This window comes from Eudoraea algarum, assembly GCF_050589645.1.
In the GTDB taxonomy this organism is placed as follows: domain Bacteria; phylum Bacteroidota; class Bacteroidia; order Flavobacteriales; family Flavobacteriaceae; genus JBNGOQ01.
The window spans coordinates 57672-173014 of sequence record NZ_JBNGOQ010000004.1; the positions used below are offsets into that span (position 1 = coordinate 57672).

114 protein-coding genes and 1 tRNA gene (2 of these 115 cut by a window edge) are annotated in these 115343 nt (G+C 46.1%); 57 read left to right on the top strand and 58 right to left on the bottom strand.

The annotated features are described in order from the left end of the window. A protein-coding gene (locus ACRD67_RS15285) for a hypothetical protein (RefSeq protein ID WP_430968093.1) crosses the window boundary here: on the top strand, positions 1-852 show its end. It extends 942 nt beyond the left edge of the window; only the last 852 of its 1794 coding nucleotides appear in the window; its start codon lies off the left edge, out of view; its stop codon occupies positions 850-852. 112 nt (positions 853-964) lie between these two features. Here ACRD67_RS15285 and ACRD67_RS15290 read toward each other — a convergent pair whose 3' ends face one another. Continuing rightward, positions 965-1414 (bottom strand): RrF2 family transcriptional regulator, encoded by a 450-nt coding sequence (locus tag ACRD67_RS15290; protein WP_430968094.1) that lies wholly within the window; start codon positions 1412-1414, stop codon positions 965-967. Positions 1415-1537: 123 nt separating this feature from the next. On the opposite strand from ACRD67_RS15290, the gene nadA reads away from it, so the two are divergent. Genes nadA through ACRD67_RS15305 form a run of 3 tightly spaced genes read left to right on the top strand, consistent with a single transcriptional unit; the run spans position 1538 to position 4687 of the window. Beyond that, a complete protein-coding gene (gene nadA, locus ACRD67_RS15295) occupies positions 1538-2464 on the top strand; it encodes a quinolinate synthase NadA (RefSeq protein ID WP_430968095.1) in 927 nt (308 codons plus the stop codon). Between the two features lie 6 nt (positions 2465-2470). Next, the gene (gene nadB, locus ACRD67_RS15300; RefSeq protein WP_430968096.1) at positions 2471-4054 is read left to right on the top strand and encodes an L-aspartate oxidase; all 1584 of its coding nucleotides are present in this window, start codon (positions 2471-2473) and stop codon (positions 4052-4054) included. A gap of 3 nt (positions 4055-4057) precedes the next feature. Further along, positions 4058-4687: a thioredoxin family protein gene (locus ACRD67_RS15305; RefSeq protein WP_430968097.1), complete on the top strand. Its 630-nt coding sequence runs from the start codon at positions 4058-4060 to the stop codon at positions 4685-4687. A gap of 13 nt (positions 4688-4700) precedes the next feature. Here ACRD67_RS15305 and ACRD67_RS15310 read toward each other — a convergent pair whose 3' ends face one another. The 3 genes from ACRD67_RS15310 to ACRD67_RS15320 form a co-directional block, all read right to left on the bottom strand. After that, entirely contained in the window at positions 4701-5192 is a 492-nt protein-coding gene (locus tag ACRD67_RS15310; RefSeq protein ID WP_430968098.1) for a DinB family protein, read from the bottom strand. Between the two features lie 234 nt (positions 5193-5426). After that, the gene (locus tag ACRD67_RS15315; RefSeq protein WP_430968099.1) at positions 5427-5990 is read right to left on the bottom strand and encodes a YceI family protein; all 564 of its coding nucleotides are present in this window, start codon (positions 5988-5990) and stop codon (positions 5427-5429) included. A gap of 34 nt (positions 5991-6024) precedes the next feature. Beyond that, the gene (locus ACRD67_RS15320; protein ID WP_430968100.1) at positions 6025-6507 is read right to left on the bottom strand and encodes an OB-fold protein; all 483 of its coding nucleotides are present in this window, start codon (positions 6505-6507) and stop codon (positions 6025-6027) included. Positions 6508-6743: 236 nt separating this feature from the next. On the opposite strand from ACRD67_RS15320, the gene ACRD67_RS15325 reads away from it, so the two are divergent. Together ACRD67_RS15325 and ACRD67_RS15330 are read left to right on the top strand one after the other, a co-directional pair. Continuing rightward, positions 6744-7307, top strand: a complete 564-nt coding sequence (locus tag ACRD67_RS15325) for a sigma-70 family RNA polymerase sigma factor (protein ID WP_430968101.1) — start codon at positions 6744-6746, stop codon at positions 7305-7307. 20 nt (positions 7308-7327) lie between these two features. After that, a complete protein-coding gene (locus tag ACRD67_RS15330; RefSeq protein ID WP_430968102.1) occupies positions 7328-7606 on the top strand; it encodes a hypothetical protein in 279 nt (92 codons plus the stop codon). An 8-nt stretch (positions 7607-7614) separates the two neighbouring features. Here the strand turns inward: ACRD67_RS15330 and ACRD67_RS15335 are convergent, their stop codons facing one another. After that, a complete protein-coding gene (locus ACRD67_RS15335; protein ID WP_430968103.1) occupies positions 7615-8406 on the bottom strand; it encodes an NIPSNAP family protein in 792 nt (263 codons plus the stop codon). Between the two features lie 213 nt (positions 8407-8619). Here ACRD67_RS15335 and ACRD67_RS15340 point away from each other — a divergent pair, with 213 nt between their 5' ends. The 10 genes from ACRD67_RS15340 (at position 8620) to ACRD67_RS15385 (ending at position 22525) form a co-directional block, all read left to right on the top strand. Next, a complete protein-coding gene (locus tag ACRD67_RS15340; RefSeq protein WP_430968104.1) occupies positions 8620-9381 on the top strand; it encodes an SDR family NAD(P)-dependent oxidoreductase in 762 nt (253 codons plus the stop codon). A gap of 118 nt (positions 9382-9499) precedes the next feature. After that, complete coding sequence (locus ACRD67_RS15345) at positions 9500-10561, top strand: Gfo/Idh/MocA family protein (protein ID WP_430968105.1); 1062 nt, start codon at positions 9500-9502, stop codon at positions 10559-10561. Between the two features lie 72 nt (positions 10562-10633). Then, positions 10634-12937 (top strand): LamG-like jellyroll fold domain-containing protein, encoded by a 2304-nt coding sequence (locus ACRD67_RS15350; protein WP_430968106.1) that lies wholly within the window; start codon positions 10634-10636, stop codon positions 12935-12937. 1480 nt (positions 12938-14417) lie between these two features. Continuing rightward, the gene (locus tag ACRD67_RS15355) at positions 14418-15017 is read left to right on the top strand and encodes a 3-keto-disaccharide hydrolase (protein WP_430968107.1); all 600 of its coding nucleotides are present in this window, start codon (positions 14418-14420) and stop codon (positions 15015-15017) included. 9 nt (positions 15018-15026) lie between these two features. Then, positions 15027-17321 carry a DUF5916 domain-containing protein gene (locus tag ACRD67_RS15360; protein WP_430968108.1) on the top strand — a complete coding sequence of 765 codons (2295 nt, stop codon included), beginning with the start codon at positions 15027-15029 and terminating at the stop codon, positions 17319-17321. Positions 17322-17492: 171 nt separating this feature from the next. Continuing rightward, entirely contained in the window at positions 17493-18809 is a 1317-nt protein-coding gene (locus tag ACRD67_RS15365) for a gluconate:H+ symporter (RefSeq protein WP_430968109.1), read from the top strand. Between the two features lie 13 nt (positions 18810-18822). Beyond that, positions 18823-19290, top strand: a complete 468-nt coding sequence (locus tag ACRD67_RS15370; protein ID WP_430968110.1) for a RidA family protein — start codon at positions 18823-18825, stop codon at positions 19288-19290. 3 nt (positions 19291-19293) lie between these two features. Beyond that, a complete protein-coding gene (locus tag ACRD67_RS15375; protein ID WP_430968111.1) occupies positions 19294-20406 on the top strand; it encodes a D-TA family PLP-dependent enzyme in 1113 nt (370 codons plus the stop codon). A gap of 19 nt (positions 20407-20425) precedes the next feature. Further along, a complete protein-coding gene (locus ACRD67_RS15380) occupies positions 20426-21490 on the top strand; it encodes a dipeptidase (protein WP_430968112.1) in 1065 nt (354 codons plus the stop codon). 216 nt (positions 21491-21706) lie between these two features. Next, positions 21707-22525 carry a DUF6577 family protein gene (locus ACRD67_RS15385; RefSeq protein ID WP_430968113.1) on the top strand — a complete coding sequence of 273 codons (819 nt, stop codon included), beginning with the start codon at positions 21707-21709 and terminating at the stop codon, positions 22523-22525. 87 nt (positions 22526-22612) lie between these two features. On the opposite strand, the gene ACRD67_RS15390 is transcribed toward ACRD67_RS15385, so the two are convergent. The 5 genes from ACRD67_RS15390 to ACRD67_RS15410 form a co-directional block, all read right to left on the bottom strand. Beyond that, the gene (locus ACRD67_RS15390) at positions 22613-23008 is read right to left on the bottom strand and encodes a TonB-dependent receptor (protein ID WP_430968114.1); all 396 of its coding nucleotides are present in this window, start codon (positions 23006-23008) and stop codon (positions 22613-22615) included. A gap of 83 nt (positions 23009-23091) precedes the next feature. Next, positions 23092-25647: a zinc-dependent metalloprotease gene (locus tag ACRD67_RS15395; protein ID WP_430968115.1), complete on the bottom strand. Its 2556-nt coding sequence runs from the start codon at positions 25645-25647 to the stop codon at positions 23092-23094. Positions 25648-25868: 221 nt separating this feature from the next. Further along, positions 25869-26474 (bottom strand): precorrin-2 dehydrogenase/sirohydrochlorin ferrochelatase family protein, encoded by a 606-nt coding sequence (locus tag ACRD67_RS15400; RefSeq protein ID WP_430968116.1) that lies wholly within the window; start codon positions 26472-26474, stop codon positions 25869-25871. Between the two features lie 46 nt (positions 26475-26520). Then, positions 26521-27111 (bottom strand): DUF4202 domain-containing protein, encoded by a 591-nt coding sequence (locus ACRD67_RS15405; RefSeq protein WP_430968117.1) that lies wholly within the window; start codon positions 27109-27111, stop codon positions 26521-26523. A gap of 62 nt (positions 27112-27173) precedes the next feature. Next, a complete protein-coding gene (locus ACRD67_RS15410) occupies positions 27174-27929 on the bottom strand; it encodes a sulfite exporter TauE/SafE family protein (protein ID WP_430968118.1) in 756 nt (251 codons plus the stop codon). A gap of 73 nt (positions 27930-28002) precedes the next feature. Here ACRD67_RS15410 and ACRD67_RS15415 point away from each other — a divergent pair, with 73 nt between their 5' ends. Together ACRD67_RS15415 and ACRD67_RS15420 are read left to right on the top strand one after the other, a co-directional pair. Next, a complete protein-coding gene (locus ACRD67_RS15415; RefSeq protein WP_430968119.1) occupies positions 28003-29814 on the top strand; it encodes a sodium:solute symporter family protein in 1812 nt (603 codons plus the stop codon). 8 nt (positions 29815-29822) lie between these two features. Then, positions 29823-30911 (top strand): acyltransferase family protein, encoded by a 1089-nt coding sequence (locus ACRD67_RS15420; protein WP_430968120.1) that lies wholly within the window; start codon positions 29823-29825, stop codon positions 30909-30911. A gap of 8 nt (positions 30912-30919) precedes the next feature. Here the strand turns inward: ACRD67_RS15420 and ACRD67_RS15425 are convergent, their stop codons facing one another. Continuing rightward, on the bottom strand, positions 30920-31510 hold the full coding sequence (locus ACRD67_RS15425; RefSeq protein ID WP_430968121.1) for a riboflavin synthase: 591 nt from the start codon (positions 31508-31510) through the stop codon (positions 30920-30922). Positions 31511-31571: 61 nt separating this feature from the next. Here ACRD67_RS15425 and pdxA point away from each other — a divergent pair, with 61 nt between their 5' ends. The 8 genes from pdxA (at position 31572) to ACRD67_RS15465 (ending at position 38299) form a co-directional block, all read left to right on the top strand. Then, on the top strand, positions 31572-32618 hold the full coding sequence (pdxA, locus tag ACRD67_RS15430; RefSeq protein ID WP_430968122.1) for a 4-hydroxythreonine-4-phosphate dehydrogenase PdxA: 1047 nt from the start codon (positions 31572-31574) through the stop codon (positions 32616-32618). 146 nt (positions 32619-32764) lie between these two features. Then, positions 32765-33298, top strand: coding sequence for a YceD family protein (locus tag ACRD67_RS15435; RefSeq protein WP_430968123.1), 534 nt, complete (start codon positions 32765-32767; stop codon positions 33296-33298). Between the two features lie 8 nt (positions 33299-33306). Next, positions 33307-33504, top strand: coding sequence for a 50S ribosomal protein L32 (gene rpmF, locus ACRD67_RS15440; RefSeq protein ID WP_430968124.1), 198 nt, complete (start codon positions 33307-33309; stop codon positions 33502-33504). Positions 33505-33679: 175 nt separating this feature from the next. Further along, entirely contained in the window at positions 33680-34675 is a 996-nt protein-coding gene (locus ACRD67_RS15445; RefSeq protein WP_430968125.1) for a beta-ketoacyl-ACP synthase III, read from the top strand. A 28-nt stretch (positions 34676-34703) separates the two neighbouring features. Further along, positions 34704-35192, top strand: a complete 489-nt coding sequence (accB, locus tag ACRD67_RS15450) for an acetyl-CoA carboxylase biotin carboxyl carrier protein (protein WP_430968126.1) — start codon at positions 34704-34706, stop codon at positions 35190-35192. A 92-nt stretch (positions 35193-35284) separates the two neighbouring features. Next, the gene (gene accC / locus ACRD67_RS15455; protein WP_430968127.1) at positions 35285-36637 is read left to right on the top strand and encodes an acetyl-CoA carboxylase biotin carboxylase subunit; all 1353 of its coding nucleotides are present in this window, start codon (positions 35285-35287) and stop codon (positions 36635-36637) included. Between the two features lie 42 nt (positions 36638-36679). Then, positions 36680-37792, top strand: coding sequence for an NAD(P)/FAD-dependent oxidoreductase (locus tag ACRD67_RS15460; RefSeq protein WP_430968671.1), 1113 nt, complete (start codon positions 36680-36682; stop codon positions 37790-37792). A gap of 9 nt (positions 37793-37801) precedes the next feature. Then, positions 37802-38299 carry a 3-oxoacyl-ACP synthase gene (locus tag ACRD67_RS15465; protein WP_430968128.1) on the top strand — a complete coding sequence of 166 codons (498 nt, stop codon included), beginning with the start codon at positions 37802-37804 and terminating at the stop codon, positions 38297-38299. A 3-nt stretch (positions 38300-38302) separates the two neighbouring features. Here ACRD67_RS15465 and arfB read toward each other — a convergent pair whose 3' ends face one another. The 8 genes from arfB to ACRD67_RS15505 form a co-directional block, all read right to left on the bottom strand. After that, positions 38303-38707, bottom strand: coding sequence for an alternative ribosome rescue aminoacyl-tRNA hydrolase ArfB (gene arfB, locus ACRD67_RS15470; protein ID WP_430968129.1), 405 nt, complete (start codon positions 38705-38707; stop codon positions 38303-38305). Positions 38708-38772: 65 nt separating this feature from the next. After that, positions 38773-39747: an ABC transporter ATP-binding protein gene (locus ACRD67_RS15475; protein WP_430968130.1), complete on the bottom strand. Its 975-nt coding sequence runs from the start codon at positions 39745-39747 to the stop codon at positions 38773-38775. An 87-nt stretch (positions 39748-39834) separates the two neighbouring features. After that, positions 39835-41991: a prolyl oligopeptidase family serine peptidase gene (locus ACRD67_RS15480; protein WP_430968131.1), complete on the bottom strand. Its 2157-nt coding sequence runs from the start codon at positions 41989-41991 to the stop codon at positions 39835-39837. Positions 41992-42082: 91 nt separating this feature from the next. After that, positions 42083-42262, bottom strand: a complete 180-nt coding sequence (locus tag ACRD67_RS15485; protein WP_430968132.1) for a hypothetical protein — start codon at positions 42260-42262, stop codon at positions 42083-42085. Between the two features lie 131 nt (positions 42263-42393). Then, positions 42394-43383 (bottom strand): aspartate-semialdehyde dehydrogenase, encoded by a 990-nt coding sequence (locus tag ACRD67_RS15490; protein ID WP_430968133.1) that lies wholly within the window; start codon positions 43381-43383, stop codon positions 42394-42396. A 209-nt stretch (positions 43384-43592) separates the two neighbouring features. Next, entirely contained in the window at positions 43593-43997 is a 405-nt protein-coding gene (gene mscL, locus ACRD67_RS15495; protein ID WP_430968134.1) for a large conductance mechanosensitive channel protein MscL, read from the bottom strand. Positions 43998-44082: 85 nt separating this feature from the next. Then, positions 44083-45204 carry an alanine racemase gene (gene alr, locus ACRD67_RS15500; RefSeq protein ID WP_430968135.1) on the bottom strand — a complete coding sequence of 374 codons (1122 nt, stop codon included), beginning with the start codon at positions 45202-45204 and terminating at the stop codon, positions 44083-44085. After that, positions 45197-45841 carry a thymidine kinase gene (locus tag ACRD67_RS15505; RefSeq protein ID WP_430968136.1) on the bottom strand — a complete coding sequence of 215 codons (645 nt, stop codon included), beginning with the start codon at positions 45839-45841 and terminating at the stop codon, positions 45197-45199. Before ACRD67_RS15505 ends, alr begins: the two co-directional genes overlap by 8 nt. 106 nt (positions 45842-45947) lie before the next feature. Between ACRD67_RS15505 and ACRD67_RS15510 the strand changes: the two genes are divergently transcribed. The 4 genes from ACRD67_RS15510 to ACRD67_RS15525 are packed head-to-tail and all read left to right on the top strand — an operon-like array spanning position 45948 to position 48308. Further along, complete coding sequence (locus ACRD67_RS15510; RefSeq protein ID WP_430968137.1) at positions 45948-46634, top strand: DUF8457 domain-containing protein; 687 nt, start codon at positions 45948-45950, stop codon at positions 46632-46634. A 58-nt stretch (positions 46635-46692) separates the two neighbouring features. Continuing rightward, a complete protein-coding gene (locus tag ACRD67_RS15515; RefSeq protein ID WP_430968138.1) occupies positions 46693-47049 on the top strand; it encodes a DoxX family protein in 357 nt (118 codons plus the stop codon). Positions 47050-47058: 9 nt separating this feature from the next. Next, a complete protein-coding gene (gene rsmI / locus ACRD67_RS15520) occupies positions 47059-47730 on the top strand; it encodes a 16S rRNA (cytidine(1402)-2'-O)-methyltransferase (RefSeq protein ID WP_430968139.1) in 672 nt (223 codons plus the stop codon). After that, positions 47730-48308, top strand: coding sequence for a uracil-DNA glycosylase family protein (locus ACRD67_RS15525; RefSeq protein ID WP_430968140.1), 579 nt, complete (start codon positions 47730-47732; stop codon positions 48306-48308). The genes rsmI and ACRD67_RS15525 overlap by 1 nt, the downstream gene beginning before the upstream one ends. 7 nt (positions 48309-48315) lie before the next feature. On the opposite strand, the gene ade is transcribed toward ACRD67_RS15525, so the two are convergent. Further along, the gene (ade, locus tag ACRD67_RS15530) at positions 48316-49938 is read right to left on the bottom strand and encodes an adenine deaminase (RefSeq protein ID WP_430968141.1); all 1623 of its coding nucleotides are present in this window, start codon (positions 49936-49938) and stop codon (positions 48316-48318) included. Beyond that, on the bottom strand, positions 49939-50529 hold the full coding sequence (locus ACRD67_RS15535; RefSeq protein ID WP_430968142.1) for a carboxymuconolactone decarboxylase family protein: 591 nt from the start codon (positions 50527-50529) through the stop codon (positions 49939-49941). 58 nt (positions 50530-50587) lie between these two features. On the opposite strand from ACRD67_RS15535, the gene ACRD67_RS15540 reads away from it, so the two are divergent. The 3 genes from ACRD67_RS15540 to recJ all read left to right on the top strand — a co-directional run bounded on the left by ACRD67_RS15540 (position 50588) and on the right by recJ (position 53438). Continuing rightward, positions 50588-51016 carry an OsmC family protein gene (locus tag ACRD67_RS15540; RefSeq protein ID WP_430968143.1) on the top strand — a complete coding sequence of 143 codons (429 nt, stop codon included), beginning with the start codon at positions 50588-50590 and terminating at the stop codon, positions 51014-51016. Between the two features lie 369 nt (positions 51017-51385). After that, on the top strand, positions 51386-51730 hold the full coding sequence (locus ACRD67_RS15545; RefSeq protein ID WP_430968144.1) for a GIY-YIG nuclease family protein: 345 nt from the start codon (positions 51386-51388) through the stop codon (positions 51728-51730). A gap of 16 nt (positions 51731-51746) precedes the next feature. Continuing rightward, on the top strand, positions 51747-53438 hold the full coding sequence (recJ, locus tag ACRD67_RS15550) for a single-stranded-DNA-specific exonuclease RecJ (protein ID WP_430968145.1): 1692 nt from the start codon (positions 51747-51749) through the stop codon (positions 53436-53438). Positions 53439-53495: 57 nt separating this feature from the next. On the opposite strand, the gene ACRD67_RS15555 is transcribed toward recJ, so the two are convergent. From ACRD67_RS15555 to ACRD67_RS15565, 3 genes are read right to left on the bottom strand one after another with little or no spacing between them, the layout of a single operon-like run. Next, the gene (locus ACRD67_RS15555) at positions 53496-53948 is read right to left on the bottom strand and encodes a DoxX family membrane protein (protein ID WP_430968146.1); all 453 of its coding nucleotides are present in this window, start codon (positions 53946-53948) and stop codon (positions 53496-53498) included. After that, a complete protein-coding gene (locus tag ACRD67_RS15560) occupies positions 53948-54577 on the bottom strand; it encodes an HmuY family protein (protein WP_430968147.1) in 630 nt (209 codons plus the stop codon). Before ACRD67_RS15560 ends, ACRD67_RS15555 begins: the two co-directional genes overlap by 1 nt. 11 nt (positions 54578-54588) lie before the next feature. After that, positions 54589-56682 (bottom strand): TonB-dependent receptor plug domain-containing protein, encoded by a 2094-nt coding sequence (locus ACRD67_RS15565; RefSeq protein WP_430968148.1) that lies wholly within the window; start codon positions 56680-56682, stop codon positions 54589-54591. A 103-nt stretch (positions 56683-56785) separates the two neighbouring features. Between ACRD67_RS15565 and ACRD67_RS15570 the strand changes: the two genes are divergently transcribed. Genes ACRD67_RS15570 through ACRD67_RS15580 form a run of 3 tightly spaced genes read left to right on the top strand, consistent with a single transcriptional unit; the run spans position 56786 to position 58618 of the window. Then, positions 56786-57715 (top strand): DUF6607 family protein, encoded by a 930-nt coding sequence (locus tag ACRD67_RS15570; RefSeq protein WP_430968149.1) that lies wholly within the window; start codon positions 56786-56788, stop codon positions 57713-57715. Then, positions 57699-58256 (top strand): FMN-binding protein, encoded by a 558-nt coding sequence (locus ACRD67_RS15575; RefSeq protein ID WP_430968150.1) that lies wholly within the window; start codon positions 57699-57701, stop codon positions 58254-58256. Before ACRD67_RS15570 ends, ACRD67_RS15575 begins: the two co-directional genes overlap by 17 nt. 5 nt (positions 58257-58261) lie before the next feature. Further along, complete coding sequence (locus ACRD67_RS15580) at positions 58262-58618, top strand: hypothetical protein (protein ID WP_430968151.1); 357 nt, start codon at positions 58262-58264, stop codon at positions 58616-58618. Here the strand turns inward: ACRD67_RS15580 and ACRD67_RS15585 are convergent. From ACRD67_RS15585 to ACRD67_RS15610, 6 genes are all read right to left on the bottom strand, one after another. Then, positions 58615-59373, bottom strand: a complete 759-nt coding sequence (locus ACRD67_RS15585) for a UDP-2,3-diacylglucosamine diphosphatase (protein ID WP_430968672.1) — start codon at positions 59371-59373, stop codon at positions 58615-58617. The two genes, ACRD67_RS15580 and ACRD67_RS15585, sit on opposite strands and share 4 nt — an antisense overlap. 47 nt (positions 59374-59420) lie before the next feature. Then, positions 59421-59870, bottom strand: a complete 450-nt coding sequence (locus ACRD67_RS15590) for a 6-pyruvoyl trahydropterin synthase family protein (RefSeq protein ID WP_430968152.1) — start codon at positions 59868-59870, stop codon at positions 59421-59423. A gap of 66 nt (positions 59871-59936) precedes the next feature. After that, positions 59937-60353: a hypothetical protein gene (locus tag ACRD67_RS15595; protein WP_430968153.1), complete on the bottom strand. Its 417-nt coding sequence runs from the start codon at positions 60351-60353 to the stop codon at positions 59937-59939. Between the two features lie 244 nt (positions 60354-60597). Further along, positions 60598-61365: an enoyl-CoA hydratase/isomerase family protein gene (locus tag ACRD67_RS15600; RefSeq protein ID WP_430968154.1), complete on the bottom strand. Its 768-nt coding sequence runs from the start codon at positions 61363-61365 to the stop codon at positions 60598-60600. Positions 61366-61386: 21 nt separating this feature from the next. Then, entirely contained in the window at positions 61387-62721 is a 1335-nt protein-coding gene (locus ACRD67_RS15605; RefSeq protein WP_430968155.1) for an MATE family efflux transporter, read from the bottom strand. Between the two features lie 12 nt (positions 62722-62733). After that, complete coding sequence (locus ACRD67_RS15610) at positions 62734-63234, bottom strand: GNAT family N-acetyltransferase (RefSeq protein ID WP_430968156.1); 501 nt, start codon at positions 63232-63234, stop codon at positions 62734-62736. A 53-nt stretch (positions 63235-63287) separates the two neighbouring features. Between ACRD67_RS15610 and ACRD67_RS15615 the strand changes: the two genes are divergently transcribed. From ACRD67_RS15615 to ACRD67_RS15625, 3 genes are all read left to right on the top strand, one after another. After that, positions 63288-64088 carry a universal stress protein gene (locus tag ACRD67_RS15615; protein ID WP_430968157.1) on the top strand — a complete coding sequence of 267 codons (801 nt, stop codon included), beginning with the start codon at positions 63288-63290 and terminating at the stop codon, positions 64086-64088. A gap of 370 nt (positions 64089-64458) precedes the next feature. Then, a complete protein-coding gene (gene pta, locus ACRD67_RS15620; RefSeq protein ID WP_430968158.1) occupies positions 64459-66552 on the top strand; it encodes a phosphate acetyltransferase in 2094 nt (697 codons plus the stop codon). Positions 66553-66555: 3 nt separating this feature from the next. Beyond that, positions 66556-67743, top strand: coding sequence for an acetate/propionate family kinase (locus ACRD67_RS15625; protein WP_430968159.1), 1188 nt, complete (start codon positions 66556-66558; stop codon positions 67741-67743). 231 nt (positions 67744-67974) lie between these two features. Here the strand turns inward: ACRD67_RS15625 and ACRD67_RS15630 are convergent. Continuing rightward, positions 67975-68048, bottom strand: a tRNA-Ala gene (locus ACRD67_RS15630). A gap of 138 nt (positions 68049-68186) precedes the next feature. Between ACRD67_RS15630 and ACRD67_RS15635 the strand changes: the two genes are divergently transcribed. Continuing rightward, positions 68187-68897, top strand: coding sequence for an SDR family oxidoreductase (locus tag ACRD67_RS15635; RefSeq protein ID WP_430968160.1), 711 nt, complete (start codon positions 68187-68189; stop codon positions 68895-68897). Between the two features lie 2 nt (positions 68898-68899). Here ACRD67_RS15635 and ACRD67_RS15640 read toward each other — a convergent pair whose 3' ends face one another. The 4 genes from ACRD67_RS15640 to ACRD67_RS15655 all read right to left on the bottom strand — a co-directional run bounded on the left by ACRD67_RS15640 (position 68900) and on the right by ACRD67_RS15655 (position 77521). Further along, positions 68900-71647 (bottom strand): PD-(D/E)XK nuclease family protein, encoded by a 2748-nt coding sequence (locus ACRD67_RS15640; RefSeq protein ID WP_430968161.1) that lies wholly within the window; start codon positions 71645-71647, stop codon positions 68900-68902. A gap of 67 nt (positions 71648-71714) precedes the next feature. Then, positions 71715-73088, bottom strand: coding sequence for an OmpA family protein (locus ACRD67_RS15645; protein ID WP_430968162.1), 1374 nt, complete (start codon positions 73086-73088; stop codon positions 71715-71717). A gap of 113 nt (positions 73089-73201) precedes the next feature. Further along, the gene (gene kbl, locus ACRD67_RS15650; RefSeq protein ID WP_430968163.1) at positions 73202-74395 is read right to left on the bottom strand and encodes a glycine C-acetyltransferase; all 1194 of its coding nucleotides are present in this window, start codon (positions 74393-74395) and stop codon (positions 73202-73204) included. Between the two features lie 15 nt (positions 74396-74410). Beyond that, positions 74411-77521, bottom strand: a complete 3111-nt coding sequence (locus tag ACRD67_RS15655) for a UvrD-helicase domain-containing protein (protein WP_430968164.1) — start codon at positions 77519-77521, stop codon at positions 74411-74413. Positions 77522-77640: 119 nt separating this feature from the next. Here ACRD67_RS15655 and ACRD67_RS15660 point away from each other — a divergent pair, with 119 nt between their 5' ends. Then, a complete protein-coding gene (locus tag ACRD67_RS15660; protein ID WP_430968165.1) occupies positions 77641-78249 on the top strand; it encodes a superoxide dismutase in 609 nt (202 codons plus the stop codon). 670 nt (positions 78250-78919) lie between these two features. Here ACRD67_RS15660 and ACRD67_RS15665 read toward each other — a convergent pair. The 4 genes from ACRD67_RS15665 to purN all read right to left on the bottom strand — a co-directional run bounded on the left by ACRD67_RS15665 (position 78920) and on the right by purN (position 83072). Then, the gene (locus ACRD67_RS15665; protein ID WP_430968166.1) at positions 78920-80818 is read right to left on the bottom strand and encodes an amidophosphoribosyltransferase; all 1899 of its coding nucleotides are present in this window, start codon (positions 80816-80818) and stop codon (positions 78920-78922) included. 43 nt (positions 80819-80861) lie between these two features. Then, complete coding sequence (locus ACRD67_RS15670) at positions 80862-81788, bottom strand: PfkB family carbohydrate kinase (RefSeq protein WP_430968167.1); 927 nt, start codon at positions 81786-81788, stop codon at positions 80862-80864. A gap of 78 nt (positions 81789-81866) precedes the next feature. After that, positions 81867-82502: a ribonuclease H1 domain-containing protein gene (locus ACRD67_RS15675; protein ID WP_430968168.1), complete on the bottom strand. Its 636-nt coding sequence runs from the start codon at positions 82500-82502 to the stop codon at positions 81867-81869. A 6-nt stretch (positions 82503-82508) separates the two neighbouring features. Next, entirely contained in the window at positions 82509-83072 is a 564-nt protein-coding gene (purN, locus tag ACRD67_RS15680; RefSeq protein WP_430968169.1) for a phosphoribosylglycinamide formyltransferase, read from the bottom strand. A gap of 159 nt (positions 83073-83231) precedes the next feature. On the opposite strand from purN, the gene ACRD67_RS15685 reads away from it, so the two are divergent. The 5 genes from ACRD67_RS15685 (at position 83232) to pyk (ending at position 87592) form a co-directional block, all read left to right on the top strand. Further along, positions 83232-83465, top strand: a complete 234-nt coding sequence (locus tag ACRD67_RS15685) for an acyl carrier protein (protein WP_009778413.1) — start codon at positions 83232-83234, stop codon at positions 83463-83465. Positions 83466-83571: 106 nt separating this feature from the next. Next, complete coding sequence (gene fabF, locus ACRD67_RS15690; RefSeq protein WP_430968170.1) at positions 83572-84822, top strand: beta-ketoacyl-ACP synthase II; 1251 nt, start codon at positions 83572-83574, stop codon at positions 84820-84822. 8 nt (positions 84823-84830) lie between these two features. After that, positions 84831-85568 (top strand): ribonuclease III, encoded by a 738-nt coding sequence (gene rnc, locus ACRD67_RS15695; protein ID WP_430968171.1) that lies wholly within the window; start codon positions 84831-84833, stop codon positions 85566-85568. 112 nt (positions 85569-85680) lie between these two features. Continuing rightward, positions 85681-86145 carry an IPExxxVDY family protein gene (locus ACRD67_RS15700; protein ID WP_430968172.1) on the top strand — a complete coding sequence of 155 codons (465 nt, stop codon included), beginning with the start codon at positions 85681-85683 and terminating at the stop codon, positions 86143-86145. Between the two features lie 4 nt (positions 86146-86149). Continuing rightward, complete coding sequence (gene pyk / locus ACRD67_RS15705) at positions 86150-87592, top strand: pyruvate kinase (protein ID WP_430968173.1); 1443 nt, start codon at positions 86150-86152, stop codon at positions 87590-87592. Positions 87593-87668: 76 nt separating this feature from the next. Here the strand turns inward: pyk and ACRD67_RS15710 are convergent, their stop codons facing one another. Continuing rightward, a complete protein-coding gene (locus tag ACRD67_RS15710; protein ID WP_430968174.1) occupies positions 87669-88190 on the bottom strand; it encodes a PAS domain-containing protein in 522 nt (173 codons plus the stop codon). Between the two features lie 313 nt (positions 88191-88503). On the opposite strand from ACRD67_RS15710, the gene ACRD67_RS15715 reads away from it, so the two are divergent. The 4 genes from ACRD67_RS15715 (at position 88504) to ACRD67_RS15730 (ending at position 90628) form a co-directional block, all read left to right on the top strand. Further along, positions 88504-89352 (top strand): helix-turn-helix domain-containing protein, encoded by an 849-nt coding sequence (locus ACRD67_RS15715; protein WP_430968175.1) that lies wholly within the window; start codon positions 88504-88506, stop codon positions 89350-89352. Between the two features lie 92 nt (positions 89353-89444). Continuing rightward, positions 89445-89594, top strand: a complete 150-nt coding sequence (locus tag ACRD67_RS15720; protein ID WP_430968176.1) for a hypothetical protein — start codon at positions 89445-89447, stop codon at positions 89592-89594. 61 nt (positions 89595-89655) lie between these two features. Continuing rightward, positions 89656-90204 carry a carboxymuconolactone decarboxylase family protein gene (locus ACRD67_RS15725; protein ID WP_430968177.1) on the top strand — a complete coding sequence of 183 codons (549 nt, stop codon included), beginning with the start codon at positions 89656-89658 and terminating at the stop codon, positions 90202-90204. A 34-nt stretch (positions 90205-90238) separates the two neighbouring features. Further along, entirely contained in the window at positions 90239-90628 is a 390-nt protein-coding gene (locus ACRD67_RS15730; RefSeq protein WP_430968178.1) for a cupredoxin domain-containing protein, read from the top strand. A gap of 73 nt (positions 90629-90701) precedes the next feature. On the opposite strand, the gene ACRD67_RS15735 is transcribed toward ACRD67_RS15730, so the two are convergent. From ACRD67_RS15735 to dinB, 3 genes are all read right to left on the bottom strand, one after another. Beyond that, complete coding sequence (locus ACRD67_RS15735) at positions 90702-91448, bottom strand: SDR family NAD(P)-dependent oxidoreductase (protein WP_430968179.1); 747 nt, start codon at positions 91446-91448, stop codon at positions 90702-90704. Between the two features lie 59 nt (positions 91449-91507). Beyond that, positions 91508-92071, bottom strand: a complete 564-nt coding sequence (locus ACRD67_RS15740) for a TetR/AcrR family transcriptional regulator (protein ID WP_430968180.1) — start codon at positions 92069-92071, stop codon at positions 91508-91510. An 83-nt stretch (positions 92072-92154) separates the two neighbouring features. Beyond that, on the bottom strand, positions 92155-93252 hold the full coding sequence (gene dinB, locus ACRD67_RS15745; protein WP_430968181.1) for a DNA polymerase IV: 1098 nt from the start codon (positions 93250-93252) through the stop codon (positions 92155-92157). Positions 93253-93281: 29 nt separating this feature from the next. Here dinB and ACRD67_RS15750 point away from each other — a divergent pair, with 29 nt between their 5' ends. From ACRD67_RS15750 to ACRD67_RS15760, 3 genes are read left to right on the top strand one after another with little or no spacing between them, the layout of a single operon-like run. After that, positions 93282-93953, top strand: a complete 672-nt coding sequence (locus ACRD67_RS15750) for a Rossmann-fold NAD(P)-binding domain-containing protein (protein ID WP_430968182.1) — start codon at positions 93282-93284, stop codon at positions 93951-93953. Positions 93954-93955: 2 nt separating this feature from the next. After that, complete coding sequence (locus tag ACRD67_RS15755) at positions 93956-94429, top strand: CYTH domain-containing protein (protein WP_430968183.1); 474 nt, start codon at positions 93956-93958, stop codon at positions 94427-94429. Then, a complete protein-coding gene (locus tag ACRD67_RS15760; protein WP_430968184.1) occupies positions 94426-94914 on the top strand; it encodes a YciI family protein in 489 nt (162 codons plus the stop codon). Before ACRD67_RS15755 ends, ACRD67_RS15760 begins: the two co-directional genes overlap by 4 nt. An 81-nt stretch (positions 94915-94995) precedes the next feature. Here ACRD67_RS15760 and ACRD67_RS15765 read toward each other — a convergent pair whose 3' ends face one another. From ACRD67_RS15765 to ACRD67_RS15830, 14 genes are all read right to left on the bottom strand, one after another. Continuing rightward, positions 94996-95391, bottom strand: coding sequence for a hypothetical protein (locus ACRD67_RS15765; RefSeq protein ID WP_430968185.1), 396 nt, complete (start codon positions 95389-95391; stop codon positions 94996-94998). A 5-nt stretch (positions 95392-95396) separates the two neighbouring features. Beyond that, the gene (pheS, locus tag ACRD67_RS15770) at positions 95397-96416 is read right to left on the bottom strand and encodes a phenylalanine--tRNA ligase subunit alpha (protein WP_430968186.1); all 1020 of its coding nucleotides are present in this window, start codon (positions 96414-96416) and stop codon (positions 95397-95399) included. Between the two features lie 55 nt (positions 96417-96471). Next, positions 96472-98352 carry a SulP family inorganic anion transporter gene (locus ACRD67_RS15775; protein WP_430968187.1) on the bottom strand — a complete coding sequence of 627 codons (1881 nt, stop codon included), beginning with the start codon at positions 98350-98352 and terminating at the stop codon, positions 96472-96474. Between the two features lie 104 nt (positions 98353-98456). After that, on the bottom strand, positions 98457-99086 hold the full coding sequence (locus ACRD67_RS15780; RefSeq protein WP_430968188.1) for a carbonic anhydrase family protein: 630 nt from the start codon (positions 99084-99086) through the stop codon (positions 98457-98459). A 10-nt stretch (positions 99087-99096) separates the two neighbouring features. After that, complete coding sequence (locus tag ACRD67_RS15785; RefSeq protein ID WP_430968189.1) at positions 99097-100677, bottom strand: SulP family inorganic anion transporter; 1581 nt, start codon at positions 100675-100677, stop codon at positions 99097-99099. Between the two features lie 70 nt (positions 100678-100747). Next, positions 100748-101053, bottom strand: coding sequence for a hypothetical protein (locus ACRD67_RS15790; protein WP_430968190.1), 306 nt, complete (start codon positions 101051-101053; stop codon positions 100748-100750). A 60-nt stretch (positions 101054-101113) separates the two neighbouring features. After that, entirely contained in the window at positions 101114-101872 is a 759-nt protein-coding gene (locus ACRD67_RS15795; RefSeq protein ID WP_430968191.1) for an SH3 domain-containing protein, read from the bottom strand. Between the two features lie 6 nt (positions 101873-101878). Further along, complete coding sequence (locus tag ACRD67_RS15800; RefSeq protein WP_430968192.1) at positions 101879-103660, bottom strand: BatD family protein; 1782 nt, start codon at positions 103658-103660, stop codon at positions 101879-101881. Continuing rightward, positions 103660-104523 carry a tetratricopeptide repeat protein gene (locus ACRD67_RS15805; RefSeq protein ID WP_430968193.1) on the bottom strand — a complete coding sequence of 288 codons (864 nt, stop codon included), beginning with the start codon at positions 104521-104523 and terminating at the stop codon, positions 103660-103662. Before ACRD67_RS15805 ends, ACRD67_RS15800 begins: the two co-directional genes overlap by 1 nt. Before the next feature lies 1 nt (position 104524). Continuing rightward, positions 104525-105571, bottom strand: a complete 1047-nt coding sequence (locus tag ACRD67_RS15810; protein ID WP_430968194.1) for a VWA domain-containing protein — start codon at positions 105569-105571, stop codon at positions 104525-104527. 5 nt (positions 105572-105576) lie between these two features. Then, on the bottom strand, positions 105577-106575 hold the full coding sequence (locus ACRD67_RS15815; RefSeq protein WP_430968195.1) for a vWA domain-containing protein: 999 nt from the start codon (positions 106573-106575) through the stop codon (positions 105577-105579). After that, positions 106576-108210 (bottom strand): BatD family protein, encoded by a 1635-nt coding sequence (locus ACRD67_RS15820; RefSeq protein WP_430968196.1) that lies wholly within the window; start codon positions 108208-108210, stop codon positions 106576-106578. It lies immediately after the preceding gene. A 32-nt stretch (positions 108211-108242) separates the two neighbouring features. Beyond that, on the bottom strand, positions 108243-109109 hold the full coding sequence (locus ACRD67_RS15825; protein ID WP_430968673.1) for a DUF58 domain-containing protein: 867 nt from the start codon (positions 109107-109109) through the stop codon (positions 108243-108245). A 76-nt stretch (positions 109110-109185) separates the two neighbouring features. After that, the gene (locus ACRD67_RS15830) at positions 109186-110187 is read right to left on the bottom strand and encodes an AAA family ATPase (protein ID WP_430968197.1); all 1002 of its coding nucleotides are present in this window, start codon (positions 110185-110187) and stop codon (positions 109186-109188) included. A 160-nt stretch (positions 110188-110347) separates the two neighbouring features. Between ACRD67_RS15830 and ACRD67_RS15835 the strand changes: the two genes are divergently transcribed. After that, positions 110348-111223 carry an aldo/keto reductase gene (locus ACRD67_RS15835; protein ID WP_430968198.1) on the top strand — a complete coding sequence of 292 codons (876 nt, stop codon included), beginning with the start codon at positions 110348-110350 and terminating at the stop codon, positions 111221-111223. 101 nt (positions 111224-111324) lie between these two features. Continuing rightward, positions 111325-112461 (top strand): ATP-binding protein, encoded by a 1137-nt coding sequence (locus ACRD67_RS15840; RefSeq protein ID WP_430968199.1) that lies wholly within the window; start codon positions 111325-111327, stop codon positions 112459-112461. Here ACRD67_RS15840 and ACRD67_RS15845 read toward each other — a convergent pair. Next, positions 112458-113405 carry a carbohydrate kinase family protein gene (locus tag ACRD67_RS15845; RefSeq protein ID WP_430968200.1) on the bottom strand — a complete coding sequence of 316 codons (948 nt, stop codon included), beginning with the start codon at positions 113403-113405 and terminating at the stop codon, positions 112458-112460. The genes ACRD67_RS15840 and ACRD67_RS15845 overlap by 4 nt on opposite strands. 180 nt (positions 113406-113585) lie before the next feature. On the opposite strand from ACRD67_RS15845, the gene ACRD67_RS15850 reads away from it, so the two are divergent. Both ACRD67_RS15850 and ACRD67_RS15855 read left to right on the top strand, forming a co-directional pair. Further along, on the top strand, positions 113586-114719 hold the full coding sequence (locus ACRD67_RS15850) for an SPFH domain-containing protein (RefSeq protein ID WP_430968201.1): 1134 nt from the start codon (positions 113586-113588) through the stop codon (positions 114717-114719). 51 nt (positions 114720-114770) lie between these two features. Beyond that, a protein-coding gene (locus ACRD67_RS15855) for a TFIIB-type zinc ribbon-containing protein (RefSeq protein ID WP_430968202.1) crosses the window boundary here: on the top strand, positions 114771-115343 show its 5' portion. 510 nt of this gene lie beyond the right edge of the window; only the first 573 of its 1083 coding nucleotides appear in the window; its start codon is at positions 114771-114773; its stop codon lies beyond the right edge, outside the window.

Consider the following 115343-nt stretch of genomic DNA (forward strand, 5'->3'; position numbering starts at 1 on the left):
GAGGAACATCGGTTTTTAATAGAGCACTACAAGGTGGATTCCATTGGGTGGGGGACCCCTTTTCTTTTGGTGCCCGAGGCAACAACAGTAGACGATGACACTTTGGACAAACTGGCCAAGGCCAAAGAAGAGGATTTACATTTAAGTGATATCTCTCCCCTGGGAGTGCCTTTCAATAGCCTTAAGGGAAATACCAAAGACCTGGAAAAGTTCGCCTTAATAGAAAAAAATAGACCTGGCAGTCCGTGCCCCAAAAAATATGTGGCCCTGAACAAGGAATTTACGGAAAAGGGAATTTGTACCGCATCAAGACAATATCAATACTTGAAGATCAAGGAATTGGACCAGAAAGCGCTTTCAAAGGAAGCGTATCAAGCGGAATACGATAAAATTGTACAAAAATCGTGCGCCTGTGTTGGATTGGGAACCACGGCTTTGTTAAAATACGACCTGGATACCAGAACGGAAGGTGAGGGGGTATCCGTTTGCCCAGGTCCCAATATGGCCTATTTCTCAAAAACTTCAAGCTTAAAGGAAATTACCGGTCATATTTATGGAGAATCCAATGTGATTTCAAGGACCGATCGTCCAAACATGTTTATAAAGGAGCTTACCATTTATATCGACTTTTTAAAACGATCGCTCCAGGAAACCAAGGATTCCATCAGCGACAAACAAAGGAAATACCTGTCAACATTTGCAAAAAACCTCACGGAGGGCATTGCGTATTATGAAACTGTTTTTGGGAGTGTAAAAAACGCCTTTGAAAGTTCAAAATCTCAGATTTTGGACGATTTGGACAGGGGAATGACCACCCTAAACCGGCTACGTTTGGAAATAGACAAGCTGTAAATTACTGTAGCGGCAGAAGATTATAGGCCCTAGCTATCACGTTAAAAAGGAAAATGTGGCTTGCGGCTTGTTAGTACGGCCATGGGATAGGGCGTATACCCGGTTTGCTTGGCTATTTTAAACTAAAATCCTTCAAAGAAATTATAGTGCCCTTCTTTTCCATTTCTTTCGCAAGTTTGGAAATGGTTTTGTCCCTAAAATCGTTTAATATTTTCTTTTTGAACGGAGCTACTAGATAATGTGCTGGGCAGGGGTTGATATCGTTGCACTGGGAGAGGCCCAAAAAACAAGCATCAAATTTATGGGTGCCGTCTATACAGGATATGACGTCCCAAACCGATTTTTCCCTATTTCTCGCATCCAAATAGAATCCTCCCCCGGGACCCTTGGTGGAGGAGACCAACTTGTTCGCGGTAAGTTGTCTTAACAATTGTGCTAAAAAGGCCTGCGGGGTCTCTAACTCCTCTGCAATTTTCTTCACCCTTATTTTATGGGCATCATCACTGTGTATCGCCAAATACAATATGGCCCTTATGGCATACTTACAGGCATTGGATAGCATAGAACGGTTTTTTTAAGGGTTAAAGATAATAAAAAGACACTTTTATATTTAATTATGATTTTTGTCATAGTGAACCAGGGTAGGCACCCCTATTTTTCCACGGTAATGAATGTTCCCTAAAAAGTGAGCTTAAAGGTTAAAATACAGAAGCTGAAAAAGGAAAAGAACGCCGTGATTCTGGCACATTATTATCAGCGTCCCGAAATACAGGAAGCTGCGGATTATGTGGGGGATAGCTTGGGATTGGCCCAAATGGCCTCAAGGGCAAATGCAGATATCATTGTGTTTGCGGGGGTGCACTTTATGGCGGAGACGGCAAAGATCCTTAACCCTGCAAAGAAGGTGGTCTTACCAGATTTGAACGCAGGTTGTTCCCTGGCCGATTCCTGTCTGCCAAAAGCCTTTGCCGCCTTCAAAGTGGCCCATCCAGACCATGTGGTCATCACTTACATCAACTGTTCGGCAGAGATCAAGGCCATGAGCGATTTGGTATGTACCTCTTCCAATGCCCTGAAAATGGTAAAATCCATACCGGCGGATAGGCCCATTATTTTTGCTCCAGATCGAAACCTGGGGAAATACCTCATACAACAGACGGGCAGGGAGATGTTGCTATGGGACGGCAGTTGTATGGTACATGAAGCGTTCTGTGTGGATAAATTATTGGACCTCTGCCAAAAAAATCCGGATGCAGTGATCATTGCCCATCCGGAATCCGAAGAACACCTTTTAAAAACAGCGACATATATTGGCTCTACAGCAGGGATGATACAGTATGTAAAAGCACATCCCGAAGAGAAATTTATTGTCGCTACCGAAGCTGGAATTTTACATGAAATGCAAAAGCAAGTACCGGGAACGGTATTGATTCCCGCACCCGCCATAGAAGATAACAGCTGCGCTTGTAGTGAGTGTGCCTATATGAAAGTGAATACGCTTCAGAAATTATACGATTGCTTGCTTCACGAATGTCCACAAGTGGACGTTCCCAAAGATGTTAGGGAAAAAGCACTGTTTCCCATAGAACGAATGCTCCAACTTTCAAAATAACAGCCAATGATAACTGTAGATTATTTGGTCATCGGTTCCGGCATAGCAGGATTGACCTTTGCCGTAAAAATTGCGGAGAAATTTGAGGATAAAAAAGTATGCGTTGTAACCAAGGCCAGCGAAGATGAATCCAACACCAAGTATGCCCAGGGAGGTGTTGCGGTGGTACAGAATGCCCAGGAAGATTCCTTTCAGAAACACGTGCTGGATACTTTGATCGCCGGGGACCGCCTGTGCGATACACAGGTAGTGGAAATGGTGATAAAGGAGGGACCAAAAAGGCTGGACGACCTGATGCGTTGGGGCACCAGTTTTGATTTGGACCATGCCGGTAAATTGGATTTGGGAAGGGAAGGCGGCCATTCGGAATATCGCATAGTCCATCACAAGGACATTACGGGCCATGAGATAGAAACCACCCTGCTAAGACAGGTACATCAACTCTCCAATGTTACCGTATTAAACTATCATTTTGCCATAGACCTCATCACGGAACATCAATTGCAAATACCCGATCCGGAAAATATTTCGTGCTATGGGGCCTATCTTCTAAATCAAAAAACCGGAAATATTGAAACCATAAAAGCGGGTGCAACGGTTTTGGCTACCGGGGGCATTGGCAAGACCTACGGTCATACCACCAACCCTATGGTTGCAACCGGGGATGGCATTGCCATGGCATATCGGGCAAAGGCCCGGATCTGTGACATGGAGTTTATCCAGTTTCACCCTACCGCATTATATGATGCGCAAGAAGGGCGAGCGTTCCTGATTTCTGAAGCTGTAAGGGGTTTTGGCGCCTATTTACGCAATACGGACGGGGATAGATTTATGCTCCATTACGATGAAAGGGCAGAGCTGGCCTCCAGGGACATTGTCTCTCGGGGTATAGATAGCCAACTCAAAAAAACGGGAGATCAATACGTGTATTTGGATTGCACCCATTTGGACATATCCAAATTCAAGGACCAATTCCCTACCATTTATGAAAAATGCCTATCAAAACATATCCATATGGAAAAGGACTGGATACCTGTGGTACCGGCATCCCATTATCTGTGTGGGGGCATCCTGGTGGATAAGGACGGGAAAACATCGATCCGGAACCTCTTCGCCTGTGGCGAGTGTTCCAGGACCGGACTGCATGGCGCAAATAGGTTGGCGTCCAATTCCTTGTTGGAGGCATTGGTATATGCCCACAATATTTACGAATACCTCAGCTTAAATTCTGCTCAGCAAATACCGATAGCCATTCCTGATTGGAACGACAAGGGCACCGGTGTTACCGAGGAGCATATCATCATAACACATAACACCAGGGAATTGCAGGCCTTGATGAGGGATTATGTAGGTATAGTACGTAGCAATCATCGCTTGGAAAAGGCAAAGGAACGTTTGGATCTGATGTATAGGGAGGTAGAGGAGTTTTACAAAGTGTCCAAAGTGAATTCCGCCTTATGCGAATTGCGAAATATGATCAATGTGGCACACTTGATCATCGGTCAGTCCTTGGAAAGAAAGGAGAACCGCGGAGGATTTTTTAATAGCGATAATGTAGTCTTAAAAACAAAAGTGAACGAAATACTATGACATATGATCAATGAAGTAATTAAAGGCGCCATGCCTAAAAGCTGGACGTACCAGGAATATATAAAATGGGTTAACCAGCTTGTTGCGGAAGAAAGGACAGGCGGCCCGGAACAGACCAAACAGCGCATAGATTTTACCAAATTGAACGCCAGTAGGATGCGAAGGTTGGATAAGACCCTGACAATACCGGAGCGAGCACTACAAACGTTTAAGGGTCTAGCGGAAAAACAGACCTGGTTGGTGTTTTTGGAAAGTTGGTGTGCGGACGGAGCGCAGACCATCCCAATCTTGAATAAAATTGCACAAGAAGTACCTGGCATCGACCTTAAAATTTTGTTACGGGACGAACATGCGGAGTTGATGGACCATTTTTTGACCAATGGAACCCGATCCATTCCAAAGCTTGTAATCCTGGATGGGGAATACAATGTGGTGAACACCTGGGGCCCACGCTCAAAAAAGGCAACAAAACTGGTGATGGCCCACAAGGCCCAACATGGAAAAATCAACGATACGTTCAAGGAGGAATTACAGCGTTGGTACAACAAAGACTTGGGAGCAGCAATTATTGAAGATCTGGCGGAAATGGCAGAATTTGGACATTCCCTGTATTTTGGGAAGGCTGCAAAATAAGAAGCTCAGGACTTTACTGGACGTTTTGATCTTGTGTTCTGTATTGCAAGGTGGAGGGCGCAACGCCAAAGGAGTCTGGCAATACGATATCGGTGAGTTGTTCAATACCTATTTTTATCAATGCCAGATGGTGTATGGTATGCTCCAGATTGTACATTAGCTCGCGATGGTAGTTGGACTTCAATTTGGTTAGACGCCCGTTCAATTCATAATAGATCAATAGCCTTCTTTGAGGGCGCTCAAGGGCGTTTTGAATCCGCAGCAATCGGTCTATCGCAAAATGTACGTCTAGCTCAATGCGTTGATCTCTTTTTCGCCTGTCGTAAAAAACAGCAGCCGTTTCATAACCGGCCAAAAGGCATTGATAAAATTCTATAATATGCCTAGTGTGCTGTCCTATGCTGGCATGGGACAGGAGGTTGCAGGGTCGGTCATAGCAATCTTTGGGAAGTTGCAACAGCACCTGCTTAAGTTGCTCCAAAATCTGTATGGAAGACGCAAACATAGTTTAGGCTTTTTTTCTACAAATACAACAGCCGGAACAGCCGATATTCTGGCGGACGTTTCAACTCATGACATATAAAATATAGTGAGCACAGTTAAAAAGATATCGTATATCCCATACCGCGAAACATCCATAACAACTCTAAAACACAAAACCATCAATAATCAAAAATATGAACATCGAATTGTGCTGCCCAGCTGCTGTTTTTTGTACTATTTTAAACGTTACTATGTATTATTCCTTTGTATAGACCGCTTTTACGGTCACTTCCACTTCCTTGGCTACGTTGGTAGATGGTTTGCCCTTGGTAAAGGTGATGCCATAATCGGCCAGGACCACCATCATTTTTGATTCCAGGGACACGGTCCCACCAGCAACCGTAAGCGTTGCCTTTTCGTTCATGGGTTTGGTTTCGCCCTTAATATTCAACGCTCCTGCCACCGCAGCCTCGTAAGTACCGTCCTGGCTAAAATCAACACTTTCCAGATTGGTAATCTTTCCGGTAAACTTTGCCTTGGGAAATTTCTTGGTGTTCAAAAAGCCTTTGCTATTAAAATGTTTTTGCATGAGGGCCTTCTCAAATTCAAAGCTTTGCATGGGCACGGAATACACCAGATCGCCCGTTTCCGTATCAAGCGTGCTCACCACCTTGTAGTTGTTCGCCGTAATGTCCTCCAAGGCCGTATGCGAAAAGAAGCTGATGTGTGCATCCTTGCTCACCAATTTGCCCATTAGGGGCTTAAAGGCCATGAATACCAAAGCTATTGATACCATAGCCATTACCGATAGTTTGTTCATTTTTACTTGCTTTTAAAAGGTTACTATTTGATATTTATTTTTCGATTACATCACATTTTTCCATGATCACGTCCTCATAAAGATCCAGATCCTCGTCAAAACCTGCACCGGAGCGTATAACACCTTTTACGGTAATGGTATGGCCTATATCCAAATTTTCCACCTTCTTGCCCGTGGCTTCGGTAAAGGTGCAGCTTACCCCAGCATGTTCGGTAGCTTCCTTGAGCAGGACCACTTTCTGTTGGTTCAGGTCCTCGCGGATGGAGAATATTTTTCCGGTGACAGCCAATATTTTTGAATCCCCTTCCTCCTGAAGGTATTTGTCGTTTGCCGAAGGGGCATCGGCCAAATATTGGTTTACAATTTCTGTTGACGATAAACGGAAATCTATCTGCGCAGCTTGCACATCCCGGTGGGGCAGGTTAAACATATAATAGGCAATACCAAGCGCCACTAGTACGCCGATACCGAGCGTGCCGGAGATTATTTTAGTGGTCCTTTTTATCATTGTGCCCATAGATTTTGCGAACGAATAGACGTAGATCCTTACAATCCTGACAGGGGACGCGGTATTTTTTCGGACTATGAGAACCACATGGAACAATCCCAGATTGTAGCGCAATCCATCTCCTTGAGTGCACAAAAAGGGTTTTTAAAGCACCAGGAAGTGGGAACAGGGCGCTAATTTCTGAAAGTTAAGGCGTTATTTACCGACCTTAATTACAGAGATGTTGTCTTAATCGATTAAACGCCATGCCACACGATGTCGAAAGTTGGTTCCATAAGTATTCGGATGAACTGTTCCGATGGAGCTTTTATAAAACATCGTCCAGGGAAATAGCGGAAGATTTGGTGCAGGAAACCTTCTTGGCCGCCGTAAAAAATCACAAAAACTTCGAGGAAAAAGCGTCGGCAAAGACCTGGTTGTTCTCCATACTGAACCATAAGATAATTGACTACTACAGAAAAAAGGTCAAAAGCATCACGGTTGACGGAACCCGGGCCGAACAGAACTTTGTACAACAGACCGATTCCCATTTTGATGCCCACCAACGATGGACCTTGTCCAAGGGAGCGGTATTATGGGAAGAGGAATCACATCTGTTGGACAATATGGAATTCAGGAAGGTAATGGGCAGTTGTATGGCAGAACTCCCGGAAAACTGGCGTTTGGTCATCACCTCCAAGTATCTGTTGAACAAGAAGGGTCAAGAGATCTGTCAGGAACTAAAGGTAACGCCGTCCAATTATTGGCAAATGGTACATCGGGCGAAATTAATGCTCAAAAAATGCATTGATCGCCTTTGGAAACGCTAAATCTTCAAACTCGTTTCGGTATGGTCAAAACGCTTATGAACATCATGTTCCTCTCCTGCAAGCAGGTTACGGAGCTGGTCGAAAAAAAACAGCTCGTGGGCTTGTCGACAATCGAAAGCATGCGGTTCAGATTGCATGTGGTCATGTGCGCTGCCTGCAAATCCTACGAAAGACAATCCCTCTTGATCGAACAAGCCCTAAAGCGAATGATACAAGTCTCCCGATCGGATAAGGATGCGGCCCAACTGCACCCTGACACTAAACTGAAAATCCTGGAAAAAATAAAAACATCGAAATAACGGCTTTCCTATTTTAAAGGCGAAAACGATGTGGGATTCAGCAGCACATGGACCAAGGAATCGACCAAAGGACCGTCCTTTCTGGAATTGGCGTAGGCCGACTTCCAATTGGGATCTTCCCCAAAGCGCTTCCAGGCCTCTTTTCTTTCAAGGGTGTCCGGAAAACTTATGAGATAAACCAGAGTATTGTTGAACCCTTCCTGGCCTTCGTCCAAATCAAAGTACGCAATATTTGTCATCCCATTGTTGGTAAATATATCGAGCGTATGGTCCTTAAAACGGGCGTTGAGATTATCGAGTTTGCCTGTATGCGTATAATAGGTTCTAAGGGAAAAAACACGCGGGCCCTTATCCTCCTTTTTAAGTGGTGGGGAATAATCGGTATAATTTAAAAACAGCTGATCTACGGAGTCTACCAATTTTCCTTCAACAATGGAATTGGCATAGGCCTGCTTCCATTCGGGATCGTCCCTGAACGATGCCCAAGCTGAGTCCCTCTGCCCCTTACTTTCATAGCCAAGCAGATAAACGAGCTTGTTTTCGGTGTTCTCTATCGGTGTCCAATAACCCATGTTCAGCATGCCGTTTTTTTCAAAAATCTTTAGGGTGTAGTCCTCGAACCTTTTCAAAAGAGCGTTCAACTTATTAGGGGCGGCGTAATAGGTCCTAAGCTCAAAGAAGACTGGATCTGTCATTTCATCGGCAGGCATTGCCTCCGTCGCCGTGCGCTGCATTTTTGATTTGTTCGATGGCTTGCACGCCACCAGGCAAAGGAGCAATAGAAAGGATAAATATTTCAAAACGTTAGCGATTAGGGTTGTTGCCAAAAAGATACAGATAAATACGTTAAAAAAGGTACCTAAACCCCTTTACTCGCGCCTTCCTTTAGAAAATGAGAAGGAAAGGACATTTTTTGCTATAGAAGTTAGCGCAAAAACAGATAATTTTAGGGATTGACAAAGAAGCGCCTCCACAGGCCGCTCAATTACGACCCAAAAAAGAGTAAAAGTACTATGGGAGCATTAAAGGACCGGGTAATAATCGTCACTGGGGCCACCAGTGGTATGGGCAGGGCCATGGCGAAAACCTTTGCCGAGGAAGGGGCAAGTCTTGTCATTGCCGGACGTAACCGGGAACGTGGGGAGTCCTTATTGGCGGAACTGCAGCAGATTCATCCCAATAGCGCCTTGGTCTGTGGCGATATTGGCACTCCGGATACCAACAAAGAGTTGGTGGAGACCGCGGTGGACCGCTTTGGAAAATTGGACACCATCGTCGCCAATGCAGGGGTACTTGGCCTGGGGGAGGTCACTTCCCTTTCCATCGAATCTTGGCACGAAACGCTGAACACCAATCTTAGCTCACTCTTTTATCTTGCCAAATACGCTTTGCCCCATATGCTCAAAAATAAATTCGGGATAGTATTGGCCAATGCCTCCATAGCGGCCTTTAAGGCCTTCCCCAAACACCCGGCATACTGTGCTTCCAAGGCGGCCCAGGTGGCTTTGATAAAGCAGATGGCCAAGGACTATGGCCCTTTGGTACGGGCCAACGCGATATGTCCGGGTCCTGTAGACACCCCGTTGATATGGGACTCTGCCAAAGCTTTTGAATTTCCGCAGGAGGCTGTGGCCCAGGCCGCAGAGGCTACGCTGGTACAGCGGCTTGGAACTCCCGATGATATTGCCAAGCTGGCCCTGTTCCTTTTGTCCGAGAACGCTTCCTTTATTACGGGATCCACAATAAACATTGATGGAGGGATAATGGTGGGGTAAAGCATGTTGGGGTGAGGCCAGGTTCTGGATGAATAGTGGATTCCTGCCTTCGCAGGAATCCAGAAAATAGGCCTAAGCGACTATTCGATCCAACAGGGACCAAAATAAAAAGAAACAAATGAAAACGTATAGTGTATTGGTGGCGGGCTGCGGTAACATGGGAACTTCCCATGCAAGGGCGTACCACAAACTTGACAAATTTACCATAGTAGGCCTGGTAAGCCGCAATCCCGAAAGCCGCGATAAACTGTCCCGGGAATTGGGCGGATTGCCGACCTTTTCCGATTTTGACGAGGCCTTAAAAGCCACCGCCCCCGAGGTCGTTTCCATAAACACCTACCCGGAAACCCATGCAGATTACGTTCGGAAAAGCCTTAGGGCCGGAGCACATGTCTTTGTGGAAAAGCCCTTGGCCACCACGGTTGCGGAGGCAAAAGAACTGGCAGCACTGGCCCAGACCGTGGACCGCAAGATGGTGATTGGTTACATTTTACGGGTGCATCCGGCCTGGAGCAAATTCGTTGCCCTGGCCCGCTCCCTGGGAAAGCCCCTGGTGATGCGGATGAACCTGAACCAACAAAGTTCAGGAAACCAATGGATTACCCATAAAAATTTGATGAACTCCATGTCGCCTATCGTAGATTGCGGAGTGCACTATGTTGATATCATGTGCCAAATGACAATGGCAAAACCGGTAAAGGTAAGTGCTATTGGTGCCAGATTAAGCGATGAAATTGACGTGGAAATGTATAATTATGGGCAATTGCAGGTGACCTTCGAAGATGGCTCGGTAGGCTGGTACGAGGCCGGCTGGGGACCCATGATCAGCGAAACCGCTTTTTTTGTCAAGGACGTAATGGGGCCAAAGGGAAGTGTGAGCATTGTGGAAAAAACGGATGCGGAATCCGATAATATCGAAGGACATACCCAAACGGGCTGTCTGCAGATACACCATGGACAATTGGATGAAAAAGGGGTTTTTACCAAACCCGACGAATTCCTGTACACGGACGATGAACCGGACCACGACGCGCTCTGCCAAATGGAGCAGGAGTTCCTGTTAAATGCCATAGAACAGTCCCTGGACCTATCGGACCATATTGGGGATGCGATCAGCAGTTTGCAGGTGGTGCTAGCTGCAGATGAATCTGTCAGGACAGGAAAGACCATATTGTTGTAGCAAGGAAGCTCTAAAGGGGCAATTGAAATAGTACAAGTTTAGGGTAAATGAAGAAGAACAGAAACAACACTTTTGAAAAATAAAAGGCTGCACATATTTTGGTTGATCGTATTCCTTTGCGGGCTAAGGACGGGCTTTGGACAAGAGTACAATACGCTTGGACCAGAAGCACAAACACGGCTAAAACTACGGTCGCACGTATTGGTCGATCTCAACGAGCTCAACCTCGCCGACCTACAGACGGTAATGGAAGGTAAGACCCCGCTCGCCGTTTTTCTTTCCGAAAACGACGCGGTCAACACTGCTTTTTTTGATACCTATGGCACCTATTCCGATTCCTTGGTCGTGTTGGAGGACAAGGTCGTGGAATTGCCGGTTTCCAAAGAAATTACCGTGCTTCAGATTCCTGAGCGCTATGTGGAAATTTATCATTTAAACGGATTCAGCGGGGATTCCGAGGACGACTTTGGTAGCACGGGAGCGCTGCATTTGGTGCAGTTTGATGAAGCAGAACTTGCCCTGGAACACAAATGCATGGCCATATGGAACCGTTTTGGCACCCTTCCCAATTTTATTAAGACCACCGGCAACACCTTGGGCCAAGTGGATAGTCTGGTCCGCCAGATCAACACCATGGAAAAAGTGTTCGGCCAGGTCCGGACCCAAGAAGGACCCTTGCACGGGGTGGCGTTTAAGGATTTTAGAAAAAGCAGGGTCAATGGGTTTTTTTCCTTTCCCATTTTGGAGGAGGAGCCAACCTTGCCCGTTTTGGTTCCCCACAAGGCAGGGTATCGATTTTCCCCTGACATTATTTTTACGGCCGTGGAGAACCAGCACAACCCCAAGGACTTTGTCGCTTTTCGTCTCGACACCGATTTTGGCTTAACGGATGAATTCGTGTTTAGGGAATCCGTGGTCAATACGGTTCGGAAAAACGATAAGGAGATCATTTCCAATGGCGTGGAGATTAACGAAGACCCTTTGTTCGGCACGGTGGGTTTTTTTGGGGATCGCGCTTATGTGGATGCCGGGTTGGGCAGCAGGGTAGCCTTGCAGTCGGAATTTACCATATCAGCCTGGGTGAAACCCACCACCCTGGACCTTAACAACAGTATTTTGGGGAAGGGCGACAATTTTGTGCTAAAGCTGCACGAAGGCTTCCTGACCTTCACCATGGCGGGCATAAAGGATTATATTTCGGAGGCCTCACCGATTCCCCTGAACCAATGGACGCATGTTGCCTTGGTCCATGCCAAACTGGACAACGAACTACTTTTTTACGTAAACGGGGAACGCACGGATAGGGTGAAGTTGATTTCGGAATACGTACCGTCTACCTATCATATTTTAGTGGGGAGCAATCTTTGGGAAGAGTTTTTTGCCGGTTACTTGGGCCAAATCAAAATTTGGGAAAGAGAACTCAATGCCGAGGAGATACGGTATCAATATGAGCACCCGCACAAGGAAAGCAAAGGATTTCCCTATACCTTTTCCCTCATTGCAATAGTGTTGGTTTCACTACTTGCCCTTACCATTTTTATATGGAGAAAAAAGAGCAAAAAGAAGGAGACAGCTTCTTTGTATAAACCGATACCTACGCCCAAAATTCAAAACAAAACTGTTGAATACCAAGGGCGGGCTGAGCAGTTGAGGTGTTTCGGTACCTTAAGGGTCTACGATGCATCGGGAAGGGATCTTGCCAAAAAGCTTTCCCCAAAACTAAAGGAGATATTTACCCTTATTCTTTTGTACAGTCAGGAGCAAGGGAAAGGGATTTCTACCAACCATCTAACAGAACTACTGTGGCCGGGCCTTACCAGCCAAGGCGCCAAAAACACCAGGGGGACCAGCATACAGAACCTAAGGACCGTATTGGCCTCTTCCTCGGAAATAGAACTCGCCTTTGTCAACAAGCACTGGTATATGCAAATCGGTGACGGATGTTATTTTGACTATGGGGAATGCCAAAACTACCTGGATCTGTTCCTTAGGGAAAACTATGAGGTGTCCCTGTTGGAAAAAGAATTGCCAAAAGTACTTTCCATTTTACAGGAGGGCCGACTGTTGGCCAGCAGTAGTCGTTCCTGGCTAGATCCCTTTATCGAAAAATTCAGCAATAGGATCATTGAGCAGTGTTTGCGATGCTCCGTGGAGCTCAACATGGAAAAGCACGCCGATTTGCTCTTTCGGATCGCAGAGGTCATATACCTCTATGATGAACTGAACGAGAAGGCACTTCGCCTAAAGCTACAGGTCCTGGTAAAACAGGGAAAATTAAGTTTGGCGCATACCGTGCACGACAATTTTGCCAAGCTATATCGCAAATTATACGATGAGGACTATGGAGTATCCTTTCAGCAAATAGTTTCGGGATAGGGATTATTAGTTGGCAGTGAGCAGTTGGCGGTTGACGGTAGGCCATAAGTGTGGGTTATGAATTATGGATTAAAGAGTTAAGGATTGATGAATTATGAGTGATGGGTTAGGGCTGACGGGGAACAATTGTCAATCAACAGTAAACGAGAAACCAGAAACAGTAAACAGTTGGCAGTTATCGGTTGACAGTAAGCAGTTAACAGTTGACGGTAGATGGCTGTACGTATTAAATGTTAAGTGATAGGCGTAAATACCACATTCAACTTTCGTAATTCGAAATTCATCATTCGTGGTTCCAAACAGCTCCTTCCTTTTGTTAAGGGAAGGTGGCCCCGACCGAAGCAAAGCGAGCGTTGGGACGGAAGGGTAGTAAAAAACATGCCCAAGGCGGACCTTCTCTCCCCTGGGAGAGGACCAAGGTGAGAGCCTTTGTGATTACATACACCCAATTCCAAATTCACAATTCTCACCTCTAAATCCGCCAAAGAGGTATTTAAAATCTCGCGGAGATAAGCTTTAAGCCTTCCCAAGTTAAGCCTTAAGTCCGCAAGAGTTAGGCTTTAAGTTTCCAGAACATAAGCTTTAAGTCTTCCAAAGTTAAACCTTAAGTCTACAAGAGATAAACTTTATGTCTGCCAGAGATGTGTATTGTATCTAGCCAGGTCTTTGTTCCATATTCTTGGCATAACGGATATTGGAGACTGAGAATTATCAACCTTAAACAGTCGGCTGCGGGCAGTGTTCAATTATGAGTGATGGGTTGAAGCGTTAAGAATTGATGAATTACCAGCTATGGACTCGTTTCGCTTTTGCCTATTCCCTCTTCGCTTGTTGGATAATAGAACCAGGGATTCCTCGCAGGCTCGGAATGACAAAACAACGTACATTGTCAGTCAGAGTGCAGCAAAGCGAGCGTTGGGGACAGAAGGGTAGTTTGCCATTGGTTTATCTCTTGAAGGTTGCTGAATTGCGTATAGCAACGGCACAATATTGAAATCGCTGTTAGATTTGTCATTCCGCATTTAGTGCGGAATCCAATTCAATTAAATGTGGGCGGTTGGGAGTCCTAGTCGGCAGTAAACAGTGGGCACACCTACGCCATCCGCATGTCGCCATCCGCATGTCGCCGTAGCTTTAGCGGAGGCACAAGCTTTAGCGGAGGCACAAGCTTTAGCGGAGGCACAGGCTGCGGTTTATGATCACAGTGGGCAGTTGACAATAAACAATGAACAATTAGCAATAATCAATAAAAAATGGTCCGTTGCTAAACCAGAAACCAGAAACCAGAAACCAGAAACCGGAAACTTTGAACCATCAATCTAAACTTTGAACCAACATTTTTTTCTCATTACCCCGTTTGGTACCCCACATTTTACACAGGCCGTCATTTCTTTGTGGTCATGAACACGCTTAAGATCGTTCCGCATAACACGGTCTGAAAATTGAATTGTACAACGCAGAATTAACTTAAAAGATAAAAATGAAACTAGGAGTAAAGAGTATCGTTATGGGCATATTGCTTGTGGGCCTTAGCGCCACGGCCCAGGAAAAATCATTGTTTAACGGGGAAGATCTGACCGGGTGGACCATTTATGGCACCGAAAAATGGTATGTGGAAGATGGCCTACTGGTCTCGGAAAGCGGCCCTGACAAGCAGTATGGTTATCTGGCCACAGAGGAGTCCTATAAGAATTTTGTACTACAATTGGAATTTAAGCAAGAAGCCAATGGGAATAGCGGTGTTTTTATTAGGTCTAGCGTTGAGGGCACCAAGGTAAGTGGATGGCAGGTAGAGGTAGCTCCGGCCGGAAAACATACGGGTGGGGTCTATGAATCCTATGGTAGGGGATGGCTCATTAAACCCGAGCCCGAAAAGGAAGGATACCTCAAACAAGGCGAATGGAATACCTTAAAGATCAAGGTTGTTGGGGACAAACTGACCTCATGGCTAAATGGTAAGGAGATGGTACATATAGAGGACCAGAAAATAGGGGAAGGCAATGGCGCTATCGCACTTCAGATTCACGATGGCGGTGGCATCAAGGTCAAATGGCGCAACATAAAAGTAAAGCAGCTCTAATAGAACCGGATGACGGTCCTTGTAGCGTGGGCCGTCCAAAGGTTCATTTTTAATGGAGAAAAGAGCGCACACTTTTGGCTTGTGGGGATGGGACTGAGATCGATTTTTTTGGTGTTGGTCCTTCTCCCCCTTTGTCAAATATCTGCACAGGAAGCTATTGTCTTTAAGCCAGACCCGGTTAAAAAAAAGCTAGAGGCCGTAGCCATAAGCTCGCCTTTAAAGATTGATGGTGTACTGGACGAGCCCAGCTGGAAGAGAGCCAAGCCCTCACCGCGCTTTACCCAGATAGAACCCAATCAAGGAGCGCCTCCCACACAGGATACGGAAATCAAGGTGCTATTTGATAAAAACAACCTGTATTTCGGGATTGTTTGTCATGACTCCCTTGGCAAGGACGCCCTTAGGGCCACGGATTTCAAAAGGGATTTTGACTTTAGGACCCACGACCTGGTCACGCTCTGCTTTGACGGCTTCAATGATGAACGCAATGCCATGTCGATTGTGGTCAACCCCTACGGAGTGCAACGCGATTACCTGTCCTTTGATGCGATTTATTATGATATTGAATGGGACGGACTTTGGAAAACCCGAACCACAAGGACCGATACGGGCTGGGTCGCGGAGATAGCGATCCCATGGAAAACCTTGCGGTATCCCAACACCGGGGAGCAGGCCCAGAGCTGGGGATTTCAGCTATATAGGAACAGACGGCTGACCAATGAAATAACGGCCTTTTCGGCCTTCCCCAGGTCCTTTAATTCTGCCCGGATGGATTATGCGGGGGAACTCACCAATCTTAGGCCCCCACCCCCACAGTCCAATATTATCGTACAACCTTATTTTTTAACTTCTTATAAGCAAACCAAGGGATCCAATTCGGACGTGGAAAGCGAGACCACCGATGTAAAAGTCGGCGGGGAATTAAAGTGGGCGGTGAATCCCAATGCGGTTTTGGATGTTACGGTAAACACCGATTTTGCCCAGGCCGAGGTAGATCGGCAAGTGAACAATACCAGCCGGTTTTCGGTCTTCTTTCCGGAGCGAAGACAGTTTTTCCTGGAGAACGCATCGCTATTTGGCATTAATGTTCGCCCCGGGAGCGGTTCACAAGGGGGGTCCATGCGGGTACAGCCCTTTTTTAGCAGAAGAATTGGTCTGGACGACCAGGCCAGTCCCATACCCATAGATGCCGGAGGGCGCTTTGTAAATCGTTCCACCCAACGGAACTACGGCGCCATCCTGATGCGTCAACGGGGAGACTCCCTTACGCCTGCGACCAATTTTTTTGTAGGACGCTACTCGGAAAACTTTGGCAAGCAAAACCGTATAGGCACATTGATCACCACAAAGAACAGACCGGACAATACAAATATCACCGGAACCATTGATGCCTTCGTGCGCTTTGGGGAATCGCACTCCCTTAACACCTTGCTAAGTTATTCGGGGAATACCGAGGTGGGCGGAAATGGATTTTCCGGCATTGCCCAGTACTTCTACTCCACCAATACCTGGAAAGGGTGGTGGACACAATCGGTCGTTACTGAGAATTTTGACCCGGCCTTAGGATTCATTTCGCGAAACGATGTTATTGGGACCACCCCGGGATTGATCCACTATTTTAGAGGAGAACGCCTGCCGTTTAAGAAATGGCTCCGTGCTTTTGAACCCAGTGTTTTTGCCCAGTTCTACCACCGGGCATCCACAGGTCGGTTGATCGAACGTCAGCTTGGAGCGTTTCCCTTTTATCTCAATTTGCAGAACGGCGGCTATTTTGGGTATGGAGTGAACCTGTTTTTTCAACGCCTGACCGAAGCTTTTTCGCCCTTGGAGGTTCCCATTGGTGTTGGAACCTATGACTATGTGCAACATACCCTATTAGCCAGTACCGATCCCTCAAAGAAATTCAATATCAATGGCACGGTCAATTTTGGAAGTTACTTCAATGGCCGATTGGATTCCTATGACATCCAGGCAAAATATGCTCCGCTACCGCATATTTCCCTTGGTGCAGGACTTAATCGCGTTAAGTTCGGTGGCGTTGGCATCAACAGCACGGACAAAACCGTGGACCTGTACAATCTGGAAGGGCGTTTCGCATGGAATCCTAGGATACAGCTGTCCGCCTTTTATCAGAGCAATTCGGAAAACAACAGGCGAAATTTAAACATTCGCTTTTCATGGGAGTACAGACCCCTGTCGTTCATTTATTTGGTGTTCAACGATCAAGATTTTAACGATACACTCTTGGGGCAACGAACAGAACGGCAGGCCATTGCCAAAATCAGTTATCTAAAGCAGTTTTGACCCTAAACCTTAAATAAAATGAATTCCAAACCCCGCACCTATATGGGTCCGATCGTGCCCCATACCGTTTTGGTCTCGGGAACAGGGAGGTACATTTTAAAGAGAGTTGCCCCTATACCATGGTATTTCCGATCGAATCAGTATTTTTATGACCTCACTTAATTCAACCATATGCCACTGATCATTGTTATTATTGGAATTGTACTCTTATTTGTACTCATTGCAAAATTTAAATTAAACGCCTTCCTCACCTTTATTATCATCTCACTTTTCGTCGGTATCGCCGAGGGTATGGATTTGGAAAAAGTCGTGGATTCCATCCAGGCGGGGATTGGAAACACCCTAGGCTTCCTGGTCTTGATCTTAGGGCTCGGGGCCATGTTGGGCAAACTGGTCGCAGATAGCGGAGCTGCACAAAGGATAACGACCAAATTAGTGTCTACCTTTGGGATAAAATATGTGCAATGGGCCGTTGTGTTAACGGGTTTTATCGTTGGTATTCCCATGTTCTACTCGGTGGGCTTTGTAATCTTGGTCCCCCTGGTGTTTACCGTGGCCGCGGCAACGAGGCTTCCCTTGCTCTATGTAGGACTTCCCATGCTGGCATCCCTTTCGGTAACCCATGGGTATCTTCCACCCCATCCCGCACCAACGGCAATTACCATAATGTTCAATGCGGATCTAGGAAAAACCCTGATCTATGGGCTCATCGTGGCCATACCAGCGATCATCATTGCGGGACCCTTATTTTCCAGAACCATAAAAAACGTAAATGCCACCCCTTTGAAGGAATTTGTAAACCCCAGAGTATTGGAGGACCACGAAATGCCAAGTATGGGCGTCAGTATTTTTACCGCCCTGCTCCCTATTGTATTGATTGCCGCGGCAACTTTGGCCGATTTGTTTTTACCCGAGGACTTTCCCCTAAAAAGCACCATCAATTTTTTGGGCAATCCTGCCGTAGCCATGCTTATTTCGGTACTGGTGGCCATTTATACCTTAGGGCTTGCCAGAGGAAAGAAAATGACGGAAGTGATGGATTCCCTGGTGAGCTCCATATCTGGCATTACCATGGTACTTTTGATTATTGCTGGCGCGGGCGCGCTCAAACAAGTATTGGTAGATAGCGGGGTAAGCGAATATATCGCCAATATGTTAAAGGGTTCAACCATTTCCCCACTGTTCTTGGCATGGCTTATCGCTACGGTGATCAGGGTATGTGTGGGTTCGGCCACCGTGGCCGGATTGACTGCTGCGGGCATCGTATTGCCACTGGTTTCCAGTACTGGAGTAAGTGCGGAACTCATGGTGCTTGCCATTGGCTCGGGCAGTCTTATGCTCTCCCATGTAAACGATAGCGGTTTCTGGCTGTTCAAGGAATATTTTAATCTAACGGTAAAAGAAACACTTAGGACCTGGACCATTATGGAAACTACGGTTGGGGTCATGGGACTGATAGGGGTCTTAATTTTAAATGCATTGCTATAAACAACTTACAATTATGAACAAAACATCACCTTCTGAAAAAGTCAAGGAATTAGGTCTGGAGTTCCCACCAGCGCCGCAACCTGTTGGGGTATACCGCCCCATACTCGTTGTGGGGAAGTTCTTGTACGTATCGGGACAGGGGCCTATTAATATGGACGGAACCCTAATGGTAGGCCGTGCCGGGGATGATCAGGACATGGAACAGGCCAAAAAGGCCGCTAGGCAGGTGGGCCTTACCATGCTCTCCACGATCAGGACACATTTTGGGGGCCTCGACCAAATCAAAAGAGTGGTAAAGGTCTTGGGGATGGTGAACTCCACGCCCGATTTTGGAAAACAACCGTACGTGGTAAATGGCTTCAGTGAACTGATGGCCGATGTTTTCGGAAAAGAGAATGGCATAGGGGTGCGCAGCGCCGTAGGCATGATGTTGCCCGACAATATTGTTGTTGAAGTGGAAGCAATGTTCGAATTACACTAAGCCATGGAGCAAAAAAATTGGTACGCATTGGACAAGCCGGAGGAGGTTATCTCCCCCTCACTTCTCGTGTATCCAGAAAGGATTGAAAAGAATATCCAAAGAATGATTGGAATTTCGGGCGGGGTCCAGTTTTTACGGCCGCACGTAAAGACCCATAAAATGGCCGAAATCATTAAGATGCAGTTGAAGCACGGCATATATAAATTTAAATGTGCAACGATAGCGGAGGCGGAACTTTTGGCGCAATCGGGCGCTACCGACATACTGTTGGCGGTACAACCAACCGGAGCGAACATCCCAAGGCTCTTTGCACTAATGGAAACCTACAGGCAGGCAAAATTTTCCGCCATAGTAGACAGTGGGCAAATTATCGACCAAATAGCGACTATGGCAAAACTAAAGGAACAAGTGGTTTCGCTATGGCTCGATATCAACAATGGAATGAACAGGACGGGTATTGTCCCGGGCGATAAAGCCTTTGAATTGTACAGGGCATTGGTAGATTCCCCTCAGCTGGTAGCGGCCGGACTGCACGTTTATGATGGGCATATCAGGGACCCCGACTTTAGCTTGCGGAAAGAAAAGTGTGATACGGCCTTCCAAGAGGTGATACAGCTAAAGGAAAGATTACAAAAAGCAGGAATGCCCGTAGAGCATATGGTGGCCGGAGGATCGCCCTCCTTTGAAATCCACGCAGCAAGAAAGAACGTGGAAACGAGCCCGGGAACAACCCTATTATGGGATCGTGGCTATGGTGGACTTTTTCCAGAAATGCAATTCCTGCCGGCGGCGGTCTTGATGACCAGGGTAATCAGCAAGCCAAGGGCCGATTACCTATGTTTTGACCTGGGGCATAAATCGGTCGCTTCCGAAATGCCGCTTCCAAGGGTGGAATTTTTGAACGCGGGACAGTATACCCAAATGGGTCAGAGCGAGGAGCATCTGGTTGTGGAAAGCCCCGAAGCGGACACCTATGCCCCGGGAGATATTGCTTATGTGGTGCCCAAGCATATTTGTCCCACCGTGGCCAAATACGATAGTGTACTGACGGTTAAAGAGGGCAAAGTCACCGGGCGTTGGAAAGTTGCGGCCCGCGATCATAAGATGCTTACCTAATCCTAAATTTGTAAATCACATGTTTATACTCGATGCGCATCTAGACCTCGCCATGAACGCCATGGAATGGAACCGGGATCTCACCTGGACGGTGGATGAGATCCGTGAAAGTGAGCGGGGAATGACCGATAGACCGGATCGGGGAAAGAATACCGTTTCCTTACAGGCCATGAGAGAGGGCAATATAGGACTTTGTGTAGCCACACAGATTGCACGTTATGTGAAACCCGAAAGCCAACTTCCGGGGTGGAATTCGCCTCAACAGGCTTGGGCCCAGACCCAAGGACAGCTGGCATGGTACAGGACCATGGAGGATTTGGGGGAGATGGTCCAGATAACCGGCCTTCAGGGATTGAAGAAGCATATAAAACTATGGGAGGGCACATCCGCTGATAAGCCCATAGGCTATATTTTGAGCTTGGAGGGAGCCGATTCCATTGTGAGCATGGCGCATTTGGAAAAATCCTTTGAATCTGGGCTTAGGGCCATTGGCCCCGCCCATTACGGTCCAGGCACCTATGCCCATGGTACGGACTCGGTCGGGGGTATTGGCAGCAAAGGAAAGGAACTCCTCAAAAAAATAGAGGAATTGAACTTAATTTTGGACGCTACCCATCTGTGCGACATGAGTTTTTGGGAAACCATGAAGATCTACAACGGCCCGGTATGGGCCAGTCATAACAACTGCAGAAAATTGGTTGATCATAATCGGCAATTTTCCGATGAGCAGATCAAGGAGCTAATTTCCAGAAAAGCGGTAATAGGTGTTGCCCTGGATGCTTGGATGATGGTACCCAATTGGACTAGAGGGGAATCTACCCCTGAGGGTATGGGGGTGAACTTGGGTCAAATGATCGATAATATTGACCATATTTGCCAACTAAGCGGAGATTCCAAGCATGTGGGCATAGGCACGGATTTGGACGGGGCGTTCGGGAAGGAACAAAGCCCGGCCGATCTGGATACCATAGCGGATTTGCAAAAAGTACCTGATATGCTCAAACTACGGGGCTATTCTCAAGGAGATATTGAGAATATTATGCACCAAAACTTTATCGACTTCTTGGAACGGACCTGGTCATGACCTGTGCTTCCAACAAATGAAATAATCCATCCTAGCGCTGATGTAAGGGTAAACTAGCCCAAGAACATAAATCACTGTAAAACATATAGTTAAAGAGAATCTAGTTATAAATATCTTTAAATTAAAATCCAATTTTTGCCAGAAAATAATATTAACACCGATTATTGGTATTCCAATATTTACCGGAATTAGTTATCTTTGAGAATATTTTGAACTATGGTTTCAAGAATTATAGAAAATACGCTGGTTGAAGAGTTTAAAAACAAGCAACTTTTTACGCGAGAGGAACTCGTTCGTTTTTTTAGACAGTTTGAGCCAGGAATGACGGCGGGAACCTTGGGCTGGCGGATCCACAGCCTCAGGCGAAAAAATATCATAAAAACGGTAAAAAGAGGGGTATATACAATCGCCAAAACCCCTGCATTTGACCCTGTCTTTTCGGAAGAGCTGCTACCACTTTTTCAGCGAATAGCCGAAAAATATGGTGAGCTTCGTTATTGTATATGGGACACGGCCTGGCTGAACGAGTTTGTACTTCAAAGGGCGGGAAAGCCCATGCTTATTATCGAAATTGAAAAGCAGGCGGTAGCCCCACTGTACTATTACCTAAAAGAGAACTTCCCTCATGAGCTTTTTATTGATCCCAAGGGCAAGGAAATTGCCTTTTACGTGGCTCTAAGTGAATATCCGGTCATTGTTAGGCGGTTAATCGCTCGTTCACCTGTTGAAAAGGGGTCCGAAAGCAGGATGAATGTCCCTATTCCTGCTCTGGAGAAAATGCTCGTAGACCTTTTTACAGAAAGGAAGCTGTTTTACTTCTTCAAGCGCAGGGAAGTGGCGAACATTTTTGAAAGCGCCCTTAAGAAGTACGGGGTCAACTATACCCGTATGTTCAGTTATGCGGCGCGCCGTGAAAAGGAGCAGGAAATCAAGGCTTTTATGCTGCACAATTTTGAGTATTTGGTGAAGGAAATCATCGTGGACCAAGCTCCGCCCGTACCGCTAATCAAACGGAAATGGCGAAAGACAAAATAGAATATACTGATAAGTACATATGTTATAGAGTCTTAAAAACCAAAGACTTGAAATCAAAAACTACAAATATATCAATCGGTATTTTTATTAAAATGTTTCAATTACAACAACACCGTTCGCAGCTCTCGAACCATAGATTGCGGAGTAAGGTTCGGAAAGCACCGAAATCTTTTTTACAATGGAAACGTCTATTAAATCATTGACGGACTGGAAGGATTGACCGATAGGATAATCATTAAGGATGTAAAGAGGTTCGCCCACCGGTTGTTGCACGGAATTCACCGTTCCCCTTAAAACTGGGATATTGCCCCTAAGAATGACCCCAGGCACTTTTCGCATCATGTTCAAAAGGCTTACCTGGTCGTTTCCCACGGTCGCTTCCTGGGCCCGATAAATATTGACCCGATCACTGGTGGCCTCACTGGACTTGCACGATATGGATAAAAGGCCCACAAGAGATAGAAGGAGGATTATATTTTTCATTTTACACAGATTTAAAGACAACGATAAGGTACAAAAAATGGGAATACAGTGGGCCTTATGGGTTTTTTGGTTCGGAAGACAGATCAGTTGCCGTCATTTGCCTTAATGGAAAGGTCCTTGTTAAAAGGGATATACGGAAGATTGGAATCCTTGTCCTCCCCAATGACCTCGGTTATCTGTCTTTTTAAATATTCCAGATGGGCAATGGTCAACCTATCGGTGATTACCGGGATCGTACCTTTTATCCTGCGTTGTAATACCAACAGTTCGCTTAATGCCAGGGAACGCACATCGGTATTTGAGGTATACCCTTCGGAAAGTTTCGCAAGTAGCTGCTCTACCATGCCGTTGGCCTTTTCGGGCTTGTACAGCGCTATCATATTGGCCACATAGGATTTTTGTAGTTTTCGCTGATAGGCGTTTGTTTGGTAAAATACGTTCATTTCCCCCCAAATGAGTTGGTTGAGGTCATCCAAATATTCCTCCGGCCGATAGGGATTTTCGTTACCATATCGTTCCGCAATGAAAGTCATGCGGCTCAAACGGCTTCCCCCGAGCAAATTCAGCATAATAGCCTCCATGGTGCGGGTTACCGATTCTTTGGATTGTGGTGATTGTATAGCGTTTAGGATATCGTTCCGTAACAACCATTTGGGCGCCCTAAAGATATGATGGTCCAAAAAGACCAAGGCCTCTTTCTGAATCTGTTTGGGCACAGGCCTGTATACCGCCCCACCATCTCCCTGAGTTTTGGGGGTGGTGTAAATGCCGCCAATGTTTTTGGCCACATGAAAAAGGTAATCACTGTACTGATCCACTAAGGCCTTATAGAGGCGGTCTAGATTCTCATAGTCATCACTGCTGCGTTCCTTGGTCCATTCGGGCAAGTGCGGCAAGATCCGTTGTAAGTTAATAATACCGTAGGTACTTGCGATCATCGCGTTATTTCCCATATCCTCGCTCTGTGATCGGGGGTCAAAGTCGCGCCCCTCTCCCCCAAACCACAATCTGGGGTTGTCGGCAATGCTATCGCTAACCATTTGGCTCAAGCGTTCTCTTTGTTGCACCGCTGTGCTATCTGGGGACTTTGGAGAATATCCCCATTGGATGGCCCATTTGTCGTAATCTCCGATCCGTGGCATGAGATAGGCTGCAGGGATACTGTCTTCGGGCTGGGCTACGTAATTAAAACGGGCATAGTCCATGATTGAACTGGTATGCCCCATTTTTTTTAACCAATCCGCGTTTCTTAAATTTTCCACGGGCGTGGCATAACTAGCGGCCATATTGTGTCGTAGCCCCAAGGTATGTCCTACCTCATGCGCGCTTACAAAGCGAATTAAACTACCCATGAGAGCAGTGTCAAATGTCATCTTACGTGCTCGTTCGTCCACAGCTCCCGCCTGGATCATATACCAGTCGTGCAATAAGCTCAGGAGATTATGGTACCAGCCGATATGGCTTTCCAAAATCTCCCCGCTCCGGGGATCCACGATGTTGGGGCCATAGGCATTTTTCCTTGGCGACGCAAAATAGCGCAAGACGGAATACCGAGAATCCTCCAGGCTCATATCGGGGTCGTTCTCTGGCCACTCCTTGCCCATGATGGCATTCTTGAATCCCGCCTGCTCAAAGGCAACCTGCCAATCATTGATGCCTTGTATGAGATAGGGGCGCCATTTTTTGGGTGTTGCCGGATCAATGTAATAGACAATGGGCTTCTTAGGTTCAACAAGTGCCCCGTTTTTCCATCGTTCCAAATCTTCCGGTTTGGGTTCCAAACGCCAGCGGTGTATATAGATATTGCGATCTACCTTTTGCTGATCATCTCCATATTCCAAATAAGAACTGGCAAAATACCCCACTCGGGAATCGTAAAACCGTTTTCGCATGGGGACACGCGGCAGCATGATAAATGAATTGTTGAGCTCTAAGGTGACAGCCCCTGAAAGCACTGCCGCCGGGAGTTCCTTTTTGGATTTTCCCTTTCCTGTCTTTGCCCGATAGGTCTTTACCGTTCTAATTTCGGTATTGATGGGAAAGGAACGGATTTCCTTGATATAGGACCGGTCCTTTTCCAAAACAGAGAGTCTGTAGGCTTCCTTCTGTGCTTCGGTCAAGGCCAGCAACGGATTTTCGCTGTTGATGAAATCGGTAAGGTCTATTAGGGAAGACTGTGCTTCCTCGTTACGCTCTTTAATATCAAACGCCTTTAAAATAGGGGTAATGCTGGAGTTGTTCACGGCCTTGGCGATGGCGTCTTCCTCATCGGCAGTGCCTATCAGGGTGGCAACACGCAAAAAGAGGGTATTCTCTGGGCCTTTTTCAAAAAAAATGGTCCGTTCCCCTACCTTCTCGCCTCCGTAATTCCCTGCACCGGCAGGAGTCTTTATAAAACGGGTCACCACAAGAATTTCGCGGTTCAACAAACTATCGGGAATCTCAAAGTAATAGGTGCTTCCCACCTGGTGCACCGTAAAAAGACCCTGAGAGCTATGTGCATCCTTGGGTACCAAGCGCGAGGATTTGGACGCACTGCCCAGCCTACCCGTAGAGCCATCCCTCTTGGTCAGGAAAGATGTGGAACCACAGGAACTAAAAAGGAAAAGTAAACATAATAATCCGAAGAAAATTCTCATGACCAGTCATGGTTTAGATGAAAATTTTGTATCGGAGCGGGTTTGGTCAGAATCTGTCCGGGAAGTGGCTAAATGACCATGCCATTTCACAAACGGGATTCCATGGCTACAAATATATAGCAATTTTACCGAATTAAATGGCAGTGTCCCTAGAGCGAGTAGGCTAAGGAATGGGTTTAGATGAAAATTTCCGGGAGTTGCCAGCGCTTCTTTTGGCTGGTTTAGTTTGACTTTTCATTTTCATCGGCCCGCTTCTTGCTCACCAAGCCTTTGGTATACTCGTTCAGGGTTTCCACCTTTTCCTCAAAATCGCCTTTAAGGGTCTTTCGGAACTCATTGAGGTTTTTGACCAGATCATCAATATTCTCCGGGATAACGTCCTCAAAGAACTGGCGGAGGCGCTTGGCTGTAGTGGGCGATTTGCCATTGGTAGAAATGGCCACCTTTACATTCCCCTTGGTCACTATTCCGCCCATATAAAAATCACAGAAGGGCGGATTGTCCGCTACATTGACCAGAATGTGCCGTGCCCGACAATCGTGATAGACCTGCTCATTTACAGCAGTCTTATCCGTTGTGGCAACCACCATGTGCCGGCCTTCCAAACAAGTGGCGTGGTAGGCATCCTGGGTAAGTGTTACCTGGTGTTTTTGGGCTAGGGCCACGGTCTCGGGCAAAAATTCCAACGCCACCATTTCCACTCGGGCAGCGGGACTGGACTTTAGCAAAAAAGTCAGTTTTTCCAACGCCACCTTACCTCCACCCACAATGAGAACATTCAATTGGGAGACCTTTAAAAAAATGGGGTACAATTCATTCCGTTCCATGCCGGGATCCTTCTTTTTTACTGAATTTCCTTGTAAAGATAGGGCATCAATCTTGAATGGCCTTGGCTATGAGTTGGGAAGAAACTTTGGACAAGGACAGTCCCAAGGCCGCTTCCCGGCCCTTTTTGGACATTTTCCGCCAGGTTTTCCGAAGAATGTCCAAGAGCTTTTCCTCCGCGTGTTTTTCGGCAAAGGCCTCCAAATAGAATTGGAGAAAGACCAAGCAGATTACATCCTCCAAAACCTGGGTCTCCTCATTTTTTTTCAATTTCTTTTTCTCCAAAAGAAAGGCCACCTTATCAATGGTTTCCTTTTCATATCCCGCGGCTTCCATAATGACGCTTGCCTTTTGCACATGGAATTTTTTAAGATCCTGACGCCATTTTAAATAGCCCGCGCGATCCATTTCGTAGGATTCTCTTGGAATTTCCCAGCGACAAATGTGCTGGCATCGGGCGGTCAACTGCAGATGTTCCGATGCATCGGGGGCGAAAGCATTCAGGGTATCCGTCATTCGAATGGCATATAACAGCTCTTTCGGGTAACTTTTCCCCTCATAGGATTCCGTATTTGGATCTTGGCTGTTTGCGTCGTCAAAACGCTGAAAGGCCTGGAGCATTCTATCGGAAGTTGCCATGTTTTTCTTTGGAATTTCGGATGCTTCTAAAAAACAAAGATAGGCAAAACGCTGGCGGAATCTTATCGCAACAAGATCAACAATGCGCCGATCCCGGTAAGGACCAATATCATTTTTCGATAAAAACCCTCCCGGATAAGTTTTACCAACTTGACCCCTACGAACAATCCCAGGGCAATGGCAGGGAGCAGTCGTAAATTGATGGGGAGCGTATCCAGGTCTATGGTCTTCCACACAAAAATGTGAAAAGGAAGTTTGATCAGGTTGTTGAGCAAGAACAGCCAGGCGGCGGTGCCTATAAAGACATTTTTGGGTACGCGCATGGCCAGAAAGTAGATATTGGAAAAGGCCCCGGCCAAGTTGCCGATCATTGTGGTGACACCGGCCATAACCCCCATAAGACCAGCAAAGGCCCAATGGGTGGGCACTTTTTTTGAGGGTCGTCGATCCCACCAATACATCATGCCCACACTGATGAGAATAATAATTGAAATCCCGATCTTGAACAAACGCTCCGGAAGATCCTTGCCGATAAGGACACCGATGACAATGCCCAGCGTCATCCAGGGGAGAAAGCGAAAGATGTACTTCCATTGCGCATGTTTGTTATAGTAGATCACGGCAAAAACATCGGCTACAACGAGCATAGGGACAATGAGACCTGTAGATTTCCGGGCACCAAAGGCCAGCGCCATAAGGGTTACGGTAATGACCGCAATACCTTTTATGCCCGATTTGGACACCCCCAACACAAAGGAGCCCGCAAACGCGAGCACCCATGAAAGTGTAGAAATATCCAAGGTGGTGAACAGGAACATGGTCGGGTTTAGAAAGACTTGGGTAAAGGTATCTCAAAAAATAATATCTTTATGGCTTAACCAAAACCGAACTATGGAACTAAGTACACTTGACTATAGCCTGATTATCGGCTTTTTCTCAATCGTTTTAGGAATTGGAATCTATGTTTCCAAAGCTTCGGGAAAGAGTTCTTCAGAGTTCTTTCTCTCTGGGCGCACTATGCCCTGGTGGCTATTAGGGCTGTCCATGGTGGCGACTACCTTTTCTACGGATACCCCTAACCTGGTGACCGATATTGTTCGCACGAACGGTGTGTCTGGCAATTGGGTCTGGTGGGCCTTCCTGATTACCGGTCTTCTGACCGTGTTCGTGTATGCCAAGCTTTGGAGGAAATCCAACGTCAACACGGATCTTGAGTTTTATGAACTTCGTTATGGAGGAGGTCCGGCCAGTTTTTTACGAAAGTTTCGCGCAATCTATTTGGGGGTTATTTTCAATGTTATAACGATGTCTGCCGTTACCCTGGCCGCCATTAAGATAGGTGGCATCATGTTGGGTCTGGAGCCCTGGCAGACCGTCATCAGTGCGGGTCTCATAACGGTTACCTTTAGCGCCCTGGGCGGATTTAAAGGCGTGGTCTATACCGATTTTCTATTGTTTTTTGTGGCCATGGGCGGTGCCATTGGGGCGGCCTACTACCTGGTAAATCTACCCGAAGTGGGTGGTATTGCCGGGATTATGGCCAATGAAAATGTAGCGGGGAAGCTTTCCATCATCCCCGATTTTAGCGACACCAAGGTATTGATAACCTTGTTTATTATACCCCTGGCCGTGCAATGGTGGAGCTCTTGGTATCCTGGCGCCGAACCTGGCGGTGGTGGCTACATAGCACAAAGGATGCTTGCGGCCAAAGATGAGAACCATGCTATAGGAGCAACGTTCTTTTTTAACATTATGCATTATGCCTTAAGACCTTGGCCCTGGATCTTAGTCGCCTTGGCCTCCTTGGTCGTTTTTCCGGATGTTGCCAGTATCCACGAGGCGTTTCCAAATGTGGCGGAAGACAAATTAGGACATGACCTGGCCTACTCGGCCATGTTGACCAAGCTGCCTAGCGGACTTTTGGGACTGGTCTTGGCTTCTTTAATAGCGGCTTACATGAGTACCATCTCCACCCAATTGAATTGGGGATCCTCCTATATCGTATACGATTTTTATAAGCAACAGATCAACCCGAACGCTTCAGAAAAAAGACTTGTAGCGGTGGGAAGGTTGTCTACCATCGGCCTGATGGTGTTTAGTGCGGCATTGGCCTTGCTGTTGCAGAACGCCTTACAGTTATTTGAAGTGTTATTGGTCTTTGGAGCTGGCACAGGACTTATTTTTATCTTAAGATGGTTTTGGTGGCGTATCAACGCCTGGAGCGAAATAACGGCAATGTTCGCCTCCGGGATTATTTCAATAGTTATAAAATTAACTGCCGTTGGCCCCTTCTTTTTTGCCGCAGATACTGGGGTGTTCCCAGATTGGGCAGAATATCCCTTCGTTGTATTGTCGACCTCGATCATTTGGCTTGCCGCTACTTTTATGACCCAACCGGAGTCAAAAGAAGTGCTTCAAAACTTTTATAAAAAAATTCAACCTGGAGGTCCGGGATGGAAAAAGATAATTGCCGAGGCCGAGGCCGATAAGGTAGAGATTGTGAACTCGGACGAACCTTGGAGTGTGCCCTCTGGGCTTAAGGCCATGGTTCTGGGGTGCATACTCATTTATTCCTGTATGTTCGCCACAGGGTATTGGATTTATGGCGATTACGCATGGGCCACTGGACTTACAGTCACGGCAGCAGTTTCGGCGGCCTTGCTCATTAGGGTATGGAACCGAATGAAGGATACTATTTTATAGGTGCCGTAATGAAAGAAAGGGTTATCTCCGTCGATATTTTTAGAGGGCTTACCATTGTACTTATGATTTTGGTAAACACACCGGGTACCTGGTCCCATGTTTATGCACCCCTCTTGCATGCCAAATGGCACGGCTACACACCAACAGACTTGGTATTCCCATTTTTTCTGTTTATCGTGGGGACATCCATTGTTTTTGCCTACCGCAACAAGAAAGCAGATTCCAAGACCTATAAAAAAATTACGGTACGGAGCCTAAAACTGATCGGTCTGGGCCTTTTCTTGGGAGCGTTCACCATTTATTTCCCGTTTTTCAAGGATTTTGCGGACATCCGCTTCCCTGGGGTATTGCAGCGTATAGGGGTGGTTTTCTTTTTTACCGCACTTTTGTTTTTGCACGGTAACTGGAAGGTGCTGTTGGGCATCTGTATTTCCCTTTTGGTGGGCTATTGGGTATGGATGGGCTACCTACCCATCAACGGGATGGAACCCACCTTTGATCGAGCACCCAACAACTGGGCCAACTTTATTGACCTTAAGGTGTTTGGCACCCATATGTACAGAGCGGACTATGACCCTGAAGGGCTACTGAGCACGCTGCCGTCCATTGCATCTTCATTGTTTGGCGTTTTTACCGGAATGGTCCTGGTTTCCAAAAGAAAAAAGAAAGAGACCCTGCTGGTGGCCATGGGTGTGGTCCTGATTGTTCTTGGTCATCTCTGGGACCTGGCTTTTCCGATCAACAAGGCCTTGTGGACCAGTAGCTTTGTGCTGGTTACCGCAGGATGGGCCAACGTATTCTTAGCATTGATCTACTACCTCTCCGATGTAAAGGGGATTAAATTTGGGAGTATTTTCAAGTATGCCGGCGCCAATGCGATCGCGGTTTATTTTTTGAGCAGCTTCGTGACGAAGATTTTTTACGCCATTAAGGTTGATGAGGAGACTTCCCTGCACAGTTGGCTTTTTGATACGGTATACACCCACGGATTTCTTTCTGCCAAATTCTCTTCCCTACTTTATGGATTGACTGTGGTGAGCTTTTATATGTTACTGGCCTATGTGATGCACAGAAAGAAGATTTTTATAAAAGTGTAATACGCCGCCTATTGTTGTAAAGCGACCAATTTAGCAACATATTTTCCAATGAGGTCAAACTCCAGGTTAACCACGGTGCCCACCCGATAGGCATTGAACCGTGTATGTTCATAGGTATACGGAATTATGGCCACACTGAAGCTATGTGATCCCGAACCCACCACAGTGAGGCTGGTACCGTCAATGGTAATGGACCCCTTTTCAATGGTCACATTGTTTAGGGAAGGGTCATACTCAAAAGAAAAGAACCAGCTCCCGTCCTGTTCTGCGATTGCGGTGCATTGGGCGGTCTGGTCCACATGCCCCTGAACCAAATGTCCGTCTAGCCTGGAACCGAGTACCATGGCCCGTTCCAGATTAACAAGTTCACCAACCTTTAACCCCCCCAGGTTCGTCTTGTTTAAGGTTTCCTCAATAGCGGTTACCGTGTAGTTTTCACCGTTTATGGCCACTACGGTCAAGCAGACCCCGTTATGGGAAACGCTTTGGTCTATTTTTAATTCCTGGGCCAGGGAGGAGCTAAGCGTAATATGAAGATTACCGCCCTCCGTTTCCAAGCGGTCCACTTTGCCCAAAGTTTCAATTATCCCAGTAAACATGGTTCGTTTAATTTAAGTAGTTTTGTGCTGTAAATTTAGAGATAATACCGGAATACACAGGATGCAGGAAAGCAAAAAAATTAAAGTGGGGATATCTATTGGGGACTTGAACGGGATAGGGTGCGAAGTAGTGCTAAAGACTTTTGAGGACACCCGGATGTTGGATTTTTGCACGCCCGTAATTTTTGCCTCCAACAAGACCATTTCCTTTCAAAAAAACGAACTGGGCATTGCAGTCAATTACCACGGCATAGCCCATGCCTCTAAAGCGATAGATGGGAAGCTAAATGTGGTGAACGTATGGAAGGAAGTACCAGAGATAGCCTTCGGGCAGGCTACGGCCGAAGCCGGCAAATATGCCGTGAGGTCTTTGAAGGCGGCGGTTGAAGCCCTGAAAAAAGGAGAAATCGATGCGCTGGTCACAGCGCCGATCAACAAGAACAACATACAGGAAGCCGATTTCAAATTCCCGGGACACACCGACTATCTGGCACAGGAATTGGAGGGAGATAGCCTAATGTTCATGGTTACCGATACGCTCAAAGTGGGATTGCTCACAGATCATGTAGCGGTAAAGGAGGTGTCCGATGCCATTACCCCAGAACTTATAAAACGGAAAGTTGCCCTCGTGGAAAAGTCCTTGAAAATGGATTTTGCGCAGCGCAAACCTAAAATTGCTATTTTGGGCATTAACCCGCATAGTGGGGACAACGGAGTCATTGGAAAAGAGGACGATGAGGTGCTTAAACCCACCATCAAGGAATTAACCGATCTTGGGCATTTGGTGTACGGCCCCTATTCGGCGGATAGTTTTTTTGGTTCGGATGGATACAAGAATTTTGACGCTATTTTGGCAGCCTACCACGATCAGGGCCTTATTCCGTTTAAAACCCTTTCTTTTGGAAAGGGAGTTAATTTTACCGCCGGCCTTTCCAGGGTACGGACCTCCCCCGATCATGGAACCGCTTATGAGATTGCAGGCAAGGGAAATGCGGACGCGAGCTCCTTCAAGGAGGCCTTGTTCACGGCATTGCGGATTTATAGGAACAGAATGGAATATAGAGAGCTCACGGAGAACCCCCTGCAAAAGCAAAAAATGAAGCGCTAGCACCGGATGGAACTTTAAAGAAATAGGCTTGGCCGAGCCCGTTTGGAACAAAATATATTTCGCCCATTATTGTTGGGTTTTACTAAAATAATAATATCTTTGCACCCGCCTTTGATTAAGGCAGATACGTTAAACAAGCGTTGTACATGATGAAGCATAAGGAATTTGCTATTCCTTTCTCGGGATTAAAGCAAGGAAAGCACGAGTTTGAGTATCGTATTGAAAATAAGTTCTTTGAATCTTTTGGTTATGACGAGTTCAATGATGCCGCCATTGATTTAACGGTAATATTGAACAAGATGAGCACGATGTTGGAGTTGGAGCTAATGGCCAAAGGCACGGTCAATGTAAATTGCGATATTATTAGCGAGCCCTACGACCAACCTATTACGGCCAGTTTGGAATTGGTGGTAAAATTTGGGGAGGAATACAACGATGAGGATGACGACATATTGGTCATACCCCATGGCGAACATCAAGTCAATATTGCCCAGTATATTTATGAAATGCTGGTGTTGGCGGTACCTGCCAAAAGGGTTCATCCTGGAGTTTTGGATGGTACCAAACATTCGGAGGCCCTGCAAAAGTTACAGGAACTCCAACCAAAAGAGACTAAGGAAAACAAGGGAGAAATAGATCCCAGATGGGATGCACTTAAAAAATTATTAACGGATAAATAAGGTTCATAATGGCACATCCAAAAAGAAAAATCTCCAAGACCAGGAGAGATAAAAGAAGAACACATTATAAGGCTGTTGCCCCTACCCTGGCAAAGGACCCCACCACGGGTGAAATGCATTTGTACCATAGGGCGCATTGGCACGAAGGCAAATTGTACTATCGAGGTCAAATATTGATAGACAAGACTGAAGATGCGGTTGCATAATTCAGCAGATAGATGATTTTTTGGGACTCCCACTTTTAGATGAGTGGGAGTTTTTTTATGATTTTAAGTGAAATTCAAAAATCATTGCTTTTAAGGCTAAAAGTCCCAAAAAATCATTACTTTTCACCAATTTTGAAGCATTTTTGAAGGTTTTTGGCAAAAAAACAGTTTTAGCATGAGCAAACTAACGGCAGCCATTAAGGCTGTAGGAGCCTATGTCCCCGACTTTGTGTTGACCAACAAAATTTTGGAAACCATGGTGGAGACCAATGATGAATGGATTACCAGTAGAACCGGTATAAAGGAAAGGAGAATTTTAAAAGAAGAGGGGCAAGGAACTTCGTATATGGCCATAAGGGCGGCCAAAGACCTTATTAGGAAAAGGAATCTAGATCCCAAAGAAATAGATTTGGTGTTAGTGGCTACCGCCACGCCGGATCTCATGGTTGCAGCAACTGCTGCGTATACCGCTTCGGAAATTGGGGCTACCAACGCCTTTTCCTATGACCTGCAGGCCGCATGTTCCAGTTTTTTATATGGGATGTCAACGGCGGCTAGTTATATTGAATCGGGTCGCTATAAAAAGATCCTGTTGATCGGAGCAGATAAAATGTCTTCGATTATTGACTATACCGATAGGACTACCTGTATCATCTTCGGTGATGGAGCAGGGGCGGTACTTTTTGAACCTAATACGGAAGGCCTGGGCCTTCAGGACGAGTTCCTCAGATCCGATGGTATAGGTAGGGAATTTTTAAAGATGGATGCGGGGGGATCAATGCTACCTGCCTCTGAAGAGACGGTAAGGAACAAACAGCATTATGTGTACCAGGACGGGAAATCCGTGTTTAAGTTCGCAGTTTCCAATATGGCCGATGTTTCCGCCAAAATCATGGAACGCAATGGTCTTACGCACGAAGATGTGCATTGGTTGGTGCCTCATCAGGCCAACAAACGCATTATAGACGCTACGGCCAAACGTATGGGATTGGATGCTGAAAAGGTGATGATCAACATCCATAAATATGGCAATACCACCTCGGCCACTTTACCGCTTTTGTTGCACGATTACGAGCAACAATTAAAAAAGGGCGATAACCTGGTTTTCGCTGCCTTTGGGGGCGGATTTACCTGGGGATCAATATATTTAAAGTGGGCGTACAACCCATAGACTAATTCAAACAACTAAATAGAACACCATGGATATTAAAGAGATTCAAAGTCTAATCAGATTTGTGGCAAAGTCAGGGGCCAGTGAGGTAAAACTGGAGATGGAGGATATTAAGATCACCATCCGTACCGGGGCGGTAGGTTCCGCACCGGAAACCACCTTTGTACAGCAAATACCGGTTGCAGGTGCACCCGTAGCACCGGTCCCTCCAGTACAGGCAGAGGTGCCTGCCGCAGAAAGTGAAACACCAAGCTCTGCAGCAGAGGACGACTCTAAATATATTACCATAAAATCACCCATTATAGGGACCTTCTACAGAAAGTCGGCTCCAGATAAGCCTGCTTTTGTGGAGGTCGGGGACACCATAGCCAAAGGCGACGTCCTTTGCGTGATTGAAGCCATGAAGCTTTTTAACGATATTGAATCCGAGGTAGCCGGAAAAATTGTGAAGGTATTGGTGGAAGATTCCTCACCGGTAGAATTTGATCAACCTTTGTTCTTGATCGATCCATCTTAGTAAATTTTAAGGGGTAAACTACAAGTAATGAGCGTATTACCTGTATCTGAACCTGTTTAAAACTTAGAATTTAAAATTTAAAATTTCGGAAGATGTTTAAAAAAATACTGATAGCCAATAGGGGCGAGATTGCACTTCGGATTATAAGGACCTGTAAGGAAATGGGGATAAAGACCGTTGCCGTCTATTCCAAGGCGGATGAGGAAAGTCTACATGTGCGCTTTGCAGATGAAGCCGTATGTATCGGTCCGGCACCTAGCAGTGAATCCTATTTAAAAATACCCAATATTATTGCAGCGGCGGAGATTACCAATGCGGATGCCATTCATCCCGGATATGGATTTTTATCTGAAAATTCCAAGTTTTCAAAGATCTGCGCCGAGCACGAAATCAAGTTTATAGGGGCTTCGGGTGAGCATATCGATAAAATGGGTGACAAGGCTACGGCCAAGGAAACTATGAAGAAGGCAGGCGTACCTACAATTCCCGGATCGGATGGGTTACTGGAATCTGTCACCGAGGCTAAGAAAATTGCCAAAAAAATGGGCTACCCTGTAATGATAAAGGCCACTGCAGGTGGCGGGGGAAAAGGCATGCGGGCTGTTTGGAAGGAGGAGCAAATGACAGATCTCTATGAGAGCGCTGTACAAGAAGCTTCAGCAGCCTTTGGCAATGGCGCGATGTATATGGAAAAGCTGATCGAGGAACCGCGCCATATCGAAATACAAGTTGTAGGGGACCAATATGGTAAAGCATGCCACCTTTCCGAAAGGGACTGCTCCATACAAAGGCGGCACCAAAAACTGACCGAGGAAACCCCATCTCCCTTTATGACCGATAAGCTTAGGGACGATATGGGAAAGGCCGCGGTAAAAGCTGCCGAATACATAAAGTACGAGGGCGCAGGCACGGTAGAGTTTTTAGTGGACAAACACCGAAACTTCTATTTTATGGAGATGAATACCCGGATACAGGTAGAACATCCCATTACGGAGCAGGTCATTGACTACGATTTAATCAGGGAACAAATTCTGGTTGCCGGTGGCGTGCCCATCTCTGGAAAGAACTATGTGCCCAATCTACACTCCATAGAGTGCAGGATCAACGCAGAAGACCCGTATAACGATTTTAGACCATCTCCAGGTAAGATTACCACCCTTCATACCCCGGGAGGGCATGGAATTAGACTGGATACCCATGTCTACAGCGGCTATACGATTCCGCCTAACTATGACTCCATGATAGCTAAATTGATTACCACTGCCCAGACCAGGGAAGAGGCCATCAATAAGATGAAACGGGCTTTGGATGAGTTTGTCATAGAGGGGATACGGACCACGATACCTTTTCACAGACAATTGATGGACCATCCGGATTATTTGGCCGGGAACTATACCACCAAATTCATGGAGGATTTTGAAATGGAACCACAAGCAGATGATTAATTTACAAACTCCGGCCAGCACCGGAGTTTTTTATACATGAGCATGGACCTAAGTTACTGGGAGTACAAGACCTGGTTGTCACATATCGATTTTACCGTTGTAGGAAGCGGTATTGTTGGGCTCACATCTGCGCTCCGACTTAGGGAACGGTTTCCCGAAGCCAAGATTTTAGTGCTCGAAAAGGGGACCTTGCCGCAAGGAGCCAGCACGAAAAATGCCGGTTTTGCATGCTTTGGGAGCATTTCCGAAATTTTGGCAGACCTCAGCCAGCATTCCGAAGAAGAGGTCCTTGATCTGGTCCAAATGCGATGGGACGGCATACAAGTACTGCGCAGTAACTTAGGGGATTCCCTTATCGATCTCAGAAATTATGGCGGGCACGAGGTTTTTTTGGAAAGCCAAAATGAACTGTACGAACGCTGTTTGGCAAACATTGACAAGGTAAATGACCTGCTGGAACCTGTATTCAGACAGCGCCCATTTGCAGAACAGACCAATGTGTTCAAGTTTGAAAAAGTAAAACAAAATTACATCACCAATAGTTTGGAGGCCCAGTTGGATACGGGCAAATTGATGCAGCAGTTGTTGCGGCGGACACGGGAAGCAGGGATAAGCATTTTGAATTCCGTAGCCGTTGGAGGGTTTGAGGAAACAGGAAGCAAGGTAGCGATAAAGACAGATCAGTTTGAATTGGAAACCCAGAACCTCTTAATTGCCACCAACGGATTTGCATCACAACTCGTACAAGCGGATATTAGGCCGGCCAGGGCTCAGGTGTTGATTACCAAACCCATAGGGAAACTTCATATTAAAGGCACCTTCCATCTGGACGAGGGCTACTACTACTTTCGGAATATAGACCAGAGGATCCTTCTGGGAGGTGGCCGTAATTTGGATTTCGAAGGAGAGGAAACCATGGATTTCGGCAAGACCAAACTGATTCAAAACCAACTGGAAACAATGCTCCACGAAATTATTCTACCAGGGGTTCCTTTCGCCGTAGAACGGCGTTGGAGCGGTATTATGGGAACCGGGCCCCAAAAACGACCCGTGATAAAACAGCTTTCGGACCATGTCTATTGTGGTGTCCGTCTTGGCGGGATGGGTGTTGCCATTGGCAGCCTGGTTGGAAAGGCGTTGGCAGATCTTGTGTAGTGATTTCCGGTGAAAAAAGCAATTGGATATAGGCATCAGTATACCAGTATGGACACAAACCCGATCAAACAGCAGCTTTACGATTTTTGTCAAACCTATGCCAAGGACAGGGTAACGCGTCTCCAAACCCAAATGGCCACTTTGCAGGAGTCATTATTTTCGGAGACGAAGAGCAGTGCTGGAGACAAGCACGAAACCGGAAGGGCAATCATGCAACTCGAAAGGGAGCGGTTGGGACAGCAGTTGGCGGTGGCGGAAGCGCTGACGCAGGCACTTACAAAAGTGAACATCAACCCGCTCAAGGGCCCCATAGGCCTTGGGAGTTTGGTGCGCACGAACAAAGCCAATTATTTTTTGGCTATTTCTGCAGGGGAGTGCCATGCAGAGGGAGGGCTGGTATATTGTATTTCTCCCAACACACCCATTGGCGGTTTCCTTTTGGGAAAATCGGTAGGGGACGTCTTCGTTTTTAACGACAAGGAGATTACCGTTCTGGAAGTCCGGTAGTCCCTAGTCCAAATCGGGTTTTTTTCTACCTGCTTTTTTTTCGGCCGTTTTCTGTTTGGCCCTTAGGCGTTTTTCCTTGGCCGTCTTGGAGGGCTTGGTCTTTTTCCTTTTCTTTTGGACCTTGAGTAGGTTTTCAAGAAGGTTTAGGAAGCGCTGGGTAACCAGTTCCTTGTTCCGATATTGGCTTCGGGTTTCATCGCATTGTAAAAGGAGCGAGCCCTCTTTGTTAAGTCTGTTTTCCAGCTTTTCATACAAACGGTCCTTCTCGGTTTCGGAGAGGCCGTTGGAACCCGCGAGGTCAAAGGACAGTTCTATTTTGGTGGACACCTTGTTTACGTGTTGTCCTCCGGCACCACCACTCCTGATGGCCTTATAACGTAGTTCCTTTACCACTTGGTCCTTGTTCAAAGTAGACGTTTCCTGCAAAGGTACTTAAATAGGGCGATTGACACATGCGCCAATGGCTGTTCCGACTAGGGCATTAAGCGGCTGTTGATGGTTTCAAGAGAGATATTCAGAAACACCTTGGTATCGGGATCCAGACCATCGGCGGACTCAAAATAGATGATATGTCCGTCGTATTCCCCCTTGATCATAAAATGGCTTCCCATGGGATAGGCTTTTTTGACCGTTATTTCCAGACCTGAAGTTTCGGAAACCCGGAATTCATGGGCATAAACAATAATTCTTCTTTTAGTATCCGCATAGGACTTTACAATATTGATGGGGATTTCATTGGCCTCTCCGAAAAGGGAGGCAACATATATGTGCTTTGGGTTTTTGTACAGTTCCAAAGTATCCTTGTCCGCAAGGATCTGTTGGTCTTTCAGTACAATGACCCTATCGGCAAAAGGAAGGATGTCATGGTAATCATGGGTAGCGGTCAAACAGGTAATCCCTCGCGTTTTAAGGTAGTCGAAGAGATTTCTACGCAGACTGTTTTTTCTAAAATTATCAATATGACTAAAGGGCTCGTCCAGCAAAAGGATTTCTGGTTCCTGCGCCAATACCCTTGCCAGGGCTACCCGCTGTTGCTGCCCTCCGCTGAGGTTCTTGACCTTAGTTTTCGAGAAATCTTCCATTTCGATCATCTGCAACAGCTCCATGCTGCGCCGTTCCATTTCCTCGGGTTCAAAAACGGAAAGGTACTGCCCAATGTTTTCCTTTACCGTGGTATACGGCATTAGATCGAAATCCTGGGAGAGGTATTTCATATAAGGTTCCCCGGGGACCAAATTGTATAAGGGGCCCATTACCTGGGACTTGCTCCAATGCACCGTTCCCACCTTGAGCTGTAGCAGACCGTAGATAATCTTTAATAGGGTGCTTTTGCCACATCCACTTTCACCCATAATGGCCACGTGCTCCCCTGCACCTATGGTAAAACTTATGTCTTCCAAGACCGGATGCTTGTCATAAGCAAAGGAAATATGGTCTACCTTGAGCATATCCGTCAAATTTATAAAACACTGGATTTACGAAACAGAAAAGTCCGCCCCTATTTAGAAACGGACTTTCGTTTAAAATATTGATAGTTATTCTTTAAATTCTTTTAATACGGCCCTGTTGGGAAGCGTCTCGTAACCCATATTGTAGAGGGTAAAACCAAAAATGTCCGCATACTGCTCAATGGTCTTGCTTACCGGCGTACCTGCACCGTGACCTGCGTTGGTCTCTATTCGGATAAGGGCAGGGTTTGTGCCCGATTGCTTTTCCTGAAGTTCGGCTGCAAACTTGAAACTATGGGCGGGAACAACGCGATCATCGTGATCGGCTGTGGTAATCAGGGTGGCAGGATACGCCACACCCTCCTTTATGTTGTGCAAGGGAGAATAGCCCTTTAAATAGTTAAACATTTCCTCACTCTCTTCGGCCGTCCCATAATCATAGGACCATCCAGCGCCAGCAGTAAAGGTATGGTAGCGTAACATGTCCAAAACACCGACCGCTGGTAAGGCCACACGCATCAGGTCGGGGCGCTGTGTCATGGTAGCGCCGACCAACAAGCCTCCATTGGAGCCTCCACGGACGGCGAGGTATTCTGCCGAGGTATATTTGTTTTCAATGAGGTATTCCGCAGCTGCGATGAAATCATCAAAAACATTTTGTTTCCTGGTCTTTGTTCCCGCGTCATGCCATTTTTTGCCATATTCGCCCCCACCGCGAAGATTGGGAACGGCATAGACACCCCCTTGTTCCATCCAGACCGCATTTACAATACTGAAGGAGGGGGTTAAGCTGATATTGAAACCGCCATAACCGTATAGGATGGTAGGATTTTTTCCATTCAACACCAGCCCCTTTTTATGGGTGATGATCATCGGCACACGCGTACCGTCCTTTGAAGTATAAAAGACCTGGGTTGACTCGTAGGCGTCGGGATTAAAATCGATTTCTGGCTTCCAGTATTGTTCGTAATCACCGGTGGTTACATGATACTTATAGGAAGAACTTGGCGTGTTGTAATTGGTAAAGGAGAAGTAGAACTCCTTGTCCTTCTTTTTACCTCCAAAACCATTGGCGCTGCCCACACCGGGAAGCTTCACTTCACGGACCAGCTCACCGTCATAATTGTACTGTAGTACCTTGGAGATGGCATCTACCATATATTCCGCAAAGAAATAACCTCCGCCGGTGTTGGGACTAAGCACGTTCTCCGTTTCCGGGATAAAGTCCTTCCAGTTGGCAGGTGCGGGATTGGCGGCGTCCACAGTCACTATTTTTTGGTTGGGCGCGTCCATGTTGGTAACGATGTAAAGTTTGGAACCCACATTTTCAATGACGTAACTGTCCGTGTCCGTGTGGTCCAAAAGCGTGATCAACCCACCTTTGGGGTGCGCCAGATCCTTGAGAAAGAGTTTATTCCCCGAAGTGGAATTGGAGGCAGAAATGATAAGATAGCGATCGTCCTCCGTGACACTACCCCCTACGTAACGGTGTTTTTCGGAAGGGACCCCGCCGAAGACCAGTTCATCCTTACTTTGCGGGTTGCCGAGTTTGTGGTAGTACAGTTTGTGCTGGTCTGTTTTGGCAGAAAGTTGACTGCCTGTGGGCTTATCGTAACTTGAATAATAAAACCCGTCATTGCCCTTCCAGGAGATATTGCTGAACTTAATATCGATTAAGGTATCCTCCACAATCTCTTTTTTTTCCGCGTTGAGCACGATCACTTTTCGCCAATCACTACCGCCCTCCGAAATGGCATAGGCCGCCAGGGAGCCATCTTTGGAAAAGCTGAGCCCCATCAACGAGGTTGTCCCATCTTCGGAAAAGGTATTGGGGTCCAGAAATACCTCGGCCTCTCCATCGCCCTTTTGACGGTAGACCACATATTGGTTCTGCAAGCCATCGTTCTTGTTAAAATAGGTATAATCTCCCTCTTTGAAAGGAGATCCCAATTTCTCGTAGTTCCAAAGTTTTTCCAAGCGTCCCTTAAGCTCTTCACGAAAGGGAATCTGTTCCAAATAACCAAAAGTGGTTTGGTTCTGTGTTTTTACCCAAGCCTCCGTTTCGGGGCTCCTATCGTCCTCCAACCAACGATAAGGATCTTTTACATCGGTTCCGAAATAGGTGTCAATGGTGTCCACTTTTTGGGTAGTAGGATAGTTCACGGTAATGCGTTCTTTTTTAGGTGTTGTTTCGCAGGCCACCAAGCTAATAAGGGCCAGCGCGAAAACTGCTGTTTTTTTCATTTTTTAGGAAATTAGTCGGCCCTAAAATACCATAAAATAGGCTATGAAATGGATGGCCGACGAAGGTTTTAACACAATTTATGATTGTGCTTCAAGGGGCAAATACCTCGTAGTGTTGTACAGTTTCTTCGCACTCCTGCAGAAAGTTCTCGTCTCCCGGATGGTATTTTGCCCTTTCAAAATCAGCGCTGGCAAAGTTTTTTATAACGTCCAGATTTTCCCAATAGGGAATCAAGGTAAAATGCCGCTCATTTTCCTTGATGTTTCTCAAAAAAAGAAAGGTTTTTTAAGACCTTTTGTCATGGCATTATTGGAGTGGCCAATTTCTTTACAAGCTGGGCATAGGTCTCCTAATTCTCAAGACGTGTCTTTCCGTGCCAGATTCTTGCAATCATAGCTGGCTTAAATCAGCTGCTTGTCTACCAGGTATTCCGCAATTTGTACGGCGTTGGTGGCGGCACCCTTTCTAAGGTTGTCCGAAACGATCCATAGGTTCAAGGTATTCCGTTGGGATTCGTCCCGGCGGATCCTCCCCACAAAAACATCGTCCTTGTCATGGGCATAGATAGGCATGGGATAGGTGTTGGTGTCCGGATTGTCCTGTACCACCACTCCTGGTGTTTCATGTAGCAATTGACGGACTTCCGAAAGATCAAAATCGCTTTCGAATTCTACATTGGCGGCTTCCGAATGTCCTCCAGCTGTCGGAATGCGCACTGCAGTGGCACTTATGGAAAAAGTACGGTCGTCCAATATTTTCTGAGGCTCCCGGGCCAGTTTCATTTCTTCCTTGGTATACCCGTTTTCCAGGAAAATGTCACAATGGGGCAGGGCGTTTCTATTTATGGGATAGGGATAGGCCATCTCACCTTGTACGCCTGCCATTTCATTTTCCAATTGTTGTACCGCTTTTACCCCCGTTCCGGATACGGATTGGTAGGTTGAAATGACGACGCGCTTCATCTTATATCTTTTGTGCAAGGGAGCCAGCGCCATGACCAGTTGTATAGTGGAACAATTGGGGTTGGCAATGATCTTATCTTCCTTGGTCAGGGCAGCAGCGTTTATTTCGGGCACCACCAACTTTTTTTCAGGATCCATGCGCCAGGCCGACGAGTTGTCCACCACGGTGGTACCCACGGCCGCAAATTTAGGGGCCCATTCCAAAGAGGTGTCGCCCCCGGCGGAGAAAATGGCCAAATGGGGCCGTGCCAAAACTGCATCCTCAAGGCCTATGATGGTATACTCCTCCCCTTTATAGGACAGTTTCTTCCCCACGGAACGCTGTGAAGCGACCAATAACAGCTCTGTGATGGGGAAGTTTCGCTCCGCCAACACTTTTAACATTACTTCGCCTACCATTCCTGTGGCACCTACAACCGCTACCTTCATTGGTTTATGATTTAGGATGCAAATGTACTTCAATGGGATGTACTTGACAAGTGCTTTGTCAAGGAATCATCAAAATATAACAAAATGTTATGAATAACACAACTGATTAAAAAAGAACCGCCAATCAGGTTAGCGAGACCCGATCGACGGTTTATACAATAATTTCAGTAGTATAGCGGTCATATCCCCAAAGCAGGGAACGGACTATGTTATTGCTTCTTTAGCAAATCCCTGATTTCGGCAAGCAGTTCCTCCTGGCTTGGTCCGGACGGCGCAGGTGGCGCAGGTGGTGTTTTCATCTTGTTGTAGGCCTTGATAATAATGAACATGACCAGTCCTACGATAAGCAGGTTGACCAAGCTATTGATCCAAGCGCCGTAGCGGATGGCATTTTCGGCAACAAAACCTTCTTCTCCGGCAACTCCCGAAGCTTCCGTCAGGATAACCTTTAGGTTGGCAAAATCCACACCTCCGGTAAACTGTCCTACCACGGGCATCACAATGTCATTTACAAATCCGTTAACCACAAGGCCAACGGCTCCTGCCATGATTACGGCCACTGCAAACTCGATAACATTGCCCGTCATAATAAAATTCTTGAATTCCTTTAACATGTCTTAGTGTTTTAGTGTAGTTATTTATATAGTTGAATAGTATTCCTATGCAATATAATCAAAAAAAGAAATTCCTAAAAAAATGTTAATGTGTAGCCGGGTCCCCGCTAAAAATACGTCGGACTCTTTGTGAGATTCCGGTAAGCAGTTCATAGGAAATTGTATGTGCATTGGCGGCAAACACTTCGGCGGAGGGACTTTTTCCAAAAACGATGACCTCGTCCCCTTCGCTACAATCAATACCCGTAACATCGATCATCGTCATATCCATACATACGTTTCCAATGATGGGCGCTTTTGCCCCCTTAACCGTAACCCATGCCTTGCCATTGCCGTACTGCCTGCCTATGCCGTCGGCATGCCCTAAGGGGAGGGTTGCGGTAACTCTGTAGCCCTCGGAGGTATAGGCTCGGTTATAGCCCACGCTTTCGTTGGGCTCAATTTTATGGATTTGCGAAATAACCGTTTTTAGGGTCGCTACTGGTCGCAATTGGGCATCAATGGAAGCTTCATTTCCAAAACCGTAAAGCCCAATGCCGCTTCGTACCATATCAAACTGGGCCTCGGGATAGTTGAGAATCCCAGAAGTGTTCAGGATGTGCCTAAAGGGATGGCAACCCATTTTGTTGTCCATTTCCGTGGCAATTTTGGTAAAGGTGGCGATTTGGGTCCGGGTAAACGCTTTTTCGGCCGGGTCCTCCGAAGCGGCCAAATGCGAAAAGATCGATAGGACCTCAACTTCCTTTTGTCCAGCAAGCTTTTCAGCAATATAATCCGCGTCGTTTTCCCAAAAGCCCAAACGGTTAAGTCCGGTATTGAATTTAAGATGTACAGGATACTTTTTCTGACCCTGTTTCCTTGCTACTTCCAAGAACTTCGCTAGAATTTTTGGGGAATAGAGGCTGGGCTCCAATTGGTGATCCATGAGCACGGTAAAGTTTACCGGTTGGGGGTGCAGCACCAAAATTGGGGATGCAATGCCCGCCTTGCGCAGCGAAATGCCTTCGTGGGTATAGGCAACAGCCAAGTAGTCTGCCCCGAGCTGCTCAAGCTTTTGTGCTATTTTTGTCGCGTCACTACCATAGGCAAAAGCTTTGACCACCCCTAAAAATTTGGTGGTAGATGCAAGTTTTGCCCTTAAATATCGATAGTTGTGCTCCAGGGCACTCAGGTCAATTTCCAAAACGGTTTCCTCGGTCTTAGGCATTGGCGTCCTTTTTGTTGGCCAGTACCTCTTCGGAATCTACTTCCATTTGGCTAATCTTTTCCCGCAACATGGCCTTAAAGAAAGCGGCCCTGCTCAAAGGTTCGTATTCCTCGGTCTCTCCTAGAAAGACCAATTTGTCGTTATCCGATTTTCTAAAACTGTAGTTGGCCAGATTTCCGGTACGGGTGCATATGGCGTGCACCTTGGTTACGTATTCCGCGGTGGCCATTAGCGCTGGCATAGGGCCAAAGGGGTTTCCTTTAAAATCCATGTCCAGGCCTGCTATCACCACCCGTACCCCTTTGTTGGCCAAATCGTTGCAGACCGTTACGATCTCGTCATCAAAAAACTGGGCCTCATCAATACCCACAACATCACAACCATCGGCCAATAGTCTTATGTTGGCCGCAGCGGGTACCGGGGTAGATCTAATTTCGTTATCGTCGTGGGATACCACCATATCCTCATGGTACCTGGTATCTACAATGGGCTTAAAAATCTCTACTTTCAATTTGGCGAACTGGGCACGCCGCAGTCGTCGTATAAGCTCCTCGGTCTTCCCTGAAAACATGGATCCGCAGATAACCTCTATCCAACCGAATTGTTCCTTGTGATTAACAGTGTTTTCGAGAAACATTTTGTAATTTTAGACGAAATTATGTTGTTTTTTCGTTCTTGATTAAAAGAACCACAAAATTAGTAAAGAAAGATATACCTTTTTTGGAAAGGTAAAATAAAATGGTATGAAGCGAAAATTGAAAGAGGAACTGGTAAAGATGTCCACTGACATCATAACCTCCCGGGGGCTGACGGAAATAAACGAACTGTACGAAGCGGCAAAAACGCTATACGAAAAGTTGGCGGTGCTGAAGTTTATCGAGGAGAAATTGAATGATATAGAAATAGATGTTTCCAAAAACGTGGTGGCCTCTAAATTTGAGAAAATGGCCAATGCGGTAATGGATGCCAATACCTCCGTACCGGAGACCAATCCGCACGAAGAGGACATTATTACACCAGGTATAGATACGATCAAGGACATGGTCATGGAAATGCCCACGGCCGCTGAGGCCGATAGGGTGTTTGCAGAGTTTATGCCAAAGTCGGATGTAATGAAGAACGACAAGGAGTGGACAGCCCCGGACGCGCTAAACGGCCCGTCGGAAGACACAAAGAACACATCCCTGAACGACCGGCTTACCAAGGACATTTCAGTGGGCCTAAACGATCGGTTGGCCTTTGTGAAACATCTTTTTAATGACAGCACAGAGGATTACAATCGCGTGCTTTCCCAATTGAATACCATAGATACGGAAGAGCGGTCCATTGCCTTTGTAACGAATATGGTAAAACCGGATTACAACAACTGGGAGGGCAAAGAACAGTATGAAGCGCGTTTCATGGCCTTGATCGAACGCAAGTTTTCATAAGCAAGGAATTGTTATTTTGTTATCTTTAATACGATAAACCAATAACAACCTTAGTAAAATGAAAACCAAAAAAATTCTCTATTGGGTGGCCACTGGCCTTTTCTCCCTTTTGATGCTGTTCTCGGCAAGCATGTATTTTTTTAATTATGAAGAGGTAGCCCAGACCTTCACCAAGCTGGGTCATCCGTCCTATGTTGTCTATCCGCTTGCGGTACTAAAATTATTGGGTCTCGGTGTAATCCTTAGCAATAGGGGAGGCGCCTTAAAGGAATGGGCCTATGCAGGCTTTTTCTTCAATTTTGTGCTCGCCTTCTTTGCCCATTTTATGAACAATGATGGGGAACACATGGGGGCTTTGATAGGTATAATTTTGGTGCTTAGCTCTTATTTTTTGGGAAAACAGGTGAGGCCCTAACACGCTAAAATGGCAAAACTCTTTATCGTTCCTACGCCCATAGGCAATTTGGAGGATATCACTTTGAGGGCCCTACGGGTCTTAAAGGAAGTGGATCTTATATTGGCAGAGGACACGCGTACCAGTGGGAAGTTATTACAGCATTACGGAATAGATACCCCCATGCAAAGTCATCATATGCACAATGAGCATAAGACCGTGGCGGGTATTGTTAAACGTTTGCAGGCCGGGGCCGCGCTGGCACTCATTTCCGACGCGGGAACCCCTGCGATTTCCGATCCAGGATTTTTATTGACCAGGGCATGTCTAGAGCATGGAATCGATGTGGAATGTTTGCCGGGGGCTACAGCTTTTGTGCCCGCCTTGGTGAATAGTGGCCTCCCTAATGACCGCTTTGTATTCGAGGGATTTTTGCCAGTAAAAAAAGGGCGACAGACCAGGTTGAAAACATTGGCTGGGGAAGCCCGGACCATGGTATTCTACGAATCCCCCCATAAACTGATCAAGACCCTCACCCAATTTGCCGACTACTTTGGATCGGACAGGATCATTTCCATTTCTAGGGAGCTCAGTAAAATACATGAGGAAACGCAAAGGGGCACAATTACGGAAGTTTTGCAACATTATACCGACAAACCTCCAAAGGGAGAAATCGTAATCGTAGTTGCAGGTAAAAAGTAATGCAAGAATTGCTCACCAACATTAGGGCGTGTGAAGTCTGTCGGGCTCAATTGCCCCTGGGCCCAAGGCCCATTGTGGCTGCCCACCCCGATGCCAAAATCATCATCATAGGGCAGGCACCGGGGACCAAGGTACACGAAACCGGGATTCCGTGGGACGACCCCAGTGGAAGACAGCTCCGCAAATGGCTCAATGTGTCCGATGCCGTTTTTTATGATGCATCGCAGATTGCCTTGATCCCTATGGGCTTCTGTTATCCGGGAAAAGGTAAATCGGGCGATCTTCCCCCCAGGCCAGAATGTGCCCCCTTGTGGCATGAAGCCCTGTGGGAGGCGATGCCGCAGTTGGAACTTATTGTTTTGATCGGCACCTATGCCCAGAACTACTATTTGGGGGAAAGGACCAAAAAGAACCTTACGGAAACGGTACAAGCGTATAGGGACTATCTGCCCAAATATATCCCCTTGCCACACCCCTCACCGAGAAATCGGTTTTGGCTAAGCAAAAACCCTTGGTTCAATGATCAGGTGGTTCCGGAACTGCAGGAACGAATATCCCGGATTGTCAAAAAGGAGTAGTTCTGGTTTAGGGGCGTAAAGCAACAAAATCGAATTTTTTTCCGCTAAAAAGACCTTTGTCCGAAAGCTTCAGGTCCGGAATTACCAGCAGGGCCATAAAGGAGAGTGTCATAAACGGGGCACGTAATCTGCTTCCCAGTGCTTTGGCCATGGCATCGATTGCCTCATACGCCTTCCCGGTGCTCCACCCGTCCCTGTCGCTCATGATTCCTGCAACGGGCAAGGCAAGACTTCGCTGCTCTTCTTCGTGCACCGCACAGATGCCTCCCTTGTTGCCTATGATAAGGTTTACCGCCTTGCAAAGTTCAGCATCGGAGGTGCCCACCGCAATGATATTATGCGAATCATGGGCAACCGAACTTGCAATGGCTCCCTGTTTTAGACCAAAGTTCTTTATAAAGCCTATGGCCGGCGGAGCGTCATTGTATCGGTTGACCACGATAATTTTCAAAATATCGTTTTCCGTATCCGACACCAGTTTTCCATCCTTCTCCAGAGCTGAGGCAATAATTTCATTGGTAATCAACTCCCCGTCCAAAGCTTCTATTACCCGAATGTTCCCAGCTGTGGCAGACAGGTAAAAATCCGCTTCCTTCTTGGGACCGATCTTAAAATTGTTGGGGGTCTCAAAGGGAACCGAATCAATAAAAGAGGTGCCGTTTTCTGCGACGAGCTCTCCTTGGATATAGGTCTGTAGTACCTTGAATTCTTTTAAATCTTCTACCAGGATAAAGTCGGCAGGATCCCCTTCCCTTAATCGGCCCACGTCCATCCCATAATGTTCAACCGGGTTTACACAAGCCGCTTGCAGTACCTTGAACACATCCACACCCTTGGCCACTGCCCGGGCACAGAGTTGATTGATATGACCCAGGATGAGGTCGTCGGGATGCTTGTCATCCGAGCAGAACATCATTCGTTCAAAATTATCCGGTAGCAGATCGATCAGTGCCTCAAAATTTTTGGCAGCACTCCCTTCGCGAATGATTACTTTCATGCCCAGCTCCAGTTTTTCCTTGGCCTCGGCATAGGTAAAACACTCATGATCGGTACTGATGCCCGCGGAAATGTACTTTTTGGCCTCCATGCCGCGTAATCCAGGGGCGTGGCCATCAATGGGCTTGTTATAATGTTTGGCCCACGACAACTTTTTAAGCACCTCCTCATCATCAAAAAGCACGCCGGGATAATTCATCATTTCTGCCAAATAGTAGATGTCCTTCAAAGACAATAAATCCGATATGGCATCGGAATCAATGTTTGCTCCCGCGGTTTCGAAGCCCGTGGCCGGTACGCAGGAAGGCGCCCCAAAATGAAATTTAAAGGGTGTCTTTTTCCCGTTTCTGATCATAAAATCCACTCCTTCCACACCGAGCACATTGGCTATTTCATGAGGGTCGGATACGGTGGCGACGGTCCCGTGCAGCACGGCCAATCGCGCAAATTCGGACGGCACAAGCATGGAGCTCTCAATATGGATATGGGCATCGATAAACCCAGGGAGTATAAACACCTTGTTTTCGTGCGCTTTTTCGGTGATAGCCACTATTTTGCCTTCGGAGATACTGAGTTCGGCGGCGTAAATACGCCGGGCAAAAATATCGACCAAATGTCCTTGGACTTTTTTCATTTAGCGGTGTTTACCGGTGTTCCAGCCGTGTTTTCCCAAGTACTGTTCTCCGCTTTCCACGGCGCCGTCTTCAATATGGGTGCCCATGGAGTCGTTCCAACGGTTCAGGTACCCAAAGAGCGAAATAACACCCAACATTTCCACGATTTCCCCTTCCTCCCAATGTTCGTACAAACGAGCTTTGATATCATCGTCCACGGCATTGGGTACTTGTGAAGCGGCCAGGGAAAAATCAAGGGCGGCCCGTTCTGCTTCAGAAAAGGCATGATGGGTACGGTATTCCCAGATGTTGTCCAGTTGTTCCTGTTCCGCTCCGTAACGTTCCGCTGCGCGTATGGCATGGGCCTGGCAGTAGCGACAGCCGGTAGCGTTGCTGCTTACCCAAGCAATCATCCGTTTTAGTGCTGAGCTTACCCTACCGTCATTGGCCATTACGGCCTTGTTGAGGTTGATAAAAGCTTTGGAGATGGCCGGACGGTGCTGCATGGTAAGCACGGAATTGGGACAAAAGCCCAAGGTCTCATTAAAAAATTCGGCCAATTTCTTGGTCTCTTTATCGTGGCTTTGGTCTAAGGGTTGTACTAAGGGCATAGGGATTTTTTTAAGATCTTTTTGTTGTATTTTTGAGAGGTACAAGAAACGAAAAATTATGGGTACAACAAATCATATCACCACCAAATGGCTGGGCAATATGGCCTTTGAGAGCAACAATCCGTCCGGGCAAAGCATACGCATCGATGCCGGACCGGAAAACGGGGGCGAGGGTAACGGCCTACGGCCAAAAGCCCTGATGCTTTCCTCCCTTGCGGGCTGTTCCGGTCTGGATGTGGCTTCCCTGATCAAAAAAATGAAATTGGAGGTCGATGAGTTCCGGATGGAAACCATAGCGAACCTTACCGATGAACACCCCAAATATTACGATTCGGTGGTGTTGGAATACCATTTTTATGGGAGCAATCTCAAAGAGGGAAAATTGCAAAAAGCGATAGATCTTTCCCTGGAAAAGTATTGTGGGGTTTCGGAGATGTTCAGGAGATTTGCGGACTTTAAGACCAAGACCATTTTTCATCATACCTGAAGAAGTTCAAGTTCAAGCTTTAAGGGCAAGGGTAAGTTTGGAGAATTGAGTATATGGGGTAGGAATGTGAATCATAGGCAAGCAAGGCAAGTCGTTACGGGTATGGTACGGATTTAGGCGGAATACCTAAACGTCACTTCGAGTGATTTCGACGAAGTCGAAATTGTATCGAGAAGAAGTTCAAGTTCAAGCTTTAAGGGCAAGGGTAAGTTTGGAGAATTGAGTATATGGGGTAGGAATGTGAATCATAGGCAAGCAAGGCAAGTCGTTACGGGTATGGTACGGATTTAGGCGGAATACCTAAACGTCACTTTGAGTGATTTCGACGAAGTCGAAATTGTATCGAGAAGAAGGGGTAATTCAAGGACAATGAAGGTGTCATATGTTTATATCTTGAGATGCTCGGACGGGACCTATTATACAGGGGTTACCACTGATTTGAATCAACGCTTGTTAGAGCATCAGGCAGGAAAACACCCAGTTAGTCACACCTATACAAGAAGGCCAATATGCTTAGTTTTCTTTGCTGAATTTACGTGTGCTCATCTTGCCATTGAAAAAGAAAAACAGATAAAAAAATGGTCTAGAGCCAAAAAGGAGGCCTTGATCAAAGGTAGGTATGACACCTTACCCAATTTGGCCAAGAAAAATTTATGTAACAGGTTCTTGATACATCATTTTGCTATGCGCAAAATGCCACTCGAACTGACGTAAACAGTATTACTTAACCATGCGCTGGACAATAAAACCCAAACCGGAACAACAACAAATAGACACCCTGGCCCAAGCGCTTGGGGTGGACGAATTGGTAGCTCAATTGTTGGTACAGCGAGGCATTACCAATTTTTCGGAAGCAAAGGAATTCTTTAGGCCCCAATTGTCCGATTTGCACGACCCTTTTTTGATGAGAGATATGGATTTGGCGGTGGAACGGATAGGGAAAGCCATCGCCAAGCAGGAAAACATACTCGTGTATGGGGACTACGATGTGGATGGGACCACGGCAGTAGCCTTATTGTCCACCTATTTGATGGAATATTATACCAATGTGGCCACGTACATTCCCGATCGTTATGATGAAGGATATGGGGTGTCTTACAAAGGAATTGATTTTGCCCAGGACAACGGATTTACATTAATTATTGCCCTGGATTGTGGGGTAAAGGCGATAGACAAAGTGGCCTATGCCAAGGAAAAGGAGATCGACTTCATCATCTGCGATCACCATCGGCCTGGCCCTAAGTTACCCGATGCAGTTGCCGTTTTGGATCCCAAACGTGAGGATTGTCCCTATCCCTACGACGAGCTTTGTGGATGCGGGGTGGCTTTTAAGTTGATACAGGCGCTGGGACTAAGAAGAGGGCAAAATACGGACGATTTGGTTCCTTATTTGGATTTGGTTGCAACCGCCATCGGGGCCGACATTGTGCCCATTACCGGAGAAAATAGGGTGTTGACCTATTACGGTCTACAAATTATAAACACCACGCCCCGAATCGGGTTCAACGCCATTATAGATACCCTTAAAAAAAAGCAACTCAGCATTACCGATGTGGTCTTTATTATTGCGCCGCGGATCAATGCGGCTGGGCGAATGAAACATGGCCAGCATGCTGTAAATCTTTTAACGGCAACAGATTTTGACCAGGCCAGGAAGTTTGCCGAAGAAATTGAACGGTACAATACCGATAGAAGGGGATTGGATCAGGAAATTACCCAGGAAGCCTTGGCCCAGATTTTGGAAAATAAGGAAGAAGAGCGATTTACCTCGGTGGTCTACAAGGATTCCTGGCACAAGGGGGTAATCGGCATTGTGGCCTCTCGCCTTACCGAAACCTACTACCGCCCTACCTTGGTGTTTACCAAAAGTGGGGACAAACTGGCGGCCTCTGCCCGTTCGGTCAAGGGTTTTGATGTATACAACGCACTCCTAGGATGTGCCGATTGCATTGAACAGTTTGGGGGGCACAAATACGCGGCCGGACTTACACTTTTGGAAGAGCAGTATGAGAACTTTAAGCAACGATTTGAGCAAGTGGTGTCCGCTACCATAGACCCAGAACTACTTAGCCCGGAAATCACCGTGGATGCCCCAATCCGATTGGAAGAGATAACCCCTAAATTGATGCGGGTCCTAAAACAGTTTGCCCCCTTTGGTCCTGGTAACATGGCCCCGGTCTTTATGGCCGAAGGGTTGACCGATACGGGCTATGCAAGGGGTGTAGGGGAGGACCAAAAACACTTGAAGCTTTCCGCCATACAAAATGGGAGCGGCCCTATAGGCGGTATCGGTTTTGGTTTGGGGGATAGACTTGCGTTGATTTCCAACAAAAAGTCTTTTTCTGCCGCCTTTTCCATTGAGGAAAATGAATGGCAAGGGAACGTAAGCCTGCAGTTAAAGCTTCGGGATATAAGATCATGAAATAAGGCCCAAAAGGAATTACCCCCTGGGCCTTGAAGAAAACCAACTAACACAAGCCTAAGGCAAAGGGTTAATCCAAAGCAGGTTTTTCCATTTCCTTTTTTCCTTGGCCACCAAGAGGATGTTTATGCCCAACAAACCGGCCGTTTGCATCAGTTCCCCCACTTCATCGACTTCCAAGAATAGGTGGAACAAAAAGATGTGCAGGGTAATGGGCAACAGGAATACCGCACCGATAAATCCTGTTCCCTGTATTAGGAGCAATAGGCCAAAAAATATTTCGCATACCCCCAGGAGCTGCCAGAAATATCCCGTCTGTTTCGCCCCGTTGATGTACAATATTTTCTGTAAGGTGCTTTCCTTGTCCGGGGAGGTGAATTTGGAGGCCTTCTCCACCACTTCCACAGGCGCGGGATTCGGTTTTTGAAATTTCTGTATGCCTCCGTAGAGCATCATGCCCCCTAAAATGAGTCGAAGCGCGATAAACAAGAGTTGTATAGATTTTCCCATTATTCCAAGGATGTTTCGCCCGCATTGGGATTGTAGATATAATTGAAGGTATAATAGCGGGCTTCGTCCACAGAACCATCAGGGGCCGCCGGCGCATCCTTGTAATAGCTGAGGAATTCTACCTTGGCGTATTTCCCGTCAAAAGTACGGACCATCAGAATCCTTCCTGGAATGGGACTCACCACGTTGGTCATAAAATTGTAATTGTACCAGCCGTTGTCGCTTCCGGTAGGGACGGCAAAGGCACCATCGGCGTCCTGGATAAAGCTTAGGCCATCCGCACTGGTAATACTGGCAAAGGTGCCAGTGGCCAGAAAAGCGGCTGCATTTCCGTTGCGCGCTGGTTCGTCATTGGTGCCGGTCGCAGCACCTCCGTTTACCGCAATAATGGTGCCCCGAAAGGCGATATCCCAATCCGTTTCACTGGAGGTTACGGCACCGGTGGCGAAGCTGAATTTGGTAAAGGGTCCTCCGGCAGGTTCGCCCTGTTCACCCGTTTGCGGAGCGGGGATGTTGTTGGCAGTTCTACTTTCAACGGCCTGTAATTGTGGAGTTTCATCATCATCACTGCAAGCCATAAAAACCATTGCGACCAAGGATAGGAACATAAATTTACATGTAGATTTCATAGGTATTGATTTTAGAATTGAATATTAAGTTTTACAAAGCCCTGTATACCGGGAAGGTTTGGAATGTTTTCACGATCTGTATAATCCAAAAGGTTGTTGGCCCCTATCTGTAGGGTATAATCATCATGGAACGTCTTGTTAATCGCTACGTTGGCCTGGGCATACCCATCTACAAAGGAGGTGTCAAAATCATCGAGGATACCGTTGCCGTTGCCATCGAAAAGGCCATATTTGCTCCGGTAGTTTATACGTAAGTTAAAGTTGAGGTCCCAGAGTGGAACGTTACCAAAAACCTTAAAGTTGGCCGTGTGCCTGGAACGGTTCACCAAGCCGAAGTAATCGGAATTGTCCAGTACAACGGTCTGAAGCGATTGCGGGTCTCGGGCAAAGATCTCTCCCCGTTCCAAGGCTACCTTTTTTTCCTTGTCCTTTGTATATAACAGTTGATAACCTCCCGAAATCTGTAGGCCCTTGGCTAGTTTGTATTCGGCGTTGATTTCTAGACCTGTGGTGTATATCCTGTTGAAATTGGTATAGCTGAAGACGTTCTGGCCATTGGTTTTACGGGCAATGATCCGGGTGTCGATGAGGTTTTCAAAATCGTTTCGAAAGAAGTTGATATCGGTGGCAAGCCTTCCCTTTTTAAAGGATGCTCCCAAATTGTAGCCCACGGAACTTTCGGGTCGCAGGGGTTCGCCAAGCTCTGAAGTATCAAACAGGATATCCGTGAGCTGGCCCTGCTCGTCCAATTCCCGGACCTTGTCGATAGCCGCATTATAACCCAATACGGTATAACCCACAGCCGAGTTGGTGAAGTCGAAATACAGCTGGCGAAAATCGGGAGCCTTAAACCCATAGCCCACGGAACCCTTTAGGGAAAGGTATGGACCCAAGGCATAGTGGCTAGAGAATTTTGGACTAAACTGTGAGCGGTACTCGCTGTGGTCATCGAAACGGGCACCGATAATCAAATTGAGTTTTTCAAAAGGGAAAAAGTCGTATTGCGTATAGGCATACTGCGAGTTAAAAGTGACCTGCTCGTCAAAAAAGGTCCTATCCAGGTTTTCATGTGCAAAGCCCACTCCTGTGATAAGGGTATGTTTTGGTTTTAAGGAGTAGGTGGCCCTAATTTCCGGTCGTAACATGTTCTGGTCAAATTCACTTTCGCTGAATACATCGGCTGTGATGGGGCTCTCCAAAATTTCGGTGGCCTTGTACCTCGTGGCATAGAATTCATATTGGAAATGGAGTTTTTTGCCTGTCGAATGATCTAGGCGAAGGTGGGTATTGAATTCATCAATGTCGCTACTTCCTTCAAACAGGTCTTCTTCCACGGACAAGGAGCTTTCTTGTCGCTGATTGTAGTAACGTCCCGAAGTGAATAACACTAGATTATCCGAAAAATCGTAGAAAAACTGCCCGTTAAAGGTGTAGTTTTCAAAAGGATCTACCGTTTGTCCTTGGATGTCCGGACGCAGGTCATATCCATCGCTTTGTAGGGTATTGGCGAAAAAGGAATATCCAAAACGCTTTATTCTTTGTCGGAGCGCCATGTTGGCATCATGGGTATTGAAGGAGGCGAATCTGTAGGACACACTTCCATTTAGGCTGGAATCCTTGGGGGTTTCCGTAATAACATTGATGACGCCACCAAGCGCTTCGGAACCGTATAGGCTGGAGGAGGGGCCTTTCACTACCTCAATTTGTTGGATGTTACCTACCGTAAGCCGACTCAGATCAAAGTTTCCAGCAGATCTGCCCACCAAAGGAACACCATTTATAAGAACAAGTACGTAGTCCGAAGCAATGCCCTGGATCTGTACACCATCAAAGCCACTTTCATCGGCAACGGTGATGATTCCGGTCTGCTCATTTAGAATTTCGTTGAGACGGACCACCCCGGTCTGTCGCAGCTGCTTTTTGGAAATTAAGGTTACGGGTAAAGGGATGGAAGAGAGCTGCCTAAGCGTCCGCGTAGCGGTCACGACCACTTCATCCAAGGTTTCCAGCACTAAGGAGTCTGCGATCGCTACTTTATTTTGCGAAAAGATAATGCTCGTGGAAACTACAATAAACAAAGGGGCTAACACCTTATTTAGATTCATTCCTAATAATTTTTTGACAAATATATAGATCTTATTTTTATTTGATCTAAATAAATTTAATATTTTTGATCTCAGATTTAAACGTTAACCCTTTAAACCCATCATGATGAAGAAATTTATTGCCCTAAGCGCATTGCTTTGCGGACTCACCTTTGCGGTCCATGCCCAAGAAGAAAAGAAACAACAGGATATTACCGCTATTAAGGCCATGTGCGGCTGCTATGAAGTAACGTTCAAATACACCGAGACCTTCGCCCCTGAAATTGATTATGAAAAGCATCACGATTACACTGCATCGGCCCTGGAATGGGCACAGCTTATTGAAGAGGATGATAACAAGTTATCCATACAGCATCTGCTTGTCGTTAACGATACCATGGTAGTGAAACACTGGCGCCAGGACTGGGAATATGAAAATCGTGAAGTCTTTTACTACGATAAGGTCAACAGTTGGAAATTTACAACGCTTCCCAGGGAAAGGGTAAAGGGACAGTGGACGCAAAAAGTATTTCAGGTAGATGATAGCCCCAGATATTCGGGATCCGCTACCTGGATCCATGCCGATGGCAGGCATTACTGGGAGAACAAAACCGCTTCCCCACTTCCCCGACGGGAATATACCAAGCGAACCGATTACAACGTCATGTTCCGAGGCAACCGTCATGAGATTACGGACTATGGATGGCTACACGAACAGGACAACGATAAAGTGATACGGGAGAATGACAGGGAAGACCTGCTCTTGGTCCAGGAAAAGGGCTATAATAGGTATACCAAGGTTGCTGATGAACGTTGCCAACTGGCTCGGGATTGGTGGAAGGAAAATGAGAAGTTTTGGGCCAAGGTTCGTAATTCCTGGAGTGCAATATATGATAAGGCAGGGGTGCTGACCCTAAAGAAAAAAGTAGACAACAAACCCTTGTACATGCACTTCTACCCTTTGGCCAAGGAAGCCCACGGGAAAAAAGAGATTACCGAACTGATCGCTAAGTTCATCGCCGATAAACCGGAAGCGGATGTTCAAGGGAAATAGCAACTTGGGCCATGGGGCAATCCTTTTATTGGCGATTGCCCTATTTTACGGGTTTTCAACCATTCAGCATTCATCCCGTTTGCGCACAAAGATGGAGCATGCCATACGGACCACCTATGAAGTGGATACCTTTAGACTAGAGACCCTTCGGGTGCCCGAAACCGTTGATGCAGTTACCCAAATCGCCTTTAACGGGAGTCGGCTATTCGGCATCAGGAAGCAAAAAACTATTATTGGCTATGCCTATTTGGGTGAAGCAAAAAGTATGAAGAAGGTATTTGATTATGTGGTACTGTTCCATCCGGATTTGAGCATCAAAAAGTCGAAGGTGCTGATATATAGGGAAGATTACGGGCAACAAATCGGATCTCAGCGCTGGTTAAAACAGTTTATTGGCCTGGCCCCTGGGGAGAACGCCATTTATGGGGACAATATAGATGCTATTGCCGGGGCCACGATTTCGGCAAGCAGCATGACCAGGGCCGTAGACGCGCTCTTGCAGGGGGTCAACGTATTGAAGCAAAAGGAAATAATAAACTAATCGGCATGAACGACATCAATCCCATATACCATAACCAATTTGGCGTGGCCTTCCAGTGGAAAAGAAATAGGGCCAAGGACCTTAAAAAAATTCAAATGGTGTTCCGGGATACGGGACTTTTGCTCACCCAGGAGGAACTGGTTCAGTTTTCACGGCATATTAAATGTACATTGGACAGCAATACCCTCTGCAAGGACTGTGCGGAAAACGAATCCTGTCGCGTGCTCTTATTGGACACCCCGGCGCCCCAGGTTAGTTTGGCGATGAACCAGAAGGAACTGCTGGCGGTGCATGACCTAGTGCAGGGCACCCTGTTTCAATTGGATCTGGACCATATGTTGGGAGATATCGTCAACGACTAATCGTCAAATTTTTCCAGGAACAGGCGGTGTCCGTCAAAAACCCCATAAGTAAAATAGGAAATCCAATCGCCCAGGTTGATGTATTTCGATTTTTCGTTCAGATCGATCTCTAGGGGTAGATGGCGGTGTCCAAAGACAAAATAGTCGAAGTGGCGCTGCTCCAATTTTCGTTTGGCGTAATGCACCAACCACTCCTTGTCTGCCCCCAAAAACTTAATGTCCTCATCTCCCGAGATTAATTTGTTCTTTACGGACAGGTGCTGGGCCAAACGCACACCCCAATCCGGGTGCAGCCATCTAAAGAGCCATTTGGCAAGCGGATTTGTAAATACCTTTTTCATCCGCTTGTAGCCTTTATCATGAGGGCCCAAGCCATCACCATGGCCGATAAAAAAGGAGGTTTCATTTAAGATGTACTGTTGTGGTTCGTGAAAGACGGGAATGTTGAGCTCTTCCTCAAAGTAACCGTTCATCCAAAGATCGTGATTGCCCACAAAATAGTAAATAGGGATGCCGGCATCGGATAGCTCGGCCAATTTCCCCAAAGTCCTGGTAAACCCTTTGGGCACCACGGTTTTGTATTCGAACCAAAAGTCGAACAGATCCCCCAGCAAGAAAATGGCAGCGGCATCGGCCTTGATATAATCTAACCAGGCCACAAATTTTTTTTCACGAGGAAGGCTTTGTTTACCAGTGGGGGCTCCCAGATGGTTATCACTGGCGAAGTAGACTTTTTTATCTTTTGGAACGTTCAGTTGTTTCATTTAGGCTGTAAAGATAAGGAAAGAACCCATGGAATATGTTAGTTGTCAGCGGCATGCCATTCTGCAAAGGCCGTTTCGGTCTCTCGAAGCTTTAGGGAGTGTAGCTGAATGTTCTCAGGAAGTCGTGCCCGAATTTTGGCCGCAAAATCGACTACCATATTTTCACTGGTAGGTTGGTAATCCGCCAAAATCACCTTATGGCCACGTTCCATTAGCTCCTCGGCCAATTCTATATGAGGGGTGTTTTTGTTGAATACCGTGGCATGGTCAAATGGGTTGACAACTTCTTCCTTCACTATTTTCTTTAAATCCCCAAAATCAATGACCATTCCCAGTTTTACATTGGAAGTATCGGTAATAGGGCTCCCAATGACCGTTACGGAAAGTTTGTAGCTGTGGCCATGGACGTTCCTGCATTTACCATCGTACCCAAAGAGGGCATGGCCTGTTTCAAAGGTGAATTGCTTGGTGATTCTGATATTTGACATGGGTCCTGTTTGCCCAGCAAAGGTAAGGATTCTTTAGAATGAAACCGTCGGAGGCCGACATTGCTTTTAGTCGATGACGATATCGAGATTTCCCGAGACCAGGCTCACATGGCAACAATCTGCTGCCACGGTGTAGACCACATTGGCCACTTCTTGGCCACCGATGAAACCCTTGAATACAATTTCCCTGGAAGTATTCTGATTTCCGGGCACAAAGAGGTCATCGTAAAGGGGATAAGAGCCTTCATTCCGCTGTGGGTCATTGTCGATAGGCCGGGTAAGATCTTCCCCCGTGGTGGCATCCCTTACCTCAAATTCATCCAGGGCGACCGGCATATCCGAGCTGTCTTGAACATTCACACTAAAGGAGACAAAGATTTCTGTACAGGCTACTCCGGTACAGCTGATTTGATCGTCATCATTCTTGTCAGAACAATTCCATATGGCCAGCATCAAAGTGCTTAAAAACAATGCTTTTTTCATTTGTTATCTATTTGGGGCATGTGAACCATAGATACGATTGTTGAACAGGTGTTGCGTGCCCGGATGTTAAAAAGAGATATGGGCTTATCGCTTAAACTTCCGTTGATTTCGCACACGATTTACGAAATAGATGATGACCACAAAAAGGGCCAACAAGGGAAAGACGAGGTCGCCATTCAAAAAGGAAAGCATATCCATAGTATTGTTTTAAGAAGGAGAACGGGAATACCTGGAGCTTATTGTTTTATTTTTTAAAAGTAGAAAGCGCTTCTTGCGCATGGGGGGATAGCACTAACTTTCCGGACATCTCCGCCCGCTGGATAAGCAGGGTATCCCAATGGTCCGTACCCTCCCAAAACACTTTCTTCATGGCCGCTAGGGCTTCCGGATTAAACGAGGCCAGTTTTTGTGTGTGAAAATACAGTTCCTTGTCCATTTGCTTCGGGCTGTCAAAAACTTTTGAAAAGAGGCCTTTCTCTTTGGCCCAATAGGCATTTTTCCATTCGGTGGGCGCCAGGGATAATTCTGCAAGACCGGCCTTTCCAATCTTGCGTTCCACTACCGGGGCAATGACCAGGGGCGCAATGCCAAGGGTAAGTTCTGAAAGACGAATCGCTGCCGCTTCCGTGGCAAAAACATAATCGCAGGCCGCGATGAGTCCAACCCCACCGCCAACAGCTTTGCCCTGAACACGACCCAAGATAATCTTTTTGCAATGGCGCATCGCATTGATTACACGGGCGAATCCGCTAAAAAAAACCTTTCCTTCGGCCTCATTGGAGATGGCTACCAATTCATCAAAAGAAGCGCCGGCACAAAAGGTGCGATCTCCTTCTGATTTCAGAACAATTAGGGATACCTCACGATTTTTTGAAAGTTCTTGGAATTCCCTGGCCAATCGTTCCAAAAGTTCGGCCACAAAGGAGTTGCTTGCCGGATGCCCAAATTCTACCGTGGCGATCCCATTTTCAATTTTGGTATAGAGACTCCCGTTTTCCCTGTTGGTACCCATCCGCTTTGCGTTTTTTCAAAATTAACCCTTTTGCAAAAGGGGGCGAAACTTTCGCCTAAATTTCCAGACCAGTGCCCCGCCCCTAATGCCCATCCAAACGATGAAGGCGATCCAAATCCCGTAGAGGCCCCATCCCATAAACTTTCCTAAGTAAAGCGTAGGGATGAATCCTAAAAAGGTAGCGGAAAGTAAGACGTTTCTAAGATATTTCATCTCGCCTAGGCCCTTAAAAAGGCCATCAAAGACAAAGGCAACGGTATTCATGGGCAGGCCTAGGATCAGAATGAAAAAAACACTGTAAAAGGTTTCCAACACCACCGTTTCATTGGAAAAGAGACTTCCGATGGGCCTATAAAATAGCACTCCGGCAAGTGCAAGGGCTGAACTTACCACTATACCGTACAGAATAATTTTTTTGGAAAGCTTCCAAAGTCCGTTATAATCCCTTTCTCCCAAAAGTTTCCCTCCCATAATGTTGCCCGCTGCCCCGTAGCCATCAATAAAAAAGGCGGCGAAGAGCCAGAGATTGAGGGCAATGGTATGGGCACCAATGTAGCGGTCGCCCAGTGCCGTTGCTTCACGGACTGCCAGGACCAGGGCCGCATTCAGTGCCAAGGCACGCACAAAAAGATTTAAGCTCATAACGACCAAACGCCCCAACTCTGGATTTAACGGAAAACGAAGTCTAAGGCTTATCTGGGTCTTCAGGACCAGGAGCACAAAGGCCATCAACGCCATTACCCCTTGGGAGATAAGACTTGCCCAAGCGGCTCCCTCGAGATACATGGGGGCTATGAAATCCTCAATGCCATATACCAGGATAAGGTCTAGCACCACGTTCAGTACCGCGCCCACTAGCGCAATGAGCATAGGCCAATAGGTGTTTTGCAAACCCCTGAAAATACCAAAGACAGCAAAGGTAAAAAGCGTTAGGGGAAAGCCCCATACGCGTATGGAGTAGTAGGAGATGCAAAACTCCAAAATCTTACCAGAGGCTTCCAAAAGCCGAAAAATATCTTCGGCCACGAAGATGGTGGAAATTAGAATAAGGATGCTGAGCGAGATATTAAAAAAAATGGCCTGTGCCGGTAGGGATTTCACCTCTTCCAAACGGCCTGCTCCCAAGTATTGGGACATAATCGCGGAAATAGAACTTCGGGTCTGCCCCAGTATCCAAATCAGCATGGACAAAAAGGAACCTACGATACCTGCTGCGGCCAAGGATTCCAGTCCATTCTGTGGAATGTTGCCCACAATGGCCGTATCGGTAATGGACAAAAGGGGTTCTGCGATACCTGCTACGGTAGCGGGGACGGCCAGCCTATTGATGGTTTTAAAGGTGATAAGCGTCTTCAAAAAAGAAATGTTTTAGAGCACGAGTTCATAGCAGTGGAAAGGGTGTTCACTTTGTTTGGGGAAGTAAATATCTGCCAAACGCCTATAACCCCGGGTCTCATAAAACCTCTGGTTCCTCTTGTTCTGGCTAAAGGTATCCAAACGGACCGAGCTAAAATTGTGCTTCCTGGAATAGTCCTCCGCAAAACGCATGAGGTCCTGAGCGTATCCTCTACCCTGGTGTTGGGGGTGCACGCATAAACGATGAATGTAACTGTTGTTTTCATTTGGGGTGAGCCATTGGATCGGAACGTATTCCTCGTCCATTTTGGTGGAAATTACGATGGCTCCAATAATTTCACCATCTAGATCTAACACGTAGAGCTCTGCTCTTTTTATATCGGTCATAAAAGCTTCCCTGGACGGATAGTGCTCGTTCCATTGATAGATCCCATTCGCTATCATATGGGCGGCACAGGCTTTGGTTAAGTTCATTATATCGTTTATTTCCGATATCTTTGCGCGTCGGATCATACTTAGGTTTTCAATTTAATTGTAAATTTATACTATAACCATAAAACTTCACTATGAAAAATATTCTGGTTCCCATCGGTACGTCGTCCTCGGCGCACGAAACCTTGCAATACGCGGTAGATTTTGCATCCCAGTTTGCATCCCAAATTTATGTAATGGATGTTTTCAGTGTAATGGCCAGAGCGGGCGGCCTGACCAATATCGAGGAAAAAGCCACCAAAAGTAGCAAGGACCGTTTAAAAGAGGTCATTGGCAAGATAGATGCCAAAAAGGTGGATGTTAAAATTGCCACCTATAACGGAGATCTTGTAGATGGCCTAAATGAAATCGATAAGGAACTAGGGATCGATCTAATTATTATTGCCCCCAGAAGCAATGACATACAAGAAGAGCTTTATTTGGGAAATACATCGGGAAGAATAGTGAAGCAGACCGATATTCCCACCTTGATCGTTCCCAAGGGAACCGCGTTTAAGCCTTATAAGACCATTTTAACGGCCTTTAAATCCGGCGTGTTGAAGCGCAAGCGAATATTGAATCCGCTGATTTACATACAAGATAAATTTAAGTCGCAAATCAATCTTTTATTGGTAAAGACCCCTGGCTATTCCGATGAGGACCTAAAAGTGAATACGGCCCTGATGGACATCAGTTCACAACTCACCATTACCGAAAATCCCACTACGTATTTGGGTGTGCTCGAAAATTTTCAGGCGCAGCATCCCGACCTGCTCTGCGTCTTTAGGCGAAAAAGAGGGTTCTTCAAAAAATTATGGGAAAAGAACACCATTCCAAAGTCTGAATTTTTCGCCCCCATTCCAGTGTTGATATTATGTATCCAAAAGAAGGATTAAATGCTTTAAAAAAGTCCCAGACAGCTTAGGGGGCTTTTTTCTTCTAAAAAAACCTTGGTCGACATGATCGATCAGCCTATTTCCGGAGATTATTAATGGAAATGAACCGGTTGCTTTATGTATTTTTGGATATCATACAAACGCATACTTTTTTTGATAGTTTGTCTTAAGCCCCTTAACTAGTAAACAATCGGACAGGGAAGAATCCACTCAAGGATCAAGAAGCTTCCAGGAAGCATACTTTATGCTTTGTTTGTTATGTTACGCATATATTTTGCCTTATTTTGTATCGCAAACGCAGGGCGGAGAGGCCAGGTCCAAACGCAGTGTTGTAAGTAGATATAATCGTTCAAAAACATACCCTTTTAAAATGACCAAATCCCTGTACATCGCTACCTTGGAATCCCATAGCGGTAAGTCCTTGATGGTTATAGGGCTAATGCAGTTGTTGCTTGGTAAAATGGCCAAGGTAGGCTACTTCAGACCCGTTATAGATGATGTAGAAGACCATCGTATCGATAATCATATCGAAACGGTTATTACCCATTTTGACCTGGATATCGAGCCCCAAGACGCCTATGCGCTTACCCAAAGTCAGGTCGTAGATCTTTTCAACGACGGACGGCAGGGCGACATTTTGGACCGTATCATCGCCAAGTATAAGAAGTTGGAGGAGCAGTTCGATTTTATCCTGGTGGAAGGCAGTGATTTCTCCAGTGCGGGCAGTATTATCGAATTTGACCTGAACATAGACATCGCCAAAAATTTGGGAATCCCGGTGGTTTTAGTGGATAATGCCAAAGGCAAGACCCTGGACGAGTTCTGCGGAAATCTTGAATCTGCGGTAAACACCTATACACAAAAGGGAATCGAAGTTCTCGGGGCAGTGGCCAATAAAGTAAGGCCAGAAAACCTAGCGCTTGTTTGTGAGCGGCTGGGGAAAGAACTTCAGGGGGAAACACTGGTGTACGCGATTCCCAGGATCAAAGCGCTGTCCCATCCTACCCTTAATGAGATCCTAGCGGCCTTAAAGGGCAAAGTGTTGTTCGGGGAGGAAAACCTGAATAACCAGACCGGCAGTTTTGGTGTTGGCGCCATGCAACTGCACAACTACCTGACCCATCTAAGGGAAAACAGCCTAGTCATTACCCCAGGGGACCGGGCCGATATTATTTTGGGGGCTTTACAGGCCAACCTATCGGATAACTACCCGAGCATTTCCGGTATTTTACTGACCGGGGGACTGCTTCCGGAACCTTCCATTCTTAAATTGTTGGAAGGCTTTAAGAGCAATGTTCCCATTATTTCGGTGCCGCAAGGAACTTTTGATGCGGCGAACGCCGTTGGAAATATCAAATCGAAAATCTACGCGGAATCCAAACAAAAAATCACTACGTCCATATCACTTTTTAACACCCATGTGGACGGTGAACCTTTATTAGAGCGATTGATGACCTTTCAATCCAAGGGGACCACGCCGCGAATGTTCCAATATAACCTGGTACAACGGGCCAGGCGAAGTAAGAAACATATTGTGCTCCCCGAGGGTGCAGACCCAAGGATCATAGAAGCAGCCTGTGAGCTAAGTACTTTGGACATTGTAGATATTACCTTGTTGGGAAATCCGGAACAAATCGAAAAGAGAGCGATGCAGTTGGGGGAGGACATTTCCCAGCTAACTGTCTTGAACCCGGTACAGTCCGATGTTTTCGAGGACTATTCCAATACCTTTTACGAATTGCGAAAACACAAGGGGGTAAATATGGATATGGCGCGCGATATGATGCAGGACGTATCCTATTTTGGCACCATGATGGTATACAAAGGAGATGCCGATGGGATGGTATCCGGGGCGATACATACTACCCAGCATACCATAAGACCTGCCCTTCAATTTATAAAGACCAAAGCGGACACTTCTGTGGTGTCCTCCGTGTTTTTTATGTGCTTGGAGGACAGGGTTTCCGTTTTTGGGGATTGTGCCATAAACCCCAATCCCACTGCGGAGCAGTTAGCAGAAATAGCGATGTCCTCGGCGATTTCGGCCGAGGCCTTTGGTATAGAGGCCAAAATAGCCATGTTGTCCTACTCCTCCGGAAGCTCGGGCAAGGGGGAAGATGTGGATAAGGTGCGGAAAGCTACCGTACTGGTAAAGAACAAACGCCCGGACTTACAGATAGAAGGTCCCATCCAGTACGATGCTGCGGTGGATCCCCTGGTGGGCAAAAGCAAACTCCCTGATTCTGAAGTCGCGGGACAGGCCTCGGTTCTTATTTTTCCAGACCTGAACACGGGAAACAATACCTATAAGGCCGTGCAACGGGAGACGGGAGCCCTTGCCATAGGACCTATGTTACAGGGGCTAAATAAACCGGTAAATGATTTAAGCAGAGGATGCACCGTGGACGACGTGTTCAATACGGTGGTCGTAACCGCCATACAGGCACAAGACAACCAAAAATAAGGTATGAAAATCCTAGTCATCAACTCAGGGAGTTCTTCCATCAAGTTCCAGGTAATTGAGATGCCCCAAAGAGAAACACTTTGCAAGGGGTTGGTTGAACGCTTGGGCCTGGAGAACGGGAATATGCACTACGAAAGTAAAGGCCAATCCGTGCACAGGCCAGAAAATTTTAAGGACCATGCCGCAGGATTGAAAGCGGTCATAGCACTGCTTACCCATCCGGAGATCGGGGTTTTGAAAAGCCGTGAAGAGATCGATGTTGTGGGGCATCGTGTGGTGCATGGAGGGGATGCCTTTGATGCTCCTGTGAGGGTAAGCCCCAATGTCCTTAGAACCATCAAAAGGCTTGCGTCCCTGGCACCTTTGCACAACCCAGCTAATGCCATTGGCATAGAAACAGCAATGGAACTGTTCCCAAAAGCGATTCAGGTCGCTGTTTTTGATACCGCTTTCCATCAAACCATTCCCCAAAAGGCCTATACGTATGCCATACCCAAGGACCTAACTGAAAAGCACAATATAAGGGTCTACGGATTCCATGGAACCAGCCATAAATATGTTTCCGAACAGGCGATGGCAATTCTAAATGGGACTACCTCCAGGATTATTAGTATCCATCTAGGCAATGGCTGCAGCATTACGGCAATAAAAGAAGGGAAAAGCGTGGACCATTCCCTGGGATTTGGACCTTCCAACGGGCTCATCATGGGTACGCGAAGCGGGGATATCGATCAATCGGTTATTTTCTTTCTAATGGATACTTTCGGGTTTTCTTCCAAGGAGGTGGGTCAAATGCTTCAAAAACAGAGCGGTCTTATGGGACTCACGGGTTTTTCCGATTTAAGGGATATCCAAAAGGGTGCTGATGCGGGGAACAAGGATTGCCAGTTGGCCATGGCCATGACTGCTTATCGGATCAAAAAGTACATCGGTAGTTATGTAGCCGCACTCAATGGCTTGGATGCCCTGATCTTTACGGCGGGTATAGGGGAAAACTCCCATATGTTGCGTAGCATGGTCTGCAAGGATATGGATGCTTTGGGCATTGCGATCGATCCGATCAAAAACCGTGAAAGGTCAGCGGGCATTCGGGAAATTCAGAAAGACCCCTCAGGGGTGAAAGTGCTTGTGATCCCCACCAATGAGGAATTGGAGATTGCGAAGCAGAGCCATACCCTTTTATCGATATGAAGGGTAATTCATGTAGTTTGAAATGTAAACCAAAAAAGCCCTCAATTTCTTGAAGGCCCTTGTTTACTTGGTGGAGAATACCGGAGTAACTGCATTGCTCCTGACCATATCCAGTCCTGCAAATACAATTGGCCGTGGCTGGTGTCACGGGCGATTAAAACACGAAAGCCACCCAAATAAATTCGGTGGCTTTTCTTTGTTTTAAAGCGCAATCCCAATTGCGCTTGATCGTGGAGAATACCGGAGTCGAACCGGTGACCTCTTGCCTGCCAGGCAAGCGCTCTAGCCAGCTGAGCTAATCCCCCAGCTTTGAAGGCCCAAAGGAAATACTTTTTTGACAAAGTATCAAAATTCAGCCCCATTTTCTTTTAAGAAAAGAATAACGCTTTCCTCTTTTACATATGAAGGGAAGGCTTTAATTTCACCAAAAACAGTACAGGATTATGGATTTAAAAAACAAAGTAGCTTACATTACCGGAGGCTCAAAAGGGATAGGATACGGGGTTGCGAAAGCGCTGCTCGAAGCAGGGATGCGGGTCGCCATAAGTGGCCGAGACCTGGAAACGGTAACACAGGCTGCCCAGGCATTGGGCGATAGCACACGGGTGCTACCTATAGCCTCGGATGTTGCTCAACTTGCGCAGGAAGTGGCAGCGGTGAAACAAATCGTGGATACCTGGGGACAATTGGACGTGGTGTTGGCCAATGCCGGAGTGGGTCATTTTGCTCCGGTGGACGAGCTTTCCGAGACCCAGTGGCACGAGATGATCAATGTGAACCTCAACGGGGTCTTTCATACGCTAAAGGCTTCGGTAGCGGCCTTGAAGGCATCCAAGGGCTACTATATGACCTTGGCGAGTTTGGCCGGGACCAACTTTTTTGCTTCTGGCGCCGGATACAACGCTACCAAGTTTGGTGTTGTGGGTTTTTCCCAGGCGGCTATGTTAGATCTTAGGCAGTACGATATCAAAGTGAGTACGTTGATGCCGGGTTCGGTGGCCAGCCATTTTAACCACAACGAACCTTCGGACAAGGATGCCTGGAAAATACAGCCCGAGGATATTGGCCAAGTGGTGCTGGATCTGCTAAAAATGCATCCCCGCACCTTGCCCAGTAAAGTGGAAATAAGACCCAGCCGACCGGATAAAAAATAGGGCTAGACCTCTTTTTGCACAAAGGGAACTTTGGGGTCACAAATTTCCAAGATCAGTTTTTTTAGGTGGTCCTGGAACTGCTGTAAGATGTCCTTGTCAATTGTGGTGTTCTTGCTTCTGCTGCCTTTGGCCGCTTTGGTAGCAAACCGCAACAAGCCCGCGCTGAGGTTCTTGAAGGAAATGATTCCGGCCTCCAGGCTATTTACCGGATGTTTGTTGGCATATAGGAATGCATAACATAGAAGTTGAAAGGCCTTGCTCTGATCGTAATCCGTAATGATCTTCTCCCAGTCTACCACTTCTACCTGACCAGACGTGGCCTTTCCGGTCTTGTAGTCTATGATACGCAAGACCCCGTTCATCTCATCTACCCTATCGAGTTTCCCCCGGATAAAAACGGCAAAGTCAATTTCGGGAAGGGTAAACTGCATCTCTAAACTTTCTTCCAGGCCTAAAATCCGTATATGGTGTTTTTTTGCTTCCTCAATTTCCCGATCAAGGAAATTTTCCACATAGCGGACCGCCACCCGGAAGGCGATGAGGTTTTTGCCGCGACCGATATCCCCATCCGTATAAGAACTTGTAAAATGGTGCCTGACCAACTTTTCTATGCCCGGTTTCAAGTTGGTTAAGCCAGCCTCTGTGAGCGTAGTCCCCACTAAAGGGCGGTAAAGGTCTTCGAGCGTATTGTGAATAATGGTGCCGAAGGTATTGGCCGCTACAATCTCCTCTACCTCCAGAGGATCCTCTATTTTAAGGATGTTTTGCTTATAAAAGTCAATAGGGTTCCTGATGTAGTTCGATAGGGATGTTGGGGAAAATCCTCGTCCCGCGAGCTTTTGGATCTGTGCCATTAAGTCCACGTCCTTGATAACGGTCTCCAAGCTGGGTACGATAGGGCTTATCTCCGGGGATGCGATAAGTTCGGTGATATCCCCAGGGCGATTCCCGTCTGTTAACAATTGGGTGATCAATCTGCTCTTTTCACCACCCTCCAGCACATCAGGTTCCGTATTGTACAGGAGATATATGTTTTTGGCTCGTTGCAATAGTCTGTAAAAATGATAGGTGTATACGGCATCCTTGTCTTTGTAGGTGGGCAGACCAAAAGCCAGCTTAACATCAAATGGAATAAACGAGTTGTTGGACTTCCCCGAAGGAAGGATGCCCTCGTTTACCGAGGTGAGTATCACCGTTTCAAAATCGAGGTTCCTACTCTCCAGCATACCCATGAGCTGCAAACCTTGTAAGGGCTCCCCCCTAAAATCAAGTGTTTCTGCGGATAGTAGCTCTACATAGAGACTGTGGAGCGACTTTAGGTCGTTTACAAAGGAGTGGGCAGCCACCCATTCCTTCAATTGGTTGAAAAGGGTGTAGAAACGATAGAGGTATTCCAGCTCCAGTGGTTGCCCGGTTTGCTGGAACTTGGATTTGAGCACTTCAATGATATACAGACATTTGTCCAGGAGCAGGCCTGGAGGCGGCACCCCCTCAAAGAGCAATTCTTCTAACGGAGAGGCCCCAAGGGCCAGGGAAGCTATTTTTTCCCTGTTGATATACGACCAATTCCTAAGCTTTATCGTTTCACTCAAATAGGAGGCGGTATTTTCTTTTTCCCCGGTGAGCAGCACTTGGCAATAGGGATGTGATAAAAAGGACAACATATCCCTGTAAAACCACCCCTGAGGGCTCTTATGGTCGTACAGATCAAAAAAAAGTGAAAACAAACCTGCCATAGGGGTTTTGTACAGCGGATACCCCATAGTAATATTCACCCCCTCCAAGGTTTGGGGAATAGCATTCATAAGCGGGTTCAAAAGAGTTTCATCTGCCAAAACGACCGCCGTATTTTTTAAACTGCTTGGGTTTTTTGATTTTAGGTGGTTCAGCAAGTTCCCAACGTACTTGGCTTGGGAAACCAGCTTGGGCACCCCAATGATTTGTATATTTTTTTGGGAAAGGTAGGTTTCTTTTACGCCTCTAAGTGGGTGATCTTTTAGATAGGCCCAACTGCTTTTGTGTTTTCTGATGAAGTGACCGGCATCGTGTATGGGATCGTTTATAAAGTAAGGGTCGCTGTCCCAGTAGATGGTGGCATCGGATGCGGATAGCATGTGCTGAATGATTGTGGTTTCTGCCGTGTTCAAGGCGTTGAACCCGACGAAAACGTGCCTTTTGTCCCGGGTACGACCCATATAGCCCTCCAACTGTTTGCAGGCCTGTCTGTATACAAGCCCTTGATGGCCTACTCCTTTCTGAAGCAAGGCAGTGTTGAAGGTGGTGTACAATGCTTCCAACTGATTCCAAAAGCGGAGGTAGTTCCGCATCATTTGAGTCTTTTCGGCATGTGGGCCCCAATGCTCCATCTCCCGGATGGAGGCGAGGTTCGAAAAAATGCTTTCGGCGTCTATCAGATACCGATCAATCTCATTAAAATCCTGCAACAAGGTCTGCGCCCATTTGGAGAAGTCATGGAAATTGTCGTGCTCTCCCGTTATTGTTTTTAAGTAGGACGTGTAAAGCTCAAAAAGTTGTTGGGTATGTGTGGCGTACGTAAGTCCGGACAGTTTTTCCACAAAGGCTTCAATGCTGTATATTTCCGGTGAAAACAAAGTCCGTTTAGCCGAACGGGCAATACAGTTCCTTAGAAAGATGCCAGCACGCTTGCTTGGAAGTACAAAAACAAAACGATCTAGCGAATCGGTTTGACTGCATTCTTCCTCGATGACCTCTTCCAAAAAACTTCGCATGTCCAAAAATAAAAAAAGCCCCGCTAAGGCGGAGCTTTTTTAAAGTATTTTGGTAGGGTTTACCCGATTACTTGATCAAGTTGATTTCTACCCTTCTGTTTTGCGTTCTACCAGCTCTTGTGTTGTTGGTAGCGATAGGCTTGTCCTCACCATATCCTACGGCGGTCAATCTACTTGCACCTATTCCCTTGTCGATCAAGAAATCCCGAACTGCGTTGGCTCTGGATTCTGAAAGCGTCTGGTTCAATTTCTGGCTACCTACACTATCTGTGTGCCCTTCTACCGTAAACTTGGAGTTAGGGTACTCGTTCAAGATTTGGATGATATCAACCATTACAGAAGTAGACTCTGCTTTGATAGAAGACCTTCCTGTATCGAACAAGATAGTTCTTGCGTAATCGTTCAATTGCTTCTGAACTTCCTCGGTTACTTCAGGACAACCGTTGTTGGCTACAGTACCGGCAACATCAGGACATTGATCATCTTTATCCAAAACGCTGTCACCATCTTTATCTGGCCATGGGCATCCTTTGTTTTCTGCAGGACCTGCTTCGTTAGGACACTCATCATCCTTGTCAGCAACGCCGTCACCGTCAGCATCAGGACATCCGGCCAAAGCGGCAAGACCTGCTTCGTTTGGACAAGCATCGTCCTTATCGGCAATACCATCGCCATCAGCATCAGGACAACCGTTCATTTCTTTGGAACCAGCTTGGTTAGGACAATCGTCCTTGCCATCCTCAATACCATCACCGTCTGAATCAGGACAACCGTTGAAGGCTTCCAAACCGGCAACTTCTGGACAAGCATCATCCCTGTCGTAGATACCGTCACCATCCGTGTCGGTTCCACCGAATCTGATGTTAAGTCCGGCCAAGTGCTGGAAATGTTTTACCAAGTAATCCTCGAAAGCGTGCTTGTAGGAAGACTGAATGGTAAAACCGATGTTATCGGTAAACCAGTAGTTTAGCCCAATACCTCCATTAATAGTACCGGCACCAATTTCATCTACCCAGGTATATCCACCGCCAATTTCAACGAAAGGATCCAATTTGGTGTTTTTAAGAAAATTATATTTGACTGTTCCGTCAACTGCATAGTGGGACAAATCATCAACTCGGACATCGCCAAGGTTTTCAATTCTATTTAATGAACCTCTTACCCCAACCGAGAATCCATCCGAAAGGTAACGGGATACGGAAACGTAAGAAATAGAGGGTAGAATGTTCCAGTGGTCATTTGCGTTAAAGAATTCACTGCCGAAGCTACCCGTCTGAAATCCAAAATTGGTTAGGGCATCATCATCGCCAGTGGGGAAAACGTCAATTGCGTTCACACCAAAACCGATCTGCCAAGGGTTGTTCTCGTCTTGCGCTTGTAGGTTGTTCATACCAACAGCTACAATAAGGATGACAACCAATAATTTGCTAAGTTGTTTCATGTTCAAAATTTTAAGTTTAAGTGTTTATTAGACGCAAATGTAAGTTGTTAAAAATTATTAACAAAATCAATTTCTCATTTTTTTTTGCGCATTTCATATGTAAAAAAAGGCATTTAAACGACATTTAGAGCCTTTCCCACAGTTGTAAATGCTTTGATGGCCTGATCAAGATGCTCTGTTTCATGGGCGGCGGAGAGCTGTACCCGTATTCGGGCCTTTCCTTTGGGCACTACCGGGAAGAAGAAACCGATAACATAGATTCCTTTTTCCAGCAGCATATCGGCCATTTGCTGGGATAATTTTGCATCGTACAGCATTACAGGAACTATCGCAGAATCTCCGTCTATGATATCGAAACCTGCTGCCTTCATCCCTTTTTTGAAGTAACGGGTGTTCCAATCCAATTTGTCCCTTAAGGCGGTATCACGGTCCAACATTTCAAAGACCTTGATCGAGGCCCCTACGATAGCCGGGGCCAGGGAATTCGAAAACAGATAGGGCCTTGAACGCTGCCGGAGCAGTTCTATAATCTCTTTTTTCCCCGTAGTATATCCACCCATGGCACCTCCAAGGGCTTTTCCCAAGGTCCCTGTAATGATATCGATCCGGCCCAGCACACCTTTTTCCTCCAGTGTACCCCTTCCTGTTTCCCCGATAAAGCCGGTAGCATGGCACTCGTCTATCATGACCAGCGCATCGTATTGCTCGGCAAGGTCACAGATCTGGTCCAAGGGCGCCAAAAGTCCGTCCATGGAAAACACCCCATCGGTCACAATAATTTTAAACCGGGCCTTGTCCTGATCGGCCTGTTTTAGTTGGCGCTCCAAGTCTGCCATATCACTGTTGGCGTAACGGTACCGCATCGCTTTGCACAGCCTTACCCCATCAATAATGGAGGCGTGGTTGAGGGAGTCCGATATAATGGCATCCTCCGGGCCCAGCAATGGTTCAAAAACACCTCCGTTGGCATCAAAGGCGGCGGCATATAATATGGTATCCTCCGTACCGTAGAAATCCGCGATTTTTTGCTCCAAGGTTTTATGGATATCCTGTGTGCCACAGATAAAGCGTACGGAAGACATTCCGAAACCGTGCGAATCCAAGGTGTCCTTAGCTGCTTGTATCACCTCCGGGTGCGATGAAAGTCCCAAATAGTTATTGGCGCAAAAGTTGATTACTTCCTGTCCCGTGGAAATTTTTATTACCGCGCCCTGTGCGGAGGTAATAATACGCTCCTTTTTGAACAGGCCCGCTTCTTCTATGTCCTGTAACTCCTTTTGCAAATGCTGTTTTATCTTTCCGTACATAATACCCCTTGATTTTTAAATGAATTCTGGAACTATAGTGTCGTTAATATATACGATGATCAAATTTTCGATGGCATACCCCATAGCTTTCAGCGCATCGCCATATTGGTGCAACTGCTGCCCATAGGAACTGTTCCGCTCTCCCGTTTTATAATCTATGACCGTAGCGATATCTTGCTGTATCATCACCCTATCCGGTCGCAAAATTAATCCATTTTTAGTTATAATGTCCTGCTCATTTTTGATTACGTTCCCTTCTTGATAATACACCTTGAGTTGTGGATGATCAATCACCTGGAGCACTTTGGATTTCAGAACATCCAGTTCGTCGGCCGTAATATCCCCATTTTGAAGGAAATGCTCAAAGGCAGGGCCAATATCCTTTTTGGTTTCAATTTGACCCAGCAGGGCATGCATGAGGTTGCCCTGGGAAAGCGCCTGTTCCCGCTGGGTATCCCAAAGCAGCCCAGCTTTTGAAAGAATATTGAAACTTGGCCGGTCCTTAAAGGAATAGGAGTAGGGAATGTTTTTCTTTTGGGCACCGGCTGTGTGCGGGCCCGGATTTTCATTCAAAACACCGAACGCATAGGTTTTCTTTTGACCCTCCCAATGTTTTATGTCCTGAAGGTAATGAATGAACAGGCCGGAATAATACCGCGTATTGGGCTGCCCGCTCCTATCCAAGTGTTCCTCAGAAATAATGAACAAGGCCTTTTTTGCCCTTGTAAGTGCCACATATAATATATTGAAGGCATCCAGTTCCAATTTATGCTGCTCCTCATGGAATAGTTCCCCGACCTTTTCACCATACCCAATGACCTCTTGTTTTTTGTTGATGAGTACTTCTTTGAAGCCGGCAAAAAAATCGCTTCGTACAGGCACCCAAAGTTTGGGCGCTATCTCTTCGTAGATGAACGAATTGGCGAAAGGAAAAATAACAACCGGAAATTCGAGCCCCTTGGCCTTGTGTATGGTCATTATTTGGACCGCATCAATGTTTTGTGGGGCCACAATGCTCAGGCTGTCTTTTTTCTTATCCCAATAACTCAAAAAAAGTTGCAGGCCTGTCCCCTCTTTTTGCTCCACTTCCAGTACCGTATCCATAAGATAGGTGAGGTAGGCATCGGAACCTTCCCCCAATTGAAATAGTTTAATCGCATATTCCAAACCGTCATAGACCGCAGACCTTTTTAAATAGTCCAGATCAAAACCATACTCACCTAGGAGCATCTCCCGAAGGTTTCCAAGATGCTGCTGTATGAACGTATGTCCTTGCCCGTCTTTTTCGGCCAGAAAATAAAGGATGGCATAGGCCGTTGCCCGATCTTTGGGTTGATCACAGTACTTGAGAAGGTTGATTAAAAATTTGATTTTTGGACTGCTCAGCAGCAATAAGGTTTCCGAGGATATTAAGGGAATACCCTCATGGGCCAACGCAGCTGCCAACAAAATACCGTGTTTGCGTTTCCGGGTAAGAATGCATATGTCCTTATAGGCATACCCTTTGGCCCGTACTTCCTGAATTGTCTTCAATACTTCATGGGCATAGGACTCGTCCAAGGCATTTTCTTTTTTTTCGAGAAAGGTGAGCTGCACCAAGCCACCCTCGGAGGTATTGAATTTTTGCTGGTTGCCCTCCAGGAACATCCTATTGTAGATTTCATTGTTCAAAAAGGGGCTCGTTCTGGAAAAAAAATCGTTGTTGAATTCAACAATTTCCCTTGAACTTCTATAGTTGGTAGGCAAGGATGCCAATTTGGGAGGGATTACAAAGGGATTTATATATAGGTTTATGAGGTTCAAGAACTGCTCTGCCTTGCCGCCCCTCCATCTGTAAATGGCCTGTTTGGCATCGCCAACAAGGAGCAAGGAGCCCTTTTGCCCTTGTTCGTTTTCACTTTCCAGTGCATTACTGATCAAAGGAATGAGGTTTTTCCATTGCATTTCGGAAGTATCCTGGAACTCATCTATAAAGTAATGTCTGTATTTTTCTCCCAGTCGTTCATAGATGAAGGGCGCGGGTTGATTTCGAATTTCATTGGAGATTATGGTGTTAAAGGAAGAGATGGGTAACTGGTTCCGCTCCTTTATCAAGGTGTTCACCTCTTGTTGAATAGCGTTCAGCACAGTTAAGGGCAGCACGTTCTGATAGCTGTTTTTGAGAAACGCCCTATGGTACAACTGCTCCTTTACACTTAGATATAGGTCCAGAATTTTTGGGGTAATTTGATCAGAAGGTAGTGATACTCCAGACTTTAGGATATTGCCCTCCCGAAGATTCTGCTCCAGTTTATTGTTATAAAGTTTCGCAGGATCAAATTCCCTGGCGATAATTTTCTTGAAATGGTTGGGCAGGGTCTCGCGAGGGAAGTCGTCCGCTTCCAGGCCGTGTTCCTGAATAATGTCGAGCACTGCCTTGCACTTTTCAACCGCCTTTTCCCCGGCCTGGTTCATTTTGGCCAAAAGGATTTTCTTCAAAGCTGCAAAATCCGTAAGTCCCTTATTGTCCATTGCCTTTACATGTGGCACGTGGTTTTCATTAAATAAGAGCTTGCCAATTTTGATCAGATCCGGGGTTGGATCCCAACTTTTGTCCTCGGCTATTTTTTCCAAGGCAAAATCTATCAACAATTTGGTCAGTTGCACATCGGTACCCGCTCTGTGAACGAGACGCGCTACGGCTTCGTCCAACAATAGATCGGTATCCAGGACCACTTCAAAATTTTGTGGGAGTTTTAGGTCTTTTGCAAAAGTGCGCAACAACCTATGGGTAAACTTGTCAATCGTTGAAACATCAAAGAAGGCGTAGTTGTGCAAGATTTCCTTCAAAAGCCCTTTGGCCCTTTCTTGTAAGGTTTTGGGGTCGGTTTGCAGTTCTTTGCAAATCATCTGGAACATATCCTTGCTCCCTTGGGGTGTGGGATCTTGTCCAAACTCGAACAAACTGGTAAGGATGCGTTGCTTCATTTCGTTTACCGCTTTATTGGTAAACGTAATGGCCAAAATTTTTCGAAAACTTTTGTTGGAGGGCGAGGCCAGGACAATTTTCAGATAAGCCGAAACCAGGGTGAATGTCTTTCCCGAACCCGCTGAGGCATCATATATTTTGAAAGCAGCTTCCTGCACCTATTTTTCTTTGCAAAATAAGCATTCCGGGAGAGTTCTTATCAATTTAATAGTGGAATTTAGTCCATAAAACCGTAATTTTGGGAAACAGGAAAAATTAACGTAAAAACAAATAGATCATGGCTTTTGAACTACCTAGATTACCCTATGCGTACGATGCATTGGAACCTCATATTGATGCGAGAACAATGGAGATTCATCATACCAAACACCATAATGGATATACCACAAAATTAAATGGCGCCATTGAAGGAACGGATTTGGCAAACCAATCGATCGAGGCTATTTTGCAAGATTTGGATATGTCCAATGGCGCAGTGCGCAACAATGGGGGAGGCTTTTTTAACCACGCCCTTTTTTGGGAAGTAATGTCACCCAACGGTGGCGGAAGCCCCACTGGAGAATTGGCCGATGCAATCAACACCGCTTTTGGTTCCTTCGAGGGTTTTAAGGATGCTTTTTCCAAGGCGGCAGCAACAAGATTTGGCTCCGGATGGGCTTGGTTGTGTGTGCACAAAGGAGGTGCTGTAGAGGTATGCTCTACAGCCAACCAGGACAATTCACTAATGCCGGGCATCGGTTGTGGTGGCCACCCAATTTTAGGCCTGGATGTTTGGGAACACGCCTATTACCTAAACTATCAAAATAGGCGTCCTGACTATATCAGTGCCTTCTTTAATGTTATCAATTGGGAGAAAGTCAGCGAAAATTACGCTGCGAACAAATAGGATTTTAAATCAGATTTTGAAAAGCCATTCTGCGATTGCGGGATGGCTTTTTTGCTTTTCACAAAAGAAGTAAAATAGAAAAGGAAAATAGAAAAGGGTGGAGAAGCCTCCACCCTTTTCGTCCCAAATCTTACCATAAACTTAACCTACTTATGCTATGGCAATACTAAATTACTGGTATTGTGAGAAATAACAAAGGAATTTTAAGAAATTTTAGGGATTGGTAAACAGCGGTTTCCAGCAGTTTTATGTCTAAATGTGAGCTAATCGGTTGATTATCAGCAATAAAAAAGGCGGAGCGAAGCTCCACCTTTTTTCCCCAAATCTTACCATGAACTTAACCTACTTATGCTATGGTTCTCCAAATGTATGCTATAGCCAATCGATGAAAAAAGGTTTTAGATGAATGTCCCTATAATCGGATGAACTACCATTTTTTAAAAAATGTTCTGGGAAATGAAAGTAGCGAGCGGATATCGAGGCGGGTAGAAAAATAAAAAAGGTGGAGAAGTCTCCACCTTTTTTGCCCCAAATCTTACCATGAACTTAACCTACTTATGCTATGGCGAGTCTAAAGTAAACGGCTTTGCTCGCGAGTGGTTAAAAACCCGACGAAAAGCATGAATTATCGATGAAATGCATAATTTTGTGCAGTTTATCGACAAAATTGTTAATAGGCCCTTTGGTTCTTTCCCTCGTAAAAATTGATGAAAGCCCGATTTACCACTTTGTTTCCACCCGGCGTGGGGTAGTTTCCGGTAAAGTACCAGTCCCCTAGATTTTTTGGACAGGCCTCATGAAGATTTTCAATGGTCTGGTAAATGATCTGTACTTCCGCTCTAATATCTACAGGACTCAAAAGTTCACCTATTTTACGGGAAATTTCGTGGGCCGTAAAGGGGGCATAGAATTCCTTCACGTGATTCACAACCTGTTGCTCGGCACAGTTGAGCTGTTGTAGGCATTTTTGATAGATTTCGTCAACGAGCTGCATGGAATTTTTCTCCTTGTGCAGGGCCAAGGCCGCCCGGAAGGCAATAAAGTCCTCCAATTTTGCCATGTCAATACCATAACAATCGGGGTAGCGTATCTGCGGTGCGGAGGACACCACCACGATCTTTTTAGGGGAAAGCCGGTCCAGGATACGAAGGATACTTTTCTTTAAGGTGGTGCCCCTTACGATACTGTCATCGATAATGACCAAGTTATCGCCTTCCTCGACAGAGCCATAGGAAATATCGTAAACATGCGCTACCAGATCGTCCCTACTACTGTCCTGGGTGATGAAGGTACGCAACTTGGCGTCCTTTATGGCCACCTTTTCTATTCTGGGGCGGATATCCAAAATCTTATGAAGTTCTTCCTTGGTAATCGATGCTCCTTTGGAAAGAATCTGTTCCTCTTTCTTCTTGTTGAGGTAGTTCTGAGCCTCCTTTACCATACCGAAAAAGGAGGTCTCGGCGGTATTGGGAATATAGGAGAACACCGTATTCTTTATGTCGTTTCCAATAGCGGATAGTATCTGGGGGAAGAGCAATTTCCCCAGCAGTTTTCGTTCTTGATAGATTTCTTTGTCGCTTCCCCTGGAAAAGTAAATACGCTCAAAGGAACAAGCCTTTCGTTCCCGGGGCTTCAATATCTCAGAAATGAACACTTCGCCCTTCTTTTTAACGATGATGGCATGGCCCGGATCCAATTCCTTGACAGCCTCGTATTTTACGTTAAAGACGGTCTGTATGGCGGGCCGTTCAGAGGCCACTACCACCACTTCGTCATCCTGGTAATAGTAGGTGGGCCTTATTCCGGAGGGATCACGGAGAACAAAGGAATCCCCATGCCCCAAAAGGCCGGTCATGGCATAACCTCCATCCCAATTCTTGGACGCTTTTTTCAAGATCTTTGTCAGGTTCAACCTTTCCGCAATCAAGGGAGACGCTTCCCGTTTATTGTGACCTTCCTTCTTAATTTGTTTGTACAGTTTAGCAACGGCATCATCCAGAAAGTGACCTATCTTTTCCATCACGGTGACGGTATCGGCCATTTCCTTGGGGTGCTGTCCCAGCTCGACCAAATTTCCGAAAAGCTCGTTTACGTTGGTCATATTAAAATTCCCGGCAACAATGAGGTTCCTGTGCATCCAGTTGTTCTGTCTTAAAAACGGATGTACGCTTTCTATACTGTTTTTGCCAAAGGTGCCGTAACGCACATGACCCAACAAAAGCTCCCCGATATACGGCATATGTTTTTTTTGAAGCGTAACGTCCTGCTCGTATTCCGGATGCTTCAGCAGGGTGTTGTTGATACGCTCATTGATCTGGTCAAAAATGTCCTGTATGGGTTGTGACTGCACCGATCGTACCCTGCTCATGTATCTTTCCCCAGGCGCCATATCGAGTTTAATACTGGCGAAGCCTGCACCATCCTGTCCACGGTTGTGCTGTTTCTCCATCATGAGGTACATTTTGTTCACCCCATAAAAGGCCGTGCCATACTTTTCCTTATAATACTCCAAGGGTTTCAACAGACGGATCAAGGAAATCCCGCATTCATGCTTAATGGCGTCACTCATTGTCTATATAAATTAAAAAAGCCCTGAAAATTCAGGGCGTGTTTTATTGTAGTTCAATATCAAATTGTGTCAATTCCTTAAATTGGCGCAGCCGTTGGGCCACTTCTTTTTTCTCCAGGTCCAGCATGCGTTCCGTACCAAATCGCTCCACGCTGAAGGAAGCCAGATTGGAACCGTGGATAATGGCGTTCTTTAGACTGTTGAACGAAACGTTTTCGGTCTGGGTCAAATATCCAGAAAAACCGCCCGCAAACGTATCACCCGCACCAGTAGGGTCAAAAATTTCCTTTAGCGGGAGTGCCGGTGCAAAAAAGATGTGCTCCTTATGGAACAAAAGCGCACCGTGCTCCCCTTTTTTGATTACCACAAATTTGGGACCCATTTGTTGGATTTTGGCAGCCGCGGTCACCAAGGAATATTCATGGGTCAACTGCCTGGCCTCTTCATCATTGATTGTAATAACATCGATGCGTTTGATTACCTGGGTAAGTTCGTCCAAAGTGTTGTCCATCCAAAAGTTCATGGTGTCGAGCACAATGAGTTTTGGCCTTACTTCCATTTGATCGATCACGCTCATTTGAATATTGGGATGAAGGTTCCCTAACATTACGACATCCGCATCCTTATAGTTTTTAGGGACTACCGGGTTAAAATCCGCCATTACATTCAGTTCTGTGACCAAAGTATCCCTGGAATTCAGATCGTTGTGATATTTGCCGCTCCAAAAGAAGGTTTTGCCCCCCTTCACAATTTCAATGGCGGAAATATCGATATTTTGATCGGCTAGGAGATCTAGGTATTCCTGAGGAAAGTCCTCACCAACCACGGAGACTATGGCGGATTCTATGTCAAATTGTGCAGCTGCAAGACCAATAAAAGGGGCTGCACCGCCCAAAATCTTATCCGTTTTGCCAAAGGGCGTCTCTATGGCGTCAAAGGCGACGGACCCTACGATTAAAAGTTTACCCATGTAATCCAAAAATTTGCTGCAAATATACGTTTTTGAACAGCTATTCGCCATAAGGGCAGGACTAAATTTTAGGCTGGGTTATTTGCGCCCGAAGTCCGCCGGAATTTCACCCCACGCCTTGGTCTCCCATTTTACGACTTCCGTGCTGTAGGTGTTGGCTTTCAGCCAAGCTATCGCTCTGCGGACCATATCAAAAACCGCTTTGTTTTTTGGGGTTTCCACAAGTTTGCTGTTGCAGGTTTTTTTACGCACCCAGCTCATGGCGGTCCGGGAATCGGAGTAGATGATCCTGTTGCTATGGTGTTGCTTTAAGTAGGCAAGTCCGTGAACCAGCGCCAAAAATTCCCCGATATTGTTGGTCCCTTGTTCAAATGGCCCCTGCTTAAACAGTTCTTTTCCAGTTTTGGTGTCCACCCCACGGTATTCCATGACCCCCGGGTTTCCACTAGATGCCGCATCTACGGATATGGAGCGGAAGTTGGGCGCTCCAATTTTCAACAATTGCGCCTTGGAAAGGGCTGACTGCCCCGTTTTTTTCCCCTTGTAATCGGCATAGTTGCCGTTATAGGCCTTTTTGGCTTCCGCAAAGGAAGGAAAGGATTTGTACTGGGCCCCTTTATGGCCCGCAATGGCCGCTTTGCAATCTTCCCAGCTAGTGTATATCCCCGGGCGCTTGCCTTTCCAGACGGTATAAAACTTTTCCTTTTTGGCCATAGCGGGTTACAATAATAACTTTTCAATAATTTTCGGGAAGTGTTCATATTCCAAACGATGCACCTTTTCGGCAATAGTTTCAGGGGTATCTGTCTGCAGAATAGAGGTCTCTGCCTGATGGATGACAGCACCCTCGTCATAGGCGTTGTTTACATAATGGATGGTAATCCCCGTCTTCTCTTCCTTGTTTTCCTTTACCATTTGGTGCACTTTAAAACCGTACATGCCCTTGCCCCCGTATTTGGGCAATAGGGCCGGATGTATATTGATAATCCTATTGGGAAAGGCGTCAATGAGTTTTTCGGGTACTTTCCACAAAAAACCAGCAAGTACAATGAGGTCGGGATCAAAAGTTTTTAGAATGGACAAAACGCAGTCTGTCTCATAGAAGGCGGTCCTGTTAAAAAACAAAACATTGATTTTCAATCGGTTGCACCGATCTATTACCTGGGCGTCCCTCTTATTGGTCAAGACGCAGCTTATGTTGATTTTTGGATTGTCCCTAAAATAGTGTGCTATATTTTCCACATTGGAACCTGACCCGGAAGCAAAAAGAACAATCTGTTTCATTCAATATAAACCCTTTAGGGGGCCGAAATTTTTTGGACTAAAGTAATACTCCTGCGCTTAAATTTCTTAAATTACCGTACATTTTAACGACAAATAGTGTTATTACACCAAAGTTTTTTATTTTTGCCAACGATTTAAATTTTTAAAACCAAAATTATTATGTCAGACATTGCATCACGAGTAAAAGCTATCATCGTTGATAAGTTAGGTGTTGATGAGAACGAAGTTGTAGCCGAGGCTAGCTTTACCAACGACCTAGGGGCAGACTCCTTGGATACAGTAGAGTTGATAATGGAATTCGAAAAGGAATTCGATATCCAAATCCCCGACGATCAAGCTGAGAACATTGCAACAGTTGGCCAAGCTATAAGTTATATAGAGGAAGCGAAGTAATTTCATGATACTTGGACAAGATTAAAAATATCCATGTGGTAATCATGCCGCATGGATAATTTTTTTTAATTTCACTAGACTTAGAACAAAACAAAAATTTGGTTCAATGCAATTAAAGCGAGTTGTGGTTACTGGATTGGGGGCCTTGACCCCCATAGGTAACAATATCGAGGAGTATTGGGATGGATTAAAAAACGGTAAGAGCGGTTCAGCACCCATTACCTATTACGATACCGAAAAATTCAAGACTAAATTTGCTTGTGAACTAAAAAATTACAATTCAGCAGATTTTTTTGACCGGAAGGAGGCGCGGAAATTGGATAGGTTTGCACAATACGCCCTTATTTCTTCGGACGAGGCCATAGCCGATTCCAAATTGGACTTGGACGCAATCGATAAATTCCGGGTTGGCGTGGTCTGGGGTGCCGGGATAGGCGGCTTGGAAACCTTTCAAAATGAAGTGCTAAACTACGCCGAAGGGGATGGTACCCCAAGGTTCAATCCCTTTTTTATCCCTAAGATGATAGCGGATATTGCCCCGGGCAATATTTCTATAAAACACGGGTTTATGGGTCCTAACTATACTACCGTTTCTGCATGTGCCTCTTCGGCCAATGCCATGATCGATGCCCTGAACTACATCCGTTTAGGCTATTGCGACGTAGTGGTTACGGGTGGAAGCGAGGCAGCAGTGACCATTGCTGGCATGGGAGGATTCAACGCCATGCATGCCTTGTCTACGCGAAACGAAAGCCCGGCGACCGCTTCACGGCCATTTGATGCCACAAGGGACGGTTTTGTCTTGGGAGAAGGAGCTGGAGCCCTAATTTTAGAGGAATACGAGCATGCAGTGGCCAGAGGGGCAAAGATATACGCCGAGGTGATCGGTGGCGGACTTTCCAGTGATGCTTATCATATGACAGCGCCGCATCCGGAAGGAATTGGTGTGGAACGTGTTATGCAAAATTGTTTGAACGATGCCGGGATCAAACCGGAGGACGTGGATACCATAAATACACATGGTACTTCTACACCCTTGGGCGATGTAGCGGAGCTAAAGGCGATTACCAAAGTGTTCGGCGCGCATGCCCCAAATATCAATATTAACTCTACAAAATCCATGACCGGACATTTGCTGGGAGCTGCCGGGGCCATTGAGGCCATAGCCTCTATTTTGGCCATGGAAAACAATTTGGTGCCACCCACCATAAACCATACTACGGTAGACGAGAATATTGATCCCAAGCTAAATCTAACCCTGAACAAGGCCCAAGAAAGGGAAGTTAAGATTGCCATGAGCAATACTTTTGGATTTGGTGGCCACAATGCCTGCGTAGCGTTCAAAAAAATCAGTTAAATCAAAGTATGGGGTTTCCTTCCAATATATTCAATTCCCGTTCAAAGGAAGATGGGGATTTTTTGGAGGGCATTACAAAAATCCTAGGATTCAAACCCAAAAATCTAAAGGTCTACAAAAAGGCTTTTTTGCACCGATCGGCCAATAAAAGGGACGAGCACGGCACACCCATGAACTACGAACGCCTGGAGTTTTTGGGAGACGCCATGCTCGGGACCATTATTTCCAAACACTTGTACAATGAAGTCCCTGCAGGAGATGAGGGCTACCTTACCAAGATGCGATCAAAGATTGTAAGTAGAAAGCATCTGAACGAATTGGGAAAAGACCTTAACCTCATTAAGTTCGTCCACAGCCGTATACCTAAATCCCACTTTGGGGATAACATTCACGGCAATGTCTTTGAAGCGTTGATCGGGGCCATTTATCTGGACCGAGGTTATGGCTATTGCGAAAAATTCATAAACGAGAGGGTCATTGGTCCCTATGTGGATATAGAACAACTGGAGGGGCAGGTCATCAGTTATAAAAGTTTGGTCATTGAATGGTGCCAAAAACAGAAAAAGACATTTCACTACGATGTCTATGATGACACGGGTAACGATGCCTTAAAACATTTTGCAGTAAAACTCTATATTGAAAATAAGGTTTTGGCGAAGGCAAGGGCCACCTCCAAAAAAAAGGCCGAGGAAAAGGCCTCCAAAAGGGCGTTTTTCGCATTACAGGACCGAATGGATAAATCGTAGACAAAAATTGTTCAACTCCAACGTTTTCGTAAATCAAAACCCCCGCAAACCCCATACTTAACTAGGCCAGTTACTTTATTAATTATATATTTACCAATTCGTATATGTGGGTATGGCGGCGATACACAAAATTTCAGGAGACTTTTACGAAGATTCCTTCGCTTTGATTGCCCTGCACAGTAGTCTGGAGGATTACGCCATGGCGTATGCACTTAACCTGTACCTTAAATCGAATTTATCGAGGACCGCAATAGACTTGGATTTGTCCCAAAAAATTTCTTTCCCCATTTTCGAATGGAGGGATAGGATAAACGATCGGTACTGGACCTTGCTTCCCAATAACAGCAACGCAGAGGAACAAGTGGACCAAAGCGGTCTCTTTAGGAATGAACCTGCATTGACCCTACACCATTTGGTGCCGGAACATAAAGATGTGGATTACTTCTTAAAAATAGAACGGGACGATTCGGATATGGATGACGAGCTTGTACGGTCTATCCTTTCAATACCCAGGGTAGTAACGGCATATACCATTGAGGCCAATATGTTGAAATCCAAAAACAATTTAATCTTTTAAAAGAATGCCAAGCAAGAAAAAGACCAAGATAGTAGCCACCCTAGGACCGGCTACCAGCAAGAAGGAAGTGCTTAAGAGTATGATCGAGGCAGGCGTAGATGTCTTTCGAATAAATTTTTCCCATGCCGATTATGAGGACGTTATCGAGCGTATCGGCCTCATCCGTGAGCTCAACGAAGAATTGAGCACCAATACCTCCATACTAGCAGATTTACAGGGCCCCAAACTTCGGGTTGGTGTGATGGCCGGTGAGGTTGTGGTGGCTCCCGGCGATGAGATTACCTTTGTAACCGGCAAACCCTTTGAGGGCGATGCGGAAAAAGTGTATATGAATTATGCCAGTTTCCCTCAAGATGTAAATCCTGGGGAACGGATCTTGCTGGACGACGGAAAGTTGATATTCGAAGTGTTAAACACCAATAAAAAGGATGAGGTAAAAGCAAAAGTAGTGCAAGGGGGTCCCCTAAAATCCAAAAAGGGGGTTAATTTACCCAACACCAATATTTCGCTCCCGGCCCTTACCGAAAAGGACATCAAGGATGCCATTTTCGCCATCTCGCAAAATGTGGATTGGATAGCGCTTTCCTTTGTGCGCTACAGCCAGGATCTGATCGATCTACAGAATATCATCAAAGAACATTCCGACCAAAAAATTCCTATCGTCGCCAAGATCGAAAAACCCGAGGCCGTTGAGAATATAGATAAGATTGTGGCCTATTGCGACGGACTCATGGTGGCCAGGGGCGACCTGGGGGTAGAGGTGCCGGCCCAGGAAGTTCCCCTGATACAAAAACAATTGGTGCTACGTGCAAAAAAGGCCAGGATCCCAGTGATTATTGCCACGCAAATGATGGAAACAATGATTACCAGTCTTACCCCAACACGCGCCGAGGTAAACGATGTGGCCAATTCAGTCATGGATGGGGCCGATGCCGTAATGCTTTCCGGGGAGACCTCGGTAGGGAACTATCCGGTTCAGGTAATCGAAAAAATGGCGAGTATTCTACAAAGCGTAGAAGGATCGGAACTTATACAGGTTCCCCATGACCCGCCCCATATCAGGACCAAACGTTATATCACCAAATCGGTTTGTTACCATGCAGCGATCATGGCCAATGAAATTAAGGCCAAAGCCATTTCGACCCTGACCAACAGTGGGTATACGGCTTTTCAAATTTCGGCTTGGAGACCTAGTGCACATATCTTGGTCTTTACCTCTAACAAGAGGATACTTACCCAGTTGAACCTGTTGTGGGGCGTGAAGGCCTTTTATTATGACCGATACGTTTCTACCGATGAGACCATAGAGGATGTGAATAAAATTGCATGCCAAAAAGGATTTTTGGATGCGGGCGATATGCTCATAAGCTTGGCCGCCATGCCGATAAAAGACAAGGGTATGGTAAATACGCTACGGGTTACCGAGATCGAAACCTGCAATTTCTAAAACCCAAAGGAAGTGACACAAAAAAGTCCCTATAGGTATGCCCTGATCGGGACCTTTGCTTTATGGGCCTATGTGTTTAGGCCACTTCTCTTTCATAGGCGATGAAATTTACCAGCTTTCCCTTTCCATCAAATATAGGTTCGCCCTTTATCCAGCAGTTATATGGTTCACCGTTTTTGCGGTAGTTTAACAAGGTGGCCTCAAAGGGAAGTTTGTTTCGCACCGCCTTGGAAATGTAACGCGCCGTGTCCTTACAGGTATCCTTGCCCTGGAACATCTTTGGTTTCTTGCCCATAATCTCCGCTTGGGGGTAGCCGTTCATTTTGGATATATTGTGTGTGGCATACACGATGTTCAATTCCACATCGGTGACCACAATTACGTGTTCCTTTTCTGTCAAAGCCCGATCAAATTTGCCGGTATAGGACCATTGATTGTCTTGGGCCAAGCGGTTTAGCCCGCAGATGTCCTTGGCGTCCTTGCAAAGCTTGTTGAAATAAGGACCAAACAGGTCCCATGAAACCAAGGGGAGTGCGGTTATGTTCCTGGATCTGTAAAACGTATTGGCCGCTTCATCATAGGCTTTTATTTCGTCCATCTGAAAATTTTAAAGTGTAAAACCTATGCTTGTTAAACACAGGGCCTATCCCAAAAGAAGGGCCTCCAACTCACTTTGGCACCTTTCTAATTTCGAAATCAATACTAGCAAAAGGTTTTGAGCTATGAAAATTTGAGGAAAAGATTAACAATTTTGTTTGAGGATAAGGACCTGATATCGGGTTGGACCCTATGTAAGCATAAACAAAAAAAGAGGACTGAGATAGTACTATTATGGACTTGATGCCCAAAAATTGAGGTAGCCCGATTAAAATCTTTCAATATAATGCCATATTTACGTAAATTTCCGTCCTATGAAGTTTGAATTTCACGACCCAAAGCTCGGCTCCATTTTTGGATTGACCGATGATATAGTAAAGGACGAAGGTTACTTTTCAACGACCGCAGGGACCATTAAATTTTTATGGAACAGAAATAGGGAATCCGTGTTTTTTCAAATTGATGGCATACGCATGGAGCTACTCCCGGACCAATTGGTCACCACCACCTATCTTCAACACGTATCGTATGACAAGGAGCAGGGGCCGCTTACCGCTTTTCTGTTCAACAGGGAGTTTTATTGTATCTCGGACCACGACAGTGAGGTATCCTGCAACGGGATCTTGTTTTTTGGAACACAGGATGTTCCCATTATAAGTATACCCAAGGAGCAACTCAGGAAGTTCAACACCTTGTACGAGGTATTCGAGGATGAGTTTAGTACCCCCGATAAAATTCAGGGCGATATGCTTCAGATGTTGTTGAAGCGGCTTATCATCATCTGTACCCGCCTGGCCAAGGAACAACTGATCGTAAAAAAACTGGATAACGAACAAATTGATGTGATTCGAAAGTTTAATGTCTTGGTAGACCTGCATTACAAGCGCAAGCGCAAGGTAAGCGACTATGCGGAGATGCTTTTTAAATCGCCCAAGACACTATCGAACCTTTTTGCCATGTACAATCAAAAATCCCCACAACAAATCATCCTGGAACGCCTGGCTTTGGAAGCGAAAAGACTGATGAATTTTACGGATAAACAAAATCAGGAAATCGCTTACGAACTCGGGTTCAATGACCCGGCCCATTTTAGTCGTTTTTTTAAGAAAATGACCAATTTCTCACCCACCCAGTATAGGGAGTCCGCCCTAATTACTCCCTAAAGGGAAATTTCTACAAGCACTCGGGCAATCCTTCATAACATCTAGATGGCAAAGTGCCGCATCTTTGCCCTGTAATTTAAAATTAGTGAAGGATGAAACTGCAAGCTGTATTGAATTTAATAGCAAATAACCACCGGGTCAACGAACCCGTGGTGCATACGATAAGTCCTAAGACCAACTGTGCTGAGGAGGACAATCACGATTTTTATTGTGATGCGGAAAAACCATTTGTTCAATTCTAAAAGACCATAAATATAACAGTGTATTAATCGCCCTAAATGGGGCAAACAAAAATTTAAAACTATGAGCACATTTAATGTACCTAAGAGAGAAGAAGTGAGCGCCGACAATCAGGCAATTTTTGACAACCTTCAAAAAGCTGTGGGCTTTGTTCCCAACCTTTTTGCCACCTATGCGCATTCGGAAAATGCATTGGCCAACTACCTGACACTTCAAAATGCAAAAACATCCTTGAAGGCCAAGGAAAAGGAAGTGGTCAACTTAGCGGTTAGCGAGGTGAACAATTGTATCTATTGTTTGTCTGCCCATACGGCGATAGGAAAAATGAACGGTTTTACCGAGGAGCAAATTTTGGAACTCAGGGATGGAAACGCCTCCTTTGACAACAAATTGGATGCTTTGGCCCGGTTGGCCAAGAACCTGACCGAAAACAGGGGCGCTGCAGATGACGCTGTCTTGGAAAACTTCTTCAATGCAGGTTGGACCAAAGAAAATCTTGTGGATACTATAGTACTTGTTGGTGACAAGACCATTTCCAACTATTTGCACAAAACCACGAAAGTCCCCGTAGACTTTCCGGTAGCACAACCTTTGAACGCCATAGAAGCATAAGTAAACTAAATAAATCATAATTAAAACAACAAAAATGAAAAAAGTAATAGCAGTATTGGTATTGGCCTTGGGCGTATCCTTCAACATGGCGGCCCAAGAGAAAGCGATGAAGGAAACGTCCAAGGTAATCGCCTTGGAGCAAACACCTGGGCAGTTTACCCAGAAACAACTAACGGTTTCCGCTGGAACCTATGTTTTTGAGATTACCAACAATGCCGTAGGACATGACGTAGGTTTTGTTTTGGTGGAAAAGGGAAAAGATGTGAGCAAGCCTGAGAACCACATTCAAACGGCCTATGTGACCAAACCAGTGGCCACGGGTGCGACCCAAACGTCCAAACCCACCACCTTGGAAAAAGGAGAGTACATATATTTTTGTCCCCTGAACCCAACATCTACTGATAATACCCTAATTGTGAAATAAGTAGAAGAGACCGAGAAAATGAAAGCCCCGAAAGTTCTAGAACTTTCGGGGCTTTTTAATGTGTTCGCTACCCTTAGTTTCTACCGGCCATGACCCCGCCATCCGTATCCCATACGGCCCCGGTGACCCAGGAGGCCTTATCGGAAAGTAAGAAGGAGATGACCTCTGCAACATCTTCAGCGGTGCCATTTCTTCCAATGGGGTGAAAACCATGAAAACCCTCCAGGGCCTTATTGGCCTCTGAACGTCCTCCAAAGACCGAATCGTAGACCGGGGTTTGTACCACTGCCGGGGAAACCGCATTTACACGAATATTGGCATCGCCCAATTCCATGGCCAAGTGTTGGGTAAGGCTGTGCAGGCCTGCCTTTTGCATAGAATAGGCCGATGACGGGGTGGCCTTTACGGATTGTTTGGCCCACATAGATCCCACATTTACAATGGAGCCACCACCGCTTTCCTTCATTTTTTTGGCTACGGCCTGGGTCGTAAAAAAGAAACCTTTGTTAAGGTTCAGATACGAATCGTAATCCTGACGGCTGTGGTCCAAAAAGGGTTTGGGGGCAAATATGCCCGAAGCGTTTACCAGGTAATCCACCCGCTCCATTTGTCCAATTTCGGATACCAGTCCGTCTACTTGCGTTTCATTGCCAATGTCCACCTTGTGGGGGACAACACCGGCTATGTTCTGGAGTTTGTCTGCAGTGCGGCCCACTACGTGTACCGTTGCTCCTGCATCTAGCAGGGATTGTGTTACCGCCTCGCCGATACCACTGGTACCGCCGACGACGATGGCTGTTTTCTTTTGAAAATTTGACATTGTATTGAGTTTAAATTAATAATGGACAGACAAGTCTGTCTTTTTTAGATTAAATTTTTTTAAGAAATCAATTGGGCACCGATATTTTTGGCCGACTTAATGGGCCAATCGTTTTGGTGTAAATGGCTTTCGCTTACCGCACCCTCGTATAAAAGGTACAGGCTGTGGGCCAGCTCTTTGGCGGCTCTTTTTGAAACATCGGTATGGTTGTCCAGGATTACCTCCCTTAAAAAAGTGAGCAGTTCTTTTTTTTGTTGTTGGATTTCGGTCCTGATCTGGAGCTCGTCAGCAGGAATTTCGGCAACCGTCCTTATGCACCAGCACCCACTAAAATTAGGCTCCCTATAAAACTCGCTTAGAAAATCAAACACGCCCAATATTCTCCCTTTGCCCTTGGGCAGCGCCCGGATGAAGTCGGTGAGCGCATGCATGAAATGGTGGTGTTTGTGCTTCAAATAGGCAATACAGATAGCGTCCTTGGACCTAAAATGATGGTATAGCGTGGCCTTGGCTATACCGGCTTCCGCAATGATTTCGTTGATGCCCGTTGCATTGTACCCCTTGGCATAGAACAATTCCGATGCCGTCTCCACAATGTGTTGCCTGATTTCTGAGCGCTTCATGAAGCAAATATATAAAAAATGAACAAGTCTGTCTACTTTATATAAAAAATATGCTCAACGCTGCCTTATGGGAAACCCTGCGTTCAAAAATCGAACTTCAATTGCACCGATACCATTTCCTCTTTTGGGGGGTCTTTTTTTTCGGTGTTTAGATTGGACAGGGATATGCCCAGCAGCCGCACGGAATTTTGCAGTTCCTCTTGGTACAACAATTCCTTTGCCATTTCCAGGATAAGATCTTTATCGGCAATAAAATACGGCAATGTTTTGCTTCGCGTCTGCAGGGTAAAATCGCTGTACTTAATTTTCAGCGTAATGGTTTTACCGGCAATCCCGGATTTCTTCAATCGTTTTTCAAGTTCCGTGGCGATACTTTCCAAACGTTGCAACATAAAGATCTCACTGCTCAAATTTTCACTGAATGTACGCTCCGCGCCTACGGATTTTGGTGTTCGATGCGGTTTTACGGCACTCTCGTGTATACCACGTACCACCTTGTAGTAAAAGGAGCCGCTTTTGCCAAAGTGGTCTTCCAGATAGTCCAGGGATTTTTCCTTGAGGTCCTTACCGTTAAAAATACCCAGCTTGTACATTTTCTCGGCCGTTACTTTGCCCACCCCATAAAATTTCCGGATTTCCAATGCCTCTAAAAATGGGACAACCTCCTCCGGATTCACCGTTTTCTGTCCGTTGGGTTTGTTATAATCACTGGCTACCTTGGCGATGAATTTGTTAATGGAAATTCCCGCAGAGGCCGTAAGTCCTAGCTCGTCGAGGATGCGTTTACGGATTTCGGTGGCGACAAGCGTGGCCGAGGGATTCCCTTTTTTGTTGACGGTGACGTCCAAATAGGCCTCGTCCAGGGAAAGCGGTTCCACCAAATCGGTATAGTCATAAAAAATTTGGCGGATCTGTTGCGAAATTTCCTTGTAACGTGCAAAGCGGGGTTTCACAAAAACAAGGTCGGGACAGTTTCGCTTGGCCAAATACCCGCTCATGGCACTTCGCACACCAAACCTTCGGGCCTCATAACTAGCTGCCGAGACCACGCCTCTTTTTTCACCGCCTCCCACGGCCAGTGGTTTCCCCCTAAGCTCCGGACGATCCAGTTGTTCCACGGAGGCATAAAAAGCATCCATGTCTACATGTATTATCTTTCGCAAGGGAAAATCGTAGGACATATTACAAATTTAAACGATATATTAGTCCGATGAAAGCACTGAAAACCGCAATTGTGCTTGGAGCTACTGGACTTACAGGAGGGCTTTTGGTAGAACTGTTGATCGCGGACCAGCGCTACGGGACCATAAAACTGTTTTCCAGGTCCAGTATAGGTTATACCCACCCCAAAGTAAAGGAATACCTGGTTAGTATGTTGGAGTTGCAGCATTATCAAACCGATTTTGTAAGCGATGAGGTGTTTTGCTGTATAGGGACCACCAAAGCAAAGACCCCGGATCGGGATCGCTACGAACAAATAGATTACGGCATTCCCGTACAGGCGGCCCAACTGTGCAAACAAAATGGCATTGGAACCTTTGTGGTGGTCTCAGCCTTGGGCGCCAATGCAAAGAGTGCCGTTTTCTACAACCAGATCAAGGGCCGCATGGAGGAGGCCGTTTTAGGACTGGGACTCGCCAAGACATATATCCTTCAGCCTTCACTAATAGGAGGAAAACGAAATGAGAAACGTATCGGGGAGTGGTTGGCCAAACGAGTGATGAAGGCGTTAAACCCCATTTTTGTGGGATCCTTAAAAAAATACCGTTCCATTCATCCAGCCACCATTGCAAAGGCCATGCTTTGGCTAGCCAACCATAGGTTTGAATCCCCTAAGGTTTCTTCGGATAAAATCAAGGCCATAGCGGAAAAGACGCTTTGAAAATGATAGAGATAGAGCGCAAATTTTTAGTAAATTCAACGGCATATAGAGCGGAGGCGCGTTCTAAGAACCGGATTGTGCAAGGGTTTTTGAATACCCACCCGGAACGTACGGTACGCGTACGGATTGTGGGGGAAACGGGTTTTTTGACGGTAAAGGGGAAATCCAATCCCACCGGGACGTCCCGTTTTGAATGGGAAAGGAAAATTGGAGTTGATGATGCCGAAGCCCTGTTGGCCTTATGTGAGGACGGCGTGCTCGAGAAAACAAGGTATATCGTGCCCTTGGGAAACCATGTTTTTGAAGTGGATGAGTTTCTGGGTGAAAATGAGGGCCTGGTGGTGGCCGAGATAGAGTTGCAGGAGGAACGCCAGCCTTTCAAGAGACCGCCTTGGTTGGGCAAGGAGGTTACCGGCATGCCGGAATATTACAACTCGCAATTGAGTAAACATCCGTATAAAAACTGGGAAAAATGAAATATCCGTATGTATTTTTGGCCCTATTATTTGCTGTTGCCTGTACTCAGGCCACAAAAAAGGAAGATAGGCCACAACCAACGCCGAGCAAAGCAAAAAGCGTGGCTCAGCTTAAGGCCGAGCTTACCGAAAAGGGGTATAAGACCTTTGATTATGTAGATGGGAAAACCAAGGACACCGTGCTGATGCAGCAGTATTTTATCGCTTTTTTGAAAAGCGGGCCCAAACGTTCGCAGAACAAGCAGCAGGCCGATAGCCTGCAGGCATTGCACCTGGCACATTTGGGACGCATGTACGAAGAGGGCTATGCCGATATTTCGGGTCCTTTTGGGGACGATGGCGATATTCGGGGAATAACCATCTACAACACCCCCACTTTGGAAATGGCCGACAGCCTAGCGAATATGGACCCGATGGTAAAGGCCGGCCGGTTGGTCATTGAAATGCATCCTTGGTGGGCGGGCAAAGGCTTTCCCTTGAGGTAGTTCAAATTCCAGGGAGAACAAGAGAGGGTGGGAGTACCGCAGAATCTCCATGGCGGAATTGTAAAAACCGCCAAAGTCGGACTATTGCGCCAAAATACCTTCCTTTTCAATTAAGGGAATATGGATCAAATTGTTGGGATTGACCGTATTTTTTTCGAAAAAATATTTTTTTTCATAGAGCTTATCATCGGCATAGAAGGTGACATAAAACTCGTTGTTCAAGGCAAAAATGTCTTCCTGTAAGGGCTCTATTTTTTCGTAGGACTTTGCCTGGACTACCCCTATGCCATGTCTCATGGTTGAGGTTTTCCGATCGCCATCGTACCCCTTGGATACGATCAGGACCATGTCAATTTTGGAATCTCTATTATTTATGATGTAGGCGTTCCAATCCTTTGAAAGAAATTCGTCGTTCCACTCGTGGATAATGGCAACGTGAACATCCTTGACAACGGGAATTTCAATATCTTTTCTCATATCGTTTAAAACGAGCTCCTGAACTGCTCCAGGAAACGGATATCATTCTCGCTCAAAAGCCGGATATCCGAGATTTGATGCAAGAGCAAAGCAATCCGGTCTATACCCATTCCAAACGCAAAGCCAGAATATTTATTGGAATCTATGCCACAATTTTCCAGCACATTGGGATCTACCATGCCACAGCCCATAATCTCCAGCCATCCGGTTCCCTTGGTCATTTTATAGTCCGTTTCCGTTTCAAGACCCCAATAGACATCGACCTCGGCACTGGGTTCTGTAAAGGGGAAGTAAGAGGGCCGCAGGCGAATTTCAGATTTGCCGAAGAGCTCCGTAGTGAAAAATTGCAAGGTCTGCTTTAAATCCGCAAAAGACACATCGGTATCTATATACAGGCCTTCTACCTGGTGAAAGAAACAGTGTGAGCGGGCCGAAATGGCCTCATTTCGGTATACCCTTCCCGGAGAAATGGTCCGGATAGGAGGTTTGTGCGTTTCCATATAACGCACTTGTACCGAGGAGGTGTGCGTGCGCAAGAGCACATCAGGGTCGGTTTGGATGAAAAAGGTATCCTGCATATCCCTGGCCGGATGGTATTCCGGAAGGTTCAAGGCAGTAAAATTATGCCAGTCATCCTCAATTTCGGGGCCCTCGGACACATTAAAGCCAATTCTGGAAAAGATCTCTATAATCTGGTTCTTAACGATGGATATAGGGTGCCGGGCCCCAAGTTCCAAGGGTTCTCCCGGCCTCGTAAGGTCACCATATTGGGTTTTTTCACCCTTCCGTTCTTCCAGTGCTTCCTTTAAGGTACTTACCTTTTCCGTAGCCGAATGCTTCAGTAGATTGATGGTCTGCCCAAACTCCTTTTTTTGATCGGGTGGAACATTCTTGAATTCGGCAAAAAAATGGTTCAGCAATCCCTTTTTGCCTAGATACTTGATTCGGAAAGCTTCAATTTCCTCCGCCTTACTGGAAGTGAATCCTTCTACCGCTACAATGTGCTCCTTTAACTGGTCGATCATATAAAAAACTAAGAACGACAAATTTAAAACTTTTACGGGAGTCCGGGGAAATTATTTACACCTCCACCGGGGACGGTTGTACGTCCATCGTTTCCTTGAGCCATGCAACGCATTCGTCAAAGGTGTCAAAGATATGTTCTTTGGAGACCAGATCGGGAATAATATCGATACGCTCCATCATGTACCTGGGCTGATTTAGAACATCCACCAGTAGCACACTTATCCCCTGACTTTCCAAATCTACAAGTACATCCTCCAGGGCATATAAGCCCGATTGATCGATATACTGCATTCTATCCATACGGATGATAACACTTTTGGCCGACGGCGGAATCTGTTTGGCCAATTGCTGAAAATCACTGGTGGACCCAAAAAATAAAGGTCCTTTTATGTGCTTGATGAATACCTCCTCCTGAAGGCTCTTCGGAAATTTGGCCTCATCTGCCCAGGATTTTTCCAAGAGTAGGGATTTAACGTCTGACCGTTCCGCGGTAAGATCTCCCATTTTTTTCATGAACATCAACGAAGCGATGACCAGACCTATACCCACGGCATACACCAAGTTCCAGACCGAGGACAGTACCAACACAATGAGCATCACGATGACCTCCGAACTGAGTTTTATGGGCCCCACCTTTAGGTCTCTGGGCAAACTGGGAATGGCCTTTAAGCCCTTGTAGTCCATAACACCTATGCCTACGGTTACCAAGATGCCCGCGAGCACTGCGGCCGGAATTTGCGACGCTATAGGCCCCAGGGCCAGTAAAATGATCAAAAGCATGATTCCAGCCAGCATTCCGGACAACCTTGTCTTGCCTCCGGCATTGATATTTACCACGGTTCTTATGGTGGCGCCGGCGCCAGGGATGCCCCCGAAGATAGCGGCAACACTATTGCCAATTCCCTGACCAACCAACTCCTTGTTGGGCTTGTGCTTGGTCTTGGTCATATTATCGGCCACTACGGAGGTGAGCAGGGAGTCAATGGCCCCCAACAAGGCCAAGGTAAGGGCGGTAAAGATGTAGGGCGAGAGGGAAGAAAAGTCAAATCCCGTAAATATTTCCATATTGGGAATGGGAAGCCCTTCCGGTATTTTTTCTATGGGCCTATAAGCAAACCCAAAGCCATAGGCCACCCCAGAGACAATCAATAGGGCCACCAGCGTACTGGGAATGGTGGTGGTAATGCGTTTAAAACCATAAATGATGATGATCGTGGCCAGGGCCAGGATGAGTTCCAACCAATTGATGTTCTCCAATGCCCTGGGCAGCACCTTTATAGTGCCTACAACACCGGAAGCTTCTTTGGCCGCCAGGGTTTTGGCCTCTTCAAGGATTTCTTGTTGGGAGGTTTCCCCTGCGCGCTTAATGGTCTCTTCAAAATCCTCTAGGACAAGAATACCTTCTCCAGCTTCGTCACGTAATATGTTTTCCAAGATCAGCTCTTCCGCTTCAGGCTTAAATTCGGCCACCAGGGCAATGTCCTCCTTGGGATAATAGCCCACTGCCGGAAAAATCTGGGTGACCAATATGATAACCCCGATCGCCGTCATGAATCCGGAAACCACCGGGTAGGGAATGTATTTGATGTATTTCCCCAATCCCAATAGACCCAGCCCCACTTGCATAAGCCCAGCCAGGAGGAAAACGGTTAAAATAACGGGCAGAGCCTTGTTTATATCCCCATCGTTGATGGCTATGATCCCAGCTATGACCACCATGCTCACTGCGGTCATAGGGGCGGTTGGCCCAGAGATTTGTGTATTGGTGCCCCCAAAAAGGGCCGCAAAAAAACTGATAAAAATAGCCCCGTAAAGTCCAGCACTTGGACCTAGGCCGGAGCTTACACCAAAGGCCAATGCCAAGGGTAAGGCAACGATTCCTGCGGTAACACCGCCAAAAAGATCGCCCTTAAAGTTGGAAAAAAGATTCTTCATAGTCGTTTAGTTGTGTAACTTATGGTTCCAAGATACCATTTTTACTCAAAAAAAAGAGGCCAATATTCTGTTAAATATCGGCCTCAGTCTTTATAAAACAGGGATTAATCCAAAAAGGTCACCTTTCCGTTGCTTATATCGTACATGGCCCCAAGGATCCGTATTTCACCCTGGTCTTCCATTTCCTTCAATACCGGACTTTGTTCACGGATATTTTGAAGGGTAAGGTTCACATTGGTCACGGCAACATCATTGACAAAGCCTGTATTTTTTGAGGTACGCTCCTGAGCTTCCCTGGGCTCTTTAACCGCTTCAACTGCGGGCCTTATCTTGGAGACCAGAGCGGTCAGGTTACCCAACTTGGCATCATCACAGGCCCCCTTTACTGCTCCACAGCTCGTATGGCCAAGGACCACGACCACTTTGGTGCCCGCCAACTTACAGGCAAACTCCATGCTTCCCAAAATGTCCTCGTTCACAATATTCCCTGCCACACGGGCACTGAAGATATCCCCGACACCTTGGTCAAAGACCAATTCTGCAGATACCCTTGAATCGATACAACCCAAGATGGTGGCAAAGGGATACTGTCCGGAGACCGTATCGCTTACCTGTTCCAATAGGTCCCTGTTAATAGGGTTGTTCTCTTGAAATCTCAGATTTCCCTCTTTCAATAAGTCTAGGGCGGCCGAGGGAGTCAAGGCCGCCTGCGTTTCTTTTGTTTGTGCTTTCATCGTATTTTTTTTATGCTGATTTTGATCTTAGTTCAAAAAATTCTAAATAACTATCGGGGTTTTCGATTTCCCCACGTTCCGAAATAAGTTTGATATCGATATGTCGATTCCGTGCTTTTTCGGTAAAATCCTCCAGGATTTCCACGATGTCATTGTCCAGAAACCGGGTCTTTCTAACATCCAGCTCAAGATAGGTATTTTCAGGTAAACTATCCAGTTCCTTTAAGATGGCACCCTTGTTGAAGAAGGTAACTTCCTCGGCCAAGGTCATTTTGATCCTATGCTTTCCATTGCTTTTATCCTCGATATGCAAGAAATGGGAATTTTGATAGCTCTTTATGAGAATAACCACGATGCCCACGGCCAGGCCAAGTCCGATTCCGATAAGCAAATCAGTGAAGATAATACCTAGAACGGTAACCGTAAAGGGGATAGACTGTTTCCACCCCAGTTGGTACATCTTCTTAAACAAGGCTGGTTTGGCCAGTTTGTATCCTACAATGAACAACACCGCCGCCAAAACAGAAAGGGGAATCATGTTCAATAGTTTTGGAATTAGGATGATCGAAGTGAGCAGAAAAAAACCATGGATTATGGCAGACATTTTGGTCCTTCCACCAGATTGTATGTTGGCAGAGCTTCTTACGATGACCTGGGTAATGGGCAGGCCGCCTATCATTCCCGAAATCATATTGCCGGTACCTTGCGCCAGCAGCTCCCTATTGGTTGGGGTAACCCGTTTTCTTGGATCCAGTTTGTCCGTAGCTTCAACACAGAGCAAGGTCTCTAAGCTGGCCACCAGGGCAATGGTAAATGCCGTGATCCATATTTGGGGATTTCCGATTTCGGAGAAATTCGGAAGACTGAACTGTGCAAAAAAGGATGCGGCATCACCAGGGATGGGGACACTTACCAATTGCTGAGTGGAAATGGACAGGGATGCATTGTCTTGAGCGAAGACAAAGAATAGTATGCCAAAGATGACGGCGACCAAGGGCCCTTGTACCAATTGAAATATTTTTGCCTTTTTGGTCAGCACCCGATCCCAGAGCACTAGGATACCCAAACCGACAAATGCCACAATGGTGGAGCCAAGGCTTATAAAGTTAAGGGAATTGATGATTTCCGAAAAGGTGTTCTCTCCATCTACTTGGAAAAAGGCAAAATCGCCTTCAGGATCCGCATCATATCCGAAGAAATGCGGAATTTGTTTTAAAATAATGATAATACCTATTCCGGTAAGCATACCCTTTATGACCGAAGAGGGGAAATAATATCCAATGATCCCTGCTTTGAGGACACCAAACAGCACTTGGATGGCACCGCCCAGGACAACGGCCAATAAAAAGTTTTCATAGCTGCCCAAGGCAGCTATAGCAGTAAGCACTATGGCAGCCAATCCGGCAGCAGGGCCACTGACTCCAATTTGTGAGCCGCTCAAAGCTCCTACGACAATACCGCCCACGATACCTGCGATCAGCCCCGAAAAGAGCGGCGCGCCACTTGCAAGTGCTATGCCGAGACATAGCGGTAATGCCACAAAAAATACAACGATACTTGCAGGCAAGTCGTTTTTAATATATTTAAACATATCAATAGTTGTTGTGTCATCATATAAGGAATATGATGACGGTTAGATGATAAATAAGAATAACCTGAAACTAAATGATATGTTCTGGCGGAGGTAGGTGGATCTCCCTGATAAAGTCCGAGCAGCCCGAAGCGTAAAAAGTAATTGCATTCGCCCCTTCCTTGCCCAGAAAATTTGCCGGGTCCAAATGGGAATGAAAAAAGACCTCTTTCTCGCTATACTCTTTTTTCCCTTCCTTTTTTTTGTTCTCTTCCTCACCAAAATCCATGACCATCAGGACCTTCGCCTCGAAATCTAACAAGGTAATCACCGAGGGCATCAAAATAGAACCTGCCAACAGAAAGGAAAGAAGTAAGTGCGAGAAATACCTGAACATGGGCAAAATCGATTTTTCACAAAGATAGAAGGATTACCCGGAGTGCCTGTTAAACAAATTTTAAAAATCCTTCAACAACTTTATGTCGCTCGAAGGGATCCATCCGGTCTTACCATCGCTCAGGGCTATTTTTTTCCAATCGTTAAGCTGGTCCAAAACAAATACTTTGGTGCCCTGGTGCAGTTTAAAGGCTTCCTGGCTCCGATTGTTGGGTTCGGATTTTACCGTGGTTTCCTCGGGAAATACAATGGCAGGCTGTTCCGCTTCAAAATCCCTGTATTGCAGATAGGCAAGGGACACGGACAAAACGGCCAGGATCATGGATGCCATGCTCGTAATAAAGGCGATTCTTTTATGGGTAGCATATCTAAGGAAGTAGAACGCGATATAGGCCAACACAAAGAGGAGTACGAGACCTACGGCCAGGTAAGACCACTGTTCAAAGGATAAAAACCCTGTAATGCCCTTATAAATTTTGGAAATACTGGATTCTGGGAGCTCCTCTATCGCATCAAGCGTCATGTTCTGGGCAAACCTCAGATTATTTTTGATCTCGCTATCGTTGGGTTTTAGCAGCAGCGCCTTTTCATAATAATAGATGCTCGGCGCAATCTGGTTCATTTTGTAATAGGAATTCCCCAAGTTAAAATAGAGCTCTGCCGAATGCGCGCCATTTTCCAAGATTCGGAGATAGTCCTCGGAGGCCTTCTCATAATCACCTTCATTATAGGCCTCTGTAGCCCTGCTGAAAAGCGCATCGTTCTGTGCCGTTCCGGTAAGGGAGAGCAATAATAGAAATATGGGCATCAGTTTCTTCATCTTGCGCTATAACTGTTTATCCAAATAAGAGATTACGTCACTTGCCTTAGTGTAGTCCTGTTGCATCTGCACCTCGGAAAAAGGGCTGTACCGGGCCATTTCACAATTCTCGAGCAAGCCTATAAATCCTTCCATGGTGGTTTCATCTACCTGCTTTTCGGTAAGCAACATGCTTATTTTGTCCTTGCTGAACTCCGTGGTCTCGATCTTTAGTTTAGCCTTGAGATAATTGTGCAACGCTTTTTCCAGAGCGATATAAAAAGCCTCTTTGTCTCCCAGGGTCTTTTTGGCAGCAGACAGGTATTTTCTGGCCAATTTATTGGCCTTTTTTATTTTGTTGCCCGCAACATCACTGGCAATGGCCTCCCGTTTTTTCCCAAAAAGAACGGTAACGGGTATCAACAGCAGCGGAAGGAACAACCACATGTAAAAACGGGGGGATCCAAAAAAGTAATTGGTGCCGATCACCGATAAATTCGGCTTCAGTTTTATAAAACTGAATTGACTTCCTGTGCTTACCACCGCCTGACGGTTGTTTAGGGGTGCCCCCAAAGGACTTGCTGTATCTTCTCCGGCCGGCCCGTCCATGACATTGATCAAAATTTCCTCGGAGCTCAAGCGCTTATACGACTCCGTCTTGGGGTCAAAATAACTAAAGGAAATGCTCGGGATGGGATACTTGCCCCGGAAAGAAGGCACAATGGTATAGTTGTTGCTTACCTTTCCCTCCATGCCCGAGAGCGTGGTGCGCACGTTTTCCTTAAACTCAGGGTCGTATACTTCCAAAGCACTGGGAAGGCTTGGTTCGGGCAACTGAAACAATTTTAGATTGCCCTTTCCCTTTACCTCCACCTTGGCCTGAAGGGATTCCGATGCGTTTAAATCGGTCTTGCTCGTAGTCACCGAAAAATCAAAACTTCCCACCGCCCCGCTGAAGTTGGGAGGTTTCCCATCCGAAGGCAAAGCCTTTACGTTTATCGTTCTTTTACCTGCGGAAACCGTCTTATTGGTCTGGGTAAAGATCCTACCTCCAAAGAAATCGCGCTTGTTGGTAGGCACATCCACGCTTACATCCAGCGAGAGGGGTTCTATGGTCAATTTCCCTGTTTTTTGCGGATACAGGACCACACGCTTCAAAATCACATAGCGGTATGCCTTTCCTTGATAGGTGCCATTCTGTATATTATACTTGGTCACCGGCATATCCTGGCTCCAAAAGTTGTTGTATTTAGGATTGTCCAGGGCCCTAAAATTGGTCACGGTTATAAATTGACTCACATACAGTTTGTATACCACGCTTACCGCTTCGTTAAGGTAGGGATTGGCCTTGGACACCTCTGCCACCAAATGGAGACTTTCATCGGCGACGTCATCCACGGTCATTTGATCGCTGGGCTTGTCCACAGCGGCGGTGACCTCTATTTTTTTTGAGAGCGATTTATAGGTTTTTCCATCTATGACGATTGTGGCCTGCTTGATGGTGAAAACGCCACGTGAGGTGGGTGCCAAGGTATAGGAATAGGTCTTGGAAAAACTTCGTACCCCATTGATCCACGAAGAACTGATGGATTGAGAGGGTCCCATAAGCACCCTGAACCCATTAAAATCGGGCGGGTCAAAATCATCCCCATCCTTGTTCATCACAAAATCTACCCGTAGACGCTCATTAATCCCCAGTTTACTCTTGCTAACCTTAACCTCAAAGCTAACGCCATCCTGCGCCCTCACGGTAAAAACCATGAGCAGCAACGGTAAAAGCAAGAAGTATTTTTTAGAAATAAGCCACATCACCAATCTTTTTCATTCTTCGTTTTAACACCCTTTACCTTTTTGGCGTCTATTTTTTCCTGAACTTTTTTCTCTTCATTCTGCATAGCCTCCAAAAGATTCTTTACCTGTTGGGGAGACAGTTGATTGGGTCTTGGACGTTTCTGGTCCTTAGGCCGATCGCCCTGCTCTGGCTGTTTTTTCTTTTCTTCTTTTTTATCTCCATCACCTTCCTTGTTCTCTTCCTTTTTTTCATCTCCCTTGTCACCCTCGTCTCCTTTGTCCTCGTTTTCCTTGTTGTCCTGATCGCCCTTGTTATCTTCCTTATTGTCCCCTTCGTTTTTTTGATCCTGATTCTTATCCTTTTTGTCCTCTTGATCCTGCTTGTCCTCTCCTCCTTGATTTTGGTCGTTCTTTTGTTCGTCCTGCTGTTTTTTCAGCATTTCTTTGGCCAAGGCCAAATTATAGCGGGTCTCCTCATCGGTAGGATTGTTCCTAAGGGCCTCTTTGTAAGCCTCCACCGCTTTTTGGTATTCCTTGTTCTTCATAAAGACATTGCCCATATTGTGATAGGCCTTGTGCTTGTCCGCTTTGTTTTCTGCCAAATCGCCCGCTTGCTTAAATCGGGCAAAAGCTTCGCTATAGGTTTCCTTGTTGTAGTAGGCATTCCCCAGGTTATAGGGCGCGGCCACGTTTTCTGTGCTTTTGGAAATGGCCTTTCTATACGTGGCCTCGGCATTGATGAAATTGTCCTCTGAAAGTTCCTTGTTCGCTTCCCAAGTAAGGTTTTTGGAAGCGCGCAGGGCCTTCTCATTTTCTTTGGTTTCCTCTTGGGCAAAGGAAACACATCCGACCAAAAAAACAAGATATAAAATCGTTCTCATGTTACTCATCCACTTTTTCATTAAACAGATTCAGTTTTTTAAGCCATTGGGTCTTTCGGTCCAACAGAAAGATGTCCAAAAATAAAAAGAATAGCCCCAAGGCCAAAAACCACTGGTATTGGTCCTTGAACTCTGCAAACTGTTTGGCCTCGAACTCCTTTTTGTCCATCTGGAACAATTGCTCCTTGATATATTCAACGGCCTCTTCCGTATTGGCCCCGTTAATGTATTCCCCATTGCCTTCGGAAGCGATCTCGTTCAAAATGGTTTCGTTCAGTTTGGTAATGACCACCTCGCCCTGGGCATCTTTTTTATGGCTTTCCACAACCCCATTTTTTTTCAGCGGGATGGGGCCTCCCTTCTTTTTTCCTACACCAATGGTAAATATACGAATCCCCTCTTCTACCGCCACATCCACCGCTTCCAGTGTTGAACCTTCCGAATGATCCTCCCCATCCGAAACGATGAACAGTACCCTGTTTGTCTGCTCTTCGTCGTCATAATAGGTCGCCGCCAGTTCAATGGCCTGGTTGATTGCCGTTCCCTGGGACGAAAGCATATTGGTGTTCATGCTTTGCAAAAACATTTTGGCCGCTCCATAGTCTGTGGTTATTGGCAACTGGGGAAAAGCTTGCCCGGCGTAGGCAATAATCCCTATCCGGTCGCTGGCCAATTGGTTGATGATTTCGGAGACCAAGCGTTTGGCCTTTTCCAGTCGGTTTGGGGCAATATCCTCCGCGAGCATACTTCTGGAGACATCCACCGCGAAGACAATGTCTACCCCTTCCCGTTTAACCGTCTCCAATTTTGTGCCAATTTTCGGGTTTACCAGCCCAAGGACCAAAAAAGTTAGGCCCAAAAGCAAAAAAATGAGTTTCAAGGTAGATTTAAAGCTAGATCGATCTGGTGTTAAACGTCTCAATAACGACGGGCTGGCAAACTTCTTCTGCGCACTTCGCTTCCATATTTGCAGGGCAACGAACAGCACGATCATCATGGGAATAATGAACAGGAGATAGAAATATATTTTTTCGTCGAGCTGAATCATAAAATTTATATAAAGCTTCTAAATAGCGTTATCCTGAAGAACCATTCCAGTATAAGCAAAGCCCCTGCCAAAAGCACCCAGGGTCTAAATTTTTCTTCGTATTTGTAATATTTGAATTCTTCGATTTCCGTTTTTTCCAACTTGTTGATCTCGTCGTAGATATCCTCCAGGCTTTCATTATTGGTCGCCCTAAAATACTTGCCCCCGGTAACTTCGGCGATTTCCTCTAGGAGGTTTTCATCTATTTCGACCTGGCGCATGCCATATCGGAAGGACCCGTCCCTGTTATAGGCTATTGGTGAAAGGGCATTGCCGTTGGTGCCCAGGCCAATGGTATAGGTCTTTATTCCGAATTCCACGGCAAGATCGGCGGCTGTCTGCGGCTCTATAAAGCCGGAGTTGTTCACCCCATCGGTAAGCAATATGATCACTTTGCTAATTGCTTTGCTCTCCTTTAAGCGGTTTACAGAGGTAGCAAGGCCCATCCCTATGGCTGTCCCATCATTGAGCTGTCCGTAGGTAATTTCCCGAAGTGCGTTTAGAACAATCGATTTATCACTGGTTATAGGAGTTTTGGTATAGCTTTCCCCGGCATAGGCCACCAGGCCGATCCGATCATTGGGCCGTTTTCGGATAAAATCACCGGCCACCTCCTTAAGCGCGGACAACCTATTGGGTTTTAAGTCCCTTGCCAGCATACTGGAGGAGACATCTATGGCCATAACAATATCTATCCCTTTGGTAGTTTTTGTCCGGGTAGAAATATCCTCTGTCTGTGGTCTGGCCAGTGCCGTAATGATCGCCGCAAGTGCCAACAGGCGCAACAGAAACAACAAGGGCTTCAGTTTGGGCAAAAACCCCGAATCCGAAAATCCTTTGATGCTCGAAATTTTGAGCGCGGCCGTTTCTTCCTTGCGTTTGAAAAAATACCAAAGCAAAGCCAGCGGAAGCAATAGGAGCAACCAAAAGAACTGTGGGTTTGCAAATTCGATATTTTCTAACATTTACGCTTCTGTTTTAACTTCTACGGACCTTAGGATGCGCGCAACAATCTGTTCGGCATAGGAATCATTGTCCAACCAAGACAATAGAATCTGTTGTTGAAAACCTTTGCCGCCAAAACTTAATATAATATATTTTCCCCTGACCAGTTCCTTGGAATCCGGAACGGCAAACTTTCCGCTGCCGTAGGTCTTGATTCCCGTTACCCCGGTCGTGGTGGTAAACTCTTCCTGCTTGGTAATGATATTTTTGGCGCCCTGATCCTCAAAGTTTTTCAATAACTGTTCTATAGATTTTTCAAAATCGGGTTCCGCAAGTTCGGTAAAGGAGGTCGATGAGGTTGCAACGGTGAACAAGCCGATGGAACTCGTATAGATAAAGTTGTGCTGTTCTTTAATATCTTCCCTTGCCTCTGCCGGAAGCGGAATGTCCTGTCGAATTAATACTTTAGGGGTTTCCAAGCTGATCGGGGGATAGCCGTACGAACTGGATACCCACTCCCCGTCCAGAAGTTCCTTGGTGGGATGACCCAATACTGTATCCTTTACCTGATTGAAACCGTAATAACTTACTGCCGAAACTGCGGAAATGAGAAGAAGGGCAACCGTGGCCGCTACGGCAATGACAATCTTCTTCCGATACTTTTTACGAGCCAATTCTTCTTGATATTCCTGCTGTTGCATCAATTCCTCCTCCGTAGGTTCTGGAAGGGCTTCCTTGGTCTTAATGACAATTTCCTCAATAGATTTCCTGTCCTGTTCCGCGGTGGATGTAGGCGGCTTGGACTTTGCGAATTTTACAAGATCCGCAGTCTGTAATATTCTTTTGAACTGATGAATGGTGTCATCTTCCAATTTTAGTTCCCCCGCATCCTTGAGCATCTCCAATTTATCGATCAGCTGATTCGTGGTACTTTCCAGGGCTGTAACGTGCACGTCCTCCTCAAGGTACGAGCGTACAATGTCCGTAAGCTCCGAATAGTACCGCTTGTATTCGTCCTGGATGAGGTACTTGGAATTTTCCAGGCGTTTTAACTCCAGCAAAGCCCTATCGTAAGGCGGCAAAAGGGCCTCTTTCTCCTCTTCGGTCAACGGTTTTTTGCGGAACACGAACCAATACAACAATCCGCCCACCAATAACAGGCCCAACAAGATTATCAAAAGGACTTTCCAAAGTCTGGAATAACTTTTCTCTACCGGGATAAGGGATTTGATGTCGTACATCTTCTGGGTAAGCGTATCCACAGGTACCGTGGCCACATTGATTTTGACAGAATCCGTAAAAAAGGGTTTTTCATTGATCGCAATACGTTGCGGGGGAATCGTGTACACCCCGGAATCGAATTGCGTCAGCGCGTAGATTTTTTGTAGGGTGAGCCTATTCTTTTTACGTGTGGTATCGGTCACAAAGGCCTCAACGGTCTCCAAGGGAGAAAAAGTCTGCCCCTCTGGGAAGAAGACAAGATCGGTAGAATCGGTCTCCACGGTAATCGTATATTTTATCTGCTCCCCTATCTTTATGAAAGTGGTATCGATTTCTGAGTGTACGGAAGGGGAGGATTGTGCCCTGCCGTAAAACGAAGCCAGCACAAATAGGAGGAGAAAGAAGAGGTATTGCACCTCCCTCCCTAATAACACTTTAGCTGTAACTTTAGAACACTTCATTTGTACTATCCCCTTCGCTTAAAATAACCCAATAATTTCTTTACGTAGCTCTCATCTACCCGACAACTCAGAATACCACAGCCAGACTTGGTGAAGGTATCCTCAAAATAATCGACGCGCTCCTGATGGTATTTTTTATAAGCCATGCGCACCTTTCTGGATTGGGTGTTTACCAATTGCAGGGTTCCGGTTTCGGCATCGCGCATTTGGACCATTCCCAAGTTGGGAATAGCTTCTTCGCGCTGATCGTATACGCGTATGCCGGTAACGTCGTGCTTGTTGCCGGTTATCTTTAAGGTCCTTTCATAATCCTCGGCGATAAAATCGGAAAGCACAAAAACAATGGCCTTCTTTTTCATGACGTTGGTAAGGTATTTCAAGGCTTCCGCAATATTGGTCTGCCTACTTTTTGGGGTAAACTCCAAAAGTTCCCTAATGATCCGGAGTACATGGCTTTTCCCTTTTTTTGGTGGAATAAAGAGCTCTACCTCATCAGAAAACAGAACCAGCCCGGCTTTATCGTTGTTCTGCATGGCGGAAAAGGCCAGGGTAGCCGATATTTCCGTAATAATGTCCTTTTTGAATTGGTTGGAGGTGCCGAACAGTTCGGACCCGCTCACATCTACCATCAACATCATGGTGAGCTCGCGTTCTTCTTCAAAGACCTTTACATAGGGTTCGTTATACCGCGCGGTTACATTCCAATCTATACTTCTCACATCATCCCCGAACTGATACTGCCGCACTTCACTAAAGGTCATACCCCTTCCCTTAAAGGTAGAATGGTACTCACCACCAAAAATATGATCGGAAAGACGTCTGGTCTTTATCTCGATCTTGCGAACCTTCTTAAGTAATTCTTTGGTATCCATGGGCTCCGTCGGGAGTTTGTTCACCTGATGAATGTTTCCAGCTAAAACTTAAAATCTCGAAACTTGAAACGGGATGCTAAGGCACCTCAATTTCGTTTACAATCTTATTGATGATTTCTTCTGAAGTAATATTTTCTGCCTCTGCCTCGTAAGTGATGCCTATTCTATGCCGGAGCACATCGTGTACCACGGCCCTGACATCTTCGGGGACCACATACCCCCTTCGCTTGATAAAGGCATAACATTTGGCGGCGTTCCCCAGATTAATACTTCCTCTGGGAGAGGCACCAAAGCTGATGAGTGGTTTTAGATCTCCTAAATTATATTTTTCCGGATAGCGTGTGGCAAAGACCAGATCCAGGATATACTTTTCTATTTTTTCGTCCATATAGACCTCCCTGACCGCCTGCTGGGCGCTTAGAATTTGTTTAAGGCTAATCACAGGGGTAACGGCATCGTAATTTTGAAGTAGATTTTGCCTCATAATCAGTTGCTCCTCGTTCATCTTGGGGTAATCAATTACGGTCTTAAGCATAAAACGGTCTACTTGTGCTTCGGGCAGTGGGTAAGTGCCTTCCTGCTCTACCGGATTCTGTGTGGCCATTACCAAGAAAGGTTTGTCCAGAATAAAGGTTTCGTCCCCAATGGTGACCTGTTTCTCCTGCATGGCCTCCAAGAGGGCAGATTGCACCTTGGCCGGGGCCCGGTTTATTTCGTCCGCAAGCACGAAGTTGGCAAAAATGGGCCCTTTTTTAATGGAGAAGTCGTTCTCTTTTATGTTGTAGATCATGGTGCCTACCACATCGGCGGGCAACAGGTCTGGGGTAAATTGTATTCTGCTAAAGCTTCCTTTAACCGCTTTGGCAAGGGTATTTATAGCAAGGGTCTTGGCCAGACCGGGAACACCTTCAAGTAAAATATGTCCTTGTCCCAACAGGCCAATGAGCAATCGTTCCACCATGTGTTTTTGCCCAACGATTACCTTGTTCATTTCTATTGTGAGCAAATCTATAAAAGCGCTCTCCTTCTCAATTTTCTCGTTCACGGCACTAATATCAATAGTAGTATTTTCTTCCATAGAAACCATTTTAATTTTGATGCAAATAAAGTAAGCATTTAAATAAAACGCAAAATGAAAATTTATTTAGTCATCCCCTGTTAATTATTGGTTAAAAATTGGTGAAACCCCCGAGTTTTATGAAGTATTTAAGGGATTTATTTTTTATTTTCACCAACCTATGGACAATACAACTTCTTATTCCAAAATCATTGCCGGAACCATGACCTGGGGAAGCTGGGGGAAAGACCTTTCGCAAAAGGATTTAATCGCTTTGATCGGGCATTGTCTCAACGCGGGCATTTCTACCTTTGACCATGCCGATATCTATGGAGGGTATACCAATGAGGCCGTATTTGGCAAGGCCTTTGCCCAGAGCGGCATACCCCGATCCGACGTACAGTTGATCACCAAATGTGGGATTCAACTCGACACCGAAGTCAGGAAGAACAAAGTAGTACACTATAACTACTCCAAGGACTACATCATATGGAGCGCGGAAGAATCCTTAAAAAATTTAAGGACAGATTACCTGGATCTTTTTTTATTACATAGGCCAAGCCCTTTAATGCATCCGGGGGAGATTGCGGAGGCCATTGCGCAATTGCAGAAGGAGGGAAAGATCAAGGCGTTTGGAGTATCAAATTTTACCCCCTCGCAGATCGAGATGTTGGAGACCGCTGTTCCGGTTTCGGGAAACCAAGTGGAATTTTCCTTAACGGCAGATGGGGCAATGTACGACGGCACTTTGGACGATATGATTGCTAATGATAGAATGGCCATGGCCTGGAGTCCATTGGGGAGTTATTTCAGGGAAAAGGACAAAAAAACCAAAAGGATCAAGAAAGTACTGAAACGCCTAAGAAAGAAATATAACGTCAACGCCAGTCAGCTCCTTCTGGCCTGGATTTTAAGACATCCCGCCAAAGTATACCCGGTCGTGGGTACCGCTACCCCCCAACGCCTTACTGATGCAATCAATGCCACGAAAATTGATTTGGAACTGGAGGATTGGTTTTTGCTTTTGGCTGCGAGCCAAGGACATAGGGTGCCCTAGATTTGATGGTGCCCAAGGAAGAAAAAGGGGGAGCAAAGACTCCCGACAAATGACATGGATGTTGGGCAAGCTGGCTGCACGGCACATCTGAATACTGACTTATGATTAACAAGCGCTTGCTGGTAAAGAACCTCTTGGCCCATAATGATGAGAACAGCTTTTATGACAAAAAGCGGTTTATCAATATTGGACAAAAAGAAGGCAAGGCAAAGTTCCTAAAGCACGTATGTGCCCTGGCCAACAGCAATCCCCTAAACAATTCTTTCATTGTGATCGGGGTGGAGGATGAGGATAACGAGATTGTTGGGGTCGACTTCTTCGATGACAGCAAGATTCAAAACTTGGTCAACGCCTATTTGGACCACCCGCCCTTAATCTCCTATGAGAATATTCCTTTTCCTCACTTGTCCGAAGGTAAAGTGGTGGGTCTGGTAAGTATAAAATCAAGTGGGAAGGTCTGTGCACTTCGGAAGAATATTTGGAAATATTACGGGGGCGCGGTCTTCTTTAGGGAAGGCAGCATTAGCCTGCCCAAGGCCTTTGATATTGAATTGAAGGACATCAACTCCCAAACGGTGGCCACCATTGAACAGCATGCGCGGAACAATATTGAGCTCACCTTGGACGGAGTCATTGATTTTATCAACAACAGGCATAAGGATCTAACGAGCGACTATAAGGTTTTTAAAGAGCAATTTGTGGTCTGCTGGGCCGGGAATGAAAAGAAGGTCAAAAAAGAAACCTATTATTCCCGTGTGGATATCGAATTGATCAACGAGCAGGTGAAACTGTTTTATTCTACCCTGGATGAGGTTACCATTTCGTTTGATGAGGATTCCTTTACGACCATTGAATATGTTCAACTGGGCCTGGGGTCGGAGCTTCGTTATTTCCCTTTGGAAAAGGTGGTCATTACCTTTTCGGACAATGGTAAATATCAAATTCTCAGCAATTTGATTTTTGATCCCCCGCAGTATGATAAGAAAACGCTGCACCATATTTTTAACGCCAACAATGCCCTACTCCAAAAATTGGAGAAAAACATCTCGTTGAAGGCTTCGGAACGGGAAGATCTAAAGCATCTTCCGGCCACCTATCTTATTTGCTATTTGAATGGTTTTGAGGAAGCCAAAGATCAAATGGACATGGCCAGACCTATTCTCAAAGCCCATAACGCCAATGTCTACCAATCCTTAAAGGAGTCGCTCAGAATATTGCGAAAAGTACAGTATAATTAATGGGGGAACAGCTGATCCCTGGTGGGCAAGGAGGTGATGGCACCATAGTTTGTAGTGGTAATTGCACCTGCCTTGTTCGCGTTTTGCACCATCTGCTCCAAAAGCGGACCGTCTTCCAAAATATGACCTGGATGGTTCAGGGTGGAAATCTGCTGCAATAAACACCCTATAAAGGCGTCCCCGGCCCCTGTAGTATCAACCGGTGTTACCTTTACACTTGGCACGATTTTTTTTATGTGGTCGTTACTTATATATGTGCCCTCGGCCCCTAAAGTGATGGCTATCGTATGGGTCCCCTTTTCATGCAAGTTGGTGCAGGCCTGTTCAATATCCGCTTTTCCCGATAATAATTGGGCCTCTTCCAAGCTAAACTTGCACAGATTGGACTTTTCAATAAAAGGGATACATTTTTTTATAAAGGCCGATTCATTTCCCTTCCAAAGATCGGCCCTAAAATTGGGATCAAAACTTATAAAAGTATCCTGGGTAAGGGCATCGAAAAAATAACGGCCATAGGCCTCCTCCAGATTGCCTCCCAAGAGTGCGGTTGCCGCTCCCAGGTGCAGCATATTGCCCTTAAAATCCTTTTTTACGGAAGCGACATATTTCAGCTCCCGATCGGCTCCCCGGCTAAAGACAAAATCCCGTTCGCCGTCCTCTGCCAGTGAAACGAACGCCAAAGTGGTAAATACAGGGGAACGTTGGGCCAGGGAGATATCCACCCCGGAGCCTTCCAAAATGTTCAGGAGAAACGTACCAAAAGGGTCTTCGCCAACTGCACCGACAAAAATACTGTTCCCTCCAAGTTTGGATATGGCACAGGCCACATTGGCCGGGGCACCACCTGCCTTTTTGGTAAATTCATTTGCTTTGGAGAGATCGTTTCCCTGTCTTTCCGCTACAAAATCTATCAACAGTTCACCTATACAATATACTTTCCTCATCCAGTTTCACTTATCATTTGGGGCCTCAAAGTAATTAGAAATACCACGGGAATCCAAAAAATAGGGGATTTATTTTACAGGAACAGCGATGGGATTAAATTCGCGTGGAAATTAGCGCTTGACCTTTGGTCCGTTTTGAAGAAATGATTACCTTTTAAAAAACAAAAAAACCTATCTAAAATGAGTTTATTCGATGAGATAAAAAAGAAGCTAAGCCATGAGTTTATTGACATTGTGGAATGGCTGGACAATACAAACGATACCATTGTACACCGTTTTGAACGCTACCAGAACGAAATTAAAAACGGGGCAAAACTCATTGTTCGGGAAGGACAGACCGCAGTATTTATCAACGAAGGGCAACTGGCCGATGCCTTTAAACCGGGCACCTATACCCTAAACACCAAAAACCTGCCGATTCTCACCACCTTAAAAGGATGGAAATATGGTTTTAACAGCCCCTTCAAGGCCGAGGTCTATTTTGTAAACACCCGTTTGTTTACTGATGAAAAATGGGGGACCAAAAATCCGGTGATGTTAAGTGACGATCGGTTTGGACTGGTAGAAATACGGGCATTTGGCACCTATAGTTTCAGGATTGGAGACCCCGGGAAGTTTATTGTCGATGTGGTGGGAACAGACGGGAACTTCACCAATTATGAGATCAATGAACACCTCAAGAGTCTGATTGTTACCAGGTTTACCGATACCGTTGGGGAAGCCAATCTTCCCATAGAGCTCTATGCGGCCAACACCTCCGAACTATCCCAAACCTGTCAGGAGGTTATGCAGCCCGAATTTGGTAGGGTGGGCATTGAATTGGAAAAATTTTATATCGAAAATGTTTCCATGCCGGAAGACCTTAAAAAGGAAATCTTTGAATATAGCAGATTGGATAAGCTAGACATGTCCAAACTCTCCCAATTCAAGGCGGCCAAGGCCATGGAGGCTGCCGCCAAAAACGAAGGGGGAACGGCCGGCGCCGGCATGGGCATGGGCATGGGGTTTGTGCTGGCACAACAAATGGGCGGTATGATGACCCAACAGCATACACAGCAACCTTTCTCACCGCCGCAAGGAGGGTCCGCGCCTCCTCCGATACCACTGCAAGTCCTGTACCACTATGCCGTCAATGGACAACAACTCGGTCCGGTTTCGCTCGACAAATTAAAGGAGCTGTTCGCCAATAGGACCATTAACAGGGATTCCTTGATCTGGAAACAGGGCATGGCCAATTGGACTGCTTTAAAGGATGTTGAGGATTTAAAATCATTTTTGGGAGGAAGCACACCACCCCCACTACCGACAACATAGGACCTCCTACAATTTTTATTTGGATTCCCACCTTATGGGAACACCTGCTATATGGAAGAAACGGCTAAATCCCAACAGAAAAAATCATGTGCCAACTGTGGTGCGGAACTCAATTTTAAACCGGGTTCGCACCAGTTAAAATGTGAATACTGTGGTTACGAGGAGTTCATAGAACAGGCCAAAAGCAGTTTTGAGGAACTGGAACTTAAACACTATTTGAAGGTGGTGGGCAACCATGCGTTCACGGAGACCATAGATTTACTGCATTGCAAGAATTGTGGGGCCAACCAACACGTGGAGGAAAATTACAAATCCCTGCACTGTGTATATTGCGGAGAGCCCTTGATTAAAGAGGATATTGAAAAAGAGGGTTGGATATTGCCAGGGGCGTTGGTGCCTTTTCAATTGGATGGCAAAACGGCCCGGAACATTTTTAAGAATTGGGTAAACCGAATTTGGTTTGCACCGAATAAATTAAAAAAGGCGGCCCTGGATCCTGAAAGTATACACGGGCTGTACGTCCCTTACTGGACCTTCGATGCCAATCTAAAGGCAGCTTATCAAGGGGAACGGGGAGATTATTACTACGAGACCCAGACCTATAGAACAAAAAACGGGAACCGT

Excerpts from the sequence above, each read along its gene's own strand:
- ACRD67_RS15290 (WP_430968094.1), bottom strand. The coding sequence starts at position 1,414 with ATGCTATCCAATGCCTGTAAGTATGCCATAAGGGCCATATTGTATTTG.
- nadB (WP_430968096.1), top strand. The coding sequence starts at position 2,471 with ATGATAACTGTAGATTATTTGGTCATCGGTTCCGGCATAGCAGGATTG.
- ACRD67_RS15305 (WP_430968097.1), top strand. The coding sequence starts at position 4,058 with ATGATCAATGAAGTAATTAAAGGCGCCATGCCTAAAAGCTGGACGTAC.
- ACRD67_RS15310 (WP_430968098.1), bottom strand. The coding sequence starts at position 5,192 with ATGTTTGCGTCTTCCATACAGATTTTGGAGCAACTTAAGCAGGTGCTG.
- ACRD67_RS15315 (WP_430968099.1), bottom strand. The coding sequence starts at position 5,990 with ATGAACAAACTATCGGTAATGGCTATGGTATCAATAGCTTTGGTATTC.
- ACRD67_RS15320 (WP_430968100.1), bottom strand. The coding sequence starts at position 6,507 with ATGGGCACAATGATAAAAAGGACCACTAAAATAATCTCCGGCACGCTC.
- ACRD67_RS15325 (WP_430968101.1), top strand. The coding sequence starts at position 6,744 with ATGCCACACGATGTCGAAAGTTGGTTCCATAAGTATTCGGATGAACTG.
- ACRD67_RS15330 (WP_430968102.1), top strand. The coding sequence starts at position 7,328 with ATGGTCAAAACGCTTATGAACATCATGTTCCTCTCCTGCAAGCAGGTT.
- ACRD67_RS15340 (WP_430968104.1), top strand. The coding sequence starts at position 8,620 with ATGGGAGCATTAAAGGACCGGGTAATAATCGTCACTGGGGCCACCAGT.
- ACRD67_RS15345 (WP_430968105.1), top strand. The coding sequence starts at position 9,500 with ATGAAAACGTATAGTGTATTGGTGGCGGGCTGCGGTAACATGGGAACT.
- ACRD67_RS15355 (WP_430968107.1), top strand. The coding sequence starts at position 14,418 with ATGAAACTAGGAGTAAAGAGTATCGTTATGGGCATATTGCTTGTGGGC.
- ACRD67_RS15360 (WP_430968108.1), top strand. The coding sequence starts at position 15,027 with ATGACGGTCCTTGTAGCGTGGGCCGTCCAAAGGTTCATTTTTAATGGA.
- ACRD67_RS15365 (WP_430968109.1), top strand. The coding sequence starts at position 17,493 with ATGCCACTGATCATTGTTATTATTGGAATTGTACTCTTATTTGTACTC.
- ACRD67_RS15370 (WP_430968110.1), top strand. The coding sequence starts at position 18,823 with ATGAACAAAACATCACCTTCTGAAAAAGTCAAGGAATTAGGTCTGGAG.
- ACRD67_RS15375 (WP_430968111.1), top strand. The coding sequence starts at position 19,294 with ATGGAGCAAAAAAATTGGTACGCATTGGACAAGCCGGAGGAGGTTATC.
- ACRD67_RS15380 (WP_430968112.1), top strand. The coding sequence starts at position 20,426 with ATGTTTATACTCGATGCGCATCTAGACCTCGCCATGAACGCCATGGAA.
- ACRD67_RS15385 (WP_430968113.1), top strand. The coding sequence starts at position 21,707 with ATGGTTTCAAGAATTATAGAAAATACGCTGGTTGAAGAGTTTAAAAAC.
- ACRD67_RS15390 (WP_430968114.1), bottom strand. The coding sequence starts at position 23,008 with ATGAAAAATATAATCCTCCTTCTATCTCTTGTGGGCCTTTTATCCATA.
- ACRD67_RS15395 (WP_430968115.1), bottom strand. The coding sequence starts at position 25,647 with ATGAGAATTTTCTTCGGATTATTATGTTTACTTTTCCTTTTTAGTTCC.
- ACRD67_RS15400 (WP_430968116.1), bottom strand. The coding sequence starts at position 26,474 with ATGGAACGGAATGAATTGTACCCCATTTTTTTAAAGGTCTCCCAATTG.
- ACRD67_RS15405 (WP_430968117.1), bottom strand. The coding sequence starts at position 27,111 with ATGGCAACTTCCGATAGAATGCTCCAGGCCTTTCAGCGTTTTGACGAC.
- ACRD67_RS15410 (WP_430968118.1), bottom strand. The coding sequence starts at position 27,929 with ATGTTCCTGTTCACCACCTTGGATATTTCTACACTTTCATGGGTGCTC.
- ACRD67_RS15415 (WP_430968119.1), top strand. The coding sequence starts at position 28,003 with ATGGAACTAAGTACACTTGACTATAGCCTGATTATCGGCTTTTTCTCA.
- ACRD67_RS15420 (WP_430968120.1), top strand. The coding sequence starts at position 29,823 with ATGAAAGAAAGGGTTATCTCCGTCGATATTTTTAGAGGGCTTACCATT.
- ACRD67_RS15425 (WP_430968121.1), bottom strand. The coding sequence starts at position 31,510 with ATGTTTACTGGGATAATTGAAACTTTGGGCAAAGTGGACCGCTTGGAA.
- pdxA (WP_430968122.1), top strand. The coding sequence starts at position 31,572 with ATGCAGGAAAGCAAAAAAATTAAAGTGGGGATATCTATTGGGGACTTG.
- ACRD67_RS15435 (WP_430968123.1), top strand. The coding sequence starts at position 32,765 with ATGATGAAGCATAAGGAATTTGCTATTCCTTTCTCGGGATTAAAGCAA.
- rpmF (WP_430968124.1), top strand. The coding sequence starts at position 33,307 with ATGGCACATCCAAAAAGAAAAATCTCCAAGACCAGGAGAGATAAAAGA.
- ACRD67_RS15445 (WP_430968125.1), top strand. The coding sequence starts at position 33,680 with ATGAGCAAACTAACGGCAGCCATTAAGGCTGTAGGAGCCTATGTCCCC.
- accB (WP_430968126.1), top strand. The coding sequence starts at position 34,704 with ATGGATATTAAAGAGATTCAAAGTCTAATCAGATTTGTGGCAAAGTCA.
- accC (WP_430968127.1), top strand. The coding sequence starts at position 35,285 with ATGTTTAAAAAAATACTGATAGCCAATAGGGGCGAGATTGCACTTCGG.
- ACRD67_RS15460 (WP_430968671.1), top strand. The coding sequence starts at position 36,680 with ATGGACCTAAGTTACTGGGAGTACAAGACCTGGTTGTCACATATCGAT.
- ACRD67_RS15475 (WP_430968130.1), bottom strand. The coding sequence starts at position 39,747 with ATGCTCAAGGTAGACCATATTTCCTTTGCTTATGACAAGCATCCGGTC.
- ACRD67_RS15480 (WP_430968131.1), bottom strand. The coding sequence starts at position 41,991 with ATGAAAAAAACAGCAGTTTTCGCGCTGGCCCTTATTAGCTTGGTGGCC.
- ACRD67_RS15490 (WP_430968133.1), bottom strand. The coding sequence starts at position 43,383 with ATGAAGGTAGCGGTTGTAGGTGCCACAGGAATGGTAGGCGAAGTAATG.
- mscL (WP_430968134.1), bottom strand. The coding sequence starts at position 43,997 with ATGTTAAAGGAATTCAAGAATTTTATTATGACGGGCAATGTTATCGAG.
- alr (WP_430968135.1), bottom strand. The coding sequence starts at position 45,204 with ATGCCTAAGACCGAGGAAACCGTTTTGGAAATTGACCTGAGTGCCCTG.
- ACRD67_RS15505 (WP_430968136.1), bottom strand. The coding sequence starts at position 45,841 with ATGTTTCTCGAAAACACTGTTAATCACAAGGAACAATTCGGTTGGATA.
- ACRD67_RS15510 (WP_430968137.1), top strand. The coding sequence starts at position 45,948 with ATGAAGCGAAAATTGAAAGAGGAACTGGTAAAGATGTCCACTGACATC.
- ACRD67_RS15515 (WP_430968138.1), top strand. The coding sequence starts at position 46,693 with ATGAAAACCAAAAAAATTCTCTATTGGGTGGCCACTGGCCTTTTCTCC.
- rsmI (WP_430968139.1), top strand. The coding sequence starts at position 47,059 with ATGGCAAAACTCTTTATCGTTCCTACGCCCATAGGCAATTTGGAGGAT.
- ACRD67_RS15525 (WP_430968140.1), top strand. The coding sequence starts at position 47,730 with ATGCAAGAATTGCTCACCAACATTAGGGCGTGTGAAGTCTGTCGGGCT.
- ade (WP_430968141.1), bottom strand. The coding sequence starts at position 49,938 with ATGAAAAAAGTCCAAGGACATTTGGTCGATATTTTTGCCCGGCGTATT.
- ACRD67_RS15535 (WP_430968142.1), bottom strand. The coding sequence starts at position 50,529 with ATGCCCTTAGTACAACCCTTAGACCAAAGCCACGATAAAGAGACCAAG.
- ACRD67_RS15540 (WP_430968143.1), top strand. The coding sequence starts at position 50,588 with ATGGGTACAACAAATCATATCACCACCAAATGGCTGGGCAATATGGCC.
- ACRD67_RS15545 (WP_430968144.1), top strand. The coding sequence starts at position 51,386 with ATGAAGGTGTCATATGTTTATATCTTGAGATGCTCGGACGGGACCTAT.
- recJ (WP_430968145.1), top strand. The coding sequence starts at position 51,747 with ATGCGCTGGACAATAAAACCCAAACCGGAACAACAACAAATAGACACC.
- ACRD67_RS15555 (WP_430968146.1), bottom strand. The coding sequence starts at position 53,948 with ATGGGAAAATCTATACAACTCTTGTTTATCGCGCTTCGACTCATTTTA.
- ACRD67_RS15560 (WP_430968147.1), bottom strand. The coding sequence starts at position 54,577 with ATGAAATCTACATGTAAATTTATGTTCCTATCCTTGGTCGCAATGGTT.
- ACRD67_RS15565 (WP_430968148.1), bottom strand. The coding sequence starts at position 56,682 with ATGAATCTAAATAAGGTGTTAGCCCCTTTGTTTATTGTAGTTTCCACG.
- ACRD67_RS15570 (WP_430968149.1), top strand. The coding sequence starts at position 56,786 with ATGATGAAGAAATTTATTGCCCTAAGCGCATTGCTTTGCGGACTCACC.
- ACRD67_RS15575 (WP_430968150.1), top strand. The coding sequence starts at position 57,699 with ATGTTCAAGGGAAATAGCAACTTGGGCCATGGGGCAATCCTTTTATTG.
- ACRD67_RS15580 (WP_430968151.1), top strand. The coding sequence starts at position 58,262 with ATGAACGACATCAATCCCATATACCATAACCAATTTGGCGTGGCCTTC.
- ACRD67_RS15590 (WP_430968152.1), bottom strand. The coding sequence starts at position 59,870 with ATGTCAAATATCAGAATCACCAAGCAATTCACCTTTGAAACAGGCCAT.
- ACRD67_RS15595 (WP_430968153.1), bottom strand. The coding sequence starts at position 60,353 with ATGAAAAAAGCATTGTTTTTAAGCACTTTGATGCTGGCCATATGGAAT.
- ACRD67_RS15600 (WP_430968154.1), bottom strand. The coding sequence starts at position 61,365 with ATGGGTACCAACAGGGAAAACGGGAGTCTCTATACCAAAATTGAAAAT.
- ACRD67_RS15610 (WP_430968156.1), bottom strand. The coding sequence starts at position 63,234 with ATGATCCGACGCGCAAAGATATCGGAAATAAACGATATAATGAACTTA.
- ACRD67_RS15615 (WP_430968157.1), top strand. The coding sequence starts at position 63,288 with ATGAAAAATATTCTGGTTCCCATCGGTACGTCGTCCTCGGCGCACGAA.
- pta (WP_430968158.1), top strand. The coding sequence starts at position 64,459 with ATGACCAAATCCCTGTACATCGCTACCTTGGAATCCCATAGCGGTAAG.
- ACRD67_RS15625 (WP_430968159.1), top strand. The coding sequence starts at position 66,556 with ATGAAAATCCTAGTCATCAACTCAGGGAGTTCTTCCATCAAGTTCCAG.
- ACRD67_RS15635 (WP_430968160.1), top strand. The coding sequence starts at position 68,187 with ATGGATTTAAAAAACAAAGTAGCTTACATTACCGGAGGCTCAAAAGGG.
- ACRD67_RS15640 (WP_430968161.1), bottom strand. The coding sequence starts at position 71,647 with ATGCGAAGTTTTTTGGAAGAGGTCATCGAGGAAGAATGCAGTCAAACC.
- ACRD67_RS15645 (WP_430968162.1), bottom strand. The coding sequence starts at position 73,088 with ATGAAACAACTTAGCAAATTATTGGTTGTCATCCTTATTGTAGCTGTT.
- kbl (WP_430968163.1), bottom strand. The coding sequence starts at position 74,395 with ATGTACGGAAAGATAAAACAGCATTTGCAAAAGGAGTTACAGGACATA.
- ACRD67_RS15660 (WP_430968165.1), top strand. The coding sequence starts at position 77,641 with ATGGCTTTTGAACTACCTAGATTACCCTATGCGTACGATGCATTGGAA.
- ACRD67_RS15665 (WP_430968166.1), bottom strand. The coding sequence starts at position 80,818 with ATGAGTGACGCCATTAAGCATGAATGCGGGATTTCCTTGATCCGTCTG.
- ACRD67_RS15670 (WP_430968167.1), bottom strand. The coding sequence starts at position 81,788 with ATGGGTAAACTTTTAATCGTAGGGTCCGTCGCCTTTGACGCCATAGAG.
- ACRD67_RS15675 (WP_430968168.1), bottom strand. The coding sequence starts at position 82,502 with ATGGCCAAAAAGGAAAAGTTTTATACCGTCTGGAAAGGCAAGCGCCCG.
- purN (WP_430968169.1), bottom strand. The coding sequence starts at position 83,072 with ATGAAACAGATTGTTCTTTTTGCTTCCGGGTCAGGTTCCAATGTGGAA.
- ACRD67_RS15685 (WP_009778413.1), top strand. The coding sequence starts at position 83,232 with ATGTCAGACATTGCATCACGAGTAAAAGCTATCATCGTTGATAAGTTA.
- fabF (WP_430968170.1), top strand. The coding sequence starts at position 83,572 with ATGCAATTAAAGCGAGTTGTGGTTACTGGATTGGGGGCCTTGACCCCC.
- rnc (WP_430968171.1), top strand. The coding sequence starts at position 84,831 with ATGGGGTTTCCTTCCAATATATTCAATTCCCGTTCAAAGGAAGATGGG.
- ACRD67_RS15700 (WP_430968172.1), top strand. The coding sequence starts at position 85,681 with ATGGCGGCGATACACAAAATTTCAGGAGACTTTTACGAAGATTCCTTC.
- pyk (WP_430968173.1), top strand. The coding sequence starts at position 86,150 with ATGCCAAGCAAGAAAAAGACCAAGATAGTAGCCACCCTAGGACCGGCT.
- ACRD67_RS15710 (WP_430968174.1), bottom strand. The coding sequence starts at position 88,190 with ATGGACGAAATAAAAGCCTATGATGAAGCGGCCAATACGTTTTACAGA.
- ACRD67_RS15715 (WP_430968175.1), top strand. The coding sequence starts at position 88,504 with ATGAAGTTTGAATTTCACGACCCAAAGCTCGGCTCCATTTTTGGATTG.
- ACRD67_RS15720 (WP_430968176.1), top strand. The coding sequence starts at position 89,445 with ATGAAACTGCAAGCTGTATTGAATTTAATAGCAAATAACCACCGGGTC.
- ACRD67_RS15725 (WP_430968177.1), top strand. The coding sequence starts at position 89,656 with ATGAGCACATTTAATGTACCTAAGAGAGAAGAAGTGAGCGCCGACAAT.
- ACRD67_RS15730 (WP_430968178.1), top strand. The coding sequence starts at position 90,239 with ATGAAAAAAGTAATAGCAGTATTGGTATTGGCCTTGGGCGTATCCTTC.
- ACRD67_RS15735 (WP_430968179.1), bottom strand. The coding sequence starts at position 91,448 with ATGTCAAATTTTCAAAAGAAAACAGCCATCGTCGTCGGCGGTACCAGT.
- ACRD67_RS15740 (WP_430968180.1), bottom strand. The coding sequence starts at position 92,071 with ATGAAGCGCTCAGAAATCAGGCAACACATTGTGGAGACGGCATCGGAA.
- dinB (WP_430968181.1), bottom strand. The coding sequence starts at position 93,252 with ATGTCCTACGATTTTCCCTTGCGAAAGATAATACATGTAGACATGGAT.
- ACRD67_RS15750 (WP_430968182.1), top strand. The coding sequence starts at position 93,282 with ATGAAAGCACTGAAAACCGCAATTGTGCTTGGAGCTACTGGACTTACA.
- ACRD67_RS15755 (WP_430968183.1), top strand. The coding sequence starts at position 93,956 with ATGATAGAGATAGAGCGCAAATTTTTAGTAAATTCAACGGCATATAGA.
- ACRD67_RS15760 (WP_430968184.1), top strand. The coding sequence starts at position 94,426 with ATGAAATATCCGTATGTATTTTTGGCCCTATTATTTGCTGTTGCCTGT.
- ACRD67_RS15765 (WP_430968185.1), bottom strand. The coding sequence starts at position 95,391 with ATGAGAAAAGATATTGAAATTCCCGTTGTCAAGGATGTTCACGTTGCC.
- pheS (WP_430968186.1), bottom strand. The coding sequence starts at position 96,416 with ATGATCGACCAGTTAAAGGAGCACATTGTAGCGGTAGAAGGATTCACT.
- ACRD67_RS15775 (WP_430968187.1), bottom strand. The coding sequence starts at position 98,352 with ATGAAGAATCTTTTTTCCAACTTTAAGGGCGATCTTTTTGGCGGTGTT.
- ACRD67_RS15780 (WP_430968188.1), bottom strand. The coding sequence starts at position 99,086 with ATGAAAGCACAAACAAAAGAAACGCAGGCGGCCTTGACTCCCTCGGCC.
- ACRD67_RS15785 (WP_430968189.1), bottom strand. The coding sequence starts at position 100,677 with ATGTTTAAATATATTAAAAACGACTTGCCTGCAAGTATCGTTGTATTT.
- ACRD67_RS15790 (WP_430968190.1), bottom strand. The coding sequence starts at position 101,053 with ATGTTCAGGTATTTCTCGCACTTACTTCTTTCCTTTCTGTTGGCAGGT.
- ACRD67_RS15795 (WP_430968191.1), bottom strand. The coding sequence starts at position 101,872 with ATGAAGAAACTGATGCCCATATTTCTATTATTGCTCTCCCTTACCGGA.
- ACRD67_RS15800 (WP_430968192.1), bottom strand. The coding sequence starts at position 103,660 with ATGTGGCTTATTTCTAAAAAATACTTCTTGCTTTTACCGTTGCTGCTC.
- ACRD67_RS15805 (WP_430968193.1), bottom strand. The coding sequence starts at position 104,523 with ATGAGAACGATTTTATATCTTGTTTTTTTGGTCGGATGTGTTTCCTTT.
- ACRD67_RS15810 (WP_430968194.1), bottom strand. The coding sequence starts at position 105,571 with ATGATTCAGCTCGACGAAAAAATATATTTCTATCTCCTGTTCATTATT.
- ACRD67_RS15815 (WP_430968195.1), bottom strand. The coding sequence starts at position 106,575 with ATGTTAGAAAATATCGAATTTGCAAACCCACAGTTCTTTTGGTTGCTC.
- ACRD67_RS15825 (WP_430968673.1), bottom strand. The coding sequence starts at position 109,109 with ATGGATACCAAAGAATTACTTAAGAAGGTTCGCAAGATCGAGATAAAG.
- ACRD67_RS15830 (WP_430968197.1), bottom strand. The coding sequence starts at position 110,187 with ATGGAAGAAAATACTACTATTGATATTAGTGCCGTGAACGAGAAAATT.
- ACRD67_RS15835 (WP_430968198.1), top strand. The coding sequence starts at position 110,348 with ATGGACAATACAACTTCTTATTCCAAAATCATTGCCGGAACCATGACC.
- ACRD67_RS15840 (WP_430968199.1), top strand. The coding sequence starts at position 111,325 with ATGATTAACAAGCGCTTGCTGGTAAAGAACCTCTTGGCCCATAATGAT.
- ACRD67_RS15845 (WP_430968200.1), bottom strand. The coding sequence starts at position 113,405 with ATGAGGAAAGTATATTGTATAGGTGAACTGTTGATAGATTTTGTAGCG.
- ACRD67_RS15850 (WP_430968201.1), top strand. The coding sequence starts at position 113,586 with ATGAGTTTATTCGATGAGATAAAAAAGAAGCTAAGCCATGAGTTTATT.